Source organism: Mesorhizobium sp. M4B.F.Ca.ET.203.01.1.1 (genome assembly GCF_004791025.1).
Taxonomy (GTDB): domain Bacteria; phylum Pseudomonadota; class Alphaproteobacteria; order Rhizobiales; family Rhizobiaceae; genus Mesorhizobium; species Mesorhizobium abyssinicae.
Map to the genome: position 1 here is coordinate 1 of NZ_SRUO01000022.1, position 107,654 is coordinate 107,654.

General features: G+C 65.5%; 113 protein-coding genes, 1 tRNA gene and 1 pseudogene. 68 read left to right on the forward strand and 47 right to left on the reverse strand.

What is annotated here, in order from left to right; all coding sequences use genetic code 11:
• Nucleotides 1-221, forward strand: a 221-nt coding sequence (locus EN846_RS30080; protein ID WP_135899046.1) for a transposase, incomplete at its 5' end; no start/stop codon positions are given.
• Nucleotides 222-292: 71 nt separating this feature from the next.
• On the opposite strand, the gene EN846_RS30085 is transcribed toward EN846_RS30080, so the two are convergent.
• The gene (locus tag EN846_RS30085) at nt 293-802 is read right to left on the reverse strand and encodes a hypothetical protein (RefSeq protein ID WP_127393764.1); all 510 of its coding nucleotides are present in this window, start codon (nt 800-802) and stop codon (nt 293-295) included.
• A 13-nt stretch (nt 803-815) separates the two neighbouring features.
• Nucleotides 816-1,328, reverse strand: a complete 513-nt coding sequence (locus EN846_RS35390) for a hypothetical protein (RefSeq protein ID WP_189379782.1) — start codon at nt 1,326-1,328, stop codon at nt 816-818.
• A 273-nt stretch (nt 1,329-1,601) separates the two neighbouring features.
• On the opposite strand from EN846_RS35390, the gene EN846_RS30095 reads away from it, so the two are divergent.
• Nucleotides 1,602-2,318, forward strand: a complete 717-nt coding sequence (locus tag EN846_RS30095; protein ID WP_127393765.1) for a DUF5343 domain-containing protein — start codon at nt 1,602-1,604, stop codon at nt 2,316-2,318.
• A complete protein-coding gene (locus EN846_RS30100; RefSeq protein WP_127393766.1) occupies nt 2,315-2,902 on the forward strand; it encodes a Swt1 family HEPN domain-containing protein in 588 nt (195 codons plus the stop codon). The genes EN846_RS30095 and EN846_RS30100 overlap by 4 nt, the downstream gene beginning before the upstream one ends.
• 46 nt (nt 2,903-2,948) lie before the next feature.
• Here EN846_RS30100 and lepA read toward each other — a convergent pair whose 3' ends face one another.
• Entirely contained in the window at nt 2,949-4,754 is a 1,806-nt protein-coding gene (lepA, locus tag EN846_RS30105; protein WP_127310631.1) for a translation elongation factor 4, read from the reverse strand.
• A gap of 453 nt (nt 4,755-5,207) precedes the next feature.
• Between lepA and EN846_RS30115 the strand changes: the two genes are divergently transcribed.
• The 4 genes from EN846_RS30115 (at nt 5,208) to msrA (ending at nt 8,694) form a co-directional block, all read left to right on the forward strand.
• Entirely contained in the window at nt 5,208-6,272 is a 1,065-nt protein-coding gene (locus EN846_RS30115) for a TadE/TadG family type IV pilus assembly protein (protein WP_127394308.1), read from the forward strand.
• A 488-nt stretch (nt 6,273-6,760) separates the two neighbouring features.
• Entirely contained in the window at nt 6,761-7,468 is a 708-nt protein-coding gene (locus EN846_RS30125; RefSeq protein ID WP_127391530.1) for a DUF1223 domain-containing protein, read from the forward strand.
• A gap of 83 nt (nt 7,469-7,551) precedes the next feature.
• Nucleotides 7,552-7,878: a hypothetical protein gene (locus tag EN846_RS30130; protein ID WP_127391531.1), complete on the forward strand. Its 327-nt coding sequence runs from the start codon at nt 7,552-7,554 to the stop codon at nt 7,876-7,878.
• 81 nt (nt 7,879-7,959) lie between these two features.
• A complete protein-coding gene (gene msrA / locus EN846_RS30135; RefSeq protein ID WP_127391532.1) occupies nt 7,960-8,694 on the forward strand; it encodes a peptide-methionine (S)-S-oxide reductase MsrA in 735 nt (244 codons plus the stop codon).
• Nucleotides 8,695-8,873: 179 nt separating this feature from the next.
• Here msrA and EN846_RS30140 read toward each other — a convergent pair whose 3' ends face one another.
• On the reverse strand, nt 8,874-9,878 hold the full coding sequence (locus tag EN846_RS30140) for a cytochrome d ubiquinol oxidase subunit II (protein WP_128273269.1): 1,005 nt from the start codon (nt 9,876-9,878) through the stop codon (nt 8,874-8,876).
• Between the two features lie 268 nt (nt 9,879-10,146).
• Nucleotides 10,147-11,508 (reverse strand): cytochrome ubiquinol oxidase subunit I, encoded by a 1,362-nt coding sequence (locus EN846_RS30150; protein WP_127391534.1) that lies wholly within the window; start codon nt 11,506-11,508, stop codon nt 10,147-10,149.
• 227 nt (nt 11,509-11,735) lie between these two features.
• Between EN846_RS30150 and EN846_RS30155 the strand changes: the two genes are divergently transcribed.
• Together EN846_RS30155 and EN846_RS30160 are read left to right on the forward strand one after the other, a co-directional pair.
• Nucleotides 11,736-12,662 carry an ABC transporter ATP-binding protein gene (locus tag EN846_RS30155; protein ID WP_127391535.1) on the forward strand — a complete coding sequence of 309 codons (927 nt, stop codon included), beginning with the start codon at nt 11,736-11,738 and terminating at the stop codon, nt 12,660-12,662.
• On the forward strand, nt 12,659-13,420 hold the full coding sequence (locus EN846_RS30160; protein ID WP_127284561.1) for an ABC transporter permease: 762 nt from the start codon (nt 12,659-12,661) through the stop codon (nt 13,418-13,420). Before EN846_RS30155 ends, EN846_RS30160 begins: the two co-directional genes overlap by 4 nt.
• 8 nt (nt 13,421-13,428) lie before the next feature.
• On the opposite strand, the gene EN846_RS30165 is transcribed toward EN846_RS30160, so the two are convergent.
• Entirely contained in the window at nt 13,429-14,466 is a 1,038-nt protein-coding gene (locus EN846_RS30165) for a phosphatidylglycerol lysyltransferase domain-containing protein (protein ID WP_127391536.1), read from the reverse strand.
• Between the two features lie 263 nt (nt 14,467-14,729).
• On the opposite strand from EN846_RS30165, the gene EN846_RS30170 reads away from it, so the two are divergent.
• Both EN846_RS30170 and EN846_RS30175 read left to right on the forward strand, forming a co-directional pair.
• Nucleotides 14,730-15,221 carry a MarR family transcriptional regulator gene (locus EN846_RS30170; protein WP_127391537.1) on the forward strand — a complete coding sequence of 164 codons (492 nt, stop codon included), beginning with the start codon at nt 14,730-14,732 and terminating at the stop codon, nt 15,219-15,221.
• A complete protein-coding gene (locus EN846_RS30175) occupies nt 15,218-15,898 on the forward strand; it encodes a GNAT family N-acetyltransferase (RefSeq protein ID WP_127391538.1) in 681 nt (226 codons plus the stop codon). Before EN846_RS30170 ends, EN846_RS30175 begins: the two co-directional genes overlap by 4 nt.
• Nucleotides 15,899-16,018: 120 nt before the next feature.
• Here the strand turns inward: EN846_RS30175 and EN846_RS30180 are convergent, their stop codons facing one another.
• Entirely contained in the window at nt 16,019-16,243 is a 225-nt protein-coding gene (locus tag EN846_RS30180) for a hypothetical protein (protein WP_127391539.1), read from the reverse strand.
• Nucleotides 16,244-16,388: 145 nt separating this feature from the next.
• The gene (locus EN846_RS30185; RefSeq protein ID WP_127391540.1) at nt 16,389-18,392 is read right to left on the reverse strand and encodes a PhoX family phosphatase; all 2,004 of its coding nucleotides are present in this window, start codon (nt 18,390-18,392) and stop codon (nt 16,389-16,391) included.
• 346 nt (nt 18,393-18,738) lie between these two features.
• On the opposite strand from EN846_RS30185, the gene EN846_RS30190 reads away from it, so the two are divergent.
• The 4 genes from EN846_RS30190 (at nt 18,739) to EN846_RS30205 (ending at nt 22,032) form a co-directional block, all read left to right on the forward strand.
• Nucleotides 18,739-19,077 (forward strand): hypothetical protein, encoded by a 339-nt coding sequence (locus EN846_RS30190; protein ID WP_127391541.1) that lies wholly within the window; start codon nt 18,739-18,741, stop codon nt 19,075-19,077.
• A gap of 111 nt (nt 19,078-19,188) precedes the next feature.
• Nucleotides 19,189-19,890, forward strand: coding sequence for a phosphatase PAP2 family protein (locus EN846_RS30195; protein WP_127391542.1), 702 nt, complete (start codon nt 19,189-19,191; stop codon nt 19,888-19,890).
• A gap of 90 nt (nt 19,891-19,980) precedes the next feature.
• On the forward strand, nt 19,981-20,250 hold the full coding sequence (locus EN846_RS30200) for a helix-turn-helix transcriptional regulator (protein ID WP_127284569.1): 270 nt from the start codon (nt 19,981-19,983) through the stop codon (nt 20,248-20,250).
• Nucleotides 20,251-20,328: 78 nt separating this feature from the next.
• Nucleotides 20,329-22,032 (forward strand): SulP family inorganic anion transporter, encoded by a 1,704-nt coding sequence (locus EN846_RS30205; RefSeq protein WP_127391544.1) that lies wholly within the window; start codon nt 20,329-20,331, stop codon nt 22,030-22,032.
• A 44-nt stretch (nt 22,033-22,076) separates the two neighbouring features.
• On the opposite strand, the gene EN846_RS30210 is transcribed toward EN846_RS30205, so the two are convergent.
• Complete coding sequence (locus EN846_RS30210; protein WP_127391545.1) at nt 22,077-22,928, reverse strand: ATP/GTP-binding protein; 852 nt, start codon at nt 22,926-22,928, stop codon at nt 22,077-22,079.
• A gap of 114 nt (nt 22,929-23,042) precedes the next feature.
• On the opposite strand from EN846_RS30210, the gene EN846_RS30215 reads away from it, so the two are divergent.
• Together EN846_RS30215 and EN846_RS30220 are read left to right on the forward strand one after the other, a co-directional pair.
• A complete protein-coding gene (locus tag EN846_RS30215) occupies nt 23,043-23,831 on the forward strand; it encodes a helix-turn-helix transcriptional regulator (protein WP_127391546.1) in 789 nt (262 codons plus the stop codon).
• A 242-nt stretch (nt 23,832-24,073) separates the two neighbouring features.
• Nucleotides 24,074-25,366: an adenylate/guanylate cyclase domain-containing protein gene (locus EN846_RS30220; RefSeq protein WP_245493243.1), complete on the forward strand. Its 1,293-nt coding sequence runs from the start codon at nt 24,074-24,076 to the stop codon at nt 25,364-25,366.
• A gap of 21 nt (nt 25,367-25,387) precedes the next feature.
• Here the strand turns inward: EN846_RS30220 and EN846_RS30225 are convergent, their stop codons facing one another.
• From EN846_RS30225 to EN846_RS30235, 3 genes are all read right to left on the reverse strand, one after another.
• Nucleotides 25,388-26,212, reverse strand: coding sequence for a lipo-like protein (locus EN846_RS30225; protein WP_127393880.1), 825 nt, complete (start codon nt 26,210-26,212; stop codon nt 25,388-25,390).
• A gap of 88 nt (nt 26,213-26,300) precedes the next feature.
• Entirely contained in the window at nt 26,301-27,239 is a 939-nt protein-coding gene (locus tag EN846_RS30230; RefSeq protein ID WP_127393881.1) for a CHAD domain-containing protein, read from the reverse strand.
• The gene (locus EN846_RS30235) at nt 27,236-27,709 is read right to left on the reverse strand and encodes a CYTH domain-containing protein (RefSeq protein ID WP_127393882.1); all 474 of its coding nucleotides are present in this window, start codon (nt 27,707-27,709) and stop codon (nt 27,236-27,238) included. The genes EN846_RS30230 and EN846_RS30235 overlap by 4 nt, the downstream gene beginning before the upstream one ends.
• A gap of 91 nt (nt 27,710-27,800) precedes the next feature.
• On the opposite strand from EN846_RS30235, the gene EN846_RS30240 reads away from it, so the two are divergent.
• The 5 genes from EN846_RS30240 (at nt 27,801) to EN846_RS30260 (ending at nt 32,593) form a co-directional block, all read left to right on the forward strand.
• Nucleotides 27,801-28,520 (forward strand): DUF1956 domain-containing protein, encoded by a 720-nt coding sequence (locus EN846_RS30240; protein ID WP_127393883.1) that lies wholly within the window; start codon nt 27,801-27,803, stop codon nt 28,518-28,520.
• On the forward strand, nt 28,517-29,470 hold the full coding sequence (locus tag EN846_RS30245; protein ID WP_128345998.1) for an HlyD family efflux transporter periplasmic adaptor subunit: 954 nt from the start codon (nt 28,517-28,519) through the stop codon (nt 29,468-29,470). Before EN846_RS30240 ends, EN846_RS30245 begins: the two co-directional genes overlap by 4 nt.
• Nucleotides 29,467-30,387, forward strand: a complete 921-nt coding sequence (locus EN846_RS30250; RefSeq protein WP_127309579.1) for an ABC transporter ATP-binding protein — start codon at nt 29,467-29,469, stop codon at nt 30,385-30,387. The genes EN846_RS30245 and EN846_RS30250 overlap by 4 nt, the downstream gene beginning before the upstream one ends.
• A gap of 8 nt (nt 30,388-30,395) precedes the next feature.
• The gene (locus tag EN846_RS30255) at nt 30,396-31,532 is read left to right on the forward strand and encodes an ABC transporter permease (RefSeq protein ID WP_127285449.1); all 1,137 of its coding nucleotides are present in this window, start codon (nt 30,396-30,398) and stop codon (nt 31,530-31,532) included.
• A gap of 95 nt (nt 31,533-31,627) precedes the next feature.
• Nucleotides 31,628-32,593 (forward strand): MBL fold metallo-hydrolase, encoded by a 966-nt coding sequence (locus EN846_RS30260; protein ID WP_127392236.1) that lies wholly within the window; start codon nt 31,628-31,630, stop codon nt 32,591-32,593.
• Nucleotides 32,594-32,635: 42 nt separating this feature from the next.
• Here the strand turns inward: EN846_RS30260 and EN846_RS30265 are convergent, their stop codons facing one another.
• Both EN846_RS30265 and EN846_RS30275 read right to left on the reverse strand, forming a co-directional pair.
• A complete protein-coding gene (locus EN846_RS30265; RefSeq protein ID WP_127392235.1) occupies nt 32,636-33,613 on the reverse strand; it encodes a threonine/serine dehydratase in 978 nt (325 codons plus the stop codon).
• A 307-nt stretch (nt 33,614-33,920) separates the two neighbouring features.
• Entirely contained in the window at nt 33,921-34,244 is a 324-nt protein-coding gene (locus EN846_RS30275) for a hypothetical protein (protein ID WP_127285440.1), read from the reverse strand.
• Between the two features lie 166 nt (nt 34,245-34,410).
• Here EN846_RS30275 and mbfA point away from each other — a divergent pair, with 166 nt between their 5' ends.
• Nucleotides 34,411-35,394 carry an iron exporter MbfA gene (mbfA, locus tag EN846_RS30280; protein WP_127392234.1) on the forward strand — a complete coding sequence of 328 codons (984 nt, stop codon included), beginning with the start codon at nt 34,411-34,413 and terminating at the stop codon, nt 35,392-35,394.
• A 51-nt stretch (nt 35,395-35,445) separates the two neighbouring features.
• Here the strand turns inward: mbfA and EN846_RS30285 are convergent, their stop codons facing one another.
• Nucleotides 35,446-35,790 (reverse strand): antibiotic biosynthesis monooxygenase, encoded by a 345-nt coding sequence (locus tag EN846_RS30285; RefSeq protein ID WP_127392233.1) that lies wholly within the window; start codon nt 35,788-35,790, stop codon nt 35,446-35,448.
• A complete protein-coding gene (locus EN846_RS30290) occupies nt 35,787-36,155 on the reverse strand; it encodes an NIPSNAP family protein (RefSeq protein WP_127392232.1) in 369 nt (122 codons plus the stop codon). Before EN846_RS30290 ends, EN846_RS30285 begins: the two co-directional genes overlap by 4 nt.
• A 181-nt stretch (nt 36,156-36,336) precedes the next feature.
• Between EN846_RS30290 and EN846_RS30295 the strand changes: the two genes are divergently transcribed.
• On the forward strand, nt 36,337-37,011 hold the full coding sequence (locus EN846_RS30295; protein WP_127392231.1) for a winged helix-turn-helix domain-containing protein: 675 nt from the start codon (nt 36,337-36,339) through the stop codon (nt 37,009-37,011).
• Between the two features lie 349 nt (nt 37,012-37,360).
• Here the strand turns inward: EN846_RS30295 and ligD are convergent, their stop codons facing one another.
• Together ligD and EN846_RS30305 are read right to left on the reverse strand one after the other, a co-directional pair.
• Complete coding sequence (gene ligD, locus EN846_RS30300) at nt 37,361-39,862, reverse strand: DNA ligase D (RefSeq protein WP_127392230.1); 2,502 nt, start codon at nt 39,860-39,862, stop codon at nt 37,361-37,363.
• A 12-nt stretch (nt 39,863-39,874) separates the two neighbouring features.
• Nucleotides 39,875-40,738 (reverse strand): Ku protein, encoded by an 864-nt coding sequence (locus tag EN846_RS30305; RefSeq protein WP_127392229.1) that lies wholly within the window; start codon nt 40,736-40,738, stop codon nt 39,875-39,877.
• A 363-nt stretch (nt 40,739-41,101) separates the two neighbouring features.
• Here EN846_RS30305 and EN846_RS30310 point away from each other — a divergent pair, with 363 nt between their 5' ends.
• The 5 genes from EN846_RS30310 (at nt 41,102) to EN846_RS30325 (ending at nt 43,691) form a co-directional block, all read left to right on the forward strand.
• Nucleotides 41,102-41,248, forward strand: coding sequence for a hypothetical protein (locus EN846_RS30310; protein WP_126057275.1), 147 nt, complete (start codon nt 41,102-41,104; stop codon nt 41,246-41,248).
• A 179-nt stretch (nt 41,249-41,427) separates the two neighbouring features.
• Nucleotides 41,428-41,616: a DCC1-like thiol-disulfide oxidoreductase family protein gene (locus EN846_RS36565; RefSeq protein WP_348630843.1), complete on the forward strand. Its 189-nt coding sequence runs from the start codon at nt 41,428-41,430 to the stop codon at nt 41,614-41,616.
• Nucleotides 41,613-41,861: a DCC1-like thiol-disulfide oxidoreductase family protein gene (locus tag EN846_RS36570; RefSeq protein WP_348630844.1), complete on the forward strand. Its 249-nt coding sequence runs from the start codon at nt 41,613-41,615 to the stop codon at nt 41,859-41,861. The genes EN846_RS36565 and EN846_RS36570 overlap by 4 nt, the downstream gene beginning before the upstream one ends.
• Before the next feature lie 206 nt (nt 41,862-42,067).
• Nucleotides 42,068-42,436 carry a YciI family protein gene (locus EN846_RS30320; RefSeq protein ID WP_127285448.1) on the forward strand — a complete coding sequence of 123 codons (369 nt, stop codon included), beginning with the start codon at nt 42,068-42,070 and terminating at the stop codon, nt 42,434-42,436.
• 7 nt (nt 42,437-42,443) lie between these two features.
• Nucleotides 42,444-43,691: an RNA polymerase sigma factor gene (locus tag EN846_RS30325; RefSeq protein ID WP_128345997.1), complete on the forward strand. Its 1,248-nt coding sequence runs from the start codon at nt 42,444-42,446 to the stop codon at nt 43,689-43,691.
• Here the strand turns inward: EN846_RS30325 and EN846_RS30330 are convergent.
• Nucleotides 43,688-44,176 carry a RidA family protein gene (locus EN846_RS30330; protein WP_127393832.1) on the reverse strand — a complete coding sequence of 163 codons (489 nt, stop codon included), beginning with the start codon at nt 44,174-44,176 and terminating at the stop codon, nt 43,688-43,690. The two genes, EN846_RS30325 and EN846_RS30330, sit on opposite strands and share 4 nt — an antisense overlap.
• Nucleotides 44,177-44,357: 181 nt before the next feature.
• On the opposite strand from EN846_RS30330, the gene EN846_RS30335 reads away from it, so the two are divergent.
• Complete coding sequence (locus EN846_RS30335) at nt 44,358-45,041, forward strand: TetR/AcrR family transcriptional regulator C-terminal domain-containing protein (protein WP_127393833.1); 684 nt, start codon at nt 44,358-44,360, stop codon at nt 45,039-45,041.
• A 9-nt stretch (nt 45,042-45,050) separates the two neighbouring features.
• Here the strand turns inward: EN846_RS30335 and EN846_RS30340 are convergent, their stop codons facing one another.
• The 6 genes from EN846_RS30340 to hrcA all read right to left on the reverse strand — a co-directional run bounded on the left by EN846_RS30340 (nt 45,051) and on the right by hrcA (nt 50,746).
• Complete coding sequence (locus EN846_RS30340) at nt 45,051-45,671, reverse strand: glutathione S-transferase family protein (RefSeq protein ID WP_127393834.1); 621 nt, start codon at nt 45,669-45,671, stop codon at nt 45,051-45,053.
• A 129-nt stretch (nt 45,672-45,800) separates the two neighbouring features.
• Nucleotides 45,801-46,781 carry a cysteine synthase A gene (gene cysK / locus EN846_RS30345; protein WP_127393835.1) on the reverse strand — a complete coding sequence of 327 codons (981 nt, stop codon included), beginning with the start codon at nt 46,779-46,781 and terminating at the stop codon, nt 45,801-45,803.
• A 195-nt stretch (nt 46,782-46,976) separates the two neighbouring features.
• The gene (locus tag EN846_RS30350) at nt 46,977-47,594 is read right to left on the reverse strand and encodes a LysE family translocator (RefSeq protein ID WP_128274392.1); all 618 of its coding nucleotides are present in this window, start codon (nt 47,592-47,594) and stop codon (nt 46,977-46,979) included.
• Between the two features lie 326 nt (nt 47,595-47,920).
• The gene (locus EN846_RS30355; protein WP_135899048.1) at nt 47,921-49,270 is read right to left on the reverse strand and encodes a sorbosone dehydrogenase family protein; all 1,350 of its coding nucleotides are present in this window, start codon (nt 49,268-49,270) and stop codon (nt 47,921-47,923) included.
• A 114-nt stretch (nt 49,271-49,384) separates the two neighbouring features.
• Nucleotides 49,385-49,582, reverse strand: a complete 198-nt coding sequence (locus EN846_RS30360; RefSeq protein ID WP_127284856.1) for a hypothetical protein — start codon at nt 49,580-49,582, stop codon at nt 49,385-49,387.
• Between the two features lie 81 nt (nt 49,583-49,663).
• Nucleotides 49,664-50,746, reverse strand: coding sequence for a heat-inducible transcriptional repressor HrcA (hrcA, locus tag EN846_RS30365; protein WP_127284855.1), 1,083 nt, complete (start codon nt 50,744-50,746; stop codon nt 49,664-49,666).
• A 136-nt stretch (nt 50,747-50,882) separates the two neighbouring features.
• On the opposite strand from hrcA, the gene rph reads away from it, so the two are divergent.
• The 5 genes from rph (at nt 50,883) to EN846_RS30395 (ending at nt 54,380) form a co-directional block, all read left to right on the forward strand.
• Nucleotides 50,883-51,599 (forward strand): ribonuclease PH, encoded by a 717-nt coding sequence (gene rph, locus EN846_RS30370; protein WP_127284854.1) that lies wholly within the window; start codon nt 50,883-50,885, stop codon nt 51,597-51,599.
• A gap of 184 nt (nt 51,600-51,783) precedes the next feature.
• Nucleotides 51,784-52,194, forward strand: a complete 411-nt coding sequence (locus EN846_RS30380) for a VOC family protein (RefSeq protein ID WP_127284853.1) — start codon at nt 51,784-51,786, stop codon at nt 52,192-52,194.
• Nucleotides 52,194-52,841: an RdgB/HAM1 family non-canonical purine NTP pyrophosphatase gene (gene rdgB, locus EN846_RS30385; protein WP_127284852.1), complete on the forward strand. Its 648-nt coding sequence runs from the start codon at nt 52,194-52,196 to the stop codon at nt 52,839-52,841. Before EN846_RS30380 ends, rdgB begins: the two co-directional genes overlap by 1 nt.
• A gap of 1 nt (nt 52,842) precedes the next feature.
• Nucleotides 52,843-54,000 carry a radical SAM family heme chaperone HemW gene (gene hemW, locus EN846_RS30390; protein ID WP_127284851.1) on the forward strand — a complete coding sequence of 386 codons (1,158 nt, stop codon included), beginning with the start codon at nt 52,843-52,845 and terminating at the stop codon, nt 53,998-54,000.
• Nucleotides 54,001-54,059: 59 nt separating this feature from the next.
• A complete protein-coding gene (locus EN846_RS30395) occupies nt 54,060-54,380 on the forward strand; it encodes a low molecular weight protein tyrosine phosphatase family protein (protein WP_127284850.1) in 321 nt (106 codons plus the stop codon).
• Here the strand turns inward: EN846_RS30395 and EN846_RS36115 are convergent.
• Nucleotides 54,358-54,636, reverse strand: coding sequence for a hypothetical protein (locus EN846_RS36115; protein WP_245493244.1), 279 nt, complete (start codon nt 54,634-54,636; stop codon nt 54,358-54,360). The genes EN846_RS30395 and EN846_RS36115 overlap by 23 nt on opposite strands.
• On the opposite strand from EN846_RS36115, the pseudogene EN846_RS30400 reads away from it, so the two are divergent.
• A pseudogene (locus EN846_RS30400) lies at nt 54,578-54,947 on the forward strand (EamA family transporter). The gene EN846_RS36115 and the pseudogene EN846_RS30400 overlap by 59 nt on opposite strands.
• A 73-nt stretch (nt 54,948-55,020) precedes the next feature.
• Here EN846_RS30400 and EN846_RS30405 read toward each other — a convergent pair.
• Nucleotides 55,021-55,215 (reverse strand): hypothetical protein, encoded by a 195-nt coding sequence (locus EN846_RS30405; protein WP_127393228.1) that lies wholly within the window; start codon nt 55,213-55,215, stop codon nt 55,021-55,023.
• A 164-nt stretch (nt 55,216-55,379) separates the two neighbouring features.
• On the opposite strand from EN846_RS30405, the gene rsmI reads away from it, so the two are divergent.
• Together rsmI and EN846_RS30415 are read left to right on the forward strand one after the other, a co-directional pair.
• On the forward strand, nt 55,380-56,288 hold the full coding sequence (gene rsmI / locus EN846_RS30410) for a 16S rRNA (cytidine(1402)-2'-O)-methyltransferase (protein WP_127284847.1): 909 nt from the start codon (nt 55,380-55,382) through the stop codon (nt 56,286-56,288).
• The gene (locus EN846_RS30415; protein WP_127284846.1) at nt 56,281-56,658 is read left to right on the forward strand and encodes a YraN family protein; all 378 of its coding nucleotides are present in this window, start codon (nt 56,281-56,283) and stop codon (nt 56,656-56,658) included. Before rsmI ends, EN846_RS30415 begins: the two co-directional genes overlap by 8 nt.
• Before the next feature lie 143 nt (nt 56,659-56,801).
• Here EN846_RS30415 and EN846_RS30420 read toward each other — a convergent pair whose 3' ends face one another.
• On the reverse strand, nt 56,802-57,608 hold the full coding sequence (locus EN846_RS30420) for an undecaprenyl-diphosphate phosphatase (RefSeq protein ID WP_127287370.1): 807 nt from the start codon (nt 57,606-57,608) through the stop codon (nt 56,802-56,804).
• Between the two features lie 154 nt (nt 57,609-57,762).
• Between EN846_RS30420 and EN846_RS30425 the strand changes: the two genes are divergently transcribed.
• From EN846_RS30425 to EN846_RS30480, 11 genes are all read left to right on the forward strand, one after another.
• Nucleotides 57,763-58,455 carry a glutathione S-transferase family protein gene (locus tag EN846_RS30425; RefSeq protein ID WP_127310994.1) on the forward strand — a complete coding sequence of 231 codons (693 nt, stop codon included), beginning with the start codon at nt 57,763-57,765 and terminating at the stop codon, nt 58,453-58,455.
• The gene (queG, locus tag EN846_RS30430; protein WP_127390982.1) at nt 58,436-59,590 is read left to right on the forward strand and encodes a tRNA epoxyqueuosine(34) reductase QueG; all 1,155 of its coding nucleotides are present in this window, start codon (nt 58,436-58,438) and stop codon (nt 59,588-59,590) included. The genes EN846_RS30425 and queG overlap by 20 nt, the downstream gene beginning before the upstream one ends.
• Entirely contained in the window at nt 59,587-60,492 is a 906-nt protein-coding gene (locus EN846_RS30435) for an SDR family oxidoreductase (RefSeq protein WP_127390983.1), read from the forward strand. The genes queG and EN846_RS30435 overlap by 4 nt, the downstream gene beginning before the upstream one ends.
• 81 nt (nt 60,493-60,573) lie before the next feature.
• The gene (gene mepA, locus EN846_RS30440; protein WP_127390984.1) at nt 60,574-61,695 is read left to right on the forward strand and encodes a penicillin-insensitive murein endopeptidase; all 1,122 of its coding nucleotides are present in this window, start codon (nt 60,574-60,576) and stop codon (nt 61,693-61,695) included.
• A 330-nt stretch (nt 61,696-62,025) separates the two neighbouring features.
• Nucleotides 62,026-63,045 carry a glucokinase gene (locus EN846_RS30450; RefSeq protein WP_127390985.1) on the forward strand — a complete coding sequence of 340 codons (1,020 nt, stop codon included), beginning with the start codon at nt 62,026-62,028 and terminating at the stop codon, nt 63,043-63,045.
• Between the two features lie 125 nt (nt 63,046-63,170).
• Nucleotides 63,171-65,027, forward strand: coding sequence for an ABC transporter ATP-binding protein (locus EN846_RS30455; RefSeq protein ID WP_189379508.1), 1,857 nt, complete (start codon nt 63,171-63,173; stop codon nt 65,025-65,027).
• Nucleotides 65,024-65,845: a 4-hydroxy-tetrahydrodipicolinate reductase gene (gene dapB, locus EN846_RS30460; RefSeq protein WP_127390986.1), complete on the forward strand. Its 822-nt coding sequence runs from the start codon at nt 65,024-65,026 to the stop codon at nt 65,843-65,845. The genes EN846_RS30455 and dapB overlap by 4 nt, the downstream gene beginning before the upstream one ends.
• A 94-nt stretch (nt 65,846-65,939) precedes the next feature.
• Nucleotides 65,940-66,560: a 2,3-bisphosphoglycerate-dependent phosphoglycerate mutase gene (locus EN846_RS30465; protein ID WP_127286529.1), complete on the forward strand. Its 621-nt coding sequence runs from the start codon at nt 65,940-65,942 to the stop codon at nt 66,558-66,560.
• A gap of 73 nt (nt 66,561-66,633) precedes the next feature.
• Nucleotides 66,634-66,718, forward strand: a tRNA-Leu gene (locus EN846_RS30470).
• A gap of 198 nt (nt 66,719-66,916) precedes the next feature.
• On the forward strand, nt 66,917-68,605 hold the full coding sequence (locus tag EN846_RS30475) for an FAD-dependent oxidoreductase (RefSeq protein ID WP_127390987.1): 1,689 nt from the start codon (nt 66,917-66,919) through the stop codon (nt 68,603-68,605).
• A complete protein-coding gene (locus tag EN846_RS30480; RefSeq protein ID WP_127390988.1) occupies nt 68,605-68,910 on the forward strand; it encodes a UBP-type zinc finger domain-containing protein in 306 nt (101 codons plus the stop codon). The genes EN846_RS30475 and EN846_RS30480 overlap by 1 nt, the downstream gene beginning before the upstream one ends.
• A 34-nt stretch (nt 68,911-68,944) precedes the next feature.
• Here the strand turns inward: EN846_RS30480 and EN846_RS30485 are convergent, their stop codons facing one another.
• The 6 genes from EN846_RS30485 to EN846_RS30515 all read right to left on the reverse strand — a co-directional run bounded on the left by EN846_RS30485 (nt 68,945) and on the right by EN846_RS30515 (nt 74,607).
• Nucleotides 68,945-69,124 (reverse strand): hypothetical protein, encoded by a 180-nt coding sequence (locus EN846_RS30485; RefSeq protein WP_127391006.1) that lies wholly within the window; start codon nt 69,122-69,124, stop codon nt 68,945-68,947.
• 170 nt (nt 69,125-69,294) lie between these two features.
• Nucleotides 69,295-70,101, reverse strand: coding sequence for an aspartate/glutamate racemase family protein (locus EN846_RS30490; protein ID WP_127390989.1), 807 nt, complete (start codon nt 70,099-70,101; stop codon nt 69,295-69,297).
• A 57-nt stretch (nt 70,102-70,158) separates the two neighbouring features.
• Nucleotides 70,159-71,400 (reverse strand): D-amino acid dehydrogenase, encoded by a 1,242-nt coding sequence (locus tag EN846_RS30495; protein WP_127390990.1) that lies wholly within the window; start codon nt 71,398-71,400, stop codon nt 70,159-70,161.
• A 270-nt stretch (nt 71,401-71,670) separates the two neighbouring features.
• Entirely contained in the window at nt 71,671-72,846 is a 1,176-nt protein-coding gene (locus EN846_RS30505) for a cystathionine gamma-synthase (RefSeq protein ID WP_127390991.1), read from the reverse strand.
• The gene (locus EN846_RS30510) at nt 72,843-74,264 is read right to left on the reverse strand and encodes a pyridoxal-phosphate dependent enzyme (protein WP_127390992.1); all 1,422 of its coding nucleotides are present in this window, start codon (nt 74,262-74,264) and stop codon (nt 72,843-72,845) included. Before EN846_RS30510 ends, EN846_RS30505 begins: the two co-directional genes overlap by 4 nt.
• A gap of 157 nt (nt 74,265-74,421) precedes the next feature.
• On the reverse strand, nt 74,422-74,607 hold the full coding sequence (locus tag EN846_RS30515) for a hypothetical protein (protein WP_127284870.1): 186 nt from the start codon (nt 74,605-74,607) through the stop codon (nt 74,422-74,424).
• Nucleotides 74,608-74,916: 309 nt separating this feature from the next.
• Between EN846_RS30515 and EN846_RS30520 the strand changes: the two genes are divergently transcribed.
• From EN846_RS30520 to EN846_RS30540, 4 genes are all read left to right on the forward strand, one after another.
• Nucleotides 74,917-75,276: a septal ring lytic transglycosylase RlpA family protein gene (locus EN846_RS30520; RefSeq protein WP_127284871.1), complete on the forward strand. Its 360-nt coding sequence runs from the start codon at nt 74,917-74,919 to the stop codon at nt 75,274-75,276.
• A gap of 235 nt (nt 75,277-75,511) precedes the next feature.
• Nucleotides 75,512-76,789 carry a polyhydroxyalkanoate depolymerase gene (locus EN846_RS30525; protein ID WP_127391007.1) on the forward strand — a complete coding sequence of 426 codons (1,278 nt, stop codon included), beginning with the start codon at nt 75,512-75,514 and terminating at the stop codon, nt 76,787-76,789.
• 182 nt (nt 76,790-76,971) lie between these two features.
• Nucleotides 76,972-77,589 (forward strand): transglutaminase-like cysteine peptidase, encoded by a 618-nt coding sequence (locus tag EN846_RS30530; protein ID WP_127284872.1) that lies wholly within the window; start codon nt 76,972-76,974, stop codon nt 77,587-77,589.
• A 358-nt stretch (nt 77,590-77,947) separates the two neighbouring features.
• Complete coding sequence (locus EN846_RS30540; protein WP_127390993.1) at nt 77,948-78,172, forward strand: hypothetical protein; 225 nt, start codon at nt 77,948-77,950, stop codon at nt 78,170-78,172.
• An 86-nt stretch (nt 78,173-78,258) separates the two neighbouring features.
• Here the strand turns inward: EN846_RS30540 and EN846_RS30545 are convergent, their stop codons facing one another.
• From EN846_RS30545 to EN846_RS30560, 4 genes are read right to left on the reverse strand one after another with little or no spacing between them, the layout of a single operon-like run.
• On the reverse strand, nt 78,259-78,627 hold the full coding sequence (locus EN846_RS30545; RefSeq protein ID WP_126057313.1) for a helix-turn-helix transcriptional regulator: 369 nt from the start codon (nt 78,625-78,627) through the stop codon (nt 78,259-78,261).
• Between the two features lie 24 nt (nt 78,628-78,651).
• Entirely contained in the window at nt 78,652-79,179 is a 528-nt protein-coding gene (locus EN846_RS30550; RefSeq protein WP_127390994.1) for a Smr/MutS family protein, read from the reverse strand.
• Complete coding sequence (locus EN846_RS30555; protein ID WP_127390995.1) at nt 79,176-80,282, reverse strand: murein transglycosylase A; 1,107 nt, start codon at nt 80,280-80,282, stop codon at nt 79,176-79,178. The genes EN846_RS30550 and EN846_RS30555 overlap by 4 nt, the downstream gene beginning before the upstream one ends.
• A 15-nt stretch (nt 80,283-80,297) precedes the next feature.
• Nucleotides 80,298-81,005: a Tim44/TimA family putative adaptor protein gene (locus tag EN846_RS30560; protein ID WP_127309275.1), complete on the reverse strand. Its 708-nt coding sequence runs from the start codon at nt 81,003-81,005 to the stop codon at nt 80,298-80,300.
• A gap of 199 nt (nt 81,006-81,204) precedes the next feature.
• Between EN846_RS30560 and EN846_RS30565 the strand changes: the two genes are divergently transcribed.
• On the forward strand, nt 81,205-81,702 hold the full coding sequence (locus EN846_RS30565; RefSeq protein WP_127309284.1) for an FxsA family protein: 498 nt from the start codon (nt 81,205-81,207) through the stop codon (nt 81,700-81,702).
• 174 nt (nt 81,703-81,876) lie between these two features.
• The gene (gene secB, locus EN846_RS30570; RefSeq protein ID WP_126057318.1) at nt 81,877-82,374 is read left to right on the forward strand and encodes a protein-export chaperone SecB; all 498 of its coding nucleotides are present in this window, start codon (nt 81,877-81,879) and stop codon (nt 82,372-82,374) included.
• A 73-nt stretch (nt 82,375-82,447) separates the two neighbouring features.
• On the opposite strand, the gene dnaQ is transcribed toward secB, so the two are convergent.
• From dnaQ to EN846_RS30600, 5 genes are all read right to left on the reverse strand, one after another.
• Nucleotides 82,448-83,170, reverse strand: a complete 723-nt coding sequence (gene dnaQ, locus EN846_RS30575) for a DNA polymerase III subunit epsilon (RefSeq protein ID WP_127287128.1) — start codon at nt 83,168-83,170, stop codon at nt 82,448-82,450.
• Nucleotides 83,171-83,244: 74 nt separating this feature from the next.
• Nucleotides 83,245-83,850, reverse strand: a complete 606-nt coding sequence (gene coaE, locus EN846_RS30580) for a dephospho-CoA kinase (protein WP_127390996.1) — start codon at nt 83,848-83,850, stop codon at nt 83,245-83,247.
• Nucleotides 83,851-83,863: 13 nt separating this feature from the next.
• On the reverse strand, nt 83,864-84,697 hold the full coding sequence (locus EN846_RS30585) for a shikimate dehydrogenase (protein ID WP_127390997.1): 834 nt from the start codon (nt 84,695-84,697) through the stop codon (nt 83,864-83,866).
• Nucleotides 84,690-85,289 carry a Maf-like protein gene (locus EN846_RS30590; RefSeq protein WP_127390998.1) on the reverse strand — a complete coding sequence of 200 codons (600 nt, stop codon included), beginning with the start codon at nt 85,287-85,289 and terminating at the stop codon, nt 84,690-84,692. Before EN846_RS30590 ends, EN846_RS30585 begins: the two co-directional genes overlap by 8 nt.
• A gap of 287 nt (nt 85,290-85,576) precedes the next feature.
• On the reverse strand, nt 85,577-86,398 hold the full coding sequence (locus EN846_RS30600) for a pyruvate, water dikinase regulatory protein (protein ID WP_127390999.1): 822 nt from the start codon (nt 86,396-86,398) through the stop codon (nt 85,577-85,579).
• Nucleotides 86,399-86,800: 402 nt separating this feature from the next.
• Here EN846_RS30600 and hemE point away from each other — a divergent pair, with 402 nt between their 5' ends.
• The 3 genes from hemE to rho all read left to right on the forward strand — a co-directional run bounded on the left by hemE (nt 86,801) and on the right by rho (nt 89,796).
• Entirely contained in the window at nt 86,801-87,832 is a 1,032-nt protein-coding gene (gene hemE / locus EN846_RS30605) for a uroporphyrinogen decarboxylase (protein WP_127391000.1), read from the forward strand.
• The gene (gene hemJ / locus EN846_RS30610; RefSeq protein WP_126057325.1) at nt 87,832-88,362 is read left to right on the forward strand and encodes a protoporphyrinogen oxidase HemJ; all 531 of its coding nucleotides are present in this window, start codon (nt 87,832-87,834) and stop codon (nt 88,360-88,362) included. Before hemE ends, hemJ begins: the two co-directional genes overlap by 1 nt.
• A 168-nt stretch (nt 88,363-88,530) precedes the next feature.
• Nucleotides 88,531-89,796, forward strand: coding sequence for a transcription termination factor Rho (rho, locus tag EN846_RS30615; protein WP_127284079.1), 1,266 nt, complete (start codon nt 88,531-88,533; stop codon nt 89,794-89,796).
• Between the two features lie 169 nt (nt 89,797-89,965).
• Here the strand turns inward: rho and EN846_RS30620 are convergent, their stop codons facing one another.
• Complete coding sequence (locus EN846_RS30620; protein ID WP_127391001.1) at nt 89,966-91,984, reverse strand: thioredoxin domain-containing protein; 2,019 nt, start codon at nt 91,982-91,984, stop codon at nt 89,966-89,968.
• Nucleotides 91,985-92,045: 61 nt separating this feature from the next.
• Here EN846_RS30620 and mnmE point away from each other — a divergent pair, with 61 nt between their 5' ends.
• From mnmE to EN846_RS30645, 5 genes are all read left to right on the forward strand, one after another.
• Nucleotides 92,046-93,377: a tRNA uridine-5-carboxymethylaminomethyl(34) synthesis GTPase MnmE gene (gene mnmE, locus EN846_RS30625; RefSeq protein WP_127391002.1), complete on the forward strand. Its 1,332-nt coding sequence runs from the start codon at nt 92,046-92,048 to the stop codon at nt 93,375-93,377.
• Between the two features lie 172 nt (nt 93,378-93,549).
• Entirely contained in the window at nt 93,550-95,424 is a 1,875-nt protein-coding gene (gene mnmG / locus EN846_RS30630; protein ID WP_128346769.1) for a tRNA uridine-5-carboxymethylaminomethyl(34) synthesis enzyme MnmG, read from the forward strand.
• Nucleotides 95,421-96,062, forward strand: a complete 642-nt coding sequence (rsmG, locus tag EN846_RS30635) for a 16S rRNA (guanine(527)-N(7))-methyltransferase RsmG (RefSeq protein WP_127392198.1) — start codon at nt 95,421-95,423, stop codon at nt 96,060-96,062. Before mnmG ends, rsmG begins: the two co-directional genes overlap by 4 nt.
• A 17-nt stretch (nt 96,063-96,079) precedes the next feature.
• Nucleotides 96,080-96,877, forward strand: coding sequence for a ParA family protein (locus EN846_RS30640; protein ID WP_127392197.1), 798 nt, complete (start codon nt 96,080-96,082; stop codon nt 96,875-96,877).
• Nucleotides 96,878-96,922: 45 nt separating this feature from the next.
• Nucleotides 96,923-97,807 carry a ParB/RepB/Spo0J family partition protein gene (locus EN846_RS30645; RefSeq protein WP_127392196.1) on the forward strand — a complete coding sequence of 295 codons (885 nt, stop codon included), beginning with the start codon at nt 96,923-96,925 and terminating at the stop codon, nt 97,805-97,807.
• 431 nt (nt 97,808-98,238) lie between these two features.
• Here the strand turns inward: EN846_RS30645 and EN846_RS30650 are convergent, their stop codons facing one another.
• Both EN846_RS30650 and holA read right to left on the reverse strand, forming a co-directional pair.
• Nucleotides 98,239-98,448 (reverse strand): hypothetical protein, encoded by a 210-nt coding sequence (locus tag EN846_RS30650; RefSeq protein WP_127392195.1) that lies wholly within the window; start codon nt 98,446-98,448, stop codon nt 98,239-98,241.
• Between the two features lie 209 nt (nt 98,449-98,657).
• Nucleotides 98,658-99,704 carry a DNA polymerase III subunit delta gene (holA, locus tag EN846_RS30655; protein ID WP_127392194.1) on the reverse strand — a complete coding sequence of 349 codons (1,047 nt, stop codon included), beginning with the start codon at nt 99,702-99,704 and terminating at the stop codon, nt 98,658-98,660.
• Between the two features lie 559 nt (nt 99,705-100,263).
• Between holA and EN846_RS30665 the strand changes: the two genes are divergently transcribed.
• The 4 genes from EN846_RS30665 (at nt 100,264) to lpdA (ending at nt 105,495) form a co-directional block, all read left to right on the forward strand.
• Nucleotides 100,264-101,496, forward strand: a complete 1,233-nt coding sequence (locus EN846_RS30665; protein ID WP_127392193.1) for a 3-methyl-2-oxobutanoate dehydrogenase (2-methylpropanoyl-transferring) subunit alpha — start codon at nt 100,264-100,266, stop codon at nt 101,494-101,496.
• Between the two features lie 2 nt (nt 101,497-101,498).
• Nucleotides 101,499-102,512 carry an alpha-ketoacid dehydrogenase subunit beta gene (locus EN846_RS30670; RefSeq protein ID WP_127392192.1) on the forward strand — a complete coding sequence of 338 codons (1,014 nt, stop codon included), beginning with the start codon at nt 101,499-101,501 and terminating at the stop codon, nt 102,510-102,512.
• A 17-nt stretch (nt 102,513-102,529) separates the two neighbouring features.
• Nucleotides 102,530-103,846 (forward strand): dihydrolipoamide acetyltransferase family protein, encoded by a 1,317-nt coding sequence (locus EN846_RS30675; protein WP_127392191.1) that lies wholly within the window; start codon nt 102,530-102,532, stop codon nt 103,844-103,846.
• A gap of 236 nt (nt 103,847-104,082) precedes the next feature.
• Nucleotides 104,083-105,495 carry a dihydrolipoyl dehydrogenase gene (gene lpdA / locus EN846_RS30685; RefSeq protein WP_128273212.1) on the forward strand — a complete coding sequence of 471 codons (1,413 nt, stop codon included), beginning with the start codon at nt 104,083-104,085 and terminating at the stop codon, nt 105,493-105,495.
• Nucleotides 105,496-105,660: 165 nt separating this feature from the next.
• On the opposite strand, the gene EN846_RS30690 is transcribed toward lpdA, so the two are convergent.
• On the reverse strand, nt 105,661-106,767 hold the full coding sequence (locus EN846_RS30690; RefSeq protein ID WP_127392190.1) for a saccharopine dehydrogenase family protein: 1,107 nt from the start codon (nt 106,765-106,767) through the stop codon (nt 105,661-105,663).
• A 122-nt stretch (nt 106,768-106,889) separates the two neighbouring features.
• Between EN846_RS30690 and EN846_RS30695 the strand changes: the two genes are divergently transcribed.
• On the forward strand, nt 106,890-107,318 hold the full coding sequence (locus tag EN846_RS30695) for an Lrp/AsnC family transcriptional regulator (protein ID WP_127392189.1): 429 nt from the start codon (nt 106,890-106,892) through the stop codon (nt 107,316-107,318).
• Nucleotides 107,319-107,654: the final 336 nt, after the last annotated feature.

Sequence of the window (107,654 nt, forward strand, 5' to 3'; positions counted from 1 at the left end):
GCCGCATTATCTGGGGCGGTCGTCACGCCGTGCGCAGGGTGGTCTATATGGCTGCCCTCAATGCCAGTCGCTCAAATCCCGTCCTCAAGGCCTTCCACCAGCGTCTCATCGCCAAGGGCAAGGAGCCCAAGGTCGCTCTCGTCGCCGTGGCACGAAAGATCCTGACCATCCTCAGCGCGATGATCCAAAACAACGAACCTTGGAATCCAAACAGGTCCTGACGAACACAGTTGCTCATCCGTCTCGTCGCTTCGCGCCGATCCACCTTCCCCCACAAGGGGGGAAGGAAGAATCAGCGATTCACCACCACATGCGGCGCGAATTTGCGGATCGCGTCGAGCATGTCGTCGCCGCGCACGTCGAGCGAGGAGACCTCCATGTGCACGATGGTCTTGCCGAAGGGCAGGATCAGGTTCACCACATTGGCGGGCGCGTATTTGATTTCGTCGGGCGGCTCCTCGGTGAGCTCGAAATTGAGCATCGCCGAGCCCTTGCCGGAGGTGAGGCGCACGCTCCTCACCTTCCTCCACGGCACCAGCACGTCGCCGGCGCGGCGGTCCCGAAAACCGTGGCTGTCGAGCACGACCTTGACCGAAGTGTCGAAGGCGCCGCGCGCGAGGCAGAAGCCGAGCGCCAGGCAGCCCGCGCCGAGCAGCGCGATGACCAGCACATGGCCGCTGTTCGCCCCGGCCGCGATGCCCTGCACCACGCCGAAAGCGAAGATCGCGCCGATCAGCAACGGCCCGATCGCCGGCAGGATTTTTCCCGTTGCGCTGTTGTGGAGTTCGAGCGGCGCCGCCATTTTTTTCCGCCCCTCACCGCTCGGGTTTCAGCAGCGTCCAGATCCAGCCGATGAAGGTGAGGACCAGGAACGGATAGCCGATCGCCGGCAGCGGCGCGGAGGTGGGCAGCAGCGGCGCGCCCCAGAGGATCATCAGCGCCGAGACCGTGAACAGCAAGGCGGCAACGAGCCCGGCGAGGCGCACCCAGAGCGCGAAGGTGGCTTGGGCGCTGACCATGACCAGCCCCGCCGCCCACAGCGCAATGCCGCCGACATAGGACGGCACGCTGGCCTGCAGCCCCGCCGCATTGCCGGCCAGAAGCAGGCTTTCGCCGGCGAGGAAAGTCAGGAAGCCGGCCGCGACGAGGTCATTGCCGAGCCGCTGGTATTTCATGGTGAGCAGTGCCGCCGCGACGACGACGCCCACGCCGTCGATGGTCCACAGCGTCTCGCGCAGCGCATCGCTGCCAACGAAAGTGCCCGCCATGCCCAGCGCGCCGCCGATGGCGAGGCCGATTGCGACGATGGTGTCCGAGGTGGAGCGCATGTGATGTCTCCCCTAGCCGGGCAGAGGATACAATGAGGTGGGGGGATCTCAAAGCGGCCGAACGCGACAATAGCGGCCCGGCATCTTCGTGCGGCTGTTGCCGACACGCACTGAGGCGGCGTCACTCAAGGATCGCGCGGGCGCTTCTCGCTGAGCGGCGCCGTGGGCAGGTCTCTACGGCGGAGCGAACGGAATGACGAGGTGTCCCTAGCTTGACATCAGGCGACTATGATCGTGTATTGTTCGACTAATGTTCTTTCCGGGGAGGGCCCATTGGCAGAAAAGGTAAACCAAAAGGAGGAGCCATTACCTGCAACAAATCCATCTGATCAATCACCTGGAGAAAAGAAAGGAACCAGGCGCGAAATTCCTGGAAATCTTCCCTATACCCCAACTCACGGCAGATTAAGTGAAGCGCTAAAATCGTTGGTGGAGGCCGAGCGTCCGCAGCAATTTAACGAAAGCTTCTTGGATAGCGTATTAAAGATTAGAGGTGGAAGTGCGCGCCCAATTCCCCCTCTTCTTAAGAGAATGGGATTGTTGAATTCCGACAACTCTCCGACCGAGCTATATTCCAAATTTAAGTCTGGATCGACGCGCTCCGAAGCGGCTCTCGTCGCACTCAAGAACGGCTTCTCGGAAATTTTCCGACGGAATGAATATGCCCATAGATTACCTGATGACCGCATCAAAGAGTTAATCATTGAAATAACTGGCCTTCATAAAAGCGACCCGATTGTCGGTGCCATTTTTGGAACTTTTAACGCGTTCAACGAGTTCGCGCGATCTGCGAAAGAGATCAAACCTCAGGATCCTGTCAGAGAGCAAACGGCTAAGCCCGACGATCAGGTAAGAACTGAGAGCAAGAGCTTGCGAGACAGCCCTGAATTCAATCTTGTTACGACTATAAATGTTGTTCTTCCAGAAACGACTGACGTTCAAGTTTACAACGCGATTTTCCGTTCGATAAGAGAGAACTTGTTAAGTTGAAAATAGAGCTTCAACATTTTTTATTAAGGGGAGCATCGCTGCGCTCGGCTGTAGATACCTCGCTCGCGGAGCAGGGCGTAAAGGGGCATGTAACCGCGATTGAAAAATTTTCAGATGCTCTAATTAAGGGATACGTTTCTGTTGCCTCTTCCGAGAATCGGCAGCAAGCGGACCGCATGGCGTCATACTATAAGCTTTTTTACCTACTTGAGAATGAGATCCGGAGTTTTATTGTTGATCTTATTGAATCGAGTAACGAATCGGATTGGTGGCTAACTAAGGTTCCCGAAAACGTTAGGCTAAACGCTGCAAAGAATTTAGAGCGTGAGCGTCGAGAGGGAATCATACCGAGGTCAGATCGAATGATCGACTACACCACGTTTGGGGAGCTCGGTGAGATCATTAAGGCGAACTGGGATGTGTTCGGGGGAGTTTTCTCTCGACACGACAAAGTTGGTGTCGAAAAGGTTCTACAACAACTTAATATGCTCCGAGGCCCGATCGCGCACTGTGGTGTTTTAGGCGAGGACGATGTCGTAAAGCTAAAATTGGTCGTTCGCAATTGGTACCGTTTGATGGAATAATGTTTCACATCAACGCTCAACAAGACACTGGCAAGAGACCCGCTTCTCAATCCCCCATCTTAAGCGCCTGGATAAACGCCTCCTGCGGGATATCCACCTTGCCGAACTGCCGCATCCGCTTCTTGCCCTCTTTCTGCTTGTCGAGCAGCTTGCGCTTGCGTGAGACGTCGCCGCCGTAGCATTTGGCGGTGACGTCCTTGCGCAGCGCCGAGACGGTCTCGCGAGCGATGATGCGGCCGCCTATTGCCGCTTGGATCGGGATCTTGAACAGATGCTGCGGGATCAGCTCCTTCAGCTTCTCGCACATCTGCCGGCCGCGCTTTTCCGCCGCCGTGCGGTGCACCAGCATGGAGAGCGCGTCGACCGGCTCGTCATTGACCAGGATCGACATTTTGACCAGGTCGCCCTCGCGATAGTCGGTCAGATGATAGTCGAAGGAGGCGTAGCCCTTGGAGATCGACTTCAGCCGGTCGTAGAAATCGAAGACGACCTCGTTGAGCGGCAGATCGTAGGTCAGCATGGCGCGCTTGCCGACATAGGAGAGGTCGGCCTGGATGCCGCGCCTGTCCTGGCAGAGCTTTAGAATCCCGCCGAGATAGTCGTCGGGCGTCAGGATGGTGGCGCGGATCCACGGCTCCTCGATCGAGGCGATCTTGACCACGTCGGGCATGTCGGCCGGGTTGTGCAGCTCCTTCAGCGTGCCGTCATTGAGGTTCATGCGGTAGACGACGGACGGCGCTGTGGCGATGAGGTCGAGGTTGAACTCCCGCTCCAGCCGCTCCTGGATGATCTCCAGGTGCAGCAGCCCGAGGAAGCCGCAGCGGAAGCCGAAGCCAAGCGCGGCCGACGTCTCCATTTCATAGGAGAAGGAGGCGTCGTTGAGGCGCAGCTTGCCGACGGCGGCGCGCAGATCCTCGAAATCGGCGGCGTCGACCGGGAACAGGCCGCAGAACACCACCGGCTGCGCCGGCTTGAAGCCGGGCAGCGCCTTTTGCGTCGGGCGGCGATCCTCGGTGATGGTGTCGCCGACGCGGGTGTCGGCCACTTCCTTGATCGAGCCGGTGAAGAAGCCGAACTCGCCGGGGCCGAGCTCGTCGACATTGATGCGGGCCGGCGTGAAGACGCCGGTGCGCTCGACCAGATATTTGGCGCCGGTGCCCATCATGCGGATGGTCTGGCCCTTCTTCAAGACGCCGTCGATGACGCGGACCAGCACGATGACGCCGAGATAGGCGTCGTACCAGCTATCGACCAGCATCGCCTTCAGCGGGGCCGATAGATCGCCCTCGCGCGGCGGCGGCAGCTGGTGGACGATGGCCTCGAGCACGTCGGGAATGCCGAGGCCGGTCTTGGCAGAGATCAGCACGGCGTTGGAAGCGTCGATGCCGATCACCTCCTCGACCTGCTCGCGGATGCGCTCGGGCTCGGCGGCCGGCAGGTCGACCTTGTTCAGCACCACGACGATCTCGTGGTTGTTGTCGATGGCCTGGTAGACATTGGCCAGCGTCTGCGCCTCGACGCCCTGCGAGGCGTCGACGACCAGCAGCGAGCCCTCGCAGGCGGCCAGCGACCGCGACACCTCGTAGGCGAAGTCGACATGGCCGGGCGTGTCGATGAGGTTGAGGATGTAGTCCTCGCCATTGTCGGCGCGGTATTTCAGCCGCACCGTCTGCGCCTTGATGGTGATGCCGCGCTCGCGCTCGATGTCCATCGAGTCCAGCACCTGCTCCTTCATGTCACGCGCCTCCAACCCGCCGGTGAGCTGGATCAGCCGGTCGGCAAGCGTGGATTTGCCATGGTCGATATGGGCGACGATGGAGAAATTGCGGATGTGGTCGAGGGGCGTCGTCATGCGGCGCGCTTTAGCAGGGGCGGGGTTGAGGGGCAAGCGGGGCGCTGGCTTTGCGGGCCGTGGGGACGGGGAGGGGAAGTGACGGTTGCCGTCGCAGTCGGCGGAGGGCAATTGCTGACGTCGGCGCTGCCCCTCACCTGCCTGCCGGCATCCTCTCCCCGTATAGTGACGGGGAGAGGGGGCGCTCCCGTCGCCGATTTCGCCAATCGCCGGCGCAGGATGGGCGGGAAGATCGCGGCCGCCCCCTTCTCCCCGTCACTATACGGGGAGAAGGTGCCGGCAGGCGGATGAGGGGCGGCGCCGGCGGATGAGGGTTCGGCAGGCGCTCGTGCCGGCAAATCCCGGCCACAACCCGCGCCACGCCTAAATAAGCCGTGCCTTAAACATTAATCCACCAGTTTGGCGCATGATCCGCCGCTGCTGGGCAGGCAACGGCTTTGGGGGACTTCGAGAATGTTGCGATACGCAAGCGATTTCGTCCGTTCGCGAGACGGCTCGATCGTGCCGGTGTTCCTCATGATCCTGGTGCCGCTGCTGCTCGCCGTCGGCCTCTCGGTCGACTACACCTCGGCGGTGCAGACGAAGAGCAACATGCAGAACGCGCTCGACGCGGCGATCCTGTCGATCACCACGCTGCCGAAGACCACCACGCTGGCCGACCGCGAGAAGTCGCTGCAGCAGAGCTTCGCCGCCAATGGCGGGCAAGGCAGCGCGACGCTCGACAGCTTCGTCGTGGCGGCCGACGGCACCGCCACCGCCAAGGCTTCGGCGCACTATCCGATGCCGACCAATTTCATGCAGATCGCCAAGGTCGACACGGTGCAGGTCGGCGTGACCTCGGCGGTGCGCAAGCGGCCGGCGCTGGTGCAGACGACGTTCAGGGTGACGAAAGTGTCCGGCTACTGGAACAAGACGATGACGCTCTACGGCACCAAGTTCGGCGACACCGTGGCCAAGCCGCTGATGACGATCACCTACACCTATAACGGCTTCGGCGACCCGAAGGGCTACGGCACCGCCATCGTCAGCACGATCAGCGGCAGCACCACGACCAAGGTCCAGCAGCAGGTCTGCACCACCGCCACGGTGAAGAACTTCAACAGCCTGCCCACCGGCGCGATCACGCAGACCAGCGGCAGCAAGAAATACGTGACGACCTGCGCCGACACGTTCTATCCCGCCAACGGCACCGGCGCGGTGATCGACGTCAGCCAGATGGACAGCCTCTATCTGCAGATGGACGTGCCCTCGGGCAGCCCGAAGGTGCTGAAGTCCAACGACCCTGCCACCTCGAACCGGCTCTACATCGGCACCAGCAACACAACCATGCCCGAGGTCGCGACCGGCCAGACGGTCGACATCTTCACCGCCGTGCCCTGCGGCCAGACCGGCTACCAGGCCTGGGAAGACGGCGGCAACCCGGTGCCGGCCGACGTCAGCAACGCCGACTTCTTCTACACCGTCCAGGGCAAGTGCGACTTCAACCAGCGGCCGTCGAACACCGTGCTGACGCAGTGATGAGCTGATCTCCCCAAGTGGGGAGATCATGCACTCGAAGGGCACCCTCCAGTTTCCGGATTGAAGAGCCAGTGGGAGCATGAAGGGCGCCTTTCCTCTCCCCCGTCGATCGGGGGAGAGGTGTCGAGCGAAGCTCGACGGAGTGGGGGTCGACCAGCGCCGGCGTCTTTGTTTCTGGCGGGGTGATGCCTGGCCCTGATTGGTGAATTGTCGGCGGCGGCGTATTTAGGAACCGCCTTCCCCCACTCCGTCGCTGCTTCGCAGCGACACCTCTCCCTCCTCCGGAGGGAGAGGAAAGGAGCCAGGCGGCGGACGGATGAGCTGGCCAATCCCGCTTGCGGGGGGGGAGATGCGGGGAGGACAGCAGGGGTGCTGTCCGCCGGCTTTCCGCGTTGAGGGTTCTCAATCACAAACCGGTGATGCCTGTAACGAAGCCCTCCGGCACGGCGAAATGGGAGCATGACCCGCCGCAACGGAGACTGTTTCTCATGACCGGATCAAAGACAACGCTCGGCAAGGCATGGCTCGCTGGCGCGGCCCTTATCGCGCTGGCCGCCAGCGCCGGCGCGGCGTCGGCCCAGCCGCTGACCGTGGTCGAGCTGTTCACCAGCCAGGGCTGCTCGTCCTGTCCGCCGGCCAACGCCAATCTGATCAAGGTCAAGGACCAGCCGGGCGTGCTGGCGCTGTCGTTCAACGTCACCTACTGGGACTATCTCGGCTGGAAGGACACATTCGGCCGGCAGGAATTCACCCAGCGCCAGGTGAATTACGAGCCGCCGCTCGGCCATGACGGCCCGTTCACGCCGCAGGTGGTGGTGAACGGCAGCGCCGATGCGGTCGGCGCCGCGCCCGGCGAGATCGAGCGGCTGATCTCGACCAGCCCGCAGGCCAAGGGCCCGGCGCTTGCGCTCGGCGACGGCAAAGTGAGCATCGGCGCCGGCACGGCGCCCGGCGGGGCGGCCGATGTCTGGCTGGTGCGTTACAGGCGCGGCGTCGTCGAGGTGCCGGTGGCGCGCGGCGAGAACACCGGCCGCACCCTGCCGCATGCAAATGTCGTCCATTCGCTGCAGCGGCTCGGCCGCTGGAACGGCGAGGCGACGACGCTGCCGCTGCCGGCCGATGGCGGCGGGCTCAACACCGCGGTGCTGGTGCAGACACCCGGCGGCGGGCCGATCCTGGCCGCCGCGGCGAACTGATCATCCTTCTTCGCGCGATGCCGCATGAGGCGGCAGCGCACCATCCGGCCCGCATCGCGCGCCACAACTCAAGGAGAATACCCGTGACCAAATTCCTGACCGCACTCGCCTTCGCGCTCGCAACCACGACGTTCGCCGCCGGCGCCCGCGCCGACGACGCGACCAACGCCATGAAGCCGGCCAACGCGATGGCCACCGAGGCGATGAAACCGGCAACGGACGCGATGAAGCCGGCGACCGACGCGATGAAGCCTGCCAACGCCATGGCGACCGATGCGATGAGCACGCAGGCGATGAAGCCGGCCGATGCCATGAAGCCGGCGACGGATGCAATGAAGCCGGCCACGGATGCGATGAAGCCGGTGACCGATGCGATGAAGCCCGTCGATGCGATGGCTCCAGCGCAATAAGTTGCCGCCGACGCACGCCAAAGTGAGAACCCGGCGGCGGCCGATTTCGTATATGGTGAACAGCAGCAAGGGAGTTCCAACATGAGCGCAATTCGACAGCAGAAGCGATCGTCGACCTTCGCCAAAGGCGCGCTCGCCGCGCTCGTCCTGACCGTCGCGGCCGCCGCGTTCTGGCAGACGCCGGCGGTCTCGGCCGAGGACGCGGTGGTGATCCCGCCGCCGGCAATGGACGAGAAGGCTGCCAGCGGCAGCGAGACGGCGGTCTTCGCCGGCGGCTGCTTCTGGGGCGTGCAGGGCGTGTTCCAGCACGTCAAGGGCGTGACCAAGGCGGTGTCCGGCTACACCGGCGGCAGCAAGGAAAACGCCGTCTACGAGGTCGTCGGCACCGGCAGCACCGGCCATGCCGAGTCGGTCGAGATCACCTACGACCCGTCGCAGGTGACCTATGGCCAGCTGCTGCAGGTCTATTTCTCGGTCGCGCACAATCCGACGCAGCTCAACTACCAGGGGCCGGACCACGGCACGCAGTACCGCTCGACGATCTTTGCCGGCAACGACCAGCAGAAGAAGGTGGCCGAGAGCTACATCGCCCAGCTCGACAAGGCCAAGGTGTTTTCCCAGCCGATCGTCACCACGCTGGAGACCGGCAAGACCTTCTATCCGGCCGAGGACTACCACCAGGATTTCCTGACGCTGAACCCGACCTATCCCTACATCGTCTACAACGACCTGCCGAAGGTGGCGAATTTGAAGACGCTGTTCCCGAAGCTCTACAGCGAAAAGCCGGTGCTGGTGCTGGCGTCGAGCAAGAGCTGAGCGGGGCCGTCCTGAGCCTTCTCCCCGTCACTATACGGGGAGAAGGTGCCGGCAGGCGGATGAGGGGCGGCGCCAACATTTGAAGGGATGGGCCACCGGCTCTGCTTGACAGGTTTGCGCTGCCCCTCATTGCCCTGCCGGGCATTTCTCCCCGTATAGTGACGGGGAGAAAGACGCTCTCAATCGTAAGTCAGATCCGTCGCCTTGCCGCCGAACACCCGGTAGGCATAGAACGAATAGAAGATGATGATCGGCAGCACCACGACGACGCCGACGAGGATCACGATCAGGCTTTCCGGCGCTGAGGCGGCCTGCCAGATGGTCAGCTTGTCGGGCACGACGAACGGGTAGAACGACCAGGCGAGGCCGGCGAAGCCGAGCGCGAAGATGGCGGCGAGCGTCAGGAACGGCGTCAGCGCGTGGCGATCGTTCGGCTTCGGCAGATGGAAGGTCTGCCGCCACAGCCAGACGAACAGCAGCGCCGACAGGATCGGCAGCGGCGAGAGATAGAGGATCTCCGGAAAGAGGAACCATTTGTCGAAGATGCGCGGGCTGGCGAAGGGCGTCGCCAGGGACACCGCGACCATGCCGAGCGCGGCCAGCACCAGCGCCGTGCGCAGCCAGCGCACCGCCTTCTTCTGCAATTCGCCCTCGGTCTTGTAGATCAGCCAGGCCGAGCCCATCGCCGCATAGGCGGCCGACAGGCAGAGCGCCACCAGCGCGCCGAAGGCGATGCCGCCGAGGCCGACGTCGAGGCCGAGCACGTAGACGCCCAGCATATAGCCCTGCGCCAGCGAGGCGACGGCCGAGCCGAGGAAGAAGATGCGGTTCCAGCGGTGCTTGCTGCCGGCCGGCACCTTGGCGCGGAAGTCGAAGGCGACGCCGCGCAGGATCAGGCCGACCAGCAGCACGAAGACCGGAATGTAGAGCGCGCTGAGGATGGTGCCATGCGCCAGCGGGAAGGCGACCAGCAGCAGGCCGACGGCCAGCACCAGCCAGGTCTCGTTAGCGTCCCAGAACGGACCGATGGCGGCGATCATGGTGTCCTGCTCGTGGTCGTCGGCGGCGGCGAACAGGATGCCGATGCCGAGATCGAAACCGTCGAGGATGACGTAGATCAGAATGGCGAGGCCCATCAGGCCGGCGAAGATCAAGGGAAGCAGGGTTGGCCAGTCATAGGTCATTTTCTTCTCCTCGCGCGCCAGTCTCGATTGCCGAGGTCGGCGCCGCCCCTCATCTCCCTGCCGGGACCTTCTCCCCGTATGGTGACGGGGAGAAGGGGGCTGGCCGCAACAACAGCGTACTTCCTGCAACGTCGGCGATTGGCGAAACCAGCGATGGGAGCGCCCCTCTCCCCGTCCCTATACGGGGAGAGGATGCCGGCAGGCAGGTGAGGGGCAGCGCCAGCGTCCGGCGTCGAGTCAAGATTTCTTCGCAGTTCGACCACTGCTCTCACTCTCCTGCCGCCGGCTGCGACATGGCGGCGTTCATGACGCCCGGCAGCGGCGAGGCGTCGCCATCCTTGGCCGCCTTCAGCGCCAGGTGCACCAGCACGCCGAGATAGGCGATCAGCAAAGCCAAGTAGAGGACGAGATAGATGGCGAGCGTCAGCGCGACATGGCTGCCGGCGACCGGGCCGACGGCATCGGCGGTCCTCAGCACGCCGGTGACCAGCCAGGGCTGGCGGCCGATCTCGGTGGTGTACCAGCCGGCCAGCGTCGCCACCCAGCCGGAGATCGTCATCGGCACCATCAGCAGCGCCAGCGGCCTCGGCAGGCTGTGGCGGCGCTTGAGGAAGAAGGCCGCCGACCAGGAGACGACCAGCATCAGGATGCCGGTGCCGACCATGATGCGAAAACCCCAGAACACCGGGAAGACCGGCGGGTGGTTGCCGGGATAGTCGTTCAGCCCCGGCACGACGCCGCTGGTTGAGTGCCTCAGCACGAGGCTGGCGCCGTCGGGGATGGCGACCTCGAATTTGTTCTCCCGGGCCGCCTCGTCGGGAAGCGCGAACAGCACCAGCGGCACGTTGGGGCCGGTGTTCCAGTTGGCTTCCATGGCGGCGATCTTCTGCGGCTGGTGCTCCAGCGTGTTCAGGCCGTGCTGGTCGCCGGCGAAAATCTGGATCGGGATCAGGATGGCGGCGGTGAAGACGCCGGTGCGCAGCGCCTTCCACATCGATTCCGAGCGGTCGCCGGTGAGATAGCGCAGCGCCGACAGGCCGGCGATGAGGAAGGAGACTGTCAGCCCCGAGGCAAGCAGCATATGGACCAGGCGGTAGGGCATCGACGGGTTGAAGACGATCGCCCACCAGTCGACGGCATGCGCCTTGCCGTCGCGCATCTCGAAGCCGGCCGGCGTCTGCATCCAGGAATTGAGCGCGATGATCCAGAAGGCGGAGACCGTGGTGCCGCCGGCGACCAGCACGGTGGCCAAAGTGTGGATGCGGTTGGAGACGCGGCGGAAGCCGAACAGCATGATGCCGAGGAAGGCCGCCTCGAGGAAGAAGGCGGTGAGGATCTCATAGGCGAGCAGCGGCCCGGCGATGTTGCCGACGGTCTCCATGTAGCCGGGCCAGTTGGTGCCGAACTGGAAGCTCATGGTGACGCCCGAGACCACGCCCATGGCGAAGGACAAAGCGAACACCTTCACCCAGGTGAAATAGGCGCGCATCCAGGCGGAATCGCCGGTGCGGTTGTAACGCAGCTTGAAGAACAGCAGCACCCAGCCGAGTGCAATGGTGATCGCCGGAAACAGGATATGGAACGAAATATTCGCGCCGAACTGGATGCGCGACAGAATGAGCGGGTCCATGGGCGACTCCGGCTGCTGCTTATGCCTCACAGAATAGGGCGCTGACGCGGTCCGGTCAAAGCGGCGTGGCGCCACGCGGGGCGCGTTGTCGCAGCAGTTCGGGCGAAAGCGTCAGCGCCCGATCGGGGAATGATTGTCCAGAATTGTCAGGAGCGGCATTGACTTCCGGACGCTGGCACCGACATTCAGCGCAATAAAAATCCGCTTTCAAGCAGCCGTTTTCAGCCATGCCATCCATTATCTCGATTGCCGGGGTGACCAAGACCTACGCCACCGGTTTCAAGGCCTTGAAGGAAATCAACCTCGACATCGAGCGCGGCGAGATCTTCGCACTGCTCGGGCCGAACGGCGCCGGCAAGACGACGCTGATCTCGATCGTCTGCGGCATCGTCAACCGTTCGTCCGGAACGGTCACGGTCGACGGCCACGACATTGCCCGCGACTACCGCGCTGCGCGCAGCCTGATCGGGCTGGTGCCGCAGGAACTGACCATCGACGCCTTCGAGACCGTCTGGGCGACGGTCAACTACAGCCGCGGCCTGTTCGGCAAGCCGCCCAACAAGGCGTTCGTCGAGAAGGTGCTGCGCGACCTCTCGCTGTGGGAGAAGAAGGACGCCAAGGCGATCACGCTGTCGGGCGGCATGAAGCGCCGGCTGATGATCGCCAAGGCGCTGTCGCACGAGCCGCGGGTGCTCTTCCTCGACGAGCCGACGGCCGGCGTCGACGTCGAACTGCGCCAGGACATGTGGGCGATGGTGCGCCGGCTGCGCGAGGACGGCGTCACCATCATCCTGACCACCCACTACATCGAGGAAGCCGAGGCGATGGCCGACCGCGTCGGCGTCATCAACCGCGGGGAGATCGTGCTGGTCGACGACAAGGCCGAGCTGATGCGCAAGCTCGGCCGCAAGCGGCTGATGCTGGAGCTGCGCAGTCCGCTCGCCGCCATCCCGGAGAGCTTCTCGCGCTACGCGCTGGAGCTGTCGCCCAATGGCGATCAATTGACCTACACCTACGACAACCAGAGCGACCGGCCGGGCGTCGCCTCGCTGATCCGTGACCTCGAGGCGGCGGGCATCCAGTTCCGCGACATCGACACGGAGAACAGCTCGCTGGAGGAGATCTTCGTCAACCTGCTGAGGCAAGAGCCATGAATCTGCGCGCCGTCTGGGCCATCTACCGGGTGGAAATGGCGCGCGCGCTGCGCACCGTGCTGCAGAGCATCATTTCGCCGGTGATCTCGACCTCGCTTTATTTCGTCGTCTTCGGCTCGGCCATCGGCTCGCGCATCACCGAGATCGACGGCATCAGCTACGGCGCCTTCATCGTGCCGGGGCTGATCATGCTGTCGCTGCTGACGCAGTCGATCTCGAATGCCTCCTTCGCCATCTATTTCCCGAAATTCGTCGGCTCGATCTACGAGCTGCTTTCGGCGCCGGTGTCCTATCTGGAGATCGTCATCGCCTATGTCGGGGGTGCCGCGACCAAGTCGATCGTGCTCGGCCTGATCATCCTGGCCACCGCCTCGCTGTTCGTGCCGCTGCATATCGAGCATCCGTTCTGGATGCTCGCCTTCCTGGTGCTGACGGCGGTGACCTTCAGCCTGTTCGGCTTCATCATCGGCATCTGGGCGAAGAGCTTCGAGCAATTGCAGCTGGTGCCGCTGCTGATCATCACGCCGCTGACCTTCCTCGGCGGCAGCTTCTATTCGATCAACATGCTGCCCGGCATCTGGCGCACGGTGACGCTGTTCAACCCGGTCGTCTACCTGATCAGCGGGTTCCGCTGGAGTTTCTACGGCAAGTCGGACGTCTCGGTCGGCATCAGCCTCGGCATGACCGTGGTGTTCCTGGGCGTCTGCATCGCGATCGTCGCCTGGATATTCAGGACCGGGTATCGATTGCGGAACTGACCGGCAGGTCAGATGGCCTTCACCAGCCGCAGCAGCCCCAGCATCTCGACAAGCGTCCCCCGGCGGAAGGCGACATAGATCGGCTGTTCCTGGCCGTGAAAACGGCGCTTGAAGGCCGCCTGGCCCTGCAGGTTGAACTTCGAGCGATTGACCCAGGCGGAGCCGTAGGCGCGCTGGAAGGTGCTGCGCCAGAAGCTCGATTCGGCAAAGCCGCTGGCCTCGATGTCGACCAGCGGCGACAGACCCAGCGTGACGACGGACTTGCCCTCCTCGCGAAAGCGGTCGACGGCGAATTTGGTCAGGCCGATCTCGGCATGCGGCGTGGCGTCGATATGCTTGCGCTTGAAGGCGGTGGTGTAGCCGATGACCTTGCCGTCGCGAAACAGCGGATCGAAATCGAGCAGGGCGACCAGCTCGCCCTCCGGCCCATGCAGCACGAAGCGGCGCATGTCGGCGCCGAGATGGTCGGCGAAGGGCCGGTTGAGGAAGCCCATCTCCCAGCGCTTGACGATGCGCTCGCCGCGCCAGTTCTCCGACAGCCGGGCGATCTCGTCGAGGAAGATGTTGCGCCTGTCCTCCTCGAAGGAAAAACCCTTCTTCGACAGCCAGCGTTCGGAATAGCGCACCGTCTCGTTGCGCTTGCCGGAGAAATTGTGCGCTGGCAGGTGCAGCCTGGTGTCGATGCCGAGGCGATTGATCCGGTAGCCGAGACCGGCCAGCACCCGCGCGGTATCGGCGCCGATCTGCACGAACCAGGGATCGCCTGCGGCCTCGACGAAGCGCTTGATATAGGCCGGCCGCTCGGCCGGATGGGCCACCGGATCGCCGAGCGCGAAATGGTGCTTCATCTTGGTGCCGAAGGCGATGTAGCCGTCGCCATCGCTGAAATAGGACAGTTTCTGCTGCACGGCGGTGGAATAGGCGAGCGAGAAATCGCCATGCCGACGCACCAGCGCCAGGCGCTCGAGATGCGTCAGGTCGCGCCGCGGAACCTTGGGTGCTGCGCCTTCGAGAAACCTGTCAATGTGGATCCGCAGGGAGGGCATGAGGTTCCGCGTGCCGATAGATGGAGACCCGTCGACCCGCAGGCCCGAATCAGTCGCCTTGGCACGGTCAATCATACCGCGCAGGCGCCATATAGGATGCAATCGGCACCGACAGAAGGGGAAATCTCGGCCAAAGGGTGGCGAGTGGGCAGCGCGCCATGCGCCATCATCGGCCGGATTGGCTTGCATCCTGTGGTAGCAGGCTTTGACTTTTCATGTGATGTTATATATCATGTTATCGTTTTGACTGAACGAGCTGGATCATGGACGACATCATACGGTCGCTTGGCTTTCTGTGCCTGGGCAGCAGGTTCAAGCGCATCGGCGAGCAGTTGCAGGCGGATACGCAGCGCGTGCTCGACGAGCTGGAGGTCCGGGTCCAGTCGAGCCAGTATCCGCTGCTCGCCGCGCTCGACAGGCTGGGGCCGCTGCCGGTCGGCGAGCTGGCGCAGTCGCTCGGGATCGCCCAGCCGGGCGTCACGCGCAGCGTGGCGCTGCTGGCCGAACTGGGACTGGTCGAGGTCAGCCCGTCGAACGACGACCAGCGGCGTAGGATCGTCTCCCTCAGCCGCAACGGCCGACGGCTGGTCGATGTGGCGAAGCGCGAAGTCTGGCCTCGCATCGAGAAGGCCGTTGCGGGTCTGTGCGCCGACCTGTCCGGGCCGCTGCTTGGTCAGCTCGCCGAAATCGAGGACCGCCTGGCTGCGTCGCCCCTCGACCGTCGCGTGGAAGAGGCCGCGGGTCCGGTGCGATGAACCACGTGCTCGACCGTCCCATCTGGAGCGCGCTCAGCTCGCGACATCAGGCCTTCGCGCAAGGCGACAGCCTGGCCAAGCGATACAGGCCGTCGATCGTTCCGTTCGCGGCCACCGCGGCGGACGACACGGCTAGTCTCGATGCGCTGGGCAGGCTTATTCCGCCGCTCGAAAGCTCCATCGTGGTCCAGGCGGACGCAATCGTCCTGCCTGCGGCGCTCTCCGCGATTTCGACCGCGTCGCTGGTACAGATGATCGCCGAGCAGCCGGTGCAGGCCGTATCCGACGAGCGCATCCAGCGGTTGACGCAGCACGATGCCGCCGAGATGCTCGCTCTGGCGGTGCTCACCAGGCCCGGCCCGTTCACGCTGGAGGCGTTGAGCCTCGGCGATTTCTGGGGCGTCAAGATCGACGGCAGGCTGGCGGCGATGGCCGGCGAGCGCATGAAGCAGCCTGGCTACACGGAACTCAGCGGCGTGTGCTCGCATCCGGATTTCCGCGGCGGCGGCCTCGCCAGGCGGCTGTCCCTGTTCGTGGCAAATCAAATCATGACGCGGGGCGAAATCCCCTATCTCCACGCTTATGCCAGCAATGTCGCGGCCATCGGACTGTACGAGTCCATCGGCTTCCGGCTGAGAAGCATGATGAACATGGCCGTGGTTCAACGCACCGGATAGGGCGCACCAGCGGCCGTTCTCGCGGACCTGGAGCGTTTCACGGAAACGGCGAACTGCTCCGTCTCTTTGTTTTGAGGCAATTCCGGACGGAAAACCGCTCACACTTTTCCTGGAATTGCTCTAGGCCGACTTTGGCTCAAGCCGCCGGAAGCCGACGGCTTCCATCAGCATGTCCTCTTCGAGCATGCCGGCATTGTGCAGGGCAAGCAGGTTCAGGGCGATTTCCCGGGCTTCGGTCGAATCGGGATGCGCCTGGCGCCGCCGGCAGGCCTCGTCAAAGACGCGCTGCAGCCTGGCGATATCGGCAGGCTTCAGCAGGCCACGGTCATAAACAGACTTTGGCATGGCAGTCTCCTGACAAGGACCTAGGGCGCCACGCATAAATTGCCAATCTTTCCCGAAGCTTGACTGGTTCCTGAAATGAAAAGGAGGGATCTCGGGGTGCCGAGATCCCTCCTTTGATCATGCAATGGGTCGAGATGACCGCAGGTCAGACGGCGATCTTGCCGCCGCCCTTTTTGGTGATGGCGACCACCGACGGCCGGACCGGCATGTCGGGCTTGAAATCGGGCCAGCGGGTCGACAGGTCCTCATAGTAGGACGGACGGCCGAAGGCCTCCCAGTCCTCGCCGCCGTCGCCCGGATGCTGGACGGCGACGAAGGCGGTCTGGTCGTCCGGCGCGAACAGCGGGCCGCACATTTCGGCGCCGATCGGCACGCGGAAGAACAGTTTCGAGGTCGCCCGCGCCGCGCCTTCGGTGTCGACCGCCCACAGGCCGTCGGTGCGGCCGGTGGCCTTCGGACCCTGGCCGTCGGTGGCGACCCACAAACGGCCGGCCGAATCGACGGCGCAATTGTCCGGCATGCCGAACCAGCCATTGGCGGTGGTCGCGGTCGAGAAGGTGGCGCCGACCTCGGCCACCGAGGGATCGCCGCATTTCAGCAGCACTTCCCATTTGCCCTTGGCGGCAGCGAAGTCGCCGCCATCCTCCGATATCTCGATGATGTGGCCGAAGGCGTTCGACGCGCGCGGATTGGCGGCGTCGACCTGCTCCGCCTTGCGCTTCGAATTGTTGGTCAGCATGACATAGACCTTGCCGTTGGCGCCATTGGGCTGGATGTCCTCGGGGCGGTCCATCTTGGTGGCGCCGAGCAGGTCGGCGGCGCGGCGCGTCTCGATCAGCACGTCGGCCTGGCTGGCGAAGCCGTTTTCCGCAGTCAGCGGGCCCTGGCCGAAGACGATCGGCATCCACTCGACCGTGCCGTCCTCGCCGAACTTGGCGACATGCAGCGTGCCGTCGTCGAGCAGGTCCTTGTTGGCCGCGAGGTCGTTGGCGTTGAACTTGCCGGTGGTCACGAACTTGTAGGCATAGTCGAAACGCTCGTCGTCGCCGAGATAGAAGACAACGCGGCCGTCCTTGGCGACGATCGATTCCGCACCCTCATGCTTGAAGCGGCCCATGGCGGTGCGCTTGCGCGGCACCGAGGCCGGATCATTGACGTCGACCTCGACGATCCAGCCGAAGCGGTTGGCCTCGTTCGGCTCCTTGGCGAGGTTGAAGCGGTCGTAATGCGCGCCCCACTCATAGGCGCCTTCCGGAATGCCGAGGCGCTTGTAGTTGGCGGCTTCCTTGTGGCCTTCCGGCAATTCGCCGGAGAAATAGCCATGGATGTTCTCCTCGGCCATGACATAGGTGCCCCAGGGGGTGACGCCGCCGGCGCAATTGTTGAAGGTGCCGATGACCTTGGTGCCGGAGGGATCGGCATTGGTCTTGAGGCGGTCGTGGCCGGCGGCCGGGCCGGCAAGCTGCATCTCGGTGTTGGAGGTGATGCGGCGGTTGAGCTTGCCGTCGCGCACCACCTGCCACTTGCCGCCGTCCTTGCGGATCTCGACGATGGAGCCGCCATGGGCCGCCATCTCGACGTCGACTTGCTCCTTGCTGAGCGGCGCCACCTCGGCTGCCTTCTTGCCGTCCTTGTCGACGATCTTGACGATGCCGGGGAACATCAGATGCGGGTTGGTGTATTCGTGGTTGACCACCAGCAGGCCGTGCTCGGCAGAGCCGTCGATCGGGATATAGCCGACATAGTCGTTGTTGTAGCCGAACTGTTTTGCCTGGGCCTCGGCCGACTGCTTTGCCGGGTCGAATTCCGGCGAGTCGGCAAACAGCGGATCGCCCCAGCGCAACAGCACGTCGGCATCGTAGCCCGGCGCGACATGGTGCTTGTCGTCGATGCCGGCCTCCAGCTCGTCGAAGGTGAAGGCCGAGGCCTCGGCGGCGCGGGCATCGTCGGCGGCGACCAGCGCCAGCGGGCTGACCGTGGCGGCGATGGCCGAAACCGCCAGCGAACCCTTCAGGAAGCCACGGCGCGAGAAGCGCGCGGCGATGATCTCGCCCATGGTGCGGTTGTCGGTGGGATTGACGGCCGGGCCGTCATTCTCCTCGAGCAGGCTGGTTCGGAAACCGGTGTCAGGGGAGCGGTGGTCGGACATGAGCTTTCCTCTGGCTTCTTGGCTGGAGCATGTGACCTGTCGACCCCTATAACCGCTCGATCACATTTTCGTGACACTCGGCGCGTTTTCGGCAGTTTATTTGCCGGCTCATGAACAACGCCTGTCCCGTCGGCTGGCACCCGTCGCCATTCATCCTCCCGCATGACTTCAAAATATCGCATCGGTCGGCACCGATCATGGCGGCCGGGACGCATTTTGCGACATCCGGCTTCGATCCTGTCTGAGCGGGGCGCTGGTCAGACGCGGTCTGCTTGACGGCCTCGCGCGCTTCGGAAACAAGGACTGCGGCACGCATGGCGATGGCGGCAATTGGGAGAAATGAACCGTGAGTTTCTGGGGAATGGTGCAGCTTGGCGTTTCGACCGTGATCTTCCTGCTCGCGGCGACCGCGGCCAAGCAATGGGGGCTGGCGCCTAGCCTCGGCAAGATCGTGCTGACGCTGGCGCTCTATTCGCTGGGCAATCTGATCATGCTGAGGCTGATCCGTGAATTCGGCATGTCGGTGTCGTTCAGCCTGTCGGCTGTGATACAGCTGGTGTCGGTGAACGTCGTGGCGCTCGCCTTCTTCGGCGAGAAGGTCAATGCCCTGCAGGCGACCGGCATCGTGCTGGCGATCGCAGCCGTGGCGCTGATCACGCTCGGGCCCTATATGCAGCGACTCTAAGGCGGTTCAGCGTTTCATGGAATCGCCGAGCCGCCCCGAGTTTTGTTTTGACGCAATTCCTGACGGAAAACCGCTGCGCACTTTTCCTGGAATTGCTGTAGGTCCCGCCCGATGAAATCCGCCGCGGTCGCGTTCTTCAACAAGATCGAGTTTCCGGTCCTTCTGGCCGGGCTGGTGGTCGCCTTCGGGCTGTGGGGCTTCGTCGAATTGATGGAGGCGGCGCACGCCACCGCGCCGCACGCCTTCGACACCGAGATCCTGCTCGCCTTCCGCCAGGCTGGGCAACCCGACCACCCGATCGGGCCGCTGTGGCTGCAGGGGGCGATGCGCGACATCACCAGCCTCGGCAGCACCAGCGTGCTGGTGCTGATCACCGCGGCGGTGATCGTCTACCTGCTTTTGATCCGCAGGCCGGGATCGGCGCTTCTGATCTTCGTCGCGGTAGCCGGCGGGCAGGTGCTGTCCAGCCTGCTCAAGGCTGGCATCGACCGGCCGCGCCCGGAACTCGTCTCGCACCTCGTCGACGAGACGTCGCTCTCCTTCCCGAGCGGCCATGCCATGCTGTCGGCGGTCACCTACCTCACGCTCGGCTCGCTGGCGGCGCGCTTCCTGCCGGACCGCACGACCAAGATCTTCGTGCTCTGCCTCGCCGTGCTGATCACGGTGCTGGTCGGCACCAGCCGCGTCTATCTCGGTGTCCATTGGCCGTCCGACGTGCTCGGCGGCTGGTGCGCCGGCTTCGCCTGGGCCATGCTGTGCTGGCTGGTGGCGCGGTTCCTGCAGCGGCGCCATGCGGTGAGCGACAGTGAGTGAGTATGTTTTATCCATACTCAATGATGCTTGAAACATCATGATGTTTGTATTATCCATTGATACTGCAGACTCAGACAAGGGTTCTGGCCGATGATCACCGCCCAGCAGATGCGCGCCGCGAGGGCGCTGGCCGGCATCGATCAGAAGACGCTGGCCGAGCGCGCCGGGGTTTCGCTTCCGACCATTCAGCGCATGGAGGCGAGCGACGGCGTCGTCAGGGGCGTGGTCGACACGCTGATGAAGGTCATCCAGGCACTCGACGAGGCCGGGGTGGAACTGATCGGCGAGAACCAGGCCAGCGAGCGCGGCGGCCGGGGCGTGCGCCTCAAGCCGGTCGTATCGCAGAACCCGCAAGGCTGAGTCGCGTAATAGTCGCGACGGCGACCGCCGACATGCTGCCGACGATCCCCGCCGCCTTCGAGACGCGGAAGGCAGTCCATGGATCAGGCCCGGCGGGCAAACCACCAGCAGGCACGGCCGACATTTGCCGAACTGTTCACCCCAAAGCTGGTGACGGTGCTGCGTGAGGGCTACTCGCTAGCACACTTCAGGACCGACGCGATTGCCGGGCTGACGGTCGCCATCGTGGCGCTGCCGCTGTCGATGGCGATCGCGATCGCCTCCGGCGTGACGCCCGAGCGCGGCCTCTACACCTCGATCGTCGGCGGCTTCATCATCTCGGCGCTCGGCGGCAGCCGCTTCCAGATCGGCGGCCCGGCAGGCGCCTTCATCGTGCTGGTGGCGGCGACGGTGGCGCGCGTCGGCGTCGACGGGCTGCTGCTGGCAACGATGATGGCCGGCGTCTTCCTGCTCGCTATCGGCTATCTGAGGCTCGGCACCTACATCAAGTTCATCCCCTATCCGGTGACCGTCGGCTTCACCGCGGGGATTGCCGTCATCATCTTCTCCGGCCAGATCACCGAGCTGTTCGGGCTGACGCTTGCCGGCAAGGAGCCGGGGCCGCTGGTGCCGAAACTGATGGCCCTCAGCGAGGCGGCCGGCACGATCAACCCGGCCGCGACCTTCGTGGCGGTGCTGACCATCGCGACCATTGTCTTCCTCAAGCGCTGGCGGCCGAAATGGCCGGCGATGCTGATCGCCATCGGCCTGGCCTCGCTGGTCGTGGCGCTGTTCGCGCTGCCGGCCGAAACGATCGGCACGCGCTATGGCGGCATCCCGCGCAGCCTGCAGTGGCCGGCCTTTCCGCCCATCAGCATCGACAGGATGGTCGACGTCCTGCCGGATGCGGTGGCCTTCGCGCTGCTCGGCGCGATCGAATCGCTGCTCTCCGCCGTGGTCGCCGACGGCATGACCGGGCGGCGGCACCGCTCCAATTGCGAGCTTGTGGCGCAAGGCTTCGCCAACATCGCGTCGGCCCTGTTCGGCGGCATCTGCGCCACCGGCACGATTGCCCGCACCGCCACCAATGTGCGGGCCGGCGCGCATGGGCCGGTCGCGGGCATGGTGCATTCGGCGATCCTGCTGGTGCTGATGCTGGTGGCGGCGCCGCTGGCCAGCTACATCCCGCTGGCCGCGCTTGCCGGCGTGCTGGCGGTGGTGTGCTGGAACATGTTCGAGAAGCAGGCCTTCGCGACGCTGCTCCGCACCTCCCGCGGCGATGCGCTGGTGCTGATGGCGACCTTCCTGATCGTCGTCTTCCGCGACCTCACCGAGGGCATCGTCGTAGGCTTCGCGCTGGGCTCGATCCTGTTCATCGACCGCATGGCCAAGTCGATCGCCGTCGAGGCCGATCAGCCGCTGGTGCCGGACGACATCGCCGACCGCGCCAGCACCTATGATTCCAGCGAGGCGAGCGATGCCGACACCGTCGTCTACCACATCTCGGGCGCCTTCTTCTTCGGCGCCGCCTCGACCGTCGGCACCGTGCTCGACCGCATCGCCGACCAGAGGAGGAACTTCATCCTCGACTGCTCGGCGGTGCCGTTCTTCGATTCCACCGCCGCCAACGTCATCGAGGGCGCGGCGCACAAGGCGAGGCGCGCCGGCGTGCGCTTCATCATCGCCGGCGCCGCGCCGCAGACGCGGCGCATGCTGATCAACCACGGCGTCAAGCGACCGCTGGTCACCTATGCCGCCTCGATCCGCGACGCGCGGGCGCAGCTCAAGGCGCCCGACGGCTGATCGCTGAGCGGGCGGCCTCGACCCGAGCCGACCGCCCGACGGCCTCAATCGAGGCTGAGCGCGGCGACCTCGCCCTCGTTCATCAGCGGCACGAAGATCGTTTTGCCGTCGGCGCCGATGTCGGCGCTGCCCGGCTTGAAGGTGGTGAAGGCCTCCGGCTTGCCGCCATCCTTGTAGCGATAGAGCGTGCCGGTCATGTAGGCGGTGGCGTAGATGCTGTCGCCGATGGCGACGACGCCATCGAGGTCGGCGAATTTTTCCGCGCCGGGCAGCGGCGAGATCGCCTTGCTGGCGAGGTCGACCGAAAGCAGGCCGCCCGGCTCGGCGGTGCTGAAATCGGGCTTTATCCCCTTGCCCCAGGAGGCGACGATCAGCCTGCCGCCGTCGGCGAAGATGCCGTTGGGCGAGGCAAGCAGCGCGTCCTTGACGAACAGCTCCGGCCTGTCGCCGTCGATGCGGTAGATGGTGTCGGCCAGCATGTCGCTGACATAAACCTTGCCCGCGCTGTCCGCCGTCATGTCGTTGAGGAAGACGGCATTCGGCACGTCGATGCTGGCGACCAGCTTGCCGCTGGCCAGATCGACGACGCGGACCTTGGTGATGTCGGCGACGTAGAGCTTGCCGCCCGAGAGCGCCATGCCCTTGGGCGCGTCCATGCCGTCGGTCCAATGCCGGGTGACGAGCTTGCCGTCGAGCGACAGCACCGACAGATAGCCGTTGCCGTCGGCCTCGCCGGGATTGCCGGCGATGTTGGAGACGATGATGCGCTTGTTGGCGGCATCGAAGAGCGCCGATTCCGGCTGCTCGAAGCCCGAGGCGCGCCAGATTTCGCCGGCCTCGGCGATTGGCGTCATGGCGGCGAAGGCGAGGATGGTCGAAACGATGAGGGTTTTCATGACTGATCTCCTGTAATGACGGACGGAGAGCTAGGTTTTTCGATACTTTTCCGGAAGGCCTCTTCCAGCTAGTATCGAAGATCGATACGAAATTGCGCTGACGAGGTGCATTCCATGAATGGTCCGATCTTCGAGGCCCTGAAACGGACGCTGAAGGCGAAGGGCCTGACCTATCGCATGCTGGCCGAGCGCATGGGCGTTTCCGAGCCGACGGTGAAGCGTATCTTCCATGAGAAGAACTGCAAGCTCGACCGCCTGGTCGAGATCTGCGCCGCCGCCGATGTCGAGCTCGAAAACGTGCTCGGCTCGATGAACCGGGGGCCGGGGCCGGCCAACCACGTCGCGCCGGAGATCGAGCGCAAGCTGGCAGCGCGGCCGGCGCTGCTGTTCGTCTTCATCATGCTGTCGGAGAAGTTCACGCCGCAGGGCATCATGCGCTCGCAAGGACTGAGCGAAGCCTCGATGTTCCTTTACCTGCGCGACCTCGAGGCGCTCGGCCTTGTCGAGATCGGGCGCGGGCTTTCGGCGCGGCTGCTGGTCGAGACGCCGATCCAGTGGAATTTCGACGGACCACTGAGGCCGCTATTCGAAATGACCAACAAGAATTTCATCGGCTGGGCGATCTCCCATCTGGAGCGCGAGGCGAGTTTCGTCAGCTTCTCGCGGCGGATGCGGCCGGAGACGGCGCAGATGGTGCGACGCGAGGCGGAGGAGCTGGCCGAGCGCGCCAAGCTGCTTGCCCACCACGACCAGCACACGACGCCCGAGGACCAGCTCATCGGCTACAAATGGACCTTTGCCTTCGGCGCGACGCCGTTTCCGGCGATCATGCCGATAGGGCCGCATGCGCGCGATGCCGGGGCCGCGGCTCCCGCAAAGGGACGCCGTGCCTTGCCGGCCTGATACTTGCCCCTGAATCAGCCGAGCGCACAGCGATGCCGACCGCGCAGCCGGTGCTTCAAAAATGAAGCCACATTCATGATAGGATTCGCAGATTGATTTGCCAGACCTCCGGGTTTTGCCCAACGCGCGACCCGTCCCCGTGACATCGAAGTGATCCCATGTCGACCGCACCAACACTTGAACTTCGCCGCTTTTCGCGCCTGAAAAACTTGCGGGAGCGCGCAGAACGCCAGGGGGCTGCATTGCAGTTCTGGGCGCGTACGGCATCGCTTGCCGCTATATCCTGCTTCTTTTCATTGATCAGCCGCTGGGATGCCTCGCTGCTCTTCGTGCTGGCGGGACTGGTGCTGTTCCAACTCGTCGGCCTGATCCAGTTTCTCTTTGTGCGCCGTCGCACGGCGCCATGGTGGATCGGCTACGTCGTCGGTACGCTGGACATCATTCTGTTGACCGTTCTGCTGATAACGCCCAACCCGTTTGCCCAAGAGGTCGCGCCGGCCGCGATGCAGCTGCGCGAAGGCAGCTTCAAATTCCTGCTGATTTTCGTATGCCTTGGCGCGCTGACCCTTTCGACTCGACTGGCGCTCTATCTGGGCGCGCTCGCGGCCTTGACGTGGGCGATCGGGGTGGGATGGGTGATTGTTCATCCGGGTACCGTCATTCCGGCGACGAACCTCTATTCACTGCCGCTGACAGAGCGACTGAACCTCTATCTCAACCCCAATTTCGTCGACACGTTCGCGCAGGCGACCAACGTGCTGGTCGTGCTGATTATCGGCGCGATCATGGCGCTGGTCGTCTCGCGTTCCCGACATCTGTCGGAAGACTATGTCAAGGCAGAGCGCGCCCGCGCCAATCTCGCCCGGCATTTTTCGCCCAATGTGGTCGACCAGCTCGCCACCGATGACGAGCCCTTCGGCCCGGTCCGCCGGCAGGAAATCGCGGTGCTGTTCGCCGACATCGTCGGCTTCACCCACTATTCCGAGGATCATCCGGCCGAAGCCGTGTTCGAACTTCTGCGTCAGTTCCACCGTCGCATGGAGCAGGTCGTTTTCGACCACAATGGCACCGTCGACAACTATATCGGCGATTGCATCATGGCGACATTCGGGGTTCCGCAAGCCAGCCATGACGACGCGACCCGGGCCATCCAGTGCGCTGGAGCGATGATCGCCACTCTCGGAGACTGGAATGTCCAGCGTGTGTCCAGGGGATATCCGCCGCTGGACGTTCGGATCGGCGTCCAGTATGGCGCGGTCGTGCTCGGCGCGGTCGGCAGCGAGCGCAATCTGTCCGTCGCGGTGGTGGGCGACACCGTCAACGTCGCCAGCCGTTTGCAGGCGCTCTGCCGTGAGCTTCAGGCGAGTATCTGCTTTGGGTCGCGACTGATCGAGGCCGCGAAGGCGGAATCGCCCACGACACAGTTGAACGCGCGCGATCATGGGCCGGTGAGCATCCGCGGCCGGGACGAACCGGTCCATGTCTGGGTCGGACACAGAGCCGAAAACCAGGGCGCCGTTGCGGTTTCGGCGTGACTCAGACCAGGCCGAAAGCCATCACCTTTCTGAAGCGATTGCTCCCGCCTCTGCGGCTTCGGCGTCCGTTATAGCGTCGCCCCACGCGACTGCCCGGTAGTCGAAGCCATATTCCAGCGTCGGCTTGACGATGCGGAAGAAGGGCGACAGGTCGAAATCGCGCGGCGTGTAGAGCGAGTGGTGGCGGATGTGCAGGATTTCCCGGCGCATGTAGCTCGACTGCGCCGAGGCGCGGCCGGGGGCGCGGGTGATCTCGGGCAGGATCGGATAGCGGATCTGGCCATAGGCCTCGGCGATCAGCGTCGAGCAGATCGCCCGCGTCGGATCGCCGGACCCGAAGGCCAGCATGCGGCGACGCCAGCGCACCGGCACCGGCGGCGTCGGCAGGAAGAAGCGCAGCATGTCGAAGATGTTCTTGAGATCGTATCGCAGGCCGAGCTTGCCGATCATGAAAGCGACGACCTTGTCGCGGTCTTCCGGCGTCAGCCCGCTCGCCCTGCAGATGCGCGTGTTGTAGGTGCGGTAGCGCGACAGCGGCACGGCGACACAGCCTTCGCCGAGCGTGACTTCGATCAGGCGCGGCCGCTCCGAACCGTCCGCGGGCGCGGGCAGAGCGTCGCCGACATAGAAGGCGGCATGCGACCAGGTCGACTGGGTCAGGTATTTGATGACCGCCGAGATCTTCTGGTTGCCTTCGATGAGCAGGATATCGCCTGGCTCGAGCGCGCGGCGCAGCGTCTCGGCATCGGACGGCGTGTAGGGCTCATAGCCCGACGATTCGTCCTGCAGCCGGCCGGCAAGCCAGCGGCCAAGGCGGTCGAGAAGCGTGTCGGCCGGCGCGGTCATGGTAGAGCGTGCTTAGCACGGGCCGGCGGGGAAGTGCCAGCGCGGGAGGCTGGCTCCCCCTTCTCCCTGGTGGGAGAAGGAAAAGCGGTCAGCCGGCGGCCGCGGCCAGATCGTCCGGGGCGCCGGCGAGATCGTCGCGGGCCTTGCGCGCGAGCTTCCTGGTCGAGCGCTTGGGGCTGTCGCCGAACAGCTCGATCGCATCGGCAAGGCACGACTTCCTGAGGCTCTTCTCCGAGCGCTTCAGGAGCTTGGCGAGAAGCCTGGTGTCCTCGGGCGGCCCGAGCGGCTCGCCATCGGCATCGAGCAGCGCGCGCATGACGAAAACATCATGCAGATCGCCCAGCCTTTCGCCCAGCGAATCGACCGCCTTGCGGCGGGACTTGATCGGGGTCGGCCACAGCCGGCCGAGCAGCGACAGGTGCATGCTGTGGGTCTTGGCCGCCTTGCGCAAATCGTGGAAATCGTCGGCCTCGCCGCGCGAGCCTGCCTTGTCCAACGCCTTGCGCGCCCGCCGCAAGGTCGCGCGGGCGCCTTCGGCGAGAATGTCGGCCGCCTGTTCGGGCTGGTCGGGCAGCGAGAGCCTGTCGATGTGGCCGAGGCCTTCACGGCAAGCGACGGCGGCGGCGCTGATCGCGGCATCGAGGCCGGCGCCGGCATGCATTTCATGCTGGCGCATCACCAGCCGGTCGCGCGCGGCGTCGAGGCCGCCGCCGGCGCTCTGCTCCGGAAAGGCGGCAGCCAGGCGGTCGACGGTCTCGATCAGTGCTGTCGCCTCGCGCGGTCCGGCAAGCAGCGCCGATACCTGCTTGTAGCACTCGTTTTCGGTCTGGCAGAACGGTTCGTCCCCGGAACGAACCAGGCGCAGCAAGGCGCGCACGCTCTTCAGCCGCTTGCGGCATTTGTGCAGGCCCTGCTCGGGCTTCTCGCGCGCCGTCTCGAGATGGGCAAGCGCCTTGCCGACCTCGTCGGCCAGGATGCGCCTGACCTCGCCGGTCAGCGGCAAGCGCGGATCGATGCGAAAACTCATGCGGCGATCTCCGGAATCCCCCCAAGGGCGAGCGACGCGTTGTAGAATCTCGACTCGCCGGTGATTTCACGGCCGAGCCAATCAGGCAGCATTTCGTCAGGCACGTCTTCCGGCGTCTCGAGCTCGGCCACCACCAGCCCCGCCAGCATCCCGCCGAAGACATCGACTTCATAGAGATAGCCGCGGTGCCTAACATGGTGACGTGTCTTCTCGATGACACGCCCGACGGCGAAGGCCTGCATCTCCTGCGCCTCCGCGAGCGGGATCGAATATTCGAACTCGTCGCGCTCGCGCGCCCTGCTGCCGAACTTCAGCGTCAGCTTGGCCGAGACGCCGTCGCCGATGCGCACACGCACCGAGCGGCCGGGCGTTGCAGCAAGGTAGAACTGCCGAATGCGGATATCCGCCTCGACCCGATCGCGCCAGGCGGGGCTGGCGACCAGGAACTTGCGTTCTACTTCCTTGACCATGGCCGCGCACTAAAGCGCGCGTGGACCAACATGGCAAGCCGATGCCGAGAATCAATTTGACTTTAATCAATCGATTGATTAAACGAATATCATGAGCAAGAAAACGAGCGCCAAACCTTCCCATCGCGAAGCTTCTCCCGCCGAGCAGACACGCGCCGCGCTCGTGCACGCGGCGCTCAAGCTGTTCGGGCGGCAAGGCTATGACGGCACCTCGACGCGCGAGATCGCCGCCGAGGCCAAGGCCAATATCGGCTCGATCGCCTATCATTTCGGCGGCAAGGAAGGCCTGCGCACCGCCGCCGCCGATTACATCGTCGACACGATCCAGACGATTGCCGGCCAAGCCGTTGGAAGTCAGGCAATTGGAAGTCAGGCTGGTCCGGAAGCGGCGCGGGCGCAGCTCTTCGCCGCGCTGGAGCGGATGGTGGCCTTCATCGTTGCCAGCCCGCAAGCCGGCGAGATCGTACAATTCGTACTTAGGGAGCTTTCCCATCCGACGGCCGCGCTCGACCGCATCTATGCCGGCGTGTTCGAGCCGACGCACCGCAGGCTTTGCATGATCTGGGAGCAGGCGACGGGCGAGCCGGCCGAGAGCGAGCGCACCCGGCTCACCGTGTTCACGCTGATCGGCCAGGTCATCTATTTCCGCATCGGCCGCGAGGCAGTGATGCGCCGGATGGGCTGGCGAGAGATCGGCGAAGCTGAGGCCGCCAAGGTGGTGGCGATCACCTCGGACAATCTCGGCGCAATTCTGGCCGCCCGCAATCTGGCTGCCCGCAGCAACGCCGCCCGCAAGGAGGGCAAACCATGAGCTTGCTTTGTTCGCTGCCGCTTGCCGCCCAGCTGTTCGGCGCCTGCGCGCCGGCGGCACCGCTCGCCGTCGGCTATGTCGAGGGCGACTATGTGCTTTTGGCGCCGATCGAAGTGGCGCAGGTGGAGACGGTCGCCGTCAAGCGCGGCGACCGCGTCTCGCCGGGCGCGACCGTGGTGACGCTGGAGAGCGCCGACGCCAAGATCGCCGTGGCGCAGGCCGAGGCAGCACTTGCCCAGGCCGAGGCGCAGCTTGCCGACCTGCAAGTCGGCAAGCGCCCGGAAGAGATCGCCGTGCTCAAGGCGCAAGTCGACATGGCCAGGGCGCAGGCCGCCGACGCCAAGCGCCGCTATGATCGCGCCAGCGATCTCTACAAGCGCGGCACCGGCACCCAGGCCGACTACGACACGGCGTCGGCCGCGCTGGAGACAGCCAACGCGCAGCTCGGCCAGGCCGAGGCCAACCTCGCCGTCGGCGGACTGCCGGCGCGGCCCGAGACGATCAAGGCCGCCGACAACCAGGTCAAGCAGGCGCAGTCGGCGCTGGAACAGGCTCAGTGGCGGCTGTCGAAACGCGTGCTGACGGCGCCCTCGCCCGGCCGCGTCAACGACGTGATCCGCAATCCGGGCGACACCGCCGGCCCGACCGCTCCGGTCGTCTCCCTGCTGCCGGACGGTGCCGTGAAGCTGAGCGTCTATGTGCCGGAAAGCGCCTTCTCATCGGTCAAGGTCGGCGCGCTGCTCAGCGTTCATTGCGACGGCTGCGGGCCCGAGCTGAAAGCGCGCGTCAGCTATGTGTCGCCGGACCCGGAGTTCACGCCGCCGGTGATCTATTCGCTGGAGAACCGGCAGAAGCTGGTCTTCCTGGTCGAGGCGCGGCCCGAGGGCGATGCCGGCCCGCTGCAGCCCGGGCAGATCGTCGACGTCGACCTGGCGGATGCCGGAAAATGAACGTCATCGACGTCCATGGCCTGGTCAAGCGCTTCGGCAACAAGACCGTCGTCGACCATGTGACGATGACGGTGGCCGAAGGCGAGATCGTCGGCTTTCTCGGGCCGAACGGCTCCGGCAAGACGACGACCATCCGCATCATGTGCGGGCTGCTGACGCCGGACGAGGGCGAGGGCACGGTGCTCGGCTTCGACATCCGCACCGACTCGCTCAGCATCAAGCGCGAAGTCGGCTACATGACGCAGAAATTCTCGTTCTACGAAGATCTGACGATCGGCGAGAACCTCGAATTCGTGGCGCGGCTCTATCAACTGAGACCGGTCGAGGAGCATGTGGCGCGGACGCTGGAGGAGCTTGGCCTGACGACGCGCCGCAGCCAGCTCGCCGGCACGCTGTCGGGCGGCTGGAAGCAGCGGCTGGCGCTCGCCGCCTGCATCATGCACAAGCCGAAGCTGCTCCTGCTCGACGAGCCGACGGCCGGCGTCGATCCCAAGGCGAGGCGCGAATTCTGGGACGAGATCCACCGGCTGGCGAGCGGCGGCCTGACCGTGCTGGTCTCGACCCATTACATGGACGAAGCCGAGCGCTGCCACCGCATCAGCTACATCTCCTACGGCAAGATGCTGGCCACCGGCACGGTGGAAGAGGTGGTGAAGAATGCCGGGCTCACCACCTTCGTGGTGCAGGGTCCGCGTCTCGACCAGGTCGCGGAGGCGCTGCAGGGCCGCGCCGGCGTCGACCAGGTGGCGCCGTTCGGCGCGACGCTGCATGTCGTCGGCTCCGACAAACAGGCGCTCAAGGCGGCGCTCGCCGATGTCGAGAAGCAGCACAAGGGCGTGACGGTGACGCCGGGCGAAACCAGCCTCGAGGACGTGTTCATCCAGTTCATGGCCGGCTCGAAGGACAATATGGGATGAAAAACAGGATGAGCGCCCTGTTCTCCTTCGCCAGGCTCGGCGCGCTGCTGATCAAGGAGTTCATCCAGATGCGGCGCGACCGCATCACCTTCGCCATGATGCTGGGCGTGCCGCTGATGCAGCTGGTGCTGTTCGGCTATGCCATCAACAACGATCCGAAGAGCCTGCCGGCGGCGCTGGTGGCGACGAGCAGCGATCCCTACACGCGGGCCATGGTCTCGGCGCTGCAGACCACCGGCTACTACCGCTTCGACCATGTCGCGCAAAGTGCCGCCGAGGCCGAGTTCCTGATGTCGCGCGGCGACGTCGCCTTCGTCGTCACCATTCCCGCCGATTTCGCCCGCCGCGTCGAGCGCGGCGACAGTCCGCAGATCCTGATCGAAGCCGACGCCACCGACCCGGCGGTGGCGAGCGGCGCCATCTCGACGCTGGGCACGGTCGCCAACCAGGCGCTGCTTCGGGCGCGCGGCATGCAGGAGGCGGCGGCGGAAACCGCCAAGGGCCAGCTCGAAGTGGTGGTGCACCGGCGCTACAATCCCGAGGGCATCTCGCAATACAACATCGTGCCCGGCCTGCTCGGCGTCATCCTGCAGATGACGATGGTGATGATGACGTCGATCGCGCTGACGCGCGAGACCGAGCGCGGCACGATGGAGAACCTGCTCGCCATGCCCTCCAGCCCGCTCGAGATCATGATGGGCAAGGTGCTGCCCTATCTGGTGGTCGGCGCCGTGCAGGTGGTGGTGGTGCTGGCGGCGGCGAAGCTCTTGTTCACCATCCCGTTCACCGGCTCGATCTCGCTGCTGTTGACCGCCGTGCTGATCTTCGTGCTGGCGCTGGTGCTGCTCGGCTACACCATCTCGACCATCGCCCGCACGCAGATGCAGGCGCTGCAGCTGACCTTCTTCTTCTTCCTGCCCTCGATCATGCTGTCGGGCTTCATGTTCCCCTATCGCGGCATGCCGGGCTGGGCGCAGCTGTTCGGCGAGATCCTGCCGCTGACGCATTTCCTGCGCATCATCCGCGCGGTGATGCTGAAGGGCGCCGAGCTGCCGGCGGTGGCGACCGAGATCGGCTGGCTGGTGCTGTTCGTGGCGCTGTTCGCCGGCGTGGCGCTGGTGCGGTTCAGGCGGACGCTGGACTAGGTCCAGCAAGGCATGGGCTCCGTACGCTGTCGCGGCTGTGCCGGACTGCCCGAATGCGATAGAGTGGGGGTTCCTGTATCATCAGAGCTGGTCCGATGAGGGTCGTCGATACGGCAGAGGTCATCTTTCTCGTCGACAACGCGACGGACAGCCTGTCGTCGAGCCCCGGCTTCGTCGAGACCGAGTTCGCCCGCCTTCGCCGTCGCGGCATGCCATGGCTGTCCGGCAAATGCCTGTGCTGCGCCGCGCATGGGCTTTCCTGCCTGATCACCGTCCGGACGGCATCGGCCAACCGCACGCTGCTGTTCGACACCGGGCCCGAGGAATGGGCGTTCGAGCGCAACGCGGTCAGGCTCGGCGTCGATCTCGGGCAGGTTGGGGCGGTAATGCTGTCGCATGGGCACTGGGATCACGCGGGCGCAATGCCGCGCGCCCTGCAGATGATCACGATGGGCAATGGCGGGCGGCCCGTCCCGACCTACATGCATCCCGACATGTTCGCCTTGCGGGCGACCAAATCCGCCGATGGGCAGTTTCGGCCGATGGAACTGGTGCCGAGCGTGGAGGTCCTGTCCGGGAGCGGCGCCGATGTCATCGTCACCCGCGACGAGCAGTTGCTTCTTGACGAGACGTTCTATGTCAGCGGCGAGATCCCACGCGTGACCCGGTTCGAGCGCGGCTTTCCTGGCCAGTATCGCCAGACCGCCGCAGGCAACTGGGAACCGGACGAAGTGATGCCGGACGAGCGCTATTTGGCAATCAACGTGGCCGGCAAGGGGCAAATCGTCTTCACCGCCTGCTCGCACGCCGGCCTGATCAACGTCCTGACCCACGCCCGGGCTCGGTTTCCGGAAATTCCGCCCTACGGCGTGTTCGGCGGCTTCCACCTCTCGGGGGTGACCGAGCCGATCATCCCCGAGACGGTCGAAGCGCTGGCCCAGTTCGACCTGCAGCTGATATCGCCCGGGCATTGCACGGGCTGGCGCGCCGTGAGCGCGCTCGCGGCCGCCTATGGCGAGACGGTCGCTCCATCCGTGGTCGGCAAGACGTTTTTGCTTTGACGGCTCCATCGAACGACCCAGGCGTCCAATGCCGGCAGCCCCCTAAGCCGCCGCCATGATCTCCGCATAAGTGCCGAAATCGACATTGCCTCCGGAGAGCACGACAGCGACGCATTTGCCTGCGAGATCGATCTCGCCGGACGAGAGCGCGGCGAGACCCACGCAGCCGCCGGGCTCGACCACCAGCTTCAGGAACGCCATGGCGTCGCGCATTGCCTGCGCCGTCGCCTTGTCGGACACGGCGACGGCGCCGGCGAGGTTCTTGCGGTTGATCTCGAAGGTGATGGCGCCGGGCTCGGCGGTGAGGATGGCGTCGCAGATCGAGGTGTGGCCGGGCTCGTTGGCGACCCTCTCGCCCCTGGCCAGCGAACGGCGGGTGTCGTCGAAATGTTCCGGCTCGGCGGCCCACACGCCGGTGCCGGGCGAAGCATCCTTGACGGCAACGGAAATGCCGCTCGACAGGCCGCCGCCGCCACAGGGAATGACGACCGCGTCGAGGCTGACGCCGAGAGCCCTGGCCTGAGCCATCAGCTCGAGGCCGATCGTGCCCTGGCCGGCAATGATGGCCGGATCGTCGAAGGGAGGAACCAGCGCCATGCCCTTGTCAAGCCAGGGACGAACCACCGTCATGCGGTCATCGCGAAAGCGGTCGAACGGAACCACCTCGGCGCCCATCTTGCGGACATTGCCGATCTTCATCGCCGGCGCGTCGGCCGGCATGGCTATGACCGCCTTGACGCCGAACATCGCGGCGGAAGCGGCGACGCCCTGCGCGTGATTGCCCGAGGAGAAGGCGACGACGCCGCGACCGCGCTCCGCCTCGCCCAGCGACGACAGTTTGTTGTAGGCGCCGCGGAATTTGAACGAGCCGGTGCGCTGCAGCGTCTCCGGCTTGAACAGGATGCGGCCGCCGAAGCGCTTGTTGAGCTCCGGCGATTCGATCAGCGGCGTCTCGACGATCAAGCCGGAGAGGCGCGTGGCGGCGTTGCGGATATCGGCGATGCCGGGAGGGACGGTCATGGGCGCGGCCTTGAGCAAACAGATCGCTCATGGTGCACGGAAAAGGCCGCGGCGCGCCAACGAAAAAATGTGATGGTTACAAGGTTGGCGGATCATAGCTGCCGTTGGCGCCGCCCCTCACCTGCCTGCCGGTGTCCTCTCCCCGTATGGTGACGGGGAGAGGGTGCTATCATCGCGGCTTTCGCCGATCACCAACGTTGCAAGAATGGCGCAGAGGCTACGGCCAGCCCTTTCTCCCCGTCACTATACGGGGAGAAATGCCCGGCAGGGCAGAGGGGCGGCGCCGAGGGTGGCAAGTGGCCGCCTCTCACCCCAACAGCGTCCTTTGCCTCTTGCTGCCGCCGAGCTTGCGCCAGGCGTTGAAACGGTGGGTGGCGGCGGCGAACGAGATCTTCATCTGCTGGGCGACCGAATAGCGCGACTTGCCGTCGTCGAACATGCGGTAGCAGCACTCGACGCCCTCTTCCGTCAGCTTGCCGTCGGGAGCCTTGTTGTGCGGATTGGCGGGATCGAATTTCTCGACCTGCTGCTCGACCAGGCCTTTCAGGCGCTGCAGGTCGGCCTCGATGCTAGCGATGAGATCGAGGACGGGTTTCGGATCAAAGGCGTGCGCATGCTCTTTCGGCGACATCCGGGAATTCCTTTCTTTCGGCTTAGGTTCGGTTATATAGGTGAACGTTCGGCAACAATGAAGGCCTCACCGGATCAACAAATTTTGTTCCCGCGGGCGATGCGCGATTGACCGGCAACGGGTCAAACCCTAGTTTAGAATAATTCTAATCTAGAGTGACATGCTCATGCTTTCACGTGTTTTCGGCTTCGGCCGTCGTTCCTTCGATTCGCTCTCCGAGCAGGAGATCCTGGCGCTGGCCATATCGTCGGAGGAGGATGACGGGCGCATCTACCGCGCCTATGCCGACGGGCTGGCGGAAGATTTTCCGCAATCGGCCAAGGTGTTCGAGGCGATGGCGGAGGAAGAGGACGGCCACCGCGATTCGCTGATCGAGCTCTACCGCAAGCGTTTCGGCGAGCGCATTCCGCTGATCCGGCGCGAGCATGTCAGGGGCTATTACGAGCGCAAGCCCGACTGGCTGGTCAGGCCGCTCGGCATCCAGACCGTGCGCCGGCAGGCCGAGGCGATGGAACAGCAGGCCTACCGCTTCTATGTCGAGGCCGCCAAGCGCACCACCGATGCCTCGACCCGCAAACTGCTCGACGAACTGGCGGTGGCCGAGCAGGGCCATGAGAGCTCGGCGCATCAACTGGAACAGGAGCATGTCCCGGGCGAGATCAAGATCGAGGAGGCGACGGCCGAGCAGCGGCAGTTCATCCTCACCTATGTGCAGCCGGGACTGGCCGGGCTGATGGACGGATCGGTGTCGACGCTGGCGCCGATCTTCGCCGCTGCCTTCGCCACGCACGACACATTCCAGACCTTCCTGGTCGGGCTTGCCGCCTCGATCGGCGCCGGCATCTCGATGGGCTTCACCGAGGTCGCGTCCGACGACGGCAAGCTGTCCGGCCGCGGCTCGCCGATCAAACGCGGGCTGACCGTCGGCATCATGACGACGCTCGGCGGTCTCGGCCACGCGCTGCCCTATCTCATCCCGTTCTTCTGGACGGCGACGGCGGTCGCCGCCGTGGTGGTGTTCTTCGAACTGTGGGCGATCGCCTTCGTGCAGAACCGCTACATGCAGACACCGTTCTGGCGCGCCGCCTTCCAGGTGGTGCTGGGCGGCGCGCTGGTGTTCACGGCCGGCGTGCTGATCGGGAATGCTTAGAGCCATCCGTCGCCTTCGGCGACACCTTCTCCCACAAGGAGAAGGGGAGTTTCACCCATTCGCCGCCCTGCTATCCGCCGGCGCCTCGGCCCTCTCCGTCTGGCCGTAGTCGCGCACGACGTGGGCGATGCGCAGACGGTAGCCGGCAAAGATTCCGCCACGGCCGGCCTGCTGCGCCTGCCGGTGCTCCTCGGTGTTGCGCCAGGCCTTCACCGCCTCCTCGTCGCGCCAGAAGGACAGCGACAGCACGCGGTTCGGATCGGCAAGGCTCTGGAAGCGCTCGATCGAGATGAATCCGTCGATGCCGTCGAGCAGGGGCCGGAGCTCGGCGGCGATGCCGAGATAGGCCTCGCGCCGGCCCGCCGCCGGCTCGACCTCGAAGATGACGGCGATCATGCCTCTATCCCTTCCTTGACCGTGACGTCGGTCCGGAACAATTGCCGCGGTCCGTGCGGGCCCGACACCAGCTTCAGGAAGATGCGGTCCTCCTTGAGAATGAACTTCTCGCGCCGGGCGAACTCGTAGTTCGCCTTGCCGGCCGGGTCGGCGGCAAGCCGGGCGCGGTAGGCCTCGTAGGCCGCGAGATTGTCGATGTTGTAGGCGGCAAAGGCCGTGGTCGCCGACCCCTCGTGCGGCGCGAAGTAGCCGATGAGGTCGGCGCCGCAGCGCGGGATGGCCTGGCCCCAGGCACGCGCATAGTCCTCGAAGGCCGCCTTGCCGAACGGATCGATCTCGTAGCGGATGAAGCAGGTGATGGTCATGGCGGTCTCCTCATCAGGTTGATTTTTCGGCGACGACAGTTCGAGCGCGGTCGAAACATCGCTTCCGTCGGCATGCTAGTCAGCTTCATGTCAGGAGTGGGCGCCTCAATGGTCGTCCGCTCCTTGAACTGAACCGACAATAGTGATTTCCTCGCAGGAATGCTTCGACAAGGATCGAACTATGCGTGAAGGACCCGATATCGCCCGCATCGCCAGCCTGGTCGGCGATCCGGCCCGCGCCAACATGCTCACCGCGCTGATGGGCGGCACGGCGTTGACCGCCTCCGAGCTGGCGCTGGAGGCCGGCGTGTCGCTGCCCACCGCCTCCTCGCATCTGTCGAAGCTGATGGAGGGCGGACTGCTGAGCTTGGCCAGCCAGGGACGGCATCGCTATTACGGGCTCGCCGGGCCGCAAGTCGCCGGCATGATCGAGGCGATCATCGGCGTCGCCGAAGCGGTCGGCCCGAAGCGCGTGCGGCCGGGGCCACGAGACGCGGCGATGCGGGTGGCGCGGGTCTGCTACGACCATCTCGCCGGCGAGCAGGCGGTGGCGATGCTCGACCGCCTGATCGACAGGGAGGTGTTGCTGCGCGACGACAGCGAGATCAGGCTTGGCCCGGCGGCGGCCTCGCATTTTTCCGCGCTCGGCATCGATGTCGAGGCCAAGGCCAGGCGGCCGGTGTGCCGTGCCTGCCTCGACTGGAGCGTCAGGCGCTCGCACCTCGCGGGCACGCTGGGCGCCGCAATCCTCGACAAGATCATCGCCGAGAAATGGGCGCGGCGCGAAAAGGGCAGCCGCGCGGTGGTATTCTCGCCGGCGGGAAAGCGGGAATTCGAGAACGTGTTTCTGGCGTAGGCTGCTGGTCTTGGCGATAGCGTGCATGGCAGCTTGGCGCGTGCATTGTCTAATGTAGCGCTGGTCGACCCCCACTCCGTCTCGGCTTCGCCGAGCCACCTCTCCCCCGATCGACGGGGTAGAGGAAAGACGCCAGGCTCTTTTGCCGCCAACGCTCGTCCAGCAATGCTCCCTTCCTTTCCCTCCGGAGGGGGGAAAGGTGGCGCTGCGAAGCAGCGACGGATTGGGGGAACCACGTGGCAATCAAACCTCGGCCCTGATCAGTCGCGCCAGTCACAGAAGATGTGTGCATAGCGTAACATGCCCGGCGGGACAGAGGGGCGAAGGATCACGACGCTCGTTGCGCCAGCTAGCTCCGCTTCAAAACCTTGCCCAGCTTGAAGAAATCCTTCCATGGATCGGCCTTCTTCAACTGCTCCAGCGTGGTGGAATCGCCGAGCGGGAAGGCGTTGGGCGCCAGCCCCTTCTCGAGTTCCGGCCAGGTCACCGGCATCGACACGGTGGCGCCCTTCTTGGCGCGCGACGAGTAAGGCGCGACCGTGGTCGAGCCGCGGCCGTTGCGCAGATAGTCGACGAAGATCCTGCCGGTGCGCGCCTTCTTCGACAGCGTCGCGGTGTAGCGGTCGGGCGAAGCCTGCTCCAGCGCGCGGGCGAAATCATGGGCGAAGTCCTTGACCTCGTCCCAATCCGCCGACGGCTTCAGCGGCACCAGCACGTGATAGCCCTTGCCGCCGGAGGTCTTGACCAGATTGGGGAGCGAAAGCTCGTCCAGCTTGCCCCGGATGTCGAGCGCCGCCTCGCGCACCGCCTTGACGTCGACGCCCTCATCGGGATCGAGGTCGAAAATGATCTGGTCGGGCTTTTCCAGCGCATCGATCGTGCAGCCCCAGATATGCACCTCGACGACACCGTACTGGACCAGCGCGGCAATGCCGTCGAAATCCTTGATGTAGAGGATCTCCTCGCCATCGGTCGGATCCTTCATCCTGGCGATCTTGTCGCTCATGCCGGGCGAGGCGTGTTTCTGGAAGAAGCGCTGGCCGCCGATTCCGTCCGGCGCCCGCACCAGGCTGAGCGGCCGGTTGACGACGAATTGTTCCATGCGCGGCCAGACCAGCGCGTAATGGTCGAGCAGATCCTGCTTGGAGACCTTCTCGTCGGGCCATAAGAGCTTCTCCGGGTGGGAGAGCTTCACCGAGGTCTTGGCTGACGCAGCGTTTGGCGCCGCCTTCGTCTCGGTCGCGCCCTTGCCGGCGGCCTTACTGGGCTTCTCCTGCACGACTTCCTCCGCCGGCTTGTCTTCGCGCAGCCCCTGGAACGAGGCGTGACGTATTATACGGTCCGAGGTCCAGCTGCGGAACTCCACTTCGCCGACAAGATCGGGCTCGACCCAGACCAGCCCCTTGCCCTTCGGCACGGCGGCGGAGAAGGGCGACGTTTTTGCGGTGAGTCCGTCGAGTCTTTTCTTGAGGTCGGCGGCCATCTTGCCGGAAAAGCCGGTGCCGACGCGGCCGGCATAGTGCAGCTTGCCGCCCTCATGATAGCCGACCAGCAGCGAGCGCAGGCCGCGCCCGGTCTTGTCCGAGGGCAGGTAGCCGCCGATGACGAATTCCTGCCGCAGCGTGCATTTCGACTTCACCCAGCTGAGACCGCGGCCGCTGCGGTAAGGCGCGTCGGCGCGTTTGGAAACCACGCCTTCGAGACCCATGCGGCAGACATGCTGCAGCATGACCTTGCCCGGCTCGTGGAAATGGTCGCTGAAGCGCAGCGCCGAATCCTGCGGCTGCTCGCCGAGCAGTTCCGCCAGCGCCTGCTTGCGCTCGACCAGCGGCTCGCGGCGCAGGTCCTTGCCGTCGAGGCGCATCAGGTCGAAGGCGTAGTAGACGAAGCGATCGGCGCGGCGGGCCGAGAGATCGGCCTGCAGCAGGGCGAAGGACGACACGCCGCTGTCGGCCAAAACGATGATCTCGCCATCGATGATGGCGTCGCGGCATTTGAGGCCGGCAAGCGCGGCGGTGACCGGACCGTCGAATTTTGAGGTCCAGTCGAGGCCGGCGCGGGTCAGCAGCCTCATTTCGCTGCCGGCGATCTGCGCCTGCATGCGATAGCCGTCGAATTTCACCTCGTGCAGCCAGTCGTCGCCGGAAGGTGCATCCTTCTCCAGCGTGGCGAGCTGCGGCTCGATGAACTCCAGCCGCTTGGCAGGCCCGGCTCTTGCCTTGCCGGCTGCTGCCGGCTTGTTGGAGTGCCAGACTTTCGGCTTCGCGCCCTTGGCCGTCTTGCCCTCGCCGACCTCCTCGATCGTCAGGCCGGATTTCACCGATTTCGGCTCCTGCTTCAGGATGTCCTCGCCGGGACGCGCGGCGGCATCGTCGGACTTGATCAGCAGCCAGTTGTCGCGCTTTTCGCCGGAGCGCGGCTTCAGCCGCACGAGATGCCAGCGGCCATGCAATTTGTGGCCTTCCAGCTCGAAGCCGATATGGCCCTTCTTCATCGCTTTGGCCGGATCGCCTTCCGGAATCCATTTGCCCTCGTCCCAGACGATCACCGAGCCGCCGCCATACTCGCCCTTGGGGATGGTGCCTTCGAACGGCGCGTAGTCGATCGGGTGGTCCTCGACATGCACGGCCAGCCGCTTCTCGTGCGGATCGAGGCTCGGGCCGCGCGTCACCGCCCAGCTCCACAGCACGCCGTCATGCTCGAGGCGCAGGTCGTAGTGCAGCCTGGTCGCGGCATGCTTGTGGATGACGAAGATGCCGGCGGCTTTCTTGCCGCTCCGCGACAGCTTGCCGGCCGGCTCGGCGGTCTTCCTGAAATCGCGCTTGGCCCGATACTGCTCGAGGCTGGCCATGGCTGCGGCCTCCTATGCCGATTTGCGCCGCGGAGCGGAGGCCTTGCCGCGTCCGGCCTTTGGCTTTGGCTTCGCCTTCGACGCGGCCTTGCCCGCGCCTTCCGCGTTCAGGCTCTTCTTCAGCGCATCGAAGAGGTTGACGACATTGGACGGCTTCGGCGGCGCCTTGGCCTTCGGCGCCTTCCTGCCGGCCTTCCTGGCGCGGATCAGCTCGAGCAGGGCATCCTCGTAGCGGTCGTCGAACTTCGACGGATCGAATTTTGTCCCCTTCCGGTCGATGATGTGCTCGGCAAGGTCTATCATCTCGTCGTCGGTCTTGACCGACTTGATATCGCCAAAGACGCTGTCGGGCTGGCGCACCGTGTTGTCGTAACGAAGCGTGGTCAGCACCATGCCCTTGCCGAGCGGCTCGATCACCACCGGGCGTTCCCGCTGGTAGAGCACGATGCGGGCGAGGCCGGCCTTCTTCTTGCCCGCCATGGCGTCGCGGATGACGGCGAAGGCCTCCTCCGACACCTTGTCCGCCGGCGAGACATAATAGGGCGTGTCGAGGTAGATCTGCCGGATCGAGGCCTTGTCGACGAAGCCGTCGAGGCTCATTGTATGCGAGGATTCGATCTGGACGGCCTCGATCTCGTCTTCCTCGATATGGATGAACTCGCCGTCCTCGAGCTCATAGCCCTTGATCTCGTCGCCTTCCTCCAGCGGCTTGCCGGTCTCCGCATCGACATAGATGCGCTTCACCGTATTTCCGGTCTTGCGGTTGAGGATGCGGAAGGAGACCTTTTCGGCGTGGGTGACGACGTTGGTCAGCTCGATGGCGCAAGTGACCAGCGACAGCTTGAGATAGCCTTTCCAGGCCGGGCGCGGCGCCATGACGAACTCCGTGAGCGGGGTGGTTCAACCGAGAACGGGCAGAGCCCGCTCCGGTTCCGGGAGACAGGCCGCTTCCAGACAGGGCCCTGACTTGGGCCACGCACGGAAATTTCGCCGAGGCGCGCGCGGTTGAAACAGAACCGCGTCCGAACGACATCGAGACGAAACATATGTGATGCAAAAGTCACATTGGGCAAAATGCCGGCAAATGGCTCTGAAAGACCCCGAATCAGCCGCATTCCGGCCACGAAGCAGGGCATTTCGGACCAGAAATTAACATCACGTTCACCGACTATTCACGCCTCGACGCTATGATGCCCGCAATTCGGACGGGACATCCGAAATCGGGACAGGGACAGGGAAATGAAGTTCTGGAACCACATTGCCGGCTATGCCGCCGCCATCCGCGAATTCGTCGCGCCGACCTATCGGCCTGAGCGCTATTACATGCGCGGCCCAGGCCCGGCCTGCGCCCGCCGCGGCAACTCGCTCGGCATCAGCGCGCACTGATCATGACGCTGGAGAGCCGTCATGACAGCCGGATCTGCAAACCGGCCGACAGCCATCGCGCAACCACCTATCGCGCCGAGCGCCCCGCGCTGGCCGATCGGCGGCGTGCGACAACGCCACCGCTTTGACGCCGCCGCCGGCTGGCTTAGTGTCTGACGACACCAGCAGCCGGGGCCGACATGATTGACCTGCCCGAACCGAAGCGTCCCCTTCCTCCGCCGCAAGCTTACGATGCAACCCAGCCGCTGATCGTCTTCGACGGCGTCTGCGTGTTCTGCTCGGGTTTCGTGCGGACGGTGGTGCGGTTCGACCGCCGGAAGCGCTTCCGCTTCGCTACGGCGCAGTCGCCGTTCGGCGAAGCGCTGTGACCGACAGCTACGATACCAGCCTCACCCTGATCGACGGAAAGGCTTTCACCCAACTGGACGGCTTCATCGCCGTGATGGCCGAGCTTGGCTGGCCATGGCGCGCGGCGAAGGTTTTGCTCGCCCTGCCGCGGCCGCTGCGCGACTGGTTCTACGACCGCATCGCCAAGAATCGCTACGCCCTGCTCGGCAGGACGGACAGCTGCGAGCTCCCGTCGCCGGAACTGCGGGAGCGGCTGATCGGCTAGAATCCCGCCAGGGCTGGTGGGGGCCCGGCCGGCGGCGAGATTCGGCCCCCCGACAATCCTCGCAGATTCACGGATCATCGCCGCCCGCTTGCGCGAGGCGCCGCGCGGGTCGAAAGATTTTCGCAGCACCTGTCGAAATCCGCCTGGCCCAGGCGACATTGGTCAGGCCGGCGATGACGCGGCCTTCGAGAAAACGGGAGAAGACCATGCGATACATGCTTTTAATCTACGCAAACGAAGCCGCGATGGCGACCGCGCCGAGCGAGAAGACCTACCAGATCAGCGCCGCCTATGGCGCCTATACCGAGGCTTTGAAGAAATCCGGCGCCTGGCTCGCCGGCGACCGGCTGCGGCCGACGCAATCCGCAACGGCGGTGCGCACGGCAGACGGCAAGACCAATGTGCTCGACGGCCCCTATGCCGACACCAAGGAGCAGCTCGCCGGCTTCTACATGATCGAGGCCGAGGACGCCGATGCGGCCATCGCCTGGGCGGCGCGCTGCCCGGGCGCCAGCGCCGGCACGATCGAGGTGCGGCCGATCTGGGAAATGAGCGACTATCCCTCCGCGAATTGACCCAGTGATGGACAATCGCCCGGAGATCGCGCGGGCGGCGGCGGAAGCGGCCGCCCGGCAAAGCTACGGCAAGCTGGTCGCCTTTCTCGCGGCGCGCACGCGCGATGTCGCCGGCGCCGAGGACGCGCTGGCGGATGCCTTCGCGGCGGCGCTCGAGCGCTGGCCGCAGACCGGCGTGCCCGAAAAGCCGGAAGCCTGGCTGCTCGCGGTGGCGCGCCGACGAGGCGTCGACGCGGTGCGGCGGCGGCAGACCGGCGAGGCGGCGCGCGATCATCTCAAGCTGATCGCCGAGGAGGTGGAGGCCCGCATGACCGACGAAGAGCTGCCGGACGAACGGTTGCGGCTGATGTTTGCCTGCGCCCATCCGGCGATCGAGGCCAGCGTGCGCGCGCCGCTGATCCTGCAGACCATCCTTGGCTTCGACGCGGCGACCATCGCTTCGGCCTTCCTGGTCTCGCCGGCGACGATGGGCCAGCGCCTGGTGCGCGCCAAGACGCGCATCCGCGAGATCGGCATTCCGTTCCGGGTGCCGGAGCGGGCCGAGCTCGGCGAGCGGCTGGGCGCGGTGCTGGAGGCGATCTACGCCGCCTTCGCCGAAGGCTGGACCGATCCTGCCGGCACCGAGACGCGGCGCCGCAACCTCGCCACCGAGGGCATCTGGCTCGGCCGGCTGGTGGCCTCACTGATGCCGGACGAGCCGGAGGCGGTGGGGCTGTTGGCGCTGATGCTGTTCGCCGAAGCGCGGCGGGCGGCGCGGCGCAGCCCGGACGGAGACTTCGTGCCGCTTGCCGAGCAGGACACCGCGCTCTGGGACGACACGCTGATCGACGAGGCGGAAGACCTGCTCGAACGTGCCGCCGCCAAGGAGATCATCGGCCGCTACCAGCTGGAGGCGGCCGTGCAATCGGCCCACACGGCGCGGCGGCGCGGCGGCCGCACCGACTGGGCAGCGATCCGCCAGCTTTACGACGCGCTGCTGGCCCTCGCCGGCTCGCCTGTCGTGGCGATCAACCGCGCCGTGGCGATCGCCGAGGATGAGGGCGCGGCGGCCGGGTTGGCGGCGCTGTACGTGCTGGGTGACGACAAGCGGCTGGATGACTATCAGCCCTATTGGGCTGCCCGCGCCGGCCTGCTGGCGAGGCTCGGCACGACCGGATTGGCGGCCGAGGCTTACGACCGCGCGATCGGCCTCGAACGCGACCCGGCCGTGCGCCGCTTCCTGCAGGAAAAGCGGGCGAAGCTCACGATGCTCTAATCAAGCACGACCACGGCCTCCACCTCGAACAGCATGGGGTCGATCGCCAGCTTGGGAACGGGAACCAGCGTCTGCGCCGGCAGCGCCTTGCCGAACATGTCCTTGACGTTGCTGGTCAGCACCTCGAGCTTGGACATGTCGTGATCGACCACGAAGACCGTGAGCTTGGCGACCTGATCGGGTTTCGCGCCAATCCCCTCCAGCGCGGCGCGCAGGTTCGCATAGGCCTGTTTCACCTGGACGGCGAAGTCCGGCGACAAGGCGCCCGTGCTGTCCTGGCCGCCCTGCCCGGAAATGTAGGCGACCCGTGCTCCCCGGGGCATGATCACCGCCGTGCTGTAGCCATTCGGCGACGGGTCGTGGAGGTTTCGCGGATTGACGATGGCCAGCTTGCGATCGTCCTCGTTCGCTGCCGTCGCAGCGGGAACTCCGATGGTCATGATGATTAGCCCTCCGATGAGCAGGTGCTTGATTGAGCGTGGCATGAGTTTCTCTTGGCTCCGCGGGCTGCGAGCAACGCACCCACGATCGCAATTCGGTTCATCGCCGCACGCGACTCGTACGGCGTGCGAGTCATCCTATGGTACGATGTACGAGTCAACCGCGCGGCATCGACATTCCTGACGTTGCCTGCCAGAATCGCGGCTCGACACGCGAGGAAGATGAATGGCAGCCAAACGCGGCGGCGCCCGAAGCAACCGGTCTCAGCGGCCAGGTCAGCCGCCCCGGCCCGCGGGCGAACCGCCTCTGTCCCGGCAACGTATCGTGGCCACTGCGGTGGAGTTGCTGGACGCGCAAGGGATCGACGGATTGACGATGCGTCGGCTGGCCGATCACCTCGGCTCGGGCGTGATGAGCCTGTATTGGCACGTCGACAGCAAGGAGGATGTCTTCGATCTGGCGCTCGACGCGGTGCTCGAATATCGCGGATCGCCGCAAGAACCTCAGTCCGAAGACTGGCGCGGCGAGATCGTTCACATACTCGAGGACTGGCGCGCCAGCATGCTCAGCCATTCCTGGTCGGCATCGCTGTTGCCGCGCCGGGCGCTTGGCCCGAACATCCTCAGTCGGCTGGAACTGCTGGGCAAGGCATTGTCCAGGGCCGGCGTGGCGGACGCGGACATCAACGCCGCGATATGGTCGCTCTGGAACTATGTGATGGGCGCCACCATCACCCGGGCGAGCTTCGACCTGTCGGACGACGACAGGGCCGCCGCGCAGCAGCGCCTCACCCGTCTCAGTGAGCGCTACGCGACAATCGAACGCTCCCGGCTGCTGTTGGACGACGACTGGGATGGCGCTTTCCGCAAAGGCCTCGGTTTCCTGCTCGACGGCCTCGCGCCAGGATAAACGTCCCGCTCACCACATCGCGTGGGCGGCATTCAGTTTGCGGATCAGGTCATGATCGCGCAGCCTGGCCCAAAGGCGCTCGATATCGGTCCAGGCGGCGGCGACCTTGCCGATCTCGGGATGCCAGGCCGCCAGCATGACCAGGTAGACGTCGGCCAGCGACAGCCGCTCGCCGACCAGCCAGTCGCGGCCGGCGAGGGCCTTATCGAGGATGGCAAAGCCGCGATCCATCTCGGCCAGCGCGGCCTGCTTCACCGCCTCCACGCCGTCCGGCGCCGCGGTGTAGCGATGGGCATAATAGAAACGCAGCCCCGCCGGGTAGAGGACCGACGACATGAAGGCCATCCAGCGCAGGAAGTCGGCGCGGGCGGGTGAGCCCGCCGCCGGCGCCAGTCCGGCTTCCGGATGGCGCTCGGCGAGCAGGATGCAGATCGCCGCCGACTCGGTGATCGAACGGCCGTCCGGCAAGGTCAGCACCGGCACCTGGTTCAACGGGCTGATGTCGAGGAAGGCCTGGTCGGGCGGGTCCTTCTTCGGCACGTCGACCTGGTCGAACGGCGCGCCCGCCAGGGCAAGGGCCGCCTCGACGACGAAGCCGCCGCTGCCGGGGCGCGTGTAAAGTCTGTACATGAATCCTCCCAATGGCCGCGCGGGCCGCGGGAGATTTGCACCGGAAGACGCGCGGCGCTCAAGCGCCAGGCTGACGCCACACGGGTTTTTTCAGCGGTCCAGCGTCCCGCGAGGGTCGGTCGAGGCTGCTTAAGCCCCCAGCCCGTCGAACAGGATCGTCGACAGGTAGCGCTCGGCGAAGGACGGGATGACGACGACGAGGGTCTTGCCCTTGTTCTCCGGCCGCGAGCCGACGACGATCGCCGCCTGGAGTGCTGCGCCCGACGAGATGCCGACCGGCACGCCTTCGAGGCGGGCGACGAGCCGCGCATTGGCGACCGAATCCTCGTTGGAGACCCTGACGATCTCGTCATAGATCGTGGTGTCGAGGATCTTCGGCGCGAAGCCGGCGCCGATGCCCTGGATCTTGTGCGGGCCGGGCTGGCCGCCGGACAGCACCGGCGAAGCCTCCGGCTCGACGGCGACGACGTGCAGCGAAGGCTTGCGCTTCTTCAGCACCTGGCCGACGCCGGTGATGGTGCCGCCGGTGCCGATGCCGGAGACGAAGATGTCGACCTCGCCCTGGGTGTCGTTCCAGATCTCCTCGGCCGTGGTGCGGCGGTGGATCTCCGGGTTGGCCGGATTCTCGAACTGCTGCGGAATGATGGCGTCGGGCAAGGTGGCGGCAAGCTCATCGGCCTTGGCGATGGCGCCCTTCATGCCCTTGGGACCTTCGGTCAGCACCAGTTCGGCGCCGAGCAGCGCCAGCATCTTGCGCCGCTCGACCGACATCGTCTCCGGCATGGTCAGGATCAGCTTGTAGCCCTTGGCGGCGGCGGCGAAGGCGAGCGCAATGCCGGTGTTGCCGGAGGTCGGCTCGATCAGCGTCGTCCTGCCGGGGGCGATCCTGCCGGAGGCTTCCAGCGCCTCGATCATGGCAACGCCGATACGGTCCTTGACCGAGGCGATCGGGTTGAAGAATTCGAGCTTGGCCAGGAGATTGGCGACTACGCCGTTCTCCTTGGCGAACTTGTCGAGCCGCACCAGGGGCGTGTCGCCGATCGTCTCGGTGATCGAATTGAAGACGCGGCCGCGGCCGGGCACGCGCGCGGAGGTGACGGGCTTGTTCATTGTTTCGCTCCCAGGTCAGGCAGGCAATTGCATCAAGCGACAGAATAGGGCTTTCAGCCGCGCAAGATAGGCTGCCGGCCGAAAATATCCGAGTGGGGCGCGTGCTGAAAACGCTGCCGCCCCGGAAAAGCATTTTCCGGATCGGCCCGTTTCCGGAATGCTTTCCCCGAAATGGCGACCGGTTGAGATTGCAGCCTATTGACGGGCGGCGATGGCGGCCGCCGCGCCAACCATGAAACCGGCGGCGGTGCGGTTCAGCGCCTTCAGCGCGCGCGGCGACTTGAGGAACCAGCGCGCCTTGGCGGCCAGCGCCAGATAGGGCACCAGCACCACCAGCAGGACGAGGACGGTGAGCGTGACCAGGATGCCGTAGTCGGCGAGCGTCACCGCCTTCAGGTCGACGATGGTCGGCGTGATGGCGATATAGAAGATCATCGTCTTCGGATTGCCGAGCGTCACCGTCAGGCCGGCCAGGAAGGAGGCGGCGAGCCCGCCCTTGCCCTTGCGCGCCTCGACAGTCTCCGGCGTGATGCCGCTGGTCCAGAAGCGCCAGCCGAGGAAAGCGAGATAGGCGACACCCGCCCATTTGATGGCAAGAAAAACCATGCCGAAGGTCTGCGCGACGAAGGCGAGGCCGAGCATGACGGCGGTGAGGTAGGTGAGGTCGCCGAGGATCAGGCCGAACGACATCGCCAGCGACGAGCGGAAGCCGGAACCCAGCGCCCGCGCCACAAGCGCGGTGACGCCGGGACCCGGAATGGCGGCGGCGATGCCGAGAGCTGCACTGTAGGCGAGGAATCCGGTGAGCGTCATGGATAAGGTTCCAGATCGGAGGGTCTTATCGCATGGAACAGGCGAGGGTTGAATTCCCTCACGGTCGGAATCCATTGCACCAGACCATCGTGGTCTTCGCCTTACAAGGCTAACTGACGGCCCGAGGCTTGATTGCCACGTCGTTCCCCCAATCCGTCGCGGCTACGCCGCGCCACCTTTCCCCCCTCCGGAGGGAAAGGAAGGGAGCCTTGCTTGGCGAGCGTTGACTGCAAAAAAGCTTGGCGCCTTTCCTCTCCCCCGTCGATCGGGGGAGAGGTGGCTCGGCGAAGCCGAGACGGAGTGGGGGTCGACCAGCGTAAGGTTTCTCAGGACCGGCCGTCGCCGTAAGTAACACGCCAGATGGTGCCGTTGCCGTCCTCGGTCAGGATCAGCGCACCGTCCTTGGCGACGGTGACGCCGACCGGCCGGCCCCAGACGTCGTCGTCGGAGATGACGAAGCCGGTGGCGAAATCCTCATACTCGCCGGTCGCCTTGCCGTCCTTGAATTTCAGCCGCACCACCTTGTAGCCGGTGCGCACGCCGCGATTCCAGGAGCCGTGCAAAGCGACGAAAGCATCGCCCCAGTAGTCGGCCGGGAAGCTGCCGCCCTCATAGAAGGCGATGTTGAGCGGCGCCGAATGCGCCTGCAGCAGCACGTCGGGAACGGTGACCTTGCCGGCAAGATCGGGGCGCGCGCCCACGTGGCGCGGGTCCTCGTTGTCGCCGATATAGTACCAGGGCCAGCCGTAGAAGCCGCCCTGCCTGACCGTCGTCGCGTATTCGAACGGCACGTTGTCGCCGAGCTCGTCGCGCTCGTTGACCACGCACCAGAGCGCGCCCGTCTGCGGCTGCACGGTCATGCCGGAGCAGTTGCGCAAGCCGGTGGCGAAGCTGCGCCGGTTGTTCCCGTCCGGATCGAAGGCCAGCACGTCGGCGCGGCCTTCCTCCGGGCCCCAGGTGGCGCCGAGCGGCGCCGACGTCGCCCATTGCTCGAGCCCGCCTTCCGGCTCGGCGCCCATGTCCTCGGCGACGTTGGAGCCCGATCCGACCGACAGATAGAGCGTCTTGCCATCAGGCGAAAAGGCGATGTCGCGCGTCCAGTGATGGTTCGCGGGGATGTCCGGGACGATGGTTTCCGGCTTGCCTTCGGCCTTCAGGTCGCCGTCGCGATAGGCGAAGCGCACGACGCTGTTGCTGTTGGCGACATAGACCCATTGCGGCTTGTCGCCCGGCGGATAGAAGGCGATGCCGTAGGGCCGGGTCAGGCCGGTGGCAAAGATCGCCTCCTGCGCCGGGCTGGCGCTGCCTTCGGCGAGGCGATAGACGCGGATCTGGCTGGCCTTGCTGTCGGCGACGAACAGGTCGCCATTGGGCGCCGCGCGCACGACCCGCGGATTGTCGATGCCCGACGCGACGAGTTCGATGGAAAAGCCTGATGGCACGAGCGGCCTGGCGCCTTCCGGCCGATCCGCCAGGCCGGCGCCGTTCGACGCGGAGCGGCTGACATAGGGCTTTTGCAGATCATCCGGCCTGATCAGCCGGCGCACGCCAGGCCTGTCGGCCTTCCAGTCGCCGAAGGCCTTCTTGCCAGTCAGCACCGGCTCGCCGGCCTGCTGGGCAGAGGCCGTCGTTACAAGCAGCAAGGCGGCAGCCGCAAGACCGGCAAATCGGATCATCCTGGCCTCCAGGGGTTTCGGCCCCGACCGCGGCGCCGTCGCGAATGGTGAACGGGCGGATGCGGCGGTCGTTCCGCCTGGGACACCAGGCACACGCCGATTTGAGGGATGGTTTCAGCTGCCTTCGGCGTAGAAATCATCGTCCAGGCGCTTTTCCAGCTCGACCAGATCGGCCGGCAGCGGCAGGCCCATGGCGCGCAATTCCTGCAGCTTCTCGCGCAGCTGCTCCTGAATCTCGTGCTGGTCCTCGGGCTGGTTGACCATTTCCTCGAGCAGCAGGCTGATCTGGGCCTTGAGCGATTCCAGCGCCATTCTTTTGCTCCCTTGCTGCTTGTGCCTTCCAGGGTGTGTTGAGATCCAGGTCAGGCCGGTCTCACCCGGATATCGCACACCTTACCGCAACATGCGCGAAATCAGCTGCGCGGTATAGTCGACCATCGGCACGATGCGGGCGTAGTTCAGCCGCGTCGGGCCGATGACGCCGAGCGCGCCGACGACGCGGGCATCCTTGTCGCGATAGGGCGCCACCACCAGCGACGAGCCCGACAGCGAAAACAGCTTGTTTTCCGAGCCGATGAAGATGCGCACGCCCGGCCCTTCCTCGGCGAGGTCGAGCAGCTGGATCAGCCCGTCCTGCGTCTCCAGATCCTCGAACAGATGCCGCAGCAACTCGATGTCGGCCTGGGCGGTGACGTTTTCGAGCAGATTGGCGCGGCCGCGCACGATGAGGCGCGCCGGCAGGCCGCTTTCCGCACCGGCCCAGACGGCGAGACCCTTTTCGACCAGGTCCTGCGACAGCGTGTCGAGGGCCGCCCTGGTCTCGTCCTTGATGCGGGCGATCTCGACGCGCGCCTCGGCCAGCGTGCGGCCGCGGATATGGGCGTTGAGGAAGTTGGACGCCTCGTGCAGCTGCGAGACGGTGGTGCCGGCGGGCAGGTCGACGACGCGGTTCTCGACATCGCCGTTCTGCGACACCAGCACGGCCAGCGCCTTGGTCGGCTCGAGCTGGATGAATTCGATGTGCTTCAGCGCCACCTCGTTCTTGGCGGCGAGCACCAGGCCGGCGCCGCGCGACATGCCCGACAGCATCTGGCTGGCCTCGGTCAGCATGTGTTCCAGCGACGCGCCGGAGCCGGAGGCGCGCACCTGCGCCTCGATGATGCGGCGCTCGTCGTCGGAGAGGTCGCCGAGCTCCATGAAGGCGTCGACGAAGAAGCGCAGGCCGGTCTGCGTCGGCAGGCGGCCGGCCGAGATGTGCGGCGCGTAGATCAGGCCGAGATGCTCGAGGTCGCTCATCACGTTGCGGATGGTGGCGGGCGACAGCGAGGAGGGCAGGATGCGCGACAGGCTGCGCGAACCGACGGGCTCGCCATCCCTGAGATAGGATTCAACGATGCGCCTGAAGATGTCGCGCGAGCGCATATCGAGCGATTGAAGCACGGGCGACTGCGATGCCGGATCGACTGCCTTGGTCATTCGGGCCAAAAACCTCCGGTTCAAATATAGACTTAGCCGGTGCCCGCGCAACCCGGTCCATTTTCCTTTGCGCCATGCGCCGCATGCGTCTACAAGCCGGCCACGAATCCTTAAAAACCAGAGACAAGAGGCCTCGATGCGCCCCTCCAAACGCCAATCCGACGAAATGCGCGCCATCTCCTTCGAGCGCGGCGTCTCCAAGCACGCCGAAGGCTCGTGCCTGGTGAAGTTCGGCGACACGCATGTTCTGTGCACGGCCAGCCTGGAGGAAAAGGTGCCGGCCTGGATGCGCAATTCCGGCAAGGGCTGGGTGACGGCCGAATACGGCATGCTGCCGCGCTCGACCGGCGAGCGCATGCGGCGCGAGGCCTCCGCCGGCAAGCAGGGCGGCCGCACGCTCGAGATCCAGCGGCTCATCGGCCGTTCCTTGCGCGCCGTGGTCGACCTGCAGGCGCTGGGCGAGCAGCAGATCACCGTCGACTGCGACGTCATCCAGGCCGATGGCGGCACCCGCACCGCCTCGATCACCGGCGGCTGGGTGGCGCTCCATGACTGCCTGCGCTGGATGGAAGCCCGCCAGATGGCCAGCGTTTCCAAGGTGCTGAAGGACCACGTCGCGGCGATCTCGTGCGGCATCCATGACGGCCAGCCGGTCATCGATCTCGACTATCTCGAGGATTCCTCGGCCGGCACCGACGCCAATTTCGTCATGACCGGCAAGGGCGGCATCGTCGAGATCCAGGGTACTGCCGAGGGCGAGCCGTTCTCGGAGGACCAGTTCGCGGCGCTGATGAACCTGGCCAAGAAGGGAATTTCGCGCCTGGTGAGTTTGCAGCAGATGGCGGTGGCGTAGGTTTTCGAATGCCGAGCCTGGGCCCCCCTCTCTGGCCTGCCGGCCATCTCCCCCTCAAGGGGGGAGATTGGAAGCTTCCACGCCGGCCCCCATCTGGCTACGCCGGTGATTGGCTGAGGCAATCGATACAGCCAATCTCCCCCCTTGAGGGGGAGATGCCCGGCAGGGCAGAGAGGGGGGCTTCGTGATACCCTCCGCGATCCTTGAATCGGCGCTCTACGTCACAGACTTGCATGGCGCCGAAGCCTTCTATTCCGACATCCTCGGCCTCGAACTGATCGCCAGGGTCGAAGGCCGCCATGTCTTCTTCCGCTGCGGGACCGGCGTGCTGCTGCTGTTCAACGCCGAGGCGACCAAAATCCCGCCGGCGCCGGACGCCAGGCTGAAGGTGCCGGCGCATGGCACGGTGGGCGAGGGCCATCTCTGCTTTGCCGCCAGCGCCGACGAGATCGCCGGCTGGCGCGAGCACCTCGCGGCACGGAACATCGCCATCGAAAGCGACTTCGAATGGCCGCAAGGCGGGCGCTCGATCTACTTTCGCGACCCCTCGGGCAATTCGATCGAATTCGCCGAGCCAAGGATCTGGGGCCTGTGATGCATTCTTTGAACGGACACAAGATCGTCGTCGCCAGCCACAATGAGGGCAAGCTGCGCGAGTTCGCCGACCTGATGGCGCCGTTCGGCTTCGAGGCGAAATCGGCCAAGGAATACGGCCTGCCCGAGCCGGACGAGACCGGCACGACGTTCGAGGAGAACGCCTACATCAAGGCATATGCCGCGGCCAAGGCCACCGGCCTGCCGGCACTGTCCGACGATTCCGGCCTCTGCGTCGACGCGCTCGACGGCGCGCCCGGCGTCTACACCGCCAACTGGGCCGAGACGCCCGACGGCAGCCGCGACTTCGGCATGGCCATGCAGCGCACGGAAGTGGCGCTGCAGGAGGTCGGCGCGGCCGAAGCTGCGCAGCGCACGGGCCGTTTCGTCGCGGTCATCTGTCTGGCGTTTCCCGACGGCGAGGCCGAATATTATCGCGGTGAGGCTGAAGGCACGCTGGTGTGGCCGCCGCGCGGCACGCTCGGCTTCGGCTACGATCCGGTGTTCCTGCCCAATGGGTTCGAAAAGACCTTCGGCGAGATGAGCGCCGAGCAAAAACACGGCTGGAAGCCGGGCCAGCCGACGGCGCTGTCGCACCGCGCCCGCGCCTTCCAGAAATTCGCGCGCGCCAGGTTGGGATCGGCCTGAGATGCTGCTCGACCGCAGCCCCGGCTTCGGCGTCTACATCCACTGGCCGTTCTGCGCGGCCAAGTGCCCCTATTGCGACTTCAACAGCCATGTCCGCCATCAGCCGGTCGACCAGGAGCGTTTTGCGCGCGCGTTCGCCACGGAGCTGGCGACCATGCGCGCCCGCACCGGACCGCGCGAGGTGACCAGCATCTTCCTCGGCGGCGGCACGCCGTCGCTGATGAAGCCGGAGACGGTGGCCTCCGTGCTGGATGCGGTGGCGAGGAACTGGACGGTGCCTGATGGCATCGAGGTGACGCTGGAGGCCAACCCGTCCTCGGTCGAGGCCGAGCGCTTCCGCGGCTATCGCGCCGCCGGCGTCAACCGCGTGTCGCTCGGCGTACAGGCGCTGAACGACAAGGACCTGCGCTTCCTCGGCCGGCTGCACAATGTCGAGGAGGCGCTGCATGCCATCGGGCTCGCGCGCGAGATCTTTCCGCGCCTCTCCTTCGACCTGATCTATGCGCGGCCCGACCAGACGCCGGAGGCTTGGCGAGCCGAGCTCGAGCAGGCCATCGGCCATGCCGCCGACCATCTGTCGCTCTACCAGCTCACCATCGAGGAAGGCACGCCGTTCCACGCGCTGCACGCGGCGAAGAAGTTCACCATTCCCGACAACGACCATGCCGCCGATCTCTACGCGCTGACGCAAGAGGTGACCGCCGCGCATGGGCTGCCGGCCTACGAGATTTCCAACCACGCCAGGCCTGGCGCGGAAAGCCGGCACAATTTGACCTACTGGCGCTACGGCGAATATGTCGGCGTCGGCCCCGGCGCGCATGGCCGTTTCGTCGAGAACGGGCGCCGCACGGTCACCATCGCCGAGAGGATGCCGGAAACCTGGGCAAATCTGGTCGAGGCCAAGGGCCATGGCGTCACCGGCGGCGAGATTTTGACGCGTTCCGAGGAAGCCGACGAGTTCCTGTTGATGGGGCTGCGGCTGGCCGAAGGCATCGATCTTGCGCGCTACGAGGCGTTTTCCGGACGCGGCCTGTCAAGCGCGCGACTGGCGGTGCTGCAGGAAGAGGGGCTTGTCGCGCCGGTCGGCAATTCCCGGCTGCGCGCCACGACGGCCGGCATGATCGTGCTCGATGCCGTGGTGGCGGACCTGGCGCGCTGAGCATGATCCCGAAAAGTGGAAGCCGGTTTTCGGACAAGATCATGCTTGAGTAAAAGCCCTTGAAGAACATCCTCTTCGTATGCAGCCAGAACCGCTTGCGCAGCCCGACGGCCGAGCAGGTGTTTTCCAAACGAAGGGATATCGAGGTCGCCTCGGCCGGCACCAATCACGATGCCGACAATCCGCTGACGCATGAGCTGGTCGCCTGGGCCGACATCATCTTCGTGATGGAAAAGGCGCACCGCGCCAAGCTGCAGAAGAAATTCAAGGCGAGCCTGAAGCGGGCAAGGGTCATCTGCCTCGACATTCCGGACAATTACGAGTTCATGGACCCGGAGCTGGTGCGGCTGCTCGAGGCTAAGGTGCCGCGATATCTGTAAAGAAGCGGTGTGCCAGCGCTGATGGCGCAGCCAATCTCCAAGCCCTGCCGATTGCGCTTCTGGTGGTGCGCGTTTCGCGGTATCCGGTTAACGCAATTGCGGACAGAAAACCGACAAGGCCACCCGAAATGAACCTGACCGCTTCTTCCTGGCAATTCTGGGCGCTGCTGTCGGCGGCTTTCGCGGCGCTGACGGCGATTTTCGCCAAGGTCGGCATCGAGACCATCAATTCCGATTTTGCCACCTTGATCCGCACCGCCATCATCCTGGGTCGTGCTCGCGGCCATTCTCGCCGCCAGCGGCCAGTTCCAGCCGTTGGCATCGATCTCCGGAAAAACGTGGCTGTTCCTCGGTCTTTCCGGATTGGCTACCGGCGCCTCGTGGCTCTGCTATTTCCGCGCGCTGAAAATCGGCAACGCGGCGCAGGTGGCGCCGATCGACAAACTAAGCGTCGTGCTTGTGGCGGTGTTTGGCGCGGTCTTTCTCGGCGAGCGCCTCTCCGGAGCGAACTGGCTTGGCGTCGGCCTTATCGCGGCGGGGGCGGTGCTGGTCGCCTATCGGGGCTAGCGGCACGCCTTCGCGGCTGTTCCTGGTTTCGAGACGGGTGATGAAAATATCGAAGCGATTGGGCATCGTCCGGTCAGTGCTCCGTCGTGCTATCGGTTGCGGCCTTGAGCCTGGTCTTCGGCCGGCGGCGCAAACGCCGCTTGCCGGCCTCGGTTTTACCGGCGGCGTCATCGGCGCTGGCCGGCAGGCACTTGTCCCTTCGCATGGCGAAACGCTTGCGGCCCGCATAATAGGGCTCGAAAACGTCCTGAATCTTCAGGCTATCCATCCTGTGCCTCCCCGAGACTCACACATGCGAGACTCACGGATAAAATTCGCCGGTGACGGTTTCGTTCCGCACTATGGCAAAGGCATGGCGGGCGACATTACTTCGTCGTCACGTTTTGCAACCGGGCATCAGCCGTGCCAAACAGGCTGCATGGAGGACCAAGGGTGACCGGCGACAAACGCAGCTATGTGATCGGGCAGACCGAGATCGCGGCGCGGCCGCTCGCGCCGGCGCTCTATCTGGTGGCGACGCCGATCGGCAACCTCGCCGACATCACGCTGCGCGCGCTGGAGACGCTGGCCGCCGCCGACATCGTCGCCTGCGAGGACACGCGCGTGTCGCGCGTGCTGCTGGAGCGCTACGGCATCCGCCGCCGCACCACCGCCTATCACGATCACAATGCACCCGAGGCCGGACCGAAGCTGATCGCGGCGCTCGAGGCCGGGCAGAGCGTGGCGCTGATCTCGGACGCCGGGACGCCGCTGGTCTCCGATCCCGGCTACCGGCTGGTCGGCGAGGCGCTCGACCGTGGCATCCGCGTCGTGCCGATCCCCGGCCCGTCGGCGGCGCTGGCGGCGCTGACCGCGTCCGGCCTGCCTTCCGACGCCTTTCTTTTCGCCGGGTTCCTGCCGGTGAAGACCGGCCAGCGGTTGACGAAACTTGAGAGCTTCAGGCAGGTGCCGGCGACGCTGATCTTCTTCGAGTCGCCCAGGCGGCTGGCCGAGACGCTTGCGGCGATGGCCGAGGCGCTGGGCGGCACACGCCGGGCGGCGATCGGCCGCGAGCTGACCAAGGCCTTCGAGGAGACGCGGACCGGCACGCTGCGGGCTCTTGCCGAGCACTATGCGGCGGCCGACACGCCCAAGGGCGAGATCGTCATCTGCGTCGGTCCCGCCGAGGCCAAGGCCGACGAACCTGAAGACATCGACCGGCTGCTGTTGTCGCTCGCCGCCGAAATGCCGGCCTCCAAGGCGGCAGCGGAAGCGGCGAAGATGACCGGCGGCCAGAAGCAGGCGCTCTACCGGCGGCTGCTCGAGCTCAGGGACACCTCGGCAGAGGGCAGCGGTGGCTGAGCGCCCGGCCGCCAGCCGCCTGAAAGCCTATCGGCGCGGCCATCGCGGTGAATGGCTGGCGGCGCTGGCGCTGATGCTGAAAGGCTACCGGATCCTGGCGCGGCGCCACCGCACAAGGTTCGGCGAGATCGACCTGATCGCCAGGCGCGGCGACCTGGTGCTGTTCGTCGAGGTCAAGGCGCGGCGCACGCTGATGGAAGCGATGGAGGCGATCGCCTACGAATCGGAGCGCCGCATCGAGAGCGCCGCCGACCTCTGGCTGTCGCGCCAGCCCGACTATGGCAGACTGTCGGCGCGCTTCGACATGGTGGCCGTGCTGCCCTGGCGCTGGCCGGTGCATGTCGAGAACGCGTTTTATGGAAGGAATTGAAGGCCTTACCCTCCCCCTTGTGGGGAGGGTCGGCGAGCAAGCGACGCGCAGCGTCGTTGGCGAACCGGGGCGGGGGTTGGCGCTGACCCCCACCCCGATCCGCTATGCGGATCGACCCTCCCCACAAGGGGGAGGGTGGGCGCTTACCCCCAGATCATCAGCGCCACCAGCCCGAGCCCGCCGACCACCAAGCGCCACCAGCCGAACAGCGAATAGCCGTTGCGCGAGACGTAATCGAGCAGGAAGCGGACGACGAACAGCGCGGTGACGAAGGCGGCGACGAAGCCGATGGCGATGATCGGCAGGTCGGCCGAGGTCAGCACGTTGCGGTTCTTGAACAGGTCGAAGGCGAAGGCGCCGACCATGGTCGGGATGGCGAGAAAGAAGGAGAATTCCGCCGCCGCGCGCTTGTCGACGCCGAGCAGCAGCGCGCCGACGATGGTCGAGCCGGAGCGCGAGGTGCCGGGGATCAGCGACAGGCACTGGAACAGGCCGATCTGCAGATAGAGCCGCGTCGGGAAGCGCTCGACGTCGCGATAGACGGGCTTGAGGTTCATCCGATCGACCAGAAGCAGGACGACGCCGCCGATGATCAGCATGATGCAGATCAGCCGCGGCGATTCGAACAGGATGGTCTTGATGAAGTCATGCGCCAGCGCGCCGATGATGGCCGCCGGCAGGAAGGCGATGAGGATGCCGATGACGAAATGCCTGGTCAGCCGGTCGTGCGGCAGTTCGAGCAGCATCTGCCACAGGCGTTTGAAATAGACGCTGAGGATGGCGAGGATGGCGCCGAGCTGGATCAGGATCTCGAAGGCCTTGCCGGTCGAATGGAAGCCGAGGAAATGGCCGGCGAGCAGGATGTGGCCGGTCGAAGACACCGGAATGAACTCGGTCAGGCCCTCCAGCAGGCCGAGCAGCAGCGCTTCGACGATGGTCTGGCTATCCATGGCAACCTCGGGATTGGGACTCAAAGAAGGGCTTGCTTGTCATGGCGCGGAAGTCCCCCTATAGGTCGCAGCACCCTGACGGTCCGCTTTGCGGGCGGCCAAGACTTACCGGCGCGGCCGGCGATTCGCCAGTGCGCCTTATTATCGCGGGACCATGCTGACGCTCTTCCACCACCCGATGTTCGCCTCCTGCCGGTTCGTGCGCCTCGCCTTCGGCGAATATGGCGAGGAGCTGGCGCTGATCGAGGAAAAGCCGTGGACGCGGCGCAAGGAGTTTTTGGCGCTGAACCCGGCCGGAACCTTGCCGATCCTGCTTGCCGAGGGCGACGTGCCGATCGTCGGCGCGATGGTGATCGCCGAGTATCTCGACGAGACGCGCGGCGTGCTGAAGCGCGACAAGCGGCTGTTCGCCGAGGACCCGATGGAGCGCGCCGAGATCCGCCGGCTGACCGACTGGTACCTGAACAAGGCCGAGAGCGAGGTGACCCGCCACCTGGTGCGCGAGCGCGTGCTGAAGCCGATCATGCCGGAGACGGCCGGCGGCGGCTCGCCCGATTCGGCGGCGATCCGCGCCGCCCGCGCCAACATCCGCCAGCACATGAAGTACACCAACTGGCTGGCCGGCACCCGCCACTGGCTGGCCGGCAGCAGGGTGACCTATGCCGACCTCGCGGCGGCGGCCGCACTTTCGGTGCTCGACTATCTGGGGGAGATCGACTGGCGCGAGCACACCGCGGCGCGGGAATGGTATACAAGGGTGAAGTCACGGCCCTCGTTCCGGCCACTTCTGTCCGACCGGGTGCGCGGCCTGTCGCCGGTGTCGCATTATGCGGACCTCGATTTCTAAGACCGAAAACCTGCGCGCGCTGATCGACGGCGAGGCCAGGCGCGCCGGTTTCGACGCCGTCGCCGTCACCAGGCCCGATGCCATCCCGCTGGCGCCGGCCAGGCTCGCCGAATTCGTCGCCGACGGTTTTCATGGCTCGATGGGCTGGATCGCCGAGACGATCGAACGCCGGGCCGAACCATCGATGCTGTGGCCCGAAGTGCGCTCGATCGTCGTGCTGGCCATGAATTACGGGCCGGACCACGATCCGCGCAAGCTGCAGGCAAGGCGCGACCGCGGCGCAATCTCGGTCTATGCGCAGAACCGCGACTATCACGATATTATGAAGGGCCGGCTGAAGGAGATCGCCGGCAAGATCGTGGCAAAGGCCGGCGGCGACGTGAAAGTGTTCGTCGACACCGCGCCGGTGATGGAAAAGCCGCTCGCCGAGGCCGCCGGCCTCGGCTGGCAAGGCAAGCACACCAATCTGGTCAGCCGGCAACACGGCTCGTGGCTGTTCCTCGGCACCATCTTCACCACGGCGGAGTTGGAGCCCGACACGGCGGAGCAGGACCATTGCGGCTCTTGCCGCGCCTGCCTAGACGCCTGTCCGACCGACGCTTTTCCGGCGCCCTACCGGCTCGACGCGCGGCGCTGCATCTCCTACCTCACCATCGAGAGCAAGGGGCCGATCCCGCGCGAATTCCGCGACAAGATCGGCAACCGCATCTATGGCTGCGACGATTGTCTCGCCGCCTGCCCGTGGAACAAGTTCGCCCGCACCGCCTCGGAGGCGAAGCTTGCCGCGCGCGCGGATTTGCGCGAGCCGCCGCTGGCGGAGCTGCTCAGCTTCGGCGACGCGGCCTTCCGCAGCTTTTTCTCGGGTTCGCCGATCAAGCGCATCGGTCGCGACCGTTTCATCCGTAATGTGCTGATCGCCGCCGGCAATTCGGGCGATGCCGCGCTGGCGGGGGCAGTCCGTGCCTTGCTGGGCGACGCCTCGCCGCTGGTGCGAGGTGCGGCCGTCTGGGCGCTGTCCAGGCTTCTACCCGACACCGAGTTCGCCGAGCGCGCCGCCACCGCCCTGGCAACCGAAGATGACATGACGGTGCGCGACGAATGGCTGTCGGCGCAGCCAGCAAAGGTCCATGCATGAGTGAAAAGCAGTTCTTCGTCTTTGGCGCCGGCTATTCCGGCAAGGCCTTCGCCCGCGCCAGCCGGGATGGGGTGACAATCCGCGGCACGACGCGCTCGCCGGAGAAGTTCGCGGTGCTCGGCCAGGCCGGCATCGCGCCGCTGCGCTTCGACGGCGCGCTGACGGCCGAGATCGGCGAGGCCTTGAAAACGACCACCCATTTGATCGTCTCGGTGGCGCCGGAAGAGGCCGGCGATCCGGTGCTCGGCGCCGCGCGCGAGGCGATCGCAGCGATGCCGGCCCTGGAATGGATCGCCTATCTCTCCACCGTCGGCGTCTATGGCGACCATGGCGGCGGCTGGGTGGACGAGAGGGCCGAGTGCCGACCGGTGTCGAAGCGCTCGGTGATGCGGGTGGCCGCCGAACAGGAGTGGCTGAAGCTCGGCCAGGAGATCGGCCGGCCGGTGGCGATCCTGCGCCTCTCCGGCATCTACGGTCCGGGCCGCAACGCGCTGGTCAACCTGGCCGACGGCACCGCCAGACGGCTGGTCAAGCCCGGCCAGGTGTTCAACCGCATCCATTGCGACGACATCGCCGGCGCGCTCTGGCATTTGGCCGGGAAAAATAGCGGCGGCATCTTCAACGTCACCGACGACGAGCCGGCGCCGCCGCAGGATGTCGTCGCCTATGCCGCCGGCCTGATGGGCGTCGAGCCGCCGCCGGAAATCGCCTTCGAGACGGCGCAGCTTTCGCCGATGGCGCGCTCCTTCTACGGCGAGAACAAGCGCGTCTCCAACGCCGCGATCAAGGCGGCCGGCTATCGCTTTGCCTTCCCCGACTACCGCTCGGCCCTCGACCAAATGTGGGCGGACGGCAGCTGGCGCGAGGGCGAGCCGCGCAGCCCGATGAAACGCGCTGATTAAAGCGCGGCGCCGGGCATGCTATGATTCGCGTCGCGGCCGCTCTCGAGGCTCGGCGGCGCGACAGGAGAGGGATGCGGCTTCATGGTGACCTCGTTGCGATCATTGCCCGTCAGACGGCCGTTCCTGACGGCGACGCTGGCGATCCTGGCGCTGGCCGGGCTGGCGGCGAGCGCGCTAACGGCAGAGCCGCGGGCAAAAGACCTGTTCGGGGCCGAGAAGCTGCCGGCGGTGGCGGCGGCGCAATCCTTCGGCTTCTATTCCAAGGGCTGCTTCGCCGGCGGCGTCGCCATTCCGATGGACGGACCGAGCTGGGAAGTGATGCGCCCCTCGCGCAACCGCCGCTGGGGCCATCCGGCGATGATCGCGCTGATCGAGAAGCTGGCGCGCGACGCGCATGCCGACGGCTGGCCCGGCCTTCTGATCGGCGACATCTCGCAGCCGCGCGGCGGGCCGATGCTGACCGGCCACGCGTCGCACCAGATCGGCCTCGACGCCGACATCTGGCTGACGCCGATGCCCAGCCGGCCGCTGTCGATGGCGCAGCGCGAATCGATGAGCGCCACCCTGATGGTCGACGAAAAGACGCATCTGGTGAAGGACGCGCTGTGGACGACGCGGCACACGCAACTGTTGAAGCGCGCGGCGAGCTATCCCGAGGTCGAGCGCATCCTGGTCAATCCGGGCATCAAGAAGAAACTGTGCGACACGGTGAAGGGCGACCGTTCCTGGCTGCGCAAGATCCGGCCGTTCTGGGGCCACGACTATCATTTCCACATGCGCATCGGCTGCCAGCCTGGCTCGCACGGCTGCAAGGCGCAGGAAGCGACGCCGGCCGATGACGGCTGCGGCAAGCCACTGGCCTGGTGGTTCACCGCGGAGCCCTGGCGCCCCAACAAGAACCCGGACGCACCGAAGGCGCGCGACATCATGACGATGGCGAACCTGCCGAAGGAATGCCGGGCGGTGCTCGACGCGCCAAACCCGGCTTCGGCGGAAGCCGTCACCTATCATGGCGACGGCCTACCGATCGCGGGGAACGACCTGCCGATCGCGGCCGCCGAGCCGCCTGCCGAACCGCCTGCCGAGTCGTCGGCGGAAGCGACGGTGCCGGTTGGCGCGGCTACCATGCCGGCCTCGGCAAGCGCTTTTGCGCCGACCCCGAAAATCGGCATTCCACTGCCACGGCCAAGGCCGGAAAACTGACGCCAGGCATTCCGGGCTAATTGTCGAAGCAGGCGCCGCCCCTCATCGCCCTGCCGGGCACTTCTCCCCGTATAGCGACGGGGAGAAGGGGGCACGCCGCAGCGCCGGCGCCCTTTCCGCAACGCTGATGATTGGCGAAATCGGCGATGACAGCGTCCCTCTCCCCGTCACTATACGGGGAGAGGGTCCCGGCAGGCAGGTGAGGGGCGGCGCAGACGTTGAAAAGGTACGGAATTCAAGCCTGACGCCGAAGCTGCTTTCCCTTTACAAGTCCATGCGATAGTCAACGAATGACAGCGGCAGATGGCCGGAACAGAACGAAAGAAGAGCATGGCAGGTGAAGACGAGACAACGCTGCGGTTTCCGGTCCTGATCGGCGACATCGGCGGCACCAATGCGCGCTTCTCGATCGTGCTCGACGCCAATTCGGACCCGACCGAGCCGCAGATCGTCCAGACCGCCAATTTCAACACCATCGACGAGGCGATCCAGGCGGCGGTGCTCGACCGTTCCTCGGTGCGGCCGAATTCGGCCGTGCTGGCGATCGCCGGGCCGGTCGACGGCGACGAGATCCCGCTCACCAATTGCCCCTGGGTGGTCAAGCCGAGGCAGATGTTCGCCAATCTGGGCCTGAGCGAGGTCGTCGTGCTCAACGACTTCGAGGCGCAGGCGCTGGCCGTCGTCGCGCTCGGCGAGGAGCATATGGAGAAGATCGGCGGCGGCACGCCGGAGCCGAACGCCAGCCGCGTCGTGCTCGGCCCCGGCACCGGCCTCGGCGTTGCCGGGCTGATCCATGCGCTCAACCACTGGATACCGGTGCCCGGCGAAGGCGGACACATGGATATCGGCCCGCGCTCGCCACGCGATTTCCAGGTTTTCCCGCATATAGAGCGGCTCGAAGGCCGCGTTTCCGGCGAGCAGATCCTGTGCGGGCGCGGCCTGGTCAATGTCTACCGCGCGGTGGCCAAGGCCGACGGCAAGCCGGCGCCGTTCAGCGCGCCGGCCGAGATCACCGGCGCGGCGCTGGCGAAGTCCGACCCGGTGGCGGAGGAGGCGCTTTCGCTGTTCGTCACCTGCCTCGGCCGCACCGCCGGCGACCTGGCGCTGGTGTTCATGAGCCGGGGCGGCGTCTTTCTCACCGGCGGCATCGCGCAGAAGATCGTGCCGGCGCTGAAAGCGGGCAATTTCCGCGCCGCTTTCGAGGACAAGGCGCCGCACAGCGCCTTGCTGCGCGCGATGCCGGTCTATGTCATCACGCATCCGCTGGCGGCGCTTCTCGGCCTCGCCGCCTATGCCAGGAATCCCTCGCTGTTCGGCGTGCAGACGGCGGGGCGGCACTGGCGGGTGTAGCGCTTCGCGCCCTGGTTGTCGGATCGCGAATCGCGCCGCGACGAAGTTTCGCCATAGGCAAGCCGCGACGGGAACGCTAAGAGGGGTGCCGAATTTCCAGACGGAACCACGGAACGACCCTCGATTTGAACCAGCTTCAACACCAAGCGATAGCCCGGCCCGGCGAGACCTGGGCGGTGCTGCGCCGCATCATCGCCGAAAACGGCCGCGAATACCGCTCAGCCTACATCTTCGCCACCCTGTGCCTGCTGACCGTGTCCGCAACGACGGCCTTCACCGCCTGGGTGATGAGCCCGGTCGTCAACCAGATCTTCTATGAGCGACGCGGCGATCTGATCGTGCTGATCTGCGCCGGGATCATGGGCTCCTTCACGCTGCGCGGGCTGGCCACCTATGGCCAGGCGGTGACGCTGGCGCGGATCGGCAACAATCTGGTGGCGAGCTATCAGCGCCGCATCTTCGACCACCTGATGAAGCTCGGCGTCGGCTTCTTCAACGACACCCGTTCGGGCCAGCTCGCCGCGCAGGTCAACGAGAACATCAACGGCATCCGCGACCTGTTGTCGATGACGCTGACCTCGATCGCGCGCGACGGCGTGACGCTGCTCGGCCTCATCTGCGTCATGATCTACCAGGATCCGCTGCTGTCGCTGTCGTCGCTGCTGATCGGACCGCCGCTGATCTACACCGTCGTCTATCTGATGCGCCGCGTACGCCGCATCGCGCGCGAATCCGTGCAGATCAACTCGCGGCTGATCGGCGCCATGCAGGAGGCGACGCAAGGCATCGCCATCGTCAAGGCGTTCACCATGGAGGGCGAACTGGCGCGCCGCATCGGCAAGCTCGCCGAGAGTGCCGAGCAGCGGGGCAACAAGATCGCTCGCGTCTCGGAGCGGCTGACGCCGATTTCCGACATGCTGGCCGGCCTCGCCGTCACCGGCGTCATTGCCTATTCCGGCTACCGGGCGCTGGTCCTCGGCCAGCCGCCGGGCGCGGTGTTCTCCTTCATCACGGCGCTGATCCTGGCCTATGATCCGGCGCGGCGTCTGGCGCGCATGCAGGTTGGCATGGAGCGGTCGCTGGTCAATGCGCGCATGATCTACGAGCTTCTCGACCAGCAGCCGCAGCAGGGCGATGCGACCGGCGCGGTCGAGGCGAGGATCACCACCGGCGAGGTGCGTTTCAATAATGTCTCGTTCGGCTATGCCGCCGACGCGCCGGTGCTCAAGGAATTGAGCTTTACCGCCGCCGCCGGCAAGGTGACGGCGATCGTCGGCGCATCCGGCGCCGGCAAGTCGACGCTGGTGGCGCTGCTGCAGCGCTTCTACGATGTCGAGGCCGGCAGCATCGAGGTTGACGGCCAGGACATTTCCAGGCTGACGAAGCATTCGCTTCGCAGCTCGATCGCCTATGTCTCGCAGGGGCCCTATTTGTTCGAGGGCACGATCCGCGACAACATCCGCTATGGCCGGCTTTCGGCCACGGATGCGGAGATCGAATGGGCGGCAAAGCAGGCGGCGGCGGACGAGTTCATCCGCCAGCAGCCGCAAGGCTACGACACGCCGGTCGGCGAGAACGGCGTGACGCTGTCGGGCGGACAGCGCCAGCGCGTCTCGATCGCCCGCGCCATCGTGCGCCAGGCGCCGATCCTTTTGCTCGACGAGGCTACCTCAGCGCTCGACAACGAGGCTGAGGCGCGTGTCCAGGAAGCGCTGACCCACGTCATGGAAGGGCGCACGACCATCGTCATCGCGCACCGGCTGTCGACCGTGGTCAATGCCGACCACATCATCGTGCTGGAAGAGGGCCGGCTGGTCGAGGAAGGCACCCATGCCTTGCTGATGGCCGATCCGCACAGCGTCTATGCCCGTTTCCACCGGGTGCAGGGCAAGAAGGGTTTGGGGCTTGTCGACGACGCCAAGCCCATCCAAACTCCGCCGCCGCGCAGCCGCGCGAAGAGGGCGGTCGGGAGAGAGGCATGAGCGATACGGGCGATATGGGCCTGGTGGTGGTGGGCGCGGCCGGCCGCATGGGCCAGACGCTGATCCGCGCCATCCACACGATGCCGGGGGCGCGCGTCGCCGGCGCGGTCGAGCGGCCGGGATCGCCCTATCTCGGCAAGGACGCCGGCGAGCTCGCCGGCATCGGCATCATCAACGTGCCGATATCGGACGATCCGCTGCCGGCTTTCGCCAAGGCCGACGGCGTGCTCGATTTCACCGCGCCCGCCGCGACCGTCGAATTCGCCGGCTACGCGGCGCAGGCGCGCATCGTCCATGTCATCGGCACCACCGGCTGCTCGGCGGACGACAATGCGAAAATCGCGGCCGCGGCGCGCCACGCGACGATCGTCAAATCAGGCAATATGAGCCTCGGCGTCAATCTGCTGGCGGTGCTGGTGGAGCAGGCTGCGCGCGCGCTCGACGGCGACGATTTCGACATCGAGATCCTGGAAATGCACCACCGCCACAAGGTCGACGCGCCTTCGGGAACGGCGCTTCTGCTCGGCGAAGCGGCGGCGGCTGGCCGCGACGTCCCGCTTGCCGGCAACGACGTGCGCGTGCGCGACGGCCATACCGGCGTGCGCAAGCCGGGCACGATCGGCTTCGCCACGCTGCGCGGCGGCTCGGTGGTCGGCGACCACTCGGTGGTGCTGGCCGGCACCGGCGAGCGCATCACGCTGTCCCACCATGCCGAGGACCGGGCGATCTTCGCGCGCGGAGCCGTAAAAGCCGCGCTCTGGGCCCGCGCGAAGAAGCCCGGACTTTATTCGATGCGGGACGTGCTCGGCCTGAGCTGAGGCGGCCTCTTCCAATTATTTTGTTCTTACGCAATTCCGGACGGAAAACCGCGACACACTTTTCCTGGAATTGCTCAAACTCGAAGGAGCAAACATGTCGAGAACCCTCGTGCTCGTGCGCCACGGCCAGAGCGACTGGAACCTGAAGAACCTGTTCACCGGCTGGCGCGACGTCGACCTGACCGAGCAGGGCCATGCCGAGGCCAAGGCCGCCGGCCAGAAGCTGAAGGCGCGCGGCCTGAAGTTCGACATCGCCTTCACCTCGGCGCTGATCCGGGCGCAGAAGACCTGCCAGCACATCCTCGACGCGGTCGGCCAGAGCGATCTCAAGACCATCCGCGACCAGGCGCTGAACGAGCGCGACTATGGCGACCTCTCCGGCCTCAACAAGGACGACGCGCGCAAGAAGTGGGGCGAGGAGCAGGTGCATATCTGGCGCCGCTCCTACGACGTCTCGCCGCCCGGCGGCGAAAGCCTGAAGGACACCGGCGCGCGCGTCTGGCCCTATTATTTGCACGACCTGCAGCCGCACGTGCTGCGTGGCGAAACCGTGCTGGTGGCCGCCCACGGCAATTCGCTGCGCGCGCTGATCATGGCGCTGGACGGCAAGAGCGGCGAGGAGATCGTCAAGCTCGAGCTCGGCACCGGCGTGCCGGTGATCTACACGCTCAACGCCGATTCGACCGTGGCGTCGAAGGAAGTGCTGGAGGGCTGAGCCGTCTACGGCAAATGGTTTGAAAAAACCGCGTTGACAGTGCGAGCTTGCCCGCTTACATGAGCCCGCACCAGCCCAGATGGCGGAATTGGTAGACGCGCACGGTTCAGGTCCGTGTTCCGCAAGGAGTGGAGGTTCGAGTCCTCTTCTGGGCACCATCTATCCCGACTGCCAACGGGATTAGCGCCTTCCGCAGTGTTGTCGTTTTTCGCCGGCTTTCGCAACGGATGCCACTTGAGCGCGAATTGCGACGTTCGAGATTAGCCGCTGGCCTCTGACTTTCGTGACGAAGAGGCGAGGGCAGTGTCCCAACAAACCGCTTCAAACCCGGCGCCCCCGGCGCTACGGTCCGCCCCATGGCCCCCTCCGTCAGCCCGACCATCGCCGCCCGCCGTGACCAGATGTTCCCTGTCCTGGCGGAAGCGGACATCGAACGCATGCGCCGCTTCGGTACGGCGAGTTCTTATGCTGCCGGCGAGCAGATCGTTACGGCCGGCGAGGTGTCGCCCGGCCTGATCGTCATCCTGTCCGGCAAGGTCGAGATCACGCAGGCCGGCGGGCTGGGGCCGCGCGAGGCGATCATCTCCTACGGCGCCGGCAACTTCATCGGCGAGCTGGCGCAGCTCTCGAGCCGGCCGTCGCTGATCAATGCGGAAGCCACCGAACCGGTCGAGGCCATCGTCATCCCCTCGCAGCGGCTGCGCGATCTGATGGTGCAGGAGGCGAACCTCGGCGAGCGGATCATGCGGGCGCTGATCCTGCGCCGCGTCGGGCTGCTGGAGAGCGGCATCAGCGGGCCGATCATCATCGGCCCTCCCGGCAATGGCGACGTGCTGAGGCTGCAGGGCTTTCTCACCCGCAGCGGCCTGCCGCATCGCGCGCTCGATTCCGAGACCGACCCCTGCGCCAGGACGCTGACCGAGCGTTTCCATGTCGATCCGCATCACCTGCCGATCGTGCTCTGTCCGAACGGCAAGCTGCTGCACAATCCGGGCGATCACGAACTCGCGCGCTGCGTCGGCCTGCTGCGGCCCGTCGATGCCAGCAAGGTCTACGACGTGGCGATCGTCGGCGCCGGACCCGCCGGGCTGGCCGCGGCGGTCTATGCGGCCTCCGAAGGGCTGTCGACGATCGTGCTCGACTGCCGCGCCTTTGGCGGGCAGGCGGGGGCGTCGGCGCGCATCGAGAACTATCTCGGCTTCCCGACCGGCATCACCGGCATGGCGCTGATGGCGCGCGCCTACAACCAGGCGCAGAAGTTCGGCGTCGAAATGGTGATCCCCGACGAGGCGAAGCTGCTCAGCGGTGGAGGCGACCTGTCCGGCTACGCGCTCGATGTCGGCGATGGCGAGACGGTGCACACGCGCACGGTGGTGATCGCCAGCGGCGCACGCTACCGCCGCCTCGATGTGGCCAATCTGGCGCAGTTCGAGGGCACGTCGGTGCACTATTGGGCGTCGCCGATCGAGGCGCGGCTTTGCCGGGATCAGGAGGTGGCGCTGGTCGGCGCCGGCAATTCGGCCGGCCAGGCGGCGGTCTTCCTGGCCAGCCAGGTGGGCAAGGTGACGCTGCTGGCGCGCCGCGGCAGCCTCAACGAGACCATGTCGCGCTATCTGGTCGAGCGCATCGAGGCGCAGCCGAACATCGAGGTGCTGGCCGAGACCGAGATCGTTGCGCTGGAAGGCCGCGAGAGCAACCTCGAGCGGGTGCGCTGGCGTAACCGCGCGACTGGCACCGAGACGACGCGAACCATCCGCCATCTCTTCCTGTTCATCGGCGCCGACCCCAACACGGACTGGCTGGCGAAATGCAACGTGGCGCTCGACGCCAAGGGTTTTGTCCGCACCGGACCAGAGGTGGCGCAGGGACATGGCCTGATGGAGACGAGCCGCAGCGGCGTGTTTGCCATCGGCGACGTTCGATGCGGCTCGATCAAGCGCGTCGCCGCCGCCGTCGGTGAAGGCGCCCAGGTGGTGGCGGCGCTGCATGCCTATCTTGCTCAGAACGGCGGCGGCGCTCAATCCGAACAGGCGAGGAGATCGTAATGGACGAATGCCGGCACACGAGCGACATCAGGCAAGTCACGCCGAGCGCGCTCGGCTGCGAGGAGTGCCTGAAGAGCGGATCGTGGTGGGTGCATCTCAGGCTCTGCCGCACCTGCGGCCATGTCGGCTGCTGCGACGACTCGCCCAACCGCCACGCCACCAAGCATTTTCACGCCACCAGCCATCCGGTCATCGAGGGCTACGACCCGCCGGAAGGCTGGGCATGGTGCTATGTCGACGAGGTGTTCATCGACCTCGGCGATGATACGACACCGCAGAACGGGCCGATCCCGAAGTTTGTTTGAGGCGGCGCATCGCCAGGCATCTAGGACGGCTGCGCTATTTCACGGAGCTCGTGACGGTCCGGTCAATGGCGTCGGGAACGGATTTGCGTTCGTTGCCGGCAAGGGCCGCGATGATAAGCAGGCTGGCGACGACCGGAACGAACAGCAAGGCGACGCGCGCCTGCACGTAAAAAATGGCGCGCCATTCGCTGCGTTTTTCGGGGTCGTCGTTCATCGCGCTCACTCTGTCGTGCCTCCCGAGGCGGGAGATAGTAGCGAAGCGTTAAACAACCCCTTCCGAATCCGTTAACTCGCGAATTTCGAACGGTCTGCCGTGGCGCGAAAGTTCGTGTCGACAAGACCGCTGGACGCTGTTGGCGCCAATGCTCAGGTCGGCCAACCGGATCAACTGATCGGCAAGGCAAACAGCCGGCCGCCGGCCGGCACGATGTCATCGATGCCGGCGAGCCGCAGGCAGTGCCAGGCCATGGCGTGGTTGGAAGAGGTGACGGGAATGCCGATGCGCTGCTCCAGCCCCGCCACCGCCTCGGCGACGCGCAGGCTGGTGCAGGAGATGAAGATGGCGTCGACGCCGGGCACGGCGGCCATGCGCTCGGCCGCGGCCTCGATCGAGGCCAGCGAGATGCGGGCGGCCTCGCGGTCGTCGCGCCGGTCGAAGGTGGCGACGGCCGCGATGTCCAGGCCGCGCCCGCTGAAATAGGCGACGAGGCCGCGGTTGATCTCGGGCGCGTAAGGCGTCAGCAGGCCGATGCCTCTGGCGCCGAGCGCCTTGAAGGCGGCGAGCGCGCCGGTGACCGGCGTGGTGCAGGCCACCCCCGGCCTCGCCTTGCGGATCTCGGCGAACACGGCTTCCTCGCCGAGCGTCATCGTCGCCGAGGTGCAGCCGAAGCCGACGACGTCGAGCGGGATGCTGGGCAGGATCAGGTCGACAGTCGGCGCGATGCGCGGGCCGATGGCGCGCAGCGTTTCGGGCGTGATGTCGTTGTCGTTGAAGAGCCGTGCCTCGTAGAAGGCGACACCGGGAATGCGCACCAGCGCGCGGAACTCATGCTCCAGCGTCTGGTCGGTGGCGAGGATCGCCAGCCCGATCGCGGCGCGCGAGGCGAGGCCGCCGTCGATCTCCGATGGCAGGACGCCGAGATCGACAGGTCCCGAAGCGGCGAGGGGCGCGGCGGCTGGGTTGGCGGACATGGCGTTCCCTTTCTTGGCAATCCCGGTCCCAGAGGTCAGGCTTGCGGGATCATGCTCTCAGTTCAAAAGTCCATCCATCGAAATCGCCGGCTTGCGGCCGGCGATCAGGTCGGCGGTGATGCGGGCCGAGCCGTGCGACATGGTCCAGCCGATATGGCCGTGGCCGGTGTTGAGGTAGAGGTTGCGCAGACGCCGCTGTCCGAACTCCGGCAGGTTGTTCGGCGTCATCGGCCGCAAGCCCGCCCACATCTCTGCGCGGTCGTAATCGGCGCCTTCCGGGTAGAGCTCCTCGGTCACGCCTTTCATGAAGGCGAAGTCGGCCGGTCTGTGGCTGGTGTCGTAGCCGGCGAACTCGGCCGTTGCGGTAACGCGCAGGCGGTCGCCGAAGCGCGAAATGGCGACCAGATTGTGCTCGTCGACTGAAGCGATGGTCGGCGGCGCCGGGCGGTTGCCGACCGGGATGGTCAGGGAATAGCCCTTGATCGGATAGATCGGCAGGCTGATGCCGATGGTTTTGGCCAGCAGCGGGCTGTAGGAGCCGAGCGCCAGCACATAGGCATCGCCCTTGAAGGCGCCCTTGTCGGTCCGCACCTGCGCGACGGCATCGCCCGAGGTCTCGATGCCGGTGACGGTGGTGCCGGTGCGGATTTCGCCGCCGCGCCCGGCGATCTTCGCCGCCAGTGCCCGGGTGAACTTCGCCGGATCGCCGGTCTCATCGGTCGGGCAATAGATGCCGCCGGCGATCTTTTCCCGCGCCGAGGCCAGCGACGGATCGAGTGCCACGACGCCCTCGCGATCCAGCAGCCTGATCTCCTGCCCGTCGGACTCCAAAAGCTTCATATGCTCGACACCCTTGTCCAGCGCCTGCTGGCTGCGGTGGAAGTAGAGGATGCCGCGATCGTTGCGGTCATAGTCTATTTGCTCGTCGGCGACGACCTCGCGCAGCACGCTCTGCGAATAGGCGGCAAGGCGATGCTTGAGCAGTGTGTTGCGCCTGGCCTTTTCCGCCGTGCATTCCATCAGGAAGAGCCACGACCAGCTGTAGAGCCTGGGATCGGCCGATATCCTGAAGCGTAGCGCCTGGTCCTTCAGCACCAGCGATTTCAAAAGGATCATCGGCGCTTTCGGCGACGACCAGACGAACGAATGGCCGGGCGCGATCATGCCGGCATTGCCCCAGCTCGTCTCGGCGGCGACCTGAGGCTGGCGCTCGATGAGCGCCACCTCATGGCCGTCCTTCTGCAGCTGATAGGCGGTGGTGACGCCAACCACGCCACTGCCCAGCACGATCACGCGCATGACGCCTCCGGAGATCGCAAAGCGGGAGGCAGTTTAGAGCGTGGATTGCGCTCCGCAATGGCACACATACCGAGATGTCGGCGGGACAGCGCCCCCCTCTGGCCTGCCGGCCATCTCCCCCACTTGGGGGGAGATCAGACGGCGCGCCGACTTTCGCCAATCGCCTCCGCCGTAGGACGAGCGAAACGCCGAAGCTGCCAATCTCCCCCCTCGTGGGGGAGATGTCCGGCAGGACAGAGAGGGGCGCGAAGGATCACCGCGATGACTATGTCAGCCCCTCAACGCCTGCTCCAGATCCGCGATCAAATCATCGCCGTCCTCGATGCCGGCCGAGAGCCTGACCAGCGAATCCGATATCCCGATCGCGCCGCGCTTCTCCGCCGGGATCGAGCCGTGCGTCATCAGCGCGGGATGCTCGATCAGGCTCTCGACGCCGCCGAGGCTTTCGGCCAGGGTGAACAGCTGCGTGCGTTCGAGGAAGCGCTTTGTCCCCGCCAGATCGCGGTCGAGCTCGACCGAGATCATGCCGCCGAAGGCGTGCATCTGGCGTTTGGCGATTTCGTGCTGCGGGTGGCTGGCGAGGCCGGGATAGATGACGCGGCGCACATCGTTACGACTTTCCAGCCACTCGGCGATCTTCAGGCCGTTCGCCGAATGCCGCTCCATCCGCAGCGCCAGGGTCTTGATGCCGCGCAGCGCCAGAAAGGAGTCGAACGGGCCGGAGATGGCGCCGATGGCGTTCTGCAGGAATTTCAGCCGGTCGGCCAAATCCTGGTTGTCGCCGACCACCGCAACGCCGCCGACCATGTCGGAGTGGCCGTTCAAATATTTCGTCGTCGAATGCACGACGATGTCGATGCCGAGCTCGAGCGGCCGCTGGATGTAGGGGCTGCAAAAAGTGTTGTCGGCGACGGTGAGCAGGCCCTTGCGCTTTGCCAACGCCGCCACCGCTTCGAGGTCGACGATGCGCAGCAGCGGATTGGTCGGCGTCTCGACCCAGAGCAGTTTTGTCTCGGGGCGGATGGCGGCCTCGATGGCGGTGAGGTCGGTGAAGTCGGCGAAGCTGACCTGCAGCCCGGCCGAGCGCTTGCGCACCCGTTCCAGCAAGCGAAACGTGCCGCCATAGATGTCGTCGGTGGCGACGATATGGGCGCCGGCATCGAGCAGTTCCAGCACGGTCGAGATCGAGGCCAGGCCGGAGGCGAAGGCGAAGGCTCTGGTGCCGCTTTCGAGATCGGCCACGGCGCGCTCGAAGGCGAAGCGGGTCGGGTTCTGGCTGCGGGCGTATTCGAAACCCTTGTGCACGCCGGGCGACTGCTGGCCGTAGGTGGAGGTGGCGTAGATCGGCACCATCACCGCGCCGGTCGTCGGGTCGTGGCTCTGGCCGCCATGGATGGTGCGGGTCGAAAAGGCCAGGCGGTTCTTGCCCGTTGCATTGCTCGTCATCTTGCGCGACGCCTCAGATGGTTGATCAGGTCGATACGGGTTATCAGGCCGATGAATTCCTCGCCATCGAAGACGATGGCGACCTCGTTACGGTCGAAGACAGGCAACAGCGCATCGAGCGTCTGGCTGGCCTGCAGCGTGTGCAGATTGGAGGTCATGGCCGTGCGCACCGGGCCGTTGAAGCGGTCCCAGCGGCCGTCATAGGGGCCGTCGACCTTGGCGAGTATGTCGCCTTCGTCGACGATGCCGACCAGCTTGCCGTCGTCGAGCACCGGCAGTTGCGAGACATCGGAGCGGCGCATGCGGCCATAGGCATTGAGCAGGCTTTCCTCCGGCCCGACCCAGACCGTGTCGCCGGTGCGGTGCGAGCGCATGACGAGATCGCGCAGGTCGCCGTGCTGCTCCTGCTCGGCGAGGCCCTGCTCGGCCAGCCAGAAATCGTCGAACACCTTCGACAGATACTTGTTGCCGCTGTCGCAGACGAAGGTGACGACGCGTTTCGGCACCGTCTGCTCGCGGCAGTAGCGCAGCGCGGCCGACAACAGCGTGCCGGAGGACGAACCGGCGAGGATGCCTTCGCGGGAGAGCAGATCGCGCACCGCCAGCATGCTCTGCTTGTCGGGGATGGAATAGGCCTTCCTGACCAGCGACAGGTCGGCATTGGGCGGCACGAAATCCTCGCCGATGCCTTCGACGGTCCAGCTGCCGGCCTCCTCCATCTTGCCGGTCTTGATCAGCGGCGCCAGCACCGAGCCGACCGGGTCGGCCAGCACCATCTCGGTCTTCGGCGAATGTTTCGCGAAATAGCGGCCGAGCCCGGTCAGCGTGCCGCCGGAGCCGACGCCGACCACCGCCGCGTCGACGTCGCCGTCGAGCTGGGCGAGGATTTCCGGGCCGGTCGTGGTCTCATGCGCCAGCGGGTTGGCGGGATTGGCGAACTGGTTGGCGTAGAAGGCGCCGGGGGTTTCGGCGGCGATCTTCTCGGCCATGTCCTGGTAGTATTCGGGATGGCCCTTGCCGACGTCGGAGCGCGTCATGCGCACCTCGGCGCCGAGCGCGCGCAGATGCTGGATTTTTTCGCGCGACATCTTGTCGGGGACGACGAGGATGATGCGGTAGCCCTTGGGAATGCCGACCTGGGCAAGACCGAGACCGGTATTGCCGGCGGTCGCCTCGACGATGGTGCCGCCGGGCCTGAGCTTGCCCTGCCGCTCGGCGGCGGCGATCATCGACAGCGCGATGCGGTCCTTGATCGAGCCGCCGGGATTCTGGCTTTCGAGCTTGACGAACAGCCGGCATCTGCCGGTGTCGAACTTGGTCAGCTCGACGATCGGCGTCTGGCCGATGAGGTCGAGCACGGACGCATAGGGCGGACGCAGGCGGGAAACGGCACTGTCGGCTTTTCCGGGCTCGCTCATGCAAAAAACTCCATGGGTGAAAACCTAGCGTCTTTTCCAGCCGATCGCTGCCGGAAAGAAGATAGATCGTGCCAATCGGAGGGCGAGTGGAGGAATGAAATTCCATGGTGCGGCCGCCGAACCGGGAGAGGGCAGATGGCGCCCCGCGGGAGGCGCCTCAGATGCGCGAGCGGCTGGCCCAGCCGAGCCCGAGCAATCCTACCAGCATCGTCAGTATTCCGATATAGAGCCAATGCGTCTGGCCGGTCATGAAGCTGCCCCGGACAAGACCGAGGCCCTGAAGGGACCAGAGCAGGCCGATCGCGAGCACGATCAGCGCCAGCACAAACCGCATCAATCGCATCGGTGGGATTCCCTTCGCAAGTCGATCGTCGACTCAGTCACGGCGGCAATGAAAGAGCGGAAGGAAGCGATCCAATCGCGCCCGTCTGTACTTGCGTATTGATGCCCGATCCAGCCAGACACAACCAGAAAACCGGTGCGAATGATCATCGAGAATACGCCGCGCAAGCCGGGAAGACTCATGACAAACTGTTTCCCGGCGACTCCAAACGTGTGCCGTTGCCATGGAACCGCCAGATGGCGGCCGCATTTCCTGCCTTAATTGCTTCCTAACGGCTGGGGTCTGTCCAAACGGAGCCATTCCCCAAAGATGATGAAGACAAAGCAAACCGCGCTTGTCGCGGTAACGGTAGCGGCTGGCCTGATGGTCGGCGCCTCCGCCTCCTCCGCCGCCGCGCAATGCGGCCGCGCCTCCTGGTACGCGCTGCACTCGCGCACCGCTTCCGGCGAACGCATGAACCCGTCGGCGCTGACCGCCGCGCACCGCACCTTGCCCTTCGGCACCAAGCTCAAGGTGACCAACAAGAACAACGGTCGCAGCGTCGTGGTGCGCATCAACGACCGCGGCCCGTTCATCAAGGGGCGCGTGCTCGATCTGTCGAAGGGCGCAGCCAGCCAGCTCGGCTTCATCGGTTCGGGTCACACCGCCGTTTGCATGGCGCGCGTGTGATATGTCTGACATGTCCGGCCAGAGGGCCGGACATATTTCCTGCACACTTCCGCAGCGCACAGTGAGCCGGCTGCCGCCCGCCAAGGCGGATTCTCAACGCTTTGGCCGAAAGAACCATTGATCACTCGACATGACGTATTGCATCGCAACAATATCTTGTTAACCTCGCCGCGAGACATTTGAGGCTCGGCGCTGCACGTCGTCCTTGGGTCGCAGCAGCAGCGGGGTCTTCTCGATGTACTACCAGCTCTACGAATTGAACCACGCCGCGCTGCAGCCGGCCCGCGTCTATGCCGACGCGGTGAAGATGTTCTACACCAACCCGCTCAATCCGATCGCGCACACGCCCTGGGGCCGCTCGGTGGCGGCAACCGCCGAACTGTTCGAGCGCACGACGCGCCGCTACGGCAAGCCGCAATTCGGCCTCGACAAGACCGTCGTCGACTGGAAGAGCGTCGACGTCAGCGAAAAGACCGTGTGGTCGAAGCCTTTCTGCAACCTGATCCGTTTCGAGCGGGCCGTCCCCGCTGGCCGCAAGCCCGATCCGAAGCTTTTGATCGTGGCGCCGATGTCGGGCCACTACGCGACGCTGCTGCGCGGCACGGTGGAGGCGATGCTGCCCTATGCCGACGTGCACATCACCGACTGGGTCGATGCCCGCATGGTGCCGCTGGCCGACGGCCGCTTCGATCTCGACGACTATATCGACTACATCATCGAGATGTTCCATGCGCTCGGTCCCGACACCCATGTGATGGCGGTGTGCCAGCCCTCGGTGCCGGTGCTGGCTGCGGTTGCGCTGATGGAAAAGCGCGGCGACCCGTTCGTGCCCTCGACGATGACGCTGATGGGCGGGCCGATCGACACCCGCCGCAATCCGACGGCGGTCAATTTGCTGGCCGAGGAAAAGGGCAGCGGCTGGTTCCGCGACAACGTCATCATGCAGGCGCCGTGGCCGGTGCCCGGCTTCGGCCGCGAGGTCTATCCCGGCTTCCTGCAGCTCTCGGGCTTCATGAGCATGAACCTCGACCGCCACATAATCGCCCACAAGGACTTCTTCATGCACCTGGTGAAGCATGACGGCGACAATGCCGAGAAGCACCGCGACTTCTACGACGAATATCTGGCGGTGATGGACCTGACGGCGGAGTTCTACCTGCAGACGGTCGACACCGTGTTCGTGCGCCATGCCCTGCCCAAGGGCGAGATGATGCATCGCGGCGAGGCCGTCGACACCTCGGCGATCCGCAACGTCGCGCTGTTTACTGTCGAGGGCGAGAACGACGACATTTCCGGCCTCGGCCAGACCCAGGCCGCGCACGATCTGTGCGTCAACATCCCGGCCGACCGGCAGGCCCACTACATGCAGCCGGCGGTCGGCCATTACGGCGTCTTCAACGGCTCGCGCTTCCGCTCCGAAATCGTGCCGCGCATCGTCGACTTCATCACCAGCTACGGCCGCCAGACCCGCGTCGCGGCAAAGCCCAAGCTGGTGCGCTCGGCCAAGGGCTGAGCAAGACCGCAAGGTCGGGCCGCCGCGACGGCGGCTTTCGGCATATCCGGATCCCGCTGTTGCACAAGTGCCGCTGTCAGGATCGCGGAAGTAACCATGCCGCCAATCAGGCAAGACTCGTAATTGACACGGACTGTAAATCGCCCTTAACGTTTCGTTAACAACAAGGGCGAACGGGGACTATGATTTCCTCACCGATGGCACGGACGCTGCGCTTGTGTGCGGTCGCAGGGCTGGCGATTTCGGGATTGTGGGCGGCGCCCGCATTCGCGGCGGGAGCGATGATGACCGGAGGGCTGACTTCGCAGCCGATCGGACATTACGATTTCTGCAAGGCCAATCCGGGCGAATGCTCGATCCGCCCGAGCAATCTGGCGCCGGCCAAGATGACCGATGCGTTCCTGCGCAAGCTCGTCAGCATCACCGCCAAGGTCAACGCCGCCGTCAAGCCGATGAGCGACTACGACATCTACGGCAAGGACGAGGTCTGGGCCTATCCCGACAAGGGCGTCGGCGACTGCGAGGACTATGTGCTCGAAAAGCGCCGCCAGCTCTACCGCATGGGCGTGTCGCTGGCGGACCTGCTGATCACCGTCGTGCGCAAGCCCGACGGCGAAGGCCATGCGGTGCTGACGGTGCGCACCGACGAGGGCGACTACGTGCTCGACAACCTGAACGACAAGGTCAAGGCCTGGGACGAGACCGGCTACCGCTTCCTCAAGCGGCAGGCGATCGACAACACCGGACGCTGGGTGTCGATCCGCGGCGGCCAGCAGGTGCTGGTCGGCGCGGTGCAGTAACCGACGATCGAGTCTGCATTCCAAGCGTTGAGGCGGGCTGGTACCGCCCTTGGCTGCTTTTACATCATAGGTTGGCGCCGCCCTCATTGCCCTGCCGGGCATTTCTCCCCGTATAGTGACGGGGACGCTGCGCGCACCGCATTGCAAAATTGCCCCAACGTAGCGGCCAGCTCCCTTCTCCCCGTCGCTATACGGGGAGAAGGTGCCGGCAGGCGGATGAGGGGCAGCGCCAACGTCAAATGAGACTTGCTGGCCGCGTCCCGCGCCGCCCTTCCAACTTTTTGCAGTCATCCGTGAACCAGACGGTCTCTGCCGGCGACACACAGCCGCGTACAGAAACCAACCCTGGAGACTTCAAATGACTGCTTTTCTGCGAAATGCCCTTCTCGCCGCTGTCGCGGTCTCGTCCATGGCCGGATCCGCGCTGGCGTACCAGACCGTCAGCTGTGCCGAGACCAAGACCAACGCCCTGTGGAGCGGCCGTTGTTGCGGCACCAGCGATTCGAGCTGCCTGGGCGGCGGACACGAGCATGGCGACCATGACAACCATGGCGGTCGCGGCGGCCAGACCGGCGCGAAGTGATCTCGCAACATGCCCGCTGGCTACCGGCCAGCGGGCATCGCCTCATGTGAAGCCGATGCCGGCGCCGGAGCAATTCGCGCCGCGCATCACGTCCGCCGGCCAAGGGCCGCGCGGACCGAAGCCGTGATCCGGCGAAGCTCCGCCTCGTCCAGCTTCTCGATGTTTTCAGCCAGGAGATTGGCGAGTTCGGTGGCGGCGGGCGTCAGGCCCGACGTGTCAATCCGCACCCGCGGATGCGAAGCCTCGGCGAGGCGCGCGAGTTCCTCGGCATCGTCCCAGATGACGTTGAAATAGCCGATGATCTTCTGGATCAGCGTCCAGGTCGGGGCGCCGCGGCGGCCATGTTCAAGCGCCGACAGGTAGGCGGCGCTGACGCCGATCGCCTCGGCCATCGCCTTCTGGCTGAGGCCGCGCTCGGCGCGCAGCGCGCGCAGCTTCTCGCCGAACGGTGTCATGCCAGCGCTCTCATGTGCGGGTTTTCATGTGCGGGTCCGGCGCAAGCGGACATAGAGCGCGCCGGAGCCGCCATGGTTGCGCGCGGCATGGTCGTGGCTGGAGACCAGCGGCCGGAAGGCGGGCGTCGACAGCCAGGCCGGAACCGAACGCCGCAGCACGCCGTCGCCGCCGGACGAGGAGCCCTTGCCGGTGATGACCAGCACATAGCGGATGCCGCCGGCATGGGCCCGGTGCAGGAATGAAAACAGCAGCGAGTAGGCCTCGTCCTGGGTCATGCCGTGCAGGTCGACGCGGCCTTCGAGCGGCAAGCGGCCCTTCGACAGCTTGTTCAGGGTCTGGTCGTCCAGCGCATGCGAGACATGCTGGGTCCTGGGCTTTGCCGCGACGGATGGAGCGCCGTTGACGGGAGCAGGCGTCGGCGCCGGTTTCGGCTCGACGCTGAAATCGGCGACGTCGACGGCGGCCTTGCCCTTGAGCGGCTTGGCGGTACGCGCCACCAGGTTCCACAGGACGCGGTCGTCTTCGCTCAGCCTGTCGATACGGCGGGTCATAAAACCACCCCCGAAACGAGCTGGCGTGGGATCAGCGCATAAAAATCGGCGGCGTTGCGGACGACGCCGGCGATCTCGCCAGCGGCGTCGCCCGAGCCGGCGAACAGGTCGCCGCGCGCCGGGCCGGTGATGGCCGAGCCAGTGTCCTGCGCGATCATGAGCCGCCGGAACGGCCCGTCGCCGAAAGCGGCGAGCGTCGGCGCGTCGATGTAGAAGGGCGTGCCGAATGTGTGCAGCAGCCGGTCGACGGCAACCGAACGGCCCGGCGTCAGCGGCACCTTGGCGGCGGCGATCGGACCGAGCGCCGCATCGTCGACCGCCGCCTCGCGGAAGAAGATATAGGAGCGGTTCTGCCAGAGGATCTCGTCGACGCGATCCGGGTGCGCCCTGAACCAGGCGCGGATCGACTGCATCGTCACCTTGGCCAGCGGGATCTCGCCGAGCTCGCTCAGGATCTTGCCAGGCCCGGTGAAACGCTGGCCGGACTTGGCGGCGTAGGTGACGCGGCAGAGCCGGCCGTCGGTCATCTTCAGCCGCGCAGCGCCCTGCACATGGATGAAGAAGGCGTCGACCTTGTCGGCGAGCCAGGCAATCTCCAGCCCATTGCCGGCAAGCGCGCCGCGCTCGATGGCGCAGCGGTCGAAATATTCGGCCAGCCCATCCCCTGTCTCGCGGGCGAAGGCGAGATAGGGATCCATGCCATCCGGCCGGTTGGCGTCCTGGACGTCGATCAGATCGGCCGGGCGTGACAGCAGCGGCACCGTGAAACGGTCCGTCCGCACCGGCGAGGCCTCGACCTCCGGCTCGTAGAAGCCGGTGACGAGGCCGGCGCCGCCGTGTTCGGCGGCGACATGGGCGGGAACGAAATGGCGTTCGAAGAAGGTCCGGGCTTCCGCTCGATTCGGCAGCGAAACAGCCCGCGCCTCCTGATAAGCCCCGGCAAAGGCCTCGAAGCCGACGCCCAGCGAGCCGCTGCGGTAGGGCTTGGTCAGGACATGGAAGGCCGAGCGGCGAAAGGCGGCAAAGGCGGCGCGGTGGTCGTCCTCACCCCAGCCGGGCAGTGCGCCAAAGGATTTTTCGCTGAAAAGGGAAGAGAGCGACACCGCCGCCGCCCGGGCTCAATCTTCTTCTTCGGTGGCGACGAGCTTCCAGTTCGGATCGCGCGAGCGCGTGTCGCGGGCGAAGGTCCAGACATCCTTGACCTCGGCGACGGTTTCGGGGTCACCGTCGATGACGGCGCCGGCCTTGTCGCGGGTCGCCGAAATCAGCTCGCTGACGATGCGCAGCGTGATGTGCGCCTCGCCCCCCTTCATCTCGGCGGCGACGATATCGGCCTTGTCGATGCCGACGAAGGAGGACTGGATCTTCTCCGCCTTCGCCTCGCGCTCGCCGATCGCGGCGACGAAGCCGTCAAAGACCTCGCGCGAGAGAAGGTTCTTGAGCGTCTTGCGGTCGCCATCGGCGTAGGCCATGACGATCATCTCGTAAGCCATCTTGGCGCCATCGACGAAGCCCTTGGGGTCGAAAGACGCATCGTTGTCCTTGATCGTCCTCAGACCCTTGTTGAGATCGGTGTCGGGCTTGGCGAAGGCGTCGATCTCGGCATAGGCGTCGACGGCCGGCTCCCCAGGCGCCCGCTTGCGCGGCAGCGAGACGACATTCTCGGCCTTCTGGCCGGCATCCTGCTCGCGGGTGCGGCTCGCCGAATAGGGGTCGAAGGGCGGGCGCTCGCTGCCCGTGCGACGACCCAGCACGTTGCGCAGCTGGAAAAAGATCACAACCGCCGCAATCAGAAAGAAAATCGTGCCGAAGTCGAAGAATCCCATATCTTCCGCCAATTCGATCCCTGTCCTGGCCGGACCGCCGGCCAGCATCGGGCCGCGGTCGCATAGCGTTCAACACTCAAAGCATATAGAACGCTAGGCGCAATCATTCAAATCAAAGGCAGGCATACCTATCTAACGGGTCCGGTGCCAGCGGCGATTGCACGCTGGCCGGGAAAACATGGAAACGATCGGCCAGGAATTGCGTATTTCACTGCTCCCCTTGTTCGTCCTGGCGCTGCCGCTTCTGGAAATCGCCGGCTTCGTCGTCGTCGGCCGCCAGGTCGGCGCGCTGGCGACAGTCGGCCTGGTGCTGGCCTCCTCGATTGCCGGCAGCCTGTTGCTGCGACACCAGGGTTTCGGCGTGATGGCACGAGTGCGGGCGGAAATGGATGCCGGGCGCGATCCGAGCAGCCAGCTCGCGCATGGCGCGATGATCGTGCTGGCGGCGATCCTCTTGATCATTCCCGGCTTCATCACCGACATCCTCGCCATCCTGCTATTGTTGCCGCCGGTGCGGGACCTCGCCTGGCGGATGCTGAAAAGCCGCATCGTGCTGGCGACCAGCTTCAGCGCCGGCTTCCAGGCGCGGCCGCGCGGCAAGACGATCGATCTCGACGACAGCGACTATTCGCGCGGCGACGATTACACCCGCGGCCCCGACCACAATTCGCCCTGGCGCCGCCTCAAGGACGACTAGACAATTTCCGGTCAAGTGTCTCAAGGTTGGCCGTCAGGAATCTGCGACGGAGATCGGTCGCAACTGTGATCCCGCGCCGAGGCGGCAAACCTTGTCTTGTCATGCCGACCATGGTAGCGAACCCCCGGTTTCAATCCGGTCAGCAAGGCTGCCCAGGCAAAAGGACAAAGGCTCATGGCCAGCAAAGACGACGCGCCGACCGGCGCCGCCAACGGCAACGGCAACGCGCAGCCGACACTCAACGTACTCGCCCAATATGTGAAGGACCTGTCCTTCGAGAGCCCCGGCGCGCCGAATTCGCTGCGCGGCCGCGACAAGGCTCCCGGCATCGCCATCAATGTCAACGTCAACGCCAATCCGCTCTCGGACAAGCAGTTCGACGTCAACCTGACGCTGAACGCCAAGGCCTCCTTCGACCAGGAAGTGCTGTTCAACGTCGAGCTGGTCTATGGCGGCGTCTTCGCTATCAGCGGCTTCCCGCAGGAACACATGCTGCCGATCCTGTTCATCGAATGCCCGCGGCTGCTGTTCCCGTTCGCCCGCCAGATCATCGCCGAAGCCACCCGCAATGGCGGCTTCCCGCCGCTGATGCTCGACCCGATCGACTTCGCGCAGATGTTCCAGCAGAAGCTGGCCGAGGACCAGGCGGCGGCCAAGGTCCAGGTGAGCTGATCCGCTCTTTATTTGGTATCGAAAAGCCCGGCCCCGCGCCGGGCTTTTTGCATGAGATGCCGGCGGGACGGTGCTAGTTCTGTGCCGCCCCGGCTTCGGCTTCCACCTTCAGCCACAGCGCCTTTTCGCCGAGCGTGCGCACCAGGCCGGCATGCGCGGCGCGCTCGGCCTCGGTGAGACGCGGCGGCAAGGCGATCGGCCGCGCGCCGATGGAGATGTCGATGTCGGCCACCTCGCCGGCGCCGTTCATCTGCACCGCCACCGCATCGAGGATCAGCGCCGCCTGCTTGCCGCCGATGAGCTCGATATAGACCTCGGCCAGCAATTCGGAATCGAGCAGCGCGCCGTGCTTGGTGCGGTGACCATTGTCGATGCCGTAGCGGCGGCAGAGCGCGTCCAGCGAGTTTGGGCCCATCGGGTGCTTGCGGCGCGCCAGCGCCAGCGTGTCGACGACGCGGCCGACATCGATGGCGGGATGGCCGAGCCGGCCGAATTCCAGATTGAGGAAGCCGATGTCGAAATTGGCGTTGTGGGCGATCAGCTTGGCGCCGTCGGTGAAGGCCAGCCACTCCTCGGCGATTTCCGAAAAGATCGGCTTCCCGACCAGGTCGGCGGCGCTGATGCCATGCACGGCCTGCGCCTCGGCATGAACCGCCCGTCCCTGCGGGTTGATGAATCTGTGGAAGGTGCGGCCGGTCGGGAAGCGGTTGACCAGCTCGACGCCGCCGAGCTCGATGATGCGGTCTTCGCGCATGTCGAGGCCGGTGGTTTCCGTATCGAAAATGATCTCGCGCATCGAATCAGTCCACTCTGAACGAGCAGAATCATCCAACGGAACAAAATGGCAATGGGGACTGCTGACAGCAGGCGTCAGGAAGCGTCCTTGCCCGACTTATCCCCCGCCAATTCGGCGATGATGGCCGCGACCGCGGCGCGCGCGGCGTCAAAGCCCTGGCCGGTGTCGACGATGAAATCGGCCTGGCGCCGCTTGTCGGCGTCGGGCACCTGCTTGGCGAGGATCGCCGCCAGCTTCGCCTCGCTCATGCCGGGACGCGCCAGCACGCGCGCGCGCTGCACCTCGGCCGGGGCGGTGACGACCACGACCTTGTCGACGCGGTCGCGGCCGCCGGTCTCGAACAGCAAGGGAATGTCGAGCACGGCGAGCGGCGCGCCAGCGGCGCGGTGCCTGGCAAGGAAAGCGTCGGCATCGGCGCGGACCAGCGGATGGATGATCGCTTCCAGTCGCTTCAGCGCGACGGCGTCGCCGAGCACCCGGGCGCCGAGCCTGGCGCGGTCGACGACACCCGCATCTGTGGTGCCGGGAAAGGCGGCCTCGACCAGCGGCGCGGCCTTGCCGGCATAGAGGCGATGCACCGTCTCGTCGGAATCGTGCACCGGCACGCCGGCCTCGGCAAACATCTTCGCCGTCGTCGACTTGCCCATGCCGATCGATCCGGTGAGGCCAAGCACGATCATATCCGGCGCCTCATCAATGGGCTTCGATGTCGGCAATGATCATCCGCCTGAGCTCGGCGGTGACCTCGGGCCGCGTGCCGAACCAGCGTTCGAAACCGGGCACCGCCTGATGCAGCAGCATGCCGAGCCCATCGACCGTCCACAGGCCGCGCCCACGGGCGGCGGCGAGCAGCGGCGTCTCCAGCGGCACATAGACGATGTCGGTGACGATGGCATGGTCCGGCAGGCCGGCCGGATCGGCGGACAGTCCTTCATTGCCATGCATACCAAGTGCCGTCGTGTTGACGAGCAGGCCGGCATCGGCGAGCAGGTCGCCGACAGCGTCGGCGCGATGCGCGGAAACGCCGGCGCCGAAGCGATGGCTGAGCTCCTCGGCCCGCGCCAGCGTGCGGTTAACGATGCGGATGTCGCCGACGCCGCGCTCTTTCAGCGCATGGATGACGGCGCGCGACGCGCCGCCGGCGCCAAGCACCACGGCCGGGCCATTCGCTGCCCAGCCCGGCGCGTAGTCGTCGAGATTGGCGGCAAAGCCGTGGGCGTCGGTGTTGCCGCCCCACAATTTCCCGTCCTCGAACCAAAGCGTGTTGACGGCGCCGATCGCTTCCGCCGCCTCGTCGCGGCGCTCGACCAGCGCGAAGGCCGCCTCCTTGTGCGGGATGGTGACATTGCCGCCCTGGAAACCGTTGTCCCGCAGCCCGTTGAGGAAGGCGGCGAAATCGTCGGGGGCGACATCGATGGCCCGGTAGCTGCCGTCGATGCCGTATCTGGCCAGCCAGTGGCCATGGATTTTCGGCGAGCGCGAATGCGCGATCGGGTGGCCGGTGACGAAGGCCCTCTTCTCAGCCATCGATCGCCCCCAGCGCGCGCAATTCTTTCAGCACCGACAACAGCGGCAGGCCGACGATGGTGAAATAATCGCCTTCGATTCTTTCGAAGAGCTGGATGCCTTCGCCCTCGATCTGGTAGGCGCCGACGCTCGACAATGCCATGGCGCCGACGCGCGCCAGATGCCGGCCGATGAAGGCAGGGTCGAGCTTGCGCATGGTGAGGCTGGCGACACCGACATGCCGCCACAGCACCTCGCCGTCGCGGGCAAGCACGGCGGCGCTGTTGAGCTGATGGGTCTTGCCGGATAGCGCGAGCAGATGGCGGCGCGCGCCTTCCATGTCGGCCGGCTTGTGGAACACCTCGTCGCCGAGCGACAGCGTCTGGTCGCAGCCGAGCACCAGCGCGCCCGGCCGGCGTTCGCTGACGTCGGTGGCCTTGGCCTCGGCAAGCACCAGCGCGACGTCCTCCGGCGACACGCCGCTATCCTTGAGCGGCGCCTCGAGCGCGCGCTCGTCGACCTCGGCCGGCACCGCCTCGATCTCGACGCCGGCATTGACCAGCATCGCCTTGCGGAACGGACTGCCGGAGGCAAGGATGATTTTCTCGGTCATTTTGTGCTCGGACGCGGACAGGGGACGGTTGGTGTATGCAAAGCCTTGCTATCGTAGAGTTGGCGCCGCCCCTCATTGTCCTGCCGGACATTTCTCCCCGTATAGAGACGGGGAGAAAGGGCCAGCTTCAGCGCAGGCGCTCTTTCCAGCAGCGCTGGCGATTGGCGAAACCATAGACACCAGCGCCCCTCTCCCCGTCCCTATACGGGGAGAGGATGCCGGCAGGCAGGTGAGGGGCGGCGCCGACCTCCGCCAAGGTGACTCGCAAAACTAGTTTCTTTGCTCCTCTATCTCGACTTCCCTCGCAGGGCAACGATCGCCGCCGCCGTTTCCTCGATCGAACGGCGGGAGACATCGATCATCGGCCAGCCATGCCTTGTGCAGATCTGGCGGGCGTAGGCGAGCTCCTCGTTGATCGCGGCGCGGTCGACATAGTCGGACGGCACATAGGTGCTGGTGTTGCCGAGGATGCGGTTCTGGCGAACATGCGAGATGCGCTCGGCGGTGGCGACCAGGCCGACGATCAATGGCGTCCTGGCGTTGACCAGGCTTTCCGGCACCGGCACGCCGAGCACGATCGGGATGTTGGCGGTCTTGATGCCGCGGTTGGCGAGATAGATGCTGGTCGGCGTCTTGGAGGTGCGCGAGATGCCGATCAGCACGATGTCGGCATCGTCCATGTTGGCGGGTAGCTGTCCGTCATCGTGCTCCATGGTGAAGTTCAGCGCATCGATGCGGCGGAAATATTCGGCGTCGAGGACGTGCTGGGCGCCGACACGGCGGCCGGCCGGGGTGCCGAGATAGGACTGGAAGACGGCAAGCACCGGCTCGAGCACCGAGACGCAAGGCAGGCCCATCGCCGCGCAACGCTCGTCGATGCCGCGGGCGAGCTTCTGGTCGACGACGGTGTAGAGGATGATGCCGGGTTCTTCCTCGATATCCTCGAACACCTTGGCCACCTGCTTTTCGGTGCGGATCAGCGGGTAGATGTGCTCGATGGCGCGCGCATCCTTGTATTGCGCGGAGGCGGCGCGGCCGGCCGCCAGCAGCGTCTCGCCGGTGGCGTCGGAAATCAGGTGCAGGTGAAAGAAGCTCTGGGGTTTGTTCACAGGCGCGGGTTCCAGGCTGTGGGTAGTTGTGGACAAGATCGGACAAAGACGCGATGGCGGCGAGAGCGACTGTATCAGATGGTGGGTTGTCCACAATTCGCCCTGCTGTAGGCTTTGTCGGGGCGCTGGGGACAAAACTGGGGATCAACTTTTCTTGGCCGATTTCATCCACAGCCCGAAGTTTGGAAGCGAAAGGCCAAGCTGTTGACTCGTAAGGGGAATTCCGGTTCTTCCCCAGAACCCTCCAAATCGCGATCGGGACCGCGCGACAATATGCTGACTGGCCTTTTCGGGCGGCAGGCTGGACAGGTCGCAACCACCACAACCAACAGACTCTTAGAATCAGAAGACTCTTTTAAAATAGATATTTGATTTAAGAGGACCCTCGAGAGGCGACGCTGAATGCCTGGAAAACGGATCATGCTGGACGTTTTGAGGGGCGAGCCTGTCTTTCCCCCGCCCATCTGGATGATGCGCCAGGCCGGCCGCTATCTGCCGGAGTATAGAGAGACCCGGAAGCGCGCCGGCTCCTTCCTCGATCTCTGCTACGATCCGGACCTTGCGGTGGAAGTGACGCTGCAGCCGATCGCGCGCTTCGGCTTCGATGCCTCGATCCTGTTCTCAGATATCCTTGTGGTGCCCAACGCGCTCGGCCGAGACGTCCGCTTCGAGGAGGGCCGCGGGCCGATGCTGACGCCGATCTCGGCTTCGGAGATTGCGGGCCTCACTGGCGATTTGTTTCACGTGAATCTCGAACCGGTCTACGAGACCGTCCGCCGGCTGCGCGCCAAACTGCCTGACGAGACGACGCTGATCGGCTTCTGCGGCGCGCCGTGGACGGTGGCGACCTATATGATTGCCGGCCAGGGCACGCCGGACCAGGCGCCGGCGCGGCTTTTCGCCTATCGCGAGCCGGAGGCCTTCGCACGGCTGTTGAAAGTGCTGGCCGATCATTCGGCCGCTTATCTCATCCGCCAGATCGAAGCCGGCGCCGATGTGGTGCAGATCTTCGATTCCTGGTCCGGTGTTTTGGACGAGCCTTCCTTCCAGGCTTTCTGCGTCGAGCCGGTGGCCGAGATCGCGAGGCAAGTGAAGGCGGTCCACCCTGATGTTCCGGTCATCGGTTTTCCGAAAGGCGCCGGCGAGCGCTATCGCGACTATCGCTCCAAGACCGGCATCACCGGGCTTGGCCTCGACTGGACGGTGCCGCTCTCGATGGCGAAGGAATTGCAGCTTGGCGGCGCCGTGCAGGGCAATCTCGATCCGCTTCGGTTGGTGGCCGGCGGCAAGGCGCTGGCCGACGGCGTGGACGCGATCCTGAGGAGGCTGGGCGGCGGGCCGCTGATCTTCAACCTCGGACACGGCATCACGCCGGAGACGCCGATCGCGCATGTCGAGGCGATGGTGAAACAGGTGCGGAGCGCGACGCGCTGATGGCTGACAATACCAACAGCACCGGCCAGGCGATGAAGCGCATGGTGATTGGCATCGCCGCTCTGGTCGTCGCGACCGCGCTGCTTTACTTCGTGGCGTCCGACGGCTTCTACCTGTGGGCCAAGGCCATCCATGTCATCGCCGTCATCTCGTGGATGGCCGGCATGCTCTATCTGCCCCGGCTCTTCGTCTATCATGCCGATGCCGAGAAGGGATCGGCGCAGTCGGAAACCTTCAAGGTTATGGAGCGCCGGCTGCTCAGAGCCATCATCAATCCGGCGATGATCGCGACCTGGGTGTTCGGGCTCTGGCTGGCATGGAAGGGCTTTGCTTTCCATGGCGGCTGGCTGCACGCCAAGATAGCGCTGGTCCTCGTTTTGTCGGGGCTGCATGGCTATCTCGCCGGGGCGGTGCGCAAATTCGCCGAGGACAAGAATGAAAAGCCGGCGCGCCACTGGCGGATCGTCAATGAGATCCCCACATTGCTGCTGATCGTCATCGTCATCCTGGTCGTCGTGAAGCCGTTCTGAAGCTTCCCGCGACGGCGCAAAAGGCGGCTTGCTCTTTCAGACGAGCGACGATAAAAGACGGGTCTTCCTTCCCGTCATGCGCCGCCCCATTTTTTCGCTTTCGGCCGCGCCCGGCATTTGTCGCATCCAGCCGATTTTTCTCCCCAAAGCCTACCCAGAGTCCATCTAATGCAAGAAATGAAACTCACTGAGTTCAAGAACAAGAAGCCGCCAGAGCTGATCGCTTATGCCGAATCGCTCGAGGTGGAGAACGCCAGCGTCATGCGCAAGCAGGAGCTGATGTTCGCGATCCTGAAGAAGCTCGCCGCCCAGGACATCGAGATCATCGGCGACGGCGTCGTCGAGGTGCTGCAGGACGGCTTCGGCTTCCTGCGCTCGGCCAATGCCAACTACCTGCCAGGTCCCGACGATATCTACATCTCGCCCTCGCAGATTCGCCGCTTTTCGCTGAAGACCGGCGACACCGTCGAAGGACCGATCCGCAGCCCGAAAGAGGGCGAGCGCTATTTCGCGCTGCTCAAGGTCAACACCATCAATTTCGACGATCCCGAAAAGATCCGGCACAAGATCCACTTCGACAATCTGACGCCGCTCTATCCAACCAAGCGGCTGAAGATGGAGGTCGACAATTCGACCTCGAAGGACATCTCGCCGCGCGTCATCGACCTGGTGGCGCCGATCGGCAAGGGCCAGCGCGCGCTGATCAACGCGCAGCCGCGCACCGGTAAGACGGTGCTGATGCAGAACATCGCCCACTCGATCACCGCCAACCATCCGGAATGCTATCTGATCGTGCTTCTGATCGACGAGCGGCCGGAAGAAGTGACCGACATGCAGCGCTCGGTGAAGGGCGAGGTGATCTCCTCGACCTTCGACGAGCCGGCCGCCCGCCACGTCCAGGTCGCCGAAATGGTGATCGAGAAGGCGAAGCGCCTGGTCGAGCATGGCCGCGACGTCGTCATCCTGCTCGATTCGATCACCCGCCTCGGCCGCGCCTACAACACCGTCGTGCCGTCATCCGGCAAGGTGCTGACCGGCGGTGTCGACGCCAACGCGCTGCAGCGCCCGAAGCGCTTCTTCGGCGCCGCCCGCAACATCGAGGAAGGCGGCTCGCTGACCATCATCGCCACCGCGCTGATCGATACCGGCAGCCGCATGGACGAAGTCATCTTCGAAGAGTTCAAGGGCACCGGCAACTGCGAAATCCAGCTCGACCGCAAGGTGGCCGACAAGCGCATCTACCCGGCCATGGACATCCTCAAGTCCGGCACCCGCAAGGAAGACCTGCTGGTGCCGCGCGCGGACCTGCAGAAGATCTTTGTGCTGCGCCGCATCCTGGCGCCGATGGGAACGACCGACGCGATCGAATTCCTCATCGACAAGCTCAAGCAGACCAAGACCAACGCCGACTTCTTCGATTCGATGAATACGTGATTGGGCTATCCTCCCCCTTGTGGGGAGGGTCGGTCCGCATAGCGGGGGGAACTCCCCTCGCCTTCGTCAGGAAATCTCTCGGTCGTTGGCAGCCAATCGCAGGAGTTGGCGCAGCGCCAGCGCTTGAAGCTGCGAGCCAGCTGAGAAACGCTTCGTAGGCCGCTTCCGACTACCCTCGCCGCAGCAGCCTCTCCAACTCCTCCGGATCGGTAGCCACCGGCAGGCAAGCCTGCCCGGTGCACAGCCAGGCGCCCGGCTTTTCGGTGGGTGGCACCACCCCACCCGGCAAGGCCGGTCGATTCGCTTCCGTACCGACCGGCACGACAATATCCACCCGGCGCGGGTCGGGATTCCGATTCGCAACCGGAACGAGGCTTGGCCTCTCTGGATGGTCGATCAGCACAAGTTTCAGGGGCTCGAGAGCCAGCGCGCAGGCATTGACGATGCCGGCCTGGCCATAGGCCTGCTGGGCGGCGCGGCCCATGGCGTGCTCGGCGGTCGTCCAGGCTTTTTCCTGAAGATCGAGACCGCCGGTGACCGACGCCAGCCGCACCAGCGCCTCGATGATCTGGGCGGTGGCGGACGGGATCGCTTCGTCGACGTCGCCGCGGATGCGGATCGGGACATCGGCGCTGTCGGAGGCCGTCAGATAGTAGCCGGTCTGGTCGGCATCCTGGTGCCAATGGTCGAGTTGCCCGATGAAATGCCTGGCGCGATCGACATAGGCCGTTTCGCCGGTGGCCTCGAACAGTGCGACGGCGGCGTTCGTCATGGCGGCATAGTCGCTCGACAGCGCCGGGAACAGTTTCCTGGCGCCGAGCATTGAGTGCGGCAGGCGGCCGTCATGGCTCGCTTCGACGATGTGGGCGAAGGCCCGCGCTGCGGCCTCGATCCAGTCGGGCCGCTGCAGGGCACGGCCGGCTTCGGCAAGCGCGGCGATCATCAGGCCGTTCCAGTCGGTCAGCGCCTTGCCGTCGCGGCCGGGCCTGACGCGCCGTTCCCTGGCGGCCAGGAGCTTCTGCTTCAACGGCGCCAGCAAGGCATGGTCGACGATGCTTTGCTTTTGCTGGTCGGCGGTTTGGCGGATGATCGGCTTGCCTTCCCAACCATGTGGGGCGACTAGGTCGAAGTATTCGAAAAACGAGGCGGAATCCTCGCCAAGCACGGCTTCGACCTCGGCTCGGTTCCAGGTGTAGAACAGCCCTTCCTCGCCGTCGCTGTCGGCATCGAGGCTGGCGGCGAAGCCGCCGCCGTCGACCAGCATCTCGCGCAGTAGCCAGGCGACCGTGTCTTCGATTCGTATCCGGAACAAATCATTGCCGGTGGCGGCAAAGGCCCAATTGCACATGCGCAGGAGCTGGGCGTTGTCGTAGAGCATCTTCTCGAAATGCGGCACCAGCCATTCGGCGTCGGTGGAATAGCGGCTCAATCCCCCGCCGACATGATCATAAATGCCGCCGGCCAGCATCTTCTCGAGGCTGAGCAGCACGGCATCGCGGTGCGAAGCGGCGCGGTCGCGCAACCAGGACAGCCAGAGCGACTGCATGAACGGCGCGTTGGGGAATTTCGGCGCGCCGCGCAGGCCGCCGAGATCGCGGTCGATCATGCCGTCGATACGGCCGGCCAGATCGCCGAGCGTGTCGCGGTCGAGCACGGCCTTGCCATGGCTTCCCGCCAGCCGCGCCTCGACATGGCTGGTCAGGCCGTCGGCGCTCTGGCCGAGGCTTTCCTGCTTCTCCCGCCATGCCTTGTCGACCGCCTCCATCACCTGGATGAAGCCTGGCCGGCCGTAGCGGGCCTCGCGCGGAAAATAGGTGCCGCCCCAGAATGGCTTGCCGTCCGGCGTCAGGAACATGGTCAGCGGCCAGCCGCCCTGCTCGCCCATCGCATGCAGCGCCGCCATATAGATCTGGTCGATGTCGGGCCGCTCCTCGCGATCGACCTTGATATTGACGAACAGCCGGTTCATGACGGCGGCCACGGCCTCGTTCTCGAAGCTTTCATGCGCCATGACATGGCACCAGTGGCAAGCGGCGTAGCCGATCGAGAGCAGGATCGGGCGTCCGCGCTCCCTGGCTTCGGCGAGCGCCGCCGGCGACCAGCCGCGCCAATGCACCGGATTGTCGCTGTGCTGCTGGAGATAGGGGCTGGCTTCTTCGGCCAGCAGGTTTTGCGCGGGCAAGGTCACGACGGCAAGCTCGGTTAACAGAGTTGCGCGGGAAGCTAGGGCGGTTCGGTAGAGCGGGCAAATGATTTTGAGCGATTCGATTGTTGCCTTGTCCAGCGGCCGCTTGCCGGCCGGCATCGCGGTCATCCGCATTTCCGGCCCCAAGACTCGATTCGTGGTCGAAACGATCGCCGGCGGCATGGTCAAGGAGCGCGCCGCCGCCTATCGCAAGCTCATCGCGACGGACGGATCGGTGATTGACCACGGCGTCGTTCTCTTCTTCCCCGGACCGGGCAGCTTCACCGGAGAGGACGTCGCCGAGTTCCAGGTGCATGGCGGCCGCGCCGTGGCGGCGAAGATGCTGGAGACCATCGCCGGTTTTGAAGGTGTCAGGCATGCGGAGCCCGGCGAATTCACGCGCCGCGCCTTTCTCAACGGCAGGCTCGACCTGGTCGAGACCGAAGCACTGGCCGATCTCGTCAATGCCGAGACCGAGGCGCAGCGGCGTTTTGCCGTGCGCAATGCCGAGGGGGCGCAGAGCGAGCTATACGCCGAATGGCGGCGGCGGCTGATCCATGCGCGGGCGATGATCGAGGCGGAGATCGACTTTGCCGAAGAGGATGACGTGCCGGGATCCGTTTCGGACGCGGTCTGGTCGGATGTGCGGGCTTTGATCGGCGAGATCGATCGCCACGTCGACGGGTTCCGAGCCGCCGAGATCATCCGCGACGGATTTGAGGTCGTCATCCTCGGCGCGCCGAATGCCGGGAAATCCAGCCTTTTCAATGCGTTGGCCAAGCGGGAGGCGGCGATCGTGACGGACGAGCCGGGCACGACGCGCGATCTGCTCGAAGTGGTGCTGGACCTCGAAGGGATGCGAGTCCGGGTCACCGATACGGCCGGCCTGCGCGCGGCGCCCGGCAAGGTGGAGGCGATCGGCATCGAGAAGGCGCGGGCCAAGGCGGGCGGCGCCGACCTTCTGCTGCTGCTGGAGGATATGGCGTTGCCCGTCGATCCTGGCGCGGTGCCGTCCGATGCGCCGCTGCTGAGGATCGGGGCAAAGGCGGACCTGGTTGCGGGTGAACTGCTTGTTGATCGCGCGCAACTCTATGACGTGGTGATCTCGATCAGGACTGGCACCGGGCTGTCCGATCTGCTGGCGGAGGTCGGCCGTCGCGCCGCAGCTTCTGTTGGCGAGATCGGCGACGTGCTGCCGTCGCGCTTGCGCCATGTCGAATTGCTCAAGGATGCAAATGATCACCTGCGAACGGCGCTGGCCGGGCACGAGCGAGGCCAGGAGTTGCGCGCCGAAGAGCTTCGCCTGGCCTCGGACCGACTCGGACGAATCACCGGCGCGGTCGATGTGGAAGACATGCTCGACGTCATCTTTTCGCAGTTCTGCATCGGTAAATGACTCACGTGAAACATTGCCGGGCTGGCTTTGGCGCAGATGATTCACGTGAAACACTAGGTCTAGCACCGCAGTCGCATTGTTTCACGTGAAACGAGTCGGTGTTGCATCCTTGACAGCGAAGCCTCGCGGGGACATCTCTCCGGGCAACTTCAGGATTTTGGACTCGAAAAAGATGAACGATCACTATGATGTGGTTGTGGTGGGCGGCGGCCATGCCGGTTGCGAGGCGGCCAGCGCCGCCGCACGCGCGGGCGCCAGGACGGCGCTGGTGACCCTGCGTTTCGACACAATCGGCGTCATGTCCTGCAATCCGGCGATCGGCGGCCTCGGCAAGGGCCACCTGGTGCGCGAGATCGACGCCATGGACGGGCTGATGGGCCGCATCGCCGATGCGGCAGGCATCCAGTTCCGCTTGCTCAACCGCCGCAAGGGTCCGGCCGTGCGCGGCCCGCGCACGCAAGCCGACCGCAAGCTCTATCGGTTGGCCATGCAGGAAGCGATTCGGCAGCAGAACGATCTCGAGGTGATCGAGGGCGAAGTTCTCGACTTTGAGATCGCGAAAGGGCGGATCGCGGCCGTTCAGATCTCGGGCGATCGCCGCCTGGCTTGCGGCGCGGTGGTGCTGACCACCGGCACCTTCCTGCGCGGATTGATCCATATCGGCGAGAAGAAGATCGTCGCCGGCCGCATGAACGAGCAGGCGAGCCTTGGCCTGTCGGCAACGATGAGCCGCGCGGGATTCACGCTTGGGCGCCTCAAGACCGGGACGCCCCCTCGCCTCGACGGCCGCACCATCGACTGGGCGTCGCTGGAAAGCCAGGCGGCGGACGAGGAACCGGTGCCGTTCTCGCTGCTGACCGACGCGATCCAGAACCCGCAGATCGATTGCGGCATCACCCGCACGACGCCGGCCACGCATGAGCTGATCCGCGCCAATCTCGGCCGCTCGGCGATGTATTCCGGCTCGATCGAAGGCGTCGGGCCGCGCTACTGCCCGTCGATCGAGGACAAGATCGTCAAGTTCGGCGACCGTGAAGGCCACCAGATCTTCCTGGAGCCCGAAGGTCTCGATGACGACACCGTCTACCCGAACGGCATCTCGACCTCGCTGCCGGAGGATGTGCAACTCGACATATTGAAGTCGATCCCGGGGCTGGAGCGGGCAACCATGCTGCAGCCGGGCTATGCCATCGAATACGACCATGTCGATCCGCGCGAGTTGTTGCCGACGCTGGAGACGAAGCGGATCGGCGGCCTGTTCCTCGCCGGACAGATCAACGGCACGACCGGCTATGAGGAGGCCGGCGCGCAAGGTCTGCTCGCCGGCCTCAACGCCGCGCGCAAGGCATCCGGCAACGAGCAGATCGTGCTCAGCCGCACCGAAGCCTATATCGGCGTGATGGTCGACGACCTCACCAGTCGCGGCATTGCCGAGCCCTATCGCATGTTCACCTCGCGCGCCGAGTTCCGCCTGTCGCTGAGAGCCGACAATGCCGATGAGCGGCTGACCCCGATGGCGGACCGACTGGGGATCGCGTCAATGGAACGGATGCGGCGCTTCAACGGGATGAACGAGGATCTTGCCAAGGCGCGGGAACTGGCATCGAGCGTGCTGTTCACGCCCAACGAGGCGGCGCGGCATGGGCTGGAGATCAACAGGGATGGCGTGCGCCGTTCCGCCTATGAGCTGCTCGCCTACCCCGGTGTCGATGTTGCCTGGCTGGCGCGCATCGAGCCGCGCTTCGGCTCAATCGATGCGAAGACGGCGGAGCGCCTCGAAACGGAAGCGAAATATTCGGTCTATCTGGACCGCCAGCAGGCTGATGTCGCGCAGATCAGGCACGAGGAAAGCCGATTGATCCCCGCATCGCTGGATTTCGCCGACGTTCCCGGCCTGTCCAATGAACTGAAGCAGAAGATGAAGACGCGGCAGCCGCGCTCCATCGCCGATGCGCAGCGCATGGAGGGCATGACGCCGGCGGCGCTGGCGATCATCGTCGCCCACGTCCGCAACGCCGAAGCCGCCGCGCAGAGGCATGTCGCGTGAGTGCTGCGTCATGGGAGAGCCTGCAGGAAGCGGCGGGCCCGGTTTCACGTGAAACATTCGAGCGTCTGGTTGCCTTCGAACAGCTGTTCCTGAAATGGAACCGCAGCATCAACCTCGCCGCGCCGTCGACCCTGGACGATGTCTGGCGCAGGCACATACTGGATAGCGCGCAGCTCGCCCGAATCGAGCCCGAGGCCAGACGCTGGGTCGACCTCGGTTCGGGCGGCGGCTTTCCCGGACTGGTGCTGGGCTTCCTGCTAGCCGAGCGCGACGGCGCGTCTATCGACCTGGTCGAAAGCAACCGCAAGAAGGCGTCGTTCCTGCAAGCGGTCGTCGGCCAGTTCGGGCTGCCGGCGCGAGTCGTCGCGCGGCGCATCGACGACAGCTATCCGCTTGTTGCGGCACCGGAAATCGTCACGGCGCGAGCGCTTGCGGCTTTGCCGGCGCTGCTCGACCTAGCGGCGCCGTGGCTGACCAAAGGGGCGCGCGCGCTTTTCCACAAAGGCCGGGATTACCGGGCCGAGGTGGAAGAAAGCACTCACCGCTGGGCATTCGATCTGGTAGAACATCCAAGCTTGACCGACCCTCATGGCGTCATCCTCGAAGTCACCCATCTGCGCCCGGCGACCCCGCAATGAATCACTGGCATAGACCCATGAAAACTGGACCTCGAATCATCACCGTAGCCAACCAGAAGGGCGGCGTCGGCAAGACGACGACCGCCATCAACCTGGCGACGGCGCTGGCGGCGATCGGCGAACAGGTGCTGATCGTCGACCTCGATCCGCAAGGCAATGCCAGCACCGGGCTCGGCATCGACCGCAAGGACCGCACCGTCTCCTCCTACGACGTGCTGACCGGCGAGCTCGATCTCGAAGCGGCGGCGGTGCCGACGGCGGTGCCGGGCCTCTCGATCGTCCCGTCGACGCTCGATTTGCTCGGCATCGAGATGGAGATCGCCTCGGCGCCGGACCGGGTGCTTCGGCTGCGCAACGCGTTGCGCGCGGCGGCCGAGCGTTCGGCGCCTTTCGGCTATGTGCTGATCGACTGCCCGCCGTCGCTCAACCTTTTGACCTTGAATTCAATGGCGGCAGCCGATTCCGTTCTCGTGCCGCTGCAGTGCGAGTTCTTCGCGCTCGAAGGTCTCAGCCAGCTGCTCGAGACGGTCGAGCAGGTGCGCCGCACGATCAACCCGGATCTCACCATCCAGGGCATCGTGCTCACCATGTACGATGGCCGCAACAACCTCGCCAACCAGGTGGTGCAGGACGTGCGCACGCATATGGGCGACAAGGTCTATGAGACGATCATCCCGCGCAATGTCCGCGTTTCCGAGGCGCCCTCCTACGGCAAGCCGGCGATCCTCTACGACCTCAAATGCTCGGGCAGCCAGGCCTATCTGCAGCTCGCTTCCGAAGTGATCCGCCGCGAGCGCAAATTGCGCGCCGCCTGATGCCGGCCAAACGCCGATTCGATACCGAAACGATCTGGACAGATTATGAGTGAAGACCTTTCGAGAAAAAGACTTGGCCGCGGCCTGGCGGCGCTGATCGGCGAGATCGACCGCCCGGCGATCCCGGAAAAGCAGAGCCCGGCGGCGGACGGCAAGGTGCCGATCGAATTCGTCAGCCCCAATCCGAAGAACCCGCGCCGGCATTTCGGCGATGCCGAGCTCACCGATCTGGCACAGTCGATCCGCGAGCACGGCGTCGTGCAGCCGGTGGTGGCGCGGCCGTCGCCGACGCAGCCCGGCCGTTACGAGATCATCGCCGGCGAGCGGCGCTGGCGGGCGGCGCAGCGCGCCGGCCTGACCGAGCTGCCGATCATCCTGCGCGAGGTCAACGACCGCACGGCGCTGGAACTGGCGATCATCGAGAACGTGCAGCGCGCCGACCTCAACCCGGTCGAGGAAGCGCAAGGCTATCAGCAATTGATCGACGAGCACGGCTACACCCAGGCCGACCTCGGCCAGGTGATCGGCAAGAGCCGAAGCCATGTCGCCAATACACTGCGGCTCCTGAAGCTGCCCAATGTCATCCACGACATGCTGGTCGACGGCGCGCTGTCGGCGGGGCACGCCCGCACGCTGGTGACGGCCGAGGATCCGGCGGGCCTCGCCAAGCGCATCGTCGAGGAGGGACTTTCGGTGCGCCAGGCCGAAGCGCTGGCGCAGATGCCGGCCGGTCCGACGCCGGCCAAGGCGAAAAAGGCCGAGCCGGTGGAAAAGGACCCCGACACGCTGGCGCTGGAAAAGCTGCTCACCGACACGATCGGCATGATCGTGTCGATCGAGCACAAGGAGCGCGGCGGCACAATTCGCGTCAACTACCGGACGCTGGACCAGCTCGACGAGCTCTGCCGGCGGCTGAAGGACGAGCGGTAAGGTGTCGAGATTTCAGGACATTTAGCCGGCTAATAAAGTTTCGGCTTAAGATGAGAAGCGAGGAAGGGCTGGCATCCGCCGGCCCTTCGTTTTGTGACCCATCCGCCCTCCGCCGGCTCTTTTCCTCTCCCTCCGGAGGGGGGAGAGGTGGCACTGCGAAGCGGCGACGGAGTGGGGGAAGGCGGTTCTTAAATACGCCGACGCCGACAATTCATCATCAGGGCCAGGCATCACCCCGCCAGAAACAAAGACGCCGGCGCTGGTCGACCCCTTTCCGTCGAGCTTCGCTCGACACCTCTCCCTTGATCGACGGGGGAGAGGAACGGCGCCCGTCACTTCGACCGCCCGGCTCAGCGGTTTTCCGTCCGGAATTGCTCCAAAACAATGAGATAGGGCGGTTCAGCGTTCCTGAAACGCGCTCGTCCCGGTCGCTAGGCGTCGTCCGTATCTTCGTTTGTCCGGTTGCTGTGCATCAGCTTCGACCGGACAAGCAGTACGGAAATGACGATCGCCACGATTGGGCTTGCCATGAACACGATGTCGTCCAACGCGCGGCCGAAGGACAGGCGAGCGGTGACCTGCCAGAGGACAACCGTCAAGAACACGCTGAAAAAGAACCCGATAACGACTTTCTTGGTCATTTCACCCCCCCGAATCGCCCCTGAAACACCTGGCGCGAGCCAGCCAATCCCAATTTGAGGTTGAAGTCTGTAGTGCGGCACAGCGCTTCATGGAATCCGGGTCTGCCCCTAAGTGTTTGTTATTGCGCAATCCCGTATGGAAAACCGCCGGCCACTTTTCCTGGAATTGCTCTAATAGGCGACCGGGACTGCATTCAGGCGAAGACGGCTCAGCCCCTCTGCGCCAACCGCGCGCTTTCGACCGCAATGCCAAGCAGCGCCTGGCGCGCCAGGGCTTCCGACAGGTCCGGCCGCTTGCGGGTCTGCAGCACGGCGGTCTGCAGCCGGTTGAGCGCCCGGCCGAGCGCCTCGACGTTCCAGCGCTCCAGCGTCTTTTCCACCAGCTTGCGCCGCGAGAAGAAGACCGGCGGGCGCGCGGCCGCGACGACGGAGGCGGCGTTGCGGCCGCCGCCTTCCATCTGGCCGCGCATCGCCTGGATCGCCTGCAATTGGCGCATCGCCGCCGACAGCACCAGGAAGGGGTGGCCGCCGCCCTGGCAGTGTCGGGTGAAAGCGGTGTCGAAATCGGCGATCTTGCCGTCCAGCAGCGCATCGACGGCATCGTCGAAGGAGGCGCCTGACACGTCGCCGGACGTCGCCCGGACATCGTCGAGGTTGATCTCCTTCTGGCCGTGGGCGTAGAGCACCAGCTTCTCGATCTCGCCGCGCGACGCCAGCCGGTCGCCGCCGAGATTGCGGCGCAGCGCCTGGCGCGCCTCCAGCGTCATCGACATGCCGGCCTTGCGCAGTTCGTCGTCGATGACGGTGTCGATATCCCTTGCCTCGTCGGCATAGCAGGGCAGGGCGATGGCGTTGCCGGCGGCCTCGACGATGGCGCGCAGGCCGGTGCCCTTCTTCAGGTCGCCGGCCTCGATGAGGATGATGGCGTCCCGCGCCGGCTCCGATGTCAGCGCCTTGACGTCGTCGGCCAGCGCTTTCTGGCCGCTGGCGTTGCGCACCCACAAGAGCCGCCGGTCGGAGAACATCGGCACGGTGCGCGCCTCGTCGAGCAGGCGGCCCTGGTCGCGGTCGACTTCCGCGCCGTCCAGCCTGACGACCGAGAACGGATCGTCGAGCGGCAGGCCGGTCTTGCCGGCAAAAGCCCTGGCCCGTTCGGCGACGAGCCCGCGGTCCGGGCCGTAAAGCAGGACGATGGACATGGCCGCGTCAGGCCGCGCCAGCCACGAATCGACCTCGTATCCCTTCTTCTGTGCCATGCGGGGTGAGTTAGCATGAGGCGGGGCGGGTGAACCAGAGTTTCGGCAACTTGCAGAGGCCTATCTGGCTCGCGCGGGCGATTGTTTCGATGTCGGATGATGATTCATAGCTGACCGCCGGCGCCGCCCCCCATCCGCCTGCCGGCACCTTCTCCCCACATAGTGACGGGGAGAAGTGGGATGGCCGCGACGTTGGCGCCCTTCTTGCGACGTTGATGATTGGCGAAACGGGGGACACAGCGCCCCTCTCCCCGTCACCATACCGGGAGAGGATGCCGGCAGGCAGGTGAGGGGCAGCACTGGCCTCGACAGTTACCCGAACGCCTACGTGGTCCGGGCATTTCAGGCTCTTGCGCCAGACCGGTCACAGCCATTCGCCAAATTGCGTGACGCAGGAAAACATCGACAAGAAATTTCGCCGTCATATCTGCATCTTGTCGCCAGCGCGCCGTATCGGCCTTGATCAGCCGAGAAGCCGGGGCACGGCCCGTCATCTGGCCGATGAATTAGTGGCGCGGATGTGCAACTATCGCACCGGCAACATTGGAGGACGTAGGTCATGGCCGATGCTGGAATGTTGCGGTTCCATGTTCCCGAGCCCGAGGTGCGGCCGGGTGGCACGCCCGATTTCTCCAATGTGACCATCCCCAAGGCCGGATCGGCGCCGCGCCCGGAGATCGATGTCGATCCGCGCACCATCCGCGACATGGCGTTCTCGATCATCCGCGTGCTCAACCGCGACGGCGAGGCAGTCGGGCCGTGGGCCGGGCTGCTTTCCGACCAGGAATTGCTCGAAGGCCTGCGCCACATGATGACGCTGCGCAGCTTCGACCAGCGCATGCAGATGGCGCAGCGCCAGGGCAAGACTTCCTTCTACATGCAGCATCTCGGCGAGGAGGCGGTGAGCTGCGCCTTCCGCAAGGCGCTGACCAAGGGCGACATGAACTTCCCGACCTATCGGCAGGCCGGCCTGCTCATCGCCGACGGCTATCCGATGGTCACGATGATGAACCAGATCTATTCCAACGAGGCCGATCCGCTGAAGGGCCGGCAACTGCCGATCATGTATTCGTCAAAGGAGCACGGCTTCTTCTCGATCTCCGGCAATCTGGCGACGCAGTACATCCAGGCGGTGGGCTGGGCGATGGCTTCGGCGATCTCCAACGATTCGCGCATCGCCGCCGCCTGGATCGGCGACGGCTCGACGGCGGAGTCCGATTTTCATGCAGCACTCGTGTTCGCCTCGACCTACAAGGCGCCGGTGGTGCTCAATGTCGTCAACAATCAGTGGGCGATCTCGACGTTCCAGGGCATTGCGCGTGGTGGCTCCGGCACTTTCGCGGCGCGCGGCCTCGGTTTCGGCATCCCTTCGCTGCGCGTCGACGGCAACGACTATCTCGCCGTCCATGCGGTGGCGAAATGGGCGATCGAGCGGGCGCGCCGTAATCTCGGGCCGACGCTGGTCGAATATGTCACCTACCGCGTCGGCGCGCATTCGAGCTCGGACGACCCGTCCGCCTACCGGCCGAAGGCGGAGTCCGATGCCTGGCCGCTCGGCGACCCGATCGTGCGGCTGAAGAACCATCTCATCCTGCGCGGCGTCTGGTCGGACGAGCGCCATGCCCAGGCGGAAGCCGAAATCCTCGAGACGGTGATCGCGGCGCAGAAGGAGGCCGAGAGCCACGGCACGCTGCATGCCGGCGGCAAGCCGTCGACGCGCGACATGTTCGAGGGCGTCTATGCCGAGATGCCGCCGCATCTCAGGCGCCAGCGCCAGCAGGCAGGGGTCTGACCATGCCGAGACGGACCATGATCGAGGCGATCCGCGACGCCATGGACGTGTCGATGGGGCGCGACGAGCGCGTCGTCGTGTTCGGCGAGGATGTCGGCTTCTTCGGCGGCGTCTTCCGCTGCACGCAAGGCCTGCAGGCCAAATACGGCAAGAGCCGCTGCTTCGATGCGCCGATCAGCGAAGCCGGCATCGTCGGCGCCGCCATCGGCATGGCCGCCTATGGGCTTAAGCCCTGCGTCGAGGTGCAGTTTGCCGACTATGTCTATCCGGCCTACGACCAGATCGTCTCGGAGGCGGCGCGGCTGCGCTATCGCTCCAACGGCGATTTCACCTGCCCGATCGTGGTTCGCATGCCGACCGGCGGCGGCATCTTCGGCGGCCAGACGCACAGCCAGAGCCCGGAGGCGCTGTTCACCCACGTCTCCGGCCTGAAGGTGATCGTGCCGTCCAACCCTGCCGACGCCAAGGGGCTGCTGATCGCGGCGATCGAGGATCCCGATGCGGTGATCTTCCTCGAGCCGAAGCGGCTCTACAACGGTCCGTTCGACGGCCATCACGACCGCCCGGTGACGCCGTGGTCGAAACATGATCTTGGCGAGGTCGCCGACGGCCACTACACTGTCCCGCTCGGCAAGGCGGCGATCCGCAGGCAGGGCGCCGCGGTTACGGTGCTCGCCTATGGCACGATGGTCTATGTCGCCGAGGCGGCGGCCGCGGAGACCGGCATAGACGCCGAGATCATCGATCTGAGGACCCTGCTGCCGCTCGATCTCGAGACGATCGTCGCCTCGGTGACGAAGACCGGACGCTGCGTGGTGGTGCACGAGGCGACGTTGACCTCCGGTTTCGGCGCCGAGCTCTCGGCGCTGGTGCAGGAGCACTGCTTCTACCATCTGGAAGCACCGGTCGTGCGCGTCGCCGGCTGGGACACGCCCTATCCGCACGCGCAGGAGTGGGACTACTTTCCCGGCCCGGCCCGGGTCGGCCGCGCGCTCGTCGAAACGCTGGAAGCTTGAAGAGGGGAGGCCTGACCATGGGCGAGCACGTCATCAAGCTGCCGGATGTCGGTGAAGGCGTCGCCGAGGCCGAGCTGGTCGAATGGCATGTGAAGGTCGGCGACCTCGTGCGCGAGGACATGGTGCTGGCCGCCGTCATGACCGACAAGGCAACCGTCGAGATTCCCTCGCCGGTCGATGGCGAGATCCTGTGGCTGGGCGCCGAGATCGGCGACACGGTGGCGATCGGCTCGCCGATCGTGCGGCTGAAGGTTGCCGGCGAGGGCAATATGAAGCCGCAGAGCGATGCGGCGGAAGAGGCCATCAAGGCCGAACCGCCAGCCAAGCTGCCAACCCCGAAACCCGAGGCCGCTCCGGCGAGCCCGAAGGCGCAGTCAAAGGTCGCCGCGCCGAAAGCCAAGCCGGCGCCAGCTCCCGCAAATGGGGCGGCACGGGCCTTGGTTTCCGGCGCGCCGCGTCCCGAAGGCGAGAAGCCTTTGGCCTCGCCCGCCGTCCGGCTGCGCGCCAGGGAAGCCGGCATCGACCTCAGGCAGGTCGCGGGTTCCGGCCCGGCCGGCCGCATCGGCCATGAGGATATCGAGGCGTTCCTGGCGCGCGGGCCGCAGGTCGCGAAAACCTCCGGGCTTGCCCGCAAGGACAATGTCGAGGACATCAAGGTCATCGGGCTGCGGCGCAAGATCGCCGAGAAGATGGCGCTCGCCAAATCGCGCATCCCACACATCACCTATGTCGAGGAGATCGACGTCACTTCACTGGAGGAGCTGCGGGCGACGCTGAACAAGGAGAAGCGGCAGGACCGGCCGAAGCTGACGCTGCTGCCGTTCCTAATGCGGGCGATGGCCAAGGCGATCGCCGACCAGCCGAGCATCAACGCGATCTTCGACGACGAGGCCGGCATCATCCACCAGCATGGCGGCGTCCATATCGGCATCGCCGCGCAGACGCCGTCCGGGCTGGTGGTGCCGGTGGTCAAGCATGCCGAGGCGCGCGACCTGTGGGAGTGCGGCGCCGAGGTCAACCGGCTGGCCGAGGCGGCGAAGTCGGGCACGGCGAGCCGCGACGAGCTGTCAGGCTCGACCATCACCATCACCTCGCTCGGCGCCATGGGCGGCGTGGCGACGACGCCGGTCATCAACTATCCGGAGGTGGCGATCGTCGGCGTCAACAAGATGATGGTGCGGCCGGTGTGGGACGGCACCCAGTTCATCCCGCGCAAGATGATGAACCTGTCGTCCAGCTTCGACCATCGCGTCATCGACGGCTGGGATGCCGCTGTGTTCGTCCAGCGCATCAAGGCGCTGCTGGAAACGCCTGCGCTGATTTTCGTGGATTAGTGGGGCGGGACGATTGAGATGATGGCGGGACAGCGCCCCCCTCTGCCTTGCCAGGCATCTCCCCCACAAGGGGGGAGATTGGACGTCATGCCGGGCTTCGCCAATCTCCGCCGTTGCAGGAATGAACGAAACGACGAAGCTGCTGATATCCCCCCTCGTGGGGGAGATGTCCGGCAGGACAGAGGGGGGCGCGAAGGATCGCGACGGAACGTTCCCTCGGATCGAAGGACCACATCATGAAAGAAATCTCCTGCAAGCTGCTCGTCATCGGCGCCGGGCCCGGCGGCTATGTGTGCGCGATCCGCGCCGGCCAGCTCGGCGTCGATACGGTGATCGTCGAGGCGGGAAAGCCGGGCGGCACATGCCTCAATGTCGGCTGCATTCCCTCCAAGGCGCTGATCCATGCCGCGGAGGAGTTCGAGAAGGTGGCGCATATGGCCGGCGGCAACAGCCCGCTCGGCATTTCGGTCGCCGCGCCGACGCTCGATCTGGCCAAGGCAATCGCCTGGAAGGACGGCATCGTTAGCCGGCTGAACAGCGGCGTCGCCGGGCTGCTGAAGAAGGCCAGGGTGAAGACCGTGCAGGGCTGGGCGACGTTCCGCGACGGCAAGACCGTCGAGGTCGAGACCGAGACCGGCACCCAGGTGATCCGCGCCGAGACGGTGGTGATCGCGACCGGATCGGCGCCGGTCGAACTGCCGTTCCTGCCGTTCCGCGGCCCGGTGATCTCGTCGACGGACGCGCTGGCGTTGAGCGAGGTGCCGAAGAAGCTCGCCGTGGTCGGCGGCGGCTATATCGGGCTGGAGCTTGGCATGGCCTTCGCAAAAATGGGCGCCAAGGTCACCGTGGTTGAGGCGCTGCCCCGCGTGCTGGCGCAATATGACGCCGAACTGACCCGACCGGTGGTGAAGCGGCTCGGCGAGCTCGGCATCGAGGTGATGACAGGCGCCAAGGCCAAGGGGGTGTCGACCCAGGGACAGGCCGGCAAGGGCGATGCGCTGCTGGTCGAGGCGGCAGACGGCAAGAACGCCAAGGTCGCCGCCGACAAGATCCTCGTCACCGTCGGGCGCAAGCCGCTCACCGAAGGCTGGGGGCTGGACCAGATCGACCTCGACATGGCCGGCAAATTCATCCGCATCGATGAGCAGTGCCGCACCTCGATGCGCGGCATCTTCGCCATCGGCGACGTCACCGGCGAGCCGATGCTGGCGCACCGGGCGATGGCGCAGGGCGAGATGGTGGCCGAGATCGTCGCCGGCCACAAAAGAAGCTGGGACAAGCGCTCGATCCCGGCGATCTGTTTCACCGATCCGGAGCTGGTGACCGCCGGTCTGTCGCCGGACGAGGCGAAGGCGCTGGCTGGCGAGATCAAGATCGGCCAGTTCCCGTTCGCCGCCAACGGCCGCGCCATGACCAGGCTCGGCGAGGATGGCTTCGTGCGCGTCGTCGCCCGCGCCGACAACCACCTGGTGCTGGGCATCCAGGCGGTCGGCCAGGGGGTCTCGGAACTGTCAGCCGCGTTCGGCCTGGCGCTGGAAATGGGGGCGCGGCTGGAGGACATCGCGGGAACGATCCACGCCCATCCGACGCAGGGCGAAGGTTTCCAGGAAGCGGCGCTCAAGGCGCTGGGTCAGGCGCTGCATATTTGAAAAGGTTTCTCCCCCCTTGAGGGGGAGATGACCGGCAGGCCAGAGGGGGCCGGTGCGACCGGACGCGACCTCCCTTGCGACAGATGGAGGTTAGCGCTCCACGCGAAGCGACCCCCTCTGTAGCCTTCGGCGACATCTCCCCCTCAACGGGGAAGATTGCACAGCTCACCCCGCGAGCCGGCTTTCCATCTCGTGCTGAGCGTAGGCGCGGCCGAAGCGGTTGGCGAGGAAGGCGTCGAGCGCGATGTCTTCCTGGCGCACGAAGCCCCTGGCCGGCAGCGAGCCGTCGGCCAGCATGTCGAGCACGGCGCAGATGCCGGAGGCGGTGGTGATCTGGATGGCGCTGCGCACCAGGGTGCCGACGCGCTTCGAGTAGATCTTGTTGGCGTAGGTCTCCTGCAGCAGGCGGCCATTCTTGCGGCCCGAGACGGTGACGAAGACGATGACGACGTCCTGCAGCGTCGACGGCAGCGCGCTCTCGAAAATGTCCTTCAGCACGTCGCGGCGATGGCGAAGCCCGAGATCATTGAGCAGCGCCTTCATGATCGCGGCGTGGCCGGGATAGCGGATGGTGCGGTAGTTCAGCGTGCGCACCTTGCCCTTCAGCGTCTCGGCCAGCGTGCCCAGCCCGCCCGAGGTGTTGAAGGCCTCGTAGGTGACGCCGTCGAGCGAGAACTCCTCGCGCTCCTCCAGCGGCGGTACCTCGATCAGCTCGCCCTCGACGATCGCCTCGCAGGGCTCGCAGTATTCGTTGATGACGCCGTCGGTGCTCCAGGTCAAATTGTAGTTCAGCGCGTTGGACGGATATTGCGGCAGCGCGCCGACCCGCATGCGCACGCTCTCCAGCGTGTCGAAGCGGCTGGCGAGATCGTTGGCGACGATGGAGATGAAGCCCGGCGCCAGCCCGCATTGCGGAATGAAGGCGCTCCCGGCGTCGCGCGCCAGCTCCTTAACCCGCCTGGTGCTGACGACATCCTCGGTGAGGTCGAGATAGTGCACGCCGGTAGCGGCGGCAGCCTCGGCGATGCGCGTGGTGAGATGGAAGGGCGCGGCGCTCAGCACCGCGAACTTGCCGGCAAGCGCCGCCTCGAGCACGCCCGGCGCGGCGATGTCGATCTCAAGCGTCTCGACACCGGCGGGCAATTCGGCCGCCGCAAGCTGCGCCGCCGAGCGGTCGACGAGCGTCACGCCATAGTCGCCGGTGGAGGCGAGCATCTCGGCGATGGTCGAGCCGATCTTGCCGGCGCCGACGACAACGATGTTCTTTTTCATGATCTATACCCCTGCCATTTCGAAACTGGCGGGAATCATCGCAGCTTGCCTGTCGAAAGGAAGCGTGGAATTGTACGAAGCGAAATGCCATTTTGAACAATATGCCGACAAGGATCGTCGAAATGATCAGCGATGCCGAACAGGCCCTGCTTTCGCTGCTGCGCGCCAACGCGCGCGCCTCGACCGCCGAGCTCGCCCGCCAGCTCGGCGTGTCGCGCACCACGGTGCAGAGCCGGATCGATCGGCTGGAGCAGCGCGGCATCATTGCGGGCTACGGCGTGCGGTTGTCGCCCGACTATGAGCAAGGGCTGGTCAGGGCGCATGTGCTGCTTACCGTCACGCCCAAGCTCGCCGACAAGGTGGTGCGCGCCTTGGCGGCGCTGCCGCCGGTCAGGACGCTGCATTCGGTCAGCGGCAATTTCGACATGATCGTCATCGTCGACGCGCCGTCGATCCGCGATCTCGACGCGCTGCTCGACCAGATCGGCGCTATGGACGGGGTCGAGCGGACGTCGTCGTCGATCATTCTGTCGACGCGGATCGATCGGTGAAACTGCCGGCAGGCGAGTGAACGGCACCTTTCCTCTCCCCCCTCCGGAGGGAGAGGAAAGGAACAGGCCGCGCCCGGTCGGACCGACCCCCTCTGTCGCCTTCGGCGACATCTCCCCCTCGAGGGGGGAGATCAGATGTCACGCCGGCTTTCGCCAATCGCCGATGTGGCAGAAAAGGCGCCGGGATCGAAGCTGCCAATCTCCCCCTTGTGGGCAGGGGAATCGCATATGGCTTTTTGGGACTTGAAGTTGGGCTGAGAAGGGATTCTGTGAGCAGGCAGTCTTAACGAGGGAGAGACTGCCATTTCGAGCCTTGAAAGCTATTTCGGCGCCGTG

What these genes read in the sequence shown, in the direction of transcription:
- EN846_RS30085 (WP_127393764.1), bottom strand. Translation starts at nt 802, where the DNA reads ATGGCGGCGCCGCTCGAACTCCACAACAGCGCAACGGGAAAAATCCTG.
- EN846_RS35390 (WP_189379782.1), bottom strand. Translation starts at nt 1,328, where the DNA reads ATGCGCTCCACCTCGGACACCATCGTCGCAATCGGCCTCGCCATCGGC.
- lepA (WP_127310631.1), bottom strand. Translation starts at nt 4,754, where the DNA reads ATGACGACGCCCCTCGACCACATCCGCAATTTCTCCATCGTCGCCCAT.
- EN846_RS30115 (WP_127394308.1), top strand. Translation starts at nt 5,208, where the DNA reads ATGTTGCGATACGCAAGCGATTTCGTCCGTTCGCGAGACGGCTCGATC.
- EN846_RS30125 (WP_127391530.1), top strand. Translation starts at nt 6,761, where the DNA reads ATGACCGGATCAAAGACAACGCTCGGCAAGGCATGGCTCGCTGGCGCG.
- msrA (WP_127391532.1), top strand. Translation starts at nt 7,960, where the DNA reads ATGAGCGCAATTCGACAGCAGAAGCGATCGTCGACCTTCGCCAAAGGC.
- EN846_RS30140 (WP_128273269.1), bottom strand. Translation starts at nt 9,878, where the DNA reads ATGACCTATGACTGGCCAACCCTGCTTCCCTTGATCTTCGCCGGCCTG.
- EN846_RS30150 (WP_127391534.1), bottom strand. Translation starts at nt 11,508, where the DNA reads ATGGACCCGCTCATTCTGTCGCGCATCCAGTTCGGCGCGAATATTTCG.
- EN846_RS30155 (WP_127391535.1), top strand. Translation starts at nt 11,736, where the DNA reads ATGCCATCCATTATCTCGATTGCCGGGGTGACCAAGACCTACGCCACC.
- EN846_RS30160 (WP_127284561.1), top strand. Translation starts at nt 12,659, where the DNA reads ATGAATCTGCGCGCCGTCTGGGCCATCTACCGGGTGGAAATGGCGCGC.
- EN846_RS30165 (WP_127391536.1), bottom strand. Translation starts at nt 14,466, where the DNA reads ATGCCCTCCCTGCGGATCCACATTGACAGGTTTCTCGAAGGCGCAGCA.
- EN846_RS30170 (WP_127391537.1), top strand. Translation starts at nt 14,730, where the DNA reads ATGGACGACATCATACGGTCGCTTGGCTTTCTGTGCCTGGGCAGCAGG.
- EN846_RS30175 (WP_127391538.1), top strand. Translation starts at nt 15,218, where the DNA reads ATGAACCACGTGCTCGACCGTCCCATCTGGAGCGCGCTCAGCTCGCGA.
- EN846_RS30180 (WP_127391539.1), bottom strand. Translation starts at nt 16,243, where the DNA reads ATGCCAAAGTCTGTTTATGACCGTGGCCTGCTGAAGCCTGCCGATATC.
- EN846_RS30185 (WP_127391540.1), bottom strand. Translation starts at nt 18,392, where the DNA reads ATGTCCGACCACCGCTCCCCTGACACCGGTTTCCGAACCAGCCTGCTC.
- EN846_RS30195 (WP_127391542.1), top strand. Translation starts at nt 19,189, where the DNA reads ATGAAATCCGCCGCGGTCGCGTTCTTCAACAAGATCGAGTTTCCGGTC.
- EN846_RS30200 (WP_127284569.1), top strand. Translation starts at nt 19,981, where the DNA reads ATGATCACCGCCCAGCAGATGCGCGCCGCGAGGGCGCTGGCCGGCATC.
- EN846_RS30205 (WP_127391544.1), top strand. Translation starts at nt 20,329, where the DNA reads ATGGATCAGGCCCGGCGGGCAAACCACCAGCAGGCACGGCCGACATTT.
- EN846_RS30210 (WP_127391545.1), bottom strand. Translation starts at nt 22,928, where the DNA reads ATGAAAACCCTCATCGTTTCGACCATCCTCGCCTTCGCCGCCATGACG.
- EN846_RS30215 (WP_127391546.1), top strand. Translation starts at nt 23,043, where the DNA reads ATGAATGGTCCGATCTTCGAGGCCCTGAAACGGACGCTGAAGGCGAAG.
- EN846_RS30225 (WP_127393880.1), bottom strand. Translation starts at nt 26,212, where the DNA reads ATGACCGCGCCGGCCGACACGCTTCTCGACCGCCTTGGCCGCTGGCTT.
- EN846_RS30230 (WP_127393881.1), bottom strand. Translation starts at nt 27,239, where the DNA reads ATGAGTTTTCGCATCGATCCGCGCTTGCCGCTGACCGGCGAGGTCAGG.
- EN846_RS30235 (WP_127393882.1), bottom strand. Translation starts at nt 27,709, where the DNA reads ATGGTCAAGGAAGTAGAACGCAAGTTCCTGGTCGCCAGCCCCGCCTGG.
- EN846_RS30240 (WP_127393883.1), top strand. Translation starts at nt 27,801, where the DNA reads ATGAGCAAGAAAACGAGCGCCAAACCTTCCCATCGCGAAGCTTCTCCC.
- EN846_RS30245 (WP_128345998.1), top strand. Translation starts at nt 28,517, where the DNA reads ATGAGCTTGCTTTGTTCGCTGCCGCTTGCCGCCCAGCTGTTCGGCGCC.
- EN846_RS30250 (WP_127309579.1), top strand. Translation starts at nt 29,467, where the DNA reads ATGAACGTCATCGACGTCCATGGCCTGGTCAAGCGCTTCGGCAACAAG.
- EN846_RS30255 (WP_127285449.1), top strand. Translation starts at nt 30,396, where the DNA reads ATGAGCGCCCTGTTCTCCTTCGCCAGGCTCGGCGCGCTGCTGATCAAG.
- EN846_RS30260 (WP_127392236.1), top strand. Translation starts at nt 31,628, where the DNA reads ATGAGGGTCGTCGATACGGCAGAGGTCATCTTTCTCGTCGACAACGCG.
- EN846_RS30265 (WP_127392235.1), bottom strand. Translation starts at nt 33,613, where the DNA reads ATGACCGTCCCTCCCGGCATCGCCGATATCCGCAACGCCGCCACGCGC.
- EN846_RS30275 (WP_127285440.1), bottom strand. Translation starts at nt 34,244, where the DNA reads ATGTCGCCGAAAGAGCATGCGCACGCCTTTGATCCGAAACCCGTCCTC.
- mbfA (WP_127392234.1), top strand. Translation starts at nt 34,411, where the DNA reads ATGCTTTCACGTGTTTTCGGCTTCGGCCGTCGTTCCTTCGATTCGCTC.
- EN846_RS30285 (WP_127392233.1), bottom strand. Translation starts at nt 35,790, where the DNA reads ATGATCGCCGTCATCTTCGAGGTCGAGCCGGCGGCGGGCCGGCGCGAG.
- EN846_RS30290 (WP_127392232.1), bottom strand. Translation starts at nt 36,155, where the DNA reads ATGACCATCACCTGCTTCATCCGCTACGAGATCGATCCGTTCGGCAAG.
- EN846_RS30295 (WP_127392231.1), top strand. Translation starts at nt 36,337, where the DNA reads ATGCGTGAAGGACCCGATATCGCCCGCATCGCCAGCCTGGTCGGCGAT.
- ligD (WP_127392230.1), bottom strand. Translation starts at nt 39,862, where the DNA reads ATGGCCAGCCTCGAGCAGTATCGGGCCAAGCGCGATTTCAGGAAGACC.
- EN846_RS30305 (WP_127392229.1), bottom strand. Translation starts at nt 40,738, where the DNA reads ATGGCGCCGCGCCCGGCCTGGAAAGGCTATCTCAAGCTGTCGCTGGTC.
- EN846_RS30310 (WP_126057275.1), top strand. Translation starts at nt 41,102, where the DNA reads ATGAAGTTCTGGAACCACATTGCCGGCTATGCCGCCGCCATCCGCGAA.
- EN846_RS36565 (WP_348630843.1), top strand. Translation starts at nt 41,428, where the DNA reads ATGATTGACCTGCCCGAACCGAAGCGTCCCCTTCCTCCGCCGCAAGCT.
- EN846_RS30320 (WP_127285448.1), top strand. Translation starts at nt 42,068, where the DNA reads ATGCGATACATGCTTTTAATCTACGCAAACGAAGCCGCGATGGCGACC.
- EN846_RS30325 (WP_128345997.1), top strand. Translation starts at nt 42,444, where the DNA reads ATGGACAATCGCCCGGAGATCGCGCGGGCGGCGGCGGAAGCGGCCGCC.
- EN846_RS30330 (WP_127393832.1), bottom strand. Translation starts at nt 44,176, where the DNA reads ATGCCACGCTCAATCAAGCACCTGCTCATCGGAGGGCTAATCATCATG.
- EN846_RS30335 (WP_127393833.1), top strand. Translation starts at nt 44,358, where the DNA reads ATGGCAGCCAAACGCGGCGGCGCCCGAAGCAACCGGTCTCAGCGGCCA.
- EN846_RS30340 (WP_127393834.1), bottom strand. Translation starts at nt 45,671, where the DNA reads ATGTACAGACTTTACACGCGCCCCGGCAGCGGCGGCTTCGTCGTCGAG.
- cysK (WP_127393835.1), bottom strand. Translation starts at nt 46,781, where the DNA reads ATGAACAAGCCCGTCACCTCCGCGCGCGTGCCCGGCCGCGGCCGCGTC.
- EN846_RS30350 (WP_128274392.1), bottom strand. Translation starts at nt 47,594, where the DNA reads ATGACGCTCACCGGATTCCTCGCCTACAGTGCAGCTCTCGGCATCGCC.
- EN846_RS30355 (WP_135899048.1), bottom strand. Translation starts at nt 49,270, where the DNA reads ATGATCCGATTTGCCGGTCTTGCGGCTGCCGCCTTGCTGCTTGTAACG.
- EN846_RS30360 (WP_127284856.1), bottom strand. Translation starts at nt 49,582, where the DNA reads ATGGCGCTGGAATCGCTCAAGGCCCAGATCAGCCTGCTGCTCGAGGAA.
- hrcA (WP_127284855.1), bottom strand. Translation starts at nt 50,746, where the DNA reads ATGACCAAGGCAGTCGATCCGGCATCGCAGTCGCCCGTGCTTCAATCG.
- rph (WP_127284854.1), top strand. Translation starts at nt 50,883, where the DNA reads ATGCGCCCCTCCAAACGCCAATCCGACGAAATGCGCGCCATCTCCTTC.
- rdgB (WP_127284852.1), top strand. Translation starts at nt 52,194, where the DNA reads ATGCATTCTTTGAACGGACACAAGATCGTCGTCGCCAGCCACAATGAG.
- hemW (WP_127284851.1), top strand. Translation starts at nt 52,843, where the DNA reads ATGCTGCTCGACCGCAGCCCCGGCTTCGGCGTCTACATCCACTGGCCG.
- EN846_RS30405 (WP_127393228.1), bottom strand. Translation starts at nt 55,215, where the DNA reads ATGGATAGCCTGAAGATTCAGGACGTTTTCGAGCCCTATTATGCGGGC.
- EN846_RS30420 (WP_127287370.1), bottom strand. Translation starts at nt 57,608, where the DNA reads ATGGATAGCCAGACCATCGTCGAAGCGCTGCTGCTCGGCCTGCTGGAG.
- EN846_RS30425 (WP_127310994.1), top strand. Translation starts at nt 57,763, where the DNA reads ATGCTGACGCTCTTCCACCACCCGATGTTCGCCTCCTGCCGGTTCGTG.
- queG (WP_127390982.1), top strand. Translation starts at nt 58,436, where the DNA reads ATGCGGACCTCGATTTCTAAGACCGAAAACCTGCGCGCGCTGATCGAC.
- EN846_RS30435 (WP_127390983.1), top strand. Translation starts at nt 59,587, where the DNA reads ATGAGTGAAAAGCAGTTCTTCGTCTTTGGCGCCGGCTATTCCGGCAAG.
- mepA (WP_127390984.1), top strand. Translation starts at nt 60,574, where the DNA reads ATGGTGACCTCGTTGCGATCATTGCCCGTCAGACGGCCGTTCCTGACG.
- EN846_RS30450 (WP_127390985.1), top strand. Translation starts at nt 62,026, where the DNA reads ATGGCAGGTGAAGACGAGACAACGCTGCGGTTTCCGGTCCTGATCGGC.
- dapB (WP_127390986.1), top strand. Translation starts at nt 65,024, where the DNA reads ATGAGCGATACGGGCGATATGGGCCTGGTGGTGGTGGGCGCGGCCGGC.
- EN846_RS30465 (WP_127286529.1), top strand. Translation starts at nt 65,940, where the DNA reads ATGTCGAGAACCCTCGTGCTCGTGCGCCACGGCCAGAGCGACTGGAAC.
- EN846_RS30475 (WP_127390987.1), top strand. Translation starts at nt 66,917, where the DNA reads ATGGCCCCCTCCGTCAGCCCGACCATCGCCGCCCGCCGTGACCAGATG.
- EN846_RS30480 (WP_127390988.1), top strand. Translation starts at nt 68,605, where the DNA reads ATGGACGAATGCCGGCACACGAGCGACATCAGGCAAGTCACGCCGAGC.
- EN846_RS30485 (WP_127391006.1), bottom strand. Translation starts at nt 69,124, where the DNA reads ATGAACGACGACCCCGAAAAACGCAGCGAATGGCGCGCCATTTTTTAC.
- EN846_RS30490 (WP_127390989.1), bottom strand. Translation starts at nt 70,101, where the DNA reads ATGTCCGCCAACCCAGCCGCCGCGCCCCTCGCCGCTTCGGGACCTGTC.
- EN846_RS30495 (WP_127390990.1), bottom strand. Translation starts at nt 71,400, where the DNA reads ATGCGCGTGATCGTGCTGGGCAGTGGCGTGGTTGGCGTCACCACCGCC.
- EN846_RS30505 (WP_127390991.1), bottom strand. Translation starts at nt 72,846, where the DNA reads ATGACGAGCAATGCAACGGGCAAGAACCGCCTGGCCTTTTCGACCCGC.
- EN846_RS30510 (WP_127390992.1), bottom strand. Translation starts at nt 74,264, where the DNA reads ATGAGCGAGCCCGGAAAAGCCGACAGTGCCGTTTCCCGCCTGCGTCCG.
- EN846_RS30515 (WP_127284870.1), bottom strand. Translation starts at nt 74,607, where the DNA reads ATGCGATTGATGCGGTTTGTGCTGGCGCTGATCGTGCTCGCGATCGGC.
- EN846_RS30520 (WP_127284871.1), top strand. Translation starts at nt 74,917, where the DNA reads ATGATGAAGACAAAGCAAACCGCGCTTGTCGCGGTAACGGTAGCGGCT.
- EN846_RS30525 (WP_127391007.1), top strand. Translation starts at nt 75,512, where the DNA reads ATGTACTACCAGCTCTACGAATTGAACCACGCCGCGCTGCAGCCGGCC.
- EN846_RS30530 (WP_127284872.1), top strand. Translation starts at nt 76,972, where the DNA reads ATGATTTCCTCACCGATGGCACGGACGCTGCGCTTGTGTGCGGTCGCA.
- EN846_RS30540 (WP_127390993.1), top strand. Translation starts at nt 77,948, where the DNA reads ATGACTGCTTTTCTGCGAAATGCCCTTCTCGCCGCTGTCGCGGTCTCG.
- EN846_RS30545 (WP_126057313.1), bottom strand. Translation starts at nt 78,627, where the DNA reads ATGACACCGTTCGGCGAGAAGCTGCGCGCGCTGCGCGCCGAGCGCGGC.
- EN846_RS30550 (WP_127390994.1), bottom strand. Translation starts at nt 79,179, where the DNA reads ATGACCCGCCGTATCGACAGGCTGAGCGAAGACGACCGCGTCCTGTGG.
- EN846_RS30560 (WP_127309275.1), bottom strand. Translation starts at nt 81,005, where the DNA reads ATGGGATTCTTCGACTTCGGCACGATTTTCTTTCTGATTGCGGCGGTT.
- secB (WP_126057318.1), top strand. Translation starts at nt 81,877, where the DNA reads ATGGCCAGCAAAGACGACGCGCCGACCGGCGCCGCCAACGGCAACGGC.
- dnaQ (WP_127287128.1), bottom strand. Translation starts at nt 83,170, where the DNA reads ATGCGCGAGATCATTTTCGATACGGAAACCACCGGCCTCGACATGCGC.
- coaE (WP_127390996.1), bottom strand. Translation starts at nt 83,850, where the DNA reads ATGATCGTGCTTGGCCTCACCGGATCGATCGGCATGGGCAAGTCGACG.
- EN846_RS30585 (WP_127390997.1), bottom strand. Translation starts at nt 84,697, where the DNA reads ATGGCTGAGAAGAGGGCCTTCGTCACCGGCCACCCGATCGCGCATTCG.
- EN846_RS30590 (WP_127390998.1), bottom strand. Translation starts at nt 85,289, where the DNA reads ATGACCGAGAAAATCATCCTTGCCTCCGGCAGTCCGTTCCGCAAGGCG.
- hemE (WP_127391000.1), top strand. Translation starts at nt 86,801, where the DNA reads ATGCCTGGAAAACGGATCATGCTGGACGTTTTGAGGGGCGAGCCTGTC.
- hemJ (WP_126057325.1), top strand. Translation starts at nt 87,832, where the DNA reads ATGGCTGACAATACCAACAGCACCGGCCAGGCGATGAAGCGCATGGTG.
- rho (WP_127284079.1), top strand. Translation starts at nt 88,531, where the DNA reads ATGCAAGAAATGAAACTCACTGAGTTCAAGAACAAGAAGCCGCCAGAG.
- mnmE (WP_127391002.1), top strand. Translation starts at nt 92,046, where the DNA reads ATGATTTTGAGCGATTCGATTGTTGCCTTGTCCAGCGGCCGCTTGCCG.
- mnmG (WP_128346769.1), top strand. Translation starts at nt 93,550, where the DNA reads ATGAACGATCACTATGATGTGGTTGTGGTGGGCGGCGGCCATGCCGGT.
- EN846_RS30640 (WP_127392197.1), top strand. Translation starts at nt 96,080, where the DNA reads ATGAAAACTGGACCTCGAATCATCACCGTAGCCAACCAGAAGGGCGGC.
- EN846_RS30645 (WP_127392196.1), top strand. Translation starts at nt 96,923, where the DNA reads ATGAGTGAAGACCTTTCGAGAAAAAGACTTGGCCGCGGCCTGGCGGCG.
- EN846_RS30650 (WP_127392195.1), bottom strand. Translation starts at nt 98,448, where the DNA reads ATGACCAAGAAAGTCGTTATCGGGTTCTTTTTCAGCGTGTTCTTGACG.
- holA (WP_127392194.1), bottom strand. Translation starts at nt 99,704, where the DNA reads ATGGCACAGAAGAAGGGATACGAGGTCGATTCGTGGCTGGCGCGGCCT.
- EN846_RS30665 (WP_127392193.1), top strand. Translation starts at nt 100,264, where the DNA reads ATGGCCGATGCTGGAATGTTGCGGTTCCATGTTCCCGAGCCCGAGGTG.
- EN846_RS30670 (WP_127392192.1), top strand. Translation starts at nt 101,499, where the DNA reads ATGCCGAGACGGACCATGATCGAGGCGATCCGCGACGCCATGGACGTG.
- EN846_RS30675 (WP_127392191.1), top strand. Translation starts at nt 102,530, where the DNA reads ATGGGCGAGCACGTCATCAAGCTGCCGGATGTCGGTGAAGGCGTCGCC.
- lpdA (WP_128273212.1), top strand. Translation starts at nt 104,083, where the DNA reads ATGAAAGAAATCTCCTGCAAGCTGCTCGTCATCGGCGCCGGGCCCGGC.
- EN846_RS30690 (WP_127392190.1), bottom strand. Translation starts at nt 106,767, where the DNA reads ATGAAAAAGAACATCGTTGTCGTCGGCGCCGGCAAGATCGGCTCGACC.
- EN846_RS30695 (WP_127392189.1), top strand. Translation starts at nt 106,890, where the DNA reads ATGATCAGCGATGCCGAACAGGCCCTGCTTTCGCTGCTGCGCGCCAAC.